Consider the following 115,343-nt stretch of genomic DNA (forward strand, 5'->3'; position numbering starts at 1 on the left):
GCTGTTATCCTGAGCCGCAGCCCATTGTGCGATGGCTGGCCATTCGCTTCCGATACGATCAAGCTTGAGTACGTTACACAACATGGCAATTCGTTCCTGCTGCAGGTTCATGCCCGAGCCTCCAGCAATGCGTTATAGACCGACAAGGGATGTTGCAGGCTCTCAACGGGTATTGGCTGCAAATGCCTTGGGCTAACAGGGGCAATGGTCCGGCCGGGCTCGGGCAATGGCAGCAGAGCATGGCGTTCCAGAGTCATGCGCCGGTCTGGGCGCTCTCCCGTGGTGCCATGTAGGCGGGTGTTGGCCACTTCCGTTAACCAACGCCCAACATGCGCGTTGGCCGCTTCTACATCCAGGCGCAGTCCCGCCTGGCGCAGCGTCGCGGCCAGGGGCACACAGAAGCTGCCCTTCAGATAACCGTTGAAACGTTCAACCTTGCCCTTGGTCTTGGCTCGGTAGGGACGGCATAAGCGCGGGGTAAAGCCATAGGTGTCGGCCAATGCCAGCATCTGGCCATGCCAGCGGTGCCGGCCTTCTCCATAGGCATCCCGCTCGATCACAACTGTTCCGGCATTATCAAACAAGACATGCTCGGGAACGCCACCAAAATATCCAAATGCCCGCTCAAGACAGGCGCACAGCGTATCGGCACGTTCATTGCTGGTAAAGCAAACCCAGCTGGCCCGGCTGTAACCCAATGTGGCGACAAATGCCAATAAGGGATCGCGACCGCGGCGAATGTGAGTGAAGTCGACCTGCATCTGTTTGCCGGGCGCCGTCTCGAATCGAACCACCGGCTCCAATTTTGTCTGCCGATGGAGCTTAAGAAATTCCTTAAGCTGCGTTATACCGCCAGGATAGCCACGCTCTTTTATCTCTCGAAGCAACACTACCGCCGGAATCCAGTGCGGCCGTGCGGCATCGATCCGTTCCAGCAAATAATCCTTGTACGGATCAAGCTTGGTCGGGCGCGCCAGCCTCGGTCCATACCGCCCGGCGCCCGCCTCCCGTAGATAACGCCGGACCGTATTGCGCGAGCACCTCAGCTCACGCGCCATCTCGCGAATTCCAGCACCTCGCCGCATCAATACCTTGATTTCCACTGCTTCCTCCTGAGTCAACATAATCGGCAGCCAAAAAGCCACCATATTCGCCCAGGTGGGTCAGTTTTACTCCGGCTCAGTGGGTCAGTATTACAGCGGCGCTAACAGTTACTTTTCGGAATTCTTTCATTTTTATGCAGTGGTCGGTTGTGGCCATGACGTATGACCGGCCAGCGCTTGAGCGTCGAGTCCTAGCCTTTTAGCATCGGTCAGTGCCTTGGCTCGAATGTCGTGAAGGGTGAAACGCTCTCCGCCTGACTCTGCCCATTTCACTTGTACGCGGTTCCACATCGCTTTGAATCCAGCAATGTACAGACTGAGGGATACAGCCTTGGACGAGGTTTTCCTGAAGATGAATACGGAGCCGCAGCGCACGGATGGAGTACGTCAGGATCCCAGTGAGGGCTTCTTTAGCCGAAATGGGCGGCCACAGCCGACACGAGGTGTACCCTCATTGTAATGGAATTAAGTGCCCAATGAGAGTTACAACCAAACTAGTATGACCGATAGTATCATCGCTAGTATCAGGGACATACATCCGCGCAGAAGGAGTTTGCCCAGCTTCGTAGTAAAAGGTGGTTTGAGCACTCAAGTGACGGGCGGCTTTGTAAGGCTTCGTCACGAATAGTGTTCCGTTACCTCCTTCCAAAATCACAACGGGTATTGTGGGACTTAATTGGGCAGAAACGTGCGTAATAACCAACCGCTGTCCCTTCGGTACTTCTGCATAACGTAAAACACATTGAGGTGCACAGGTTGACAAGTCTGCAATAGATTGCTCGACCTGATACGGGGTCACGCTAATATTCACTGTACTGTGAACGTTAACCGGGTTTGTTTTTCCATCGGTTACAAGTACCTGTGAGGCTTGCTGTGCGAATGCGTCGGTGCCTAATAACCAAAAAGCTTGGATTGAGAGTATGCTTACTGCAATACCCACTCTCTTTGCAGCTACTTGCAGGATTTTCATAATCACCTCGTTTGTTCAGAATCCTTCCACCATAAGTGCGGGAGCGGAAACTGTCTTCTTATTATCACTATAGGAGAATAGTTGAGGTTTATAACACGTAACGGGTTTCAGTCCCAACACGCTCTTTGTTTACTTTCTTTGTGTACAGAGCAGAAATTAAGACATTAGGCCTACGGTGATGCAACCACAATTAGGAAAATTATGAGGCACCCACATCTGATACTTACGCCATCCCTAAAACCCGCATCAAATATGGTTGTTAACTATAGCCCTCATCAGCCACCCGAAGTGCTTGTTATTACCAATGGTCGTACCCAGCTTAAGGGTCGTGGTGCATCGACTGCCCGGCCGTTTGTCACTTACGTTCCTGGTGACGCCATCTCCCTTCAGCGACGAGGCGATCCGTGGTGCGTACGGTTCACCTCCCATTTGTCATGTTCCCAAACTTCGTAAGGCACATGGGTGCCGAAGTAAGTTTAACTGCCCCCTTCCCTCATGAGCCATCTATCTTGCGTCATTCTCCAGTACGTTGAGTACATCCGCTGCTAACCCCTCGTGCGCGGATAGGGGGATTGGTAGACCGAACGCGATTTTAAATTTTAGCCGTCGGCAATCTTTTCTTGTCGTCCAGCGCTCCCGCTTAATCCTCCTGAAAGCAGGTTAAATACGCTTGCCAAACTTTCCCGCGCTAGCCGAAGTTCCCAATTCAGAATTTTTGGCGGTTTGTGTTAGGTAACGTACAGACTAGCGTCTTGGGGGAAGCCAATACTCTTGGGAACAATCTAAAAAAATAAAAACCAGACCAGCAGATCAAGGTTGAAATGCTTGTAGCAGCTTAGGCGCGTAGCGAGTTTAAACCCGATACAGCCACGTTGAATCCCCCCCACTAGGTATGCAGGAGTTACAGGAGTTATGGCAGATCCAACGGTGCCCGCTATTCAGTATATGAAATTAAGTTGTAACAACCGCATGATACGTTAGTACATCGGTAAACTAGCACATGATACGTTATTACACGTCCAACATCTGCACAGCCCGGGTAGAAACTTCCCATATTGCATATCCGGTGCATCGGGGGAAGAGCAATAAGTGTAGATGCTTTGTAATCATTAGGCCATTGGGGCAATTTACTCAGACTAAGGCTCGATAAGTGGACTTCCGGTATTAACGTGAGATCTCGTCACATACGCATATCTAGAACGGTGAGTGAACACCGTTAACCGTGCCGGTTGTCGTGAGGGTCCGTATGAGGCAGCGGTGTTGGGTACGGTTTGTACCTCCCGGGGCCTGGTTTAGGCGACTGTCAATTTACTGTTTTGCTGTTCAAGCTATCTTTTAAGTGACATTTGAATCAATGGGCCCGTTCTCATCACTTTCCTCAGATCATCTTCAGCGCTACTTTCGTATCATTCAGGAAGGAGTTGCTGTGCGCCGGCATTTTGACCTGTTGAAATGGCTTCAGGGAGAAATGCAGCACTATCTGCCGCATGAAATCATGCTGGTTGCTTGGGGGGATTTTAGCTCCGACGTTATACGATACGATATTGTCTCTGCATTACCAGGAGTCAGAACAGCGCATTCCGAACCGGCTGGTCTTTCTCCCTTGGTCCGTGGGCTCTATAATCGTTGGGTTGACGTAGGAAGAACGCCATTGATATCGAGTGTCGATGAAATCGGTATTCTTCCTGAGTATAATGCCCTGCAATGCTCATTTGGCAGGGCCTTGCATGGCATGCGTTCATACGGCTTGCACGGCATCAGCGATAAACGGGGGCGTGACGAATGTCTTTATGTAATGTTCAGCTCGCAAGACAAACTCAACGATGCGACACTCAGCACAATAGAGATTCTGCTGCCCTATCTTGATTCTGCCTTGCGTCGGGTTGCACCTCTGCCGAGTTCTTCTTTTCAGGTACCATATCTGCCCAGTTCACGAGGCTGTGAAGACTTTAGACTGAGTGAGCGCGAAGCGGAAATCATGGATTGGGTAAGGAAGGGAAAAACCAACGCCGAGATCGGAAGCATCCTGTGCATAAGTTCATATACCGTGAAAAATCACTTGCATCAAATTTTCAGGAAGCTCGACGTGTATAACCGGATGCAAGCTGTTTCCAAGATAGAGCGGAGTCCGAGTCATGGCTGAAGCAAATCCGACATTTTCCGCTTCCACGGTTCCCTCTGGCCATTCGAAAGCGCCGCTCGGCAACAACATGTTGAGCGCCGTCGAGGCTATCCTCGATCCCGCCGCTCTTACGCTGTCGCTATGGGCGGTTAGCGCGAGCATTGAAGGAGTACTGCTTCCACCCTACCTGATTCTGGCAGTTATCGTGTTCTCGATTACTTTCCCAGGCACCTCGCGTCTGCAATCCAGCATCAGGGGAGTAATCTTCGATGTCTTGTACAGTTGGTTTTGGGTCGTATTGCTACTGCTGTTTCTTGGTTTTGCGACAGGATATATTGCCGAATTTTCCAGCCAAACCTTAACGACATGGCTTTGGGTCGCGCCCTTGAGCCAGATCGGCGCACACTTGGCACTACGCACTGCTGCGCCTTTCCTGCTGATGCTCCAAGGCCCGCCACAGCGCGCGATCATCGTGGGCATGAATGAACAGGGGGTCGCGCTCGCAAGCCGCATCCAGGAGACACGCTATTCCAAGATCGAGTTATCTGGCTATTTCGACGATCGGAATCCAAGCAGATTATATGAGACCGCGCATGGGCAATTGCTGGGACGGTTGCGCGAACTTCCCTATTTCGTAAAGGAAAACCGAATACAGTACATTTATCTGTCATTGCCCATGGCCTCCCAGCCACGTATTCTCCATGTGCTTGACGAGCTGAAAGACACGACGGCCTCGATCTATTTTGTACCCGACATGTTCATTACCGACCTTATTCAGGGACGGAGCGGAACCGTTTGCGGTACCCCCGTCATTTCCGTTTGCGAATCGCCCTTTACTGGCTCAAATGGGCTGATCAAGCGGGCGAGCGATATTGTTCTATCACTGCTCATCCTGACTTTGATCTCCCCACTTCTGTTTCTCATCGCCCTCGCTGTAAAATTCGATTCGCCCGGTCCTGTTATTTTCAAGCAGCGGCGCTACGGTCTTGATGGAGAAGAGATCCTTGTCTACAAGTTTCGATCGATGCGAGTATGCGAGGATGGCGACACGATCCGTCAAGCGCAGAAGGATGACAATCGGGTAACACGCATCGGGGCTTTTCTGCGAAAAAATTCATTGGATGAGTTGCCTCAGTTTGTGAACGTCCTTCAGGGCTGCATGAGCATCGTCGGGCCAAGGCCTCATGCCGTGGCGCACAATGAGATCTACCGTAACCTGATAAAGGGCTACATGATTCGCCACAAGGTCAAACCGGGAATAACCGGCTGGGCTCAGGTCAACGGTTACCGGGGCGAAACGCGCACGCTGGACAAAATGCAGGCGCGTATCGATCATGACCTCGATTATTTGCGCAACTGGTCATTGCGCCTCGATTTGCATATTATCGTAAAAACCGTCCTGATCGTGTTGCGGGATAGAGCGGCTTATTGATGAATTCCTGAACAAGATGTTGGCGGGGCACTTTCGCAAAAGTGGGAGTCATAAGCGTGTCCCTGGGTGGATGAACACGTGCGGACACGGCGACGACTGAGCCACAAATGAGCGTGCAGTACTGTTTGGTAAAACTTTGTCAAAGATGGCAGGACGCGGGCTACAATCCCGGTTACGATATAGAACTTGCCAAGCGAGTGGACGCGAGAGCAGCGGGAATAAGGCCGGACAAGAGGGTCCCGCGACTCGTGATGGCCCGTAAGAACTATTGTTCAAAAAGGTTATGAGGTGATACCGTTGTGACACCGGCGCGCGGGGAACTGAAAATACATAATGAAAATAACATTGCTGCTGAATGGCTCCTATTTTAGTCGCCGTTGGCTTGGAATCGCTGCTCTCGTATGCCTGTCGCTGTTCGCCCAATATGCTGTGGCTGATGCTGGGGACACATTCAACCTGACGGGGGGCACAACTTTTCTTTACGATAGTAATGTGTTTCGGCTCTCACCCACTGTTCCTCCATTGTTGTTTACGGGAAGAGATACTACGTCCGATCTCATAATTACTACGACGGGTGCGCTAAGTGTGAACAAGCATTATTCAATGCAGCGTTTCGAGGTCAATGGCAGTCTCGTCGACAATCGCTACCACAATTTTGATTACCTCAACTTTCTGGGGAAAAACGGCACGGCTACCTGGCATTGGTATGTTACCCCCTATTTATATGGCAAATTAACGGGGAACCACCGGGAGGCGCTCAACAACTTTGCTGATCTTACAGGCTTCGCTAACTCCACCAACCGCAATTTACGTACCGATAATAATGCTCGTTTTGACGCCGTTTTGGAGCTTGATGGCGCATGGCGCCTTATTGGGGGAGTAAGCTATGACGTGCGTACGAATAGCCGGCTGACTGTGCAGGATTTCGATAACACGGTTCTCTCCGTAGAGGGCGGACTCCGTTATGCCTTCCCTTCGGGGAGTTCGCTTACCTATAAGGTCAGACAGGGGTATGGAGAATTCTATAAAAGAGACCAACCCCTTCCCGCTCAGCTTTTCGACAATCAGTTTGACGAGCGAGAGCATGAGTTACGGCTTATGTGGCCGGTTACTGGAAAGACGTCGATCGACGCACGCGTCGGGCATTTCGCGCGCCATCATGCTCACTTCCCGCAGCGGGATTTTGATGGCTTTGTCGGTAATTTCAACCTTAACTGGGCTGTTACCGGCCAGACGCGCATAACGGCGGGCTGGGCGCGCGATCTCTTCAACTTTCAGGTTGCACCGGGGCAATTTCAGAATTCCCCTTTTTTCGACCCGTTTTCTGCTAGCTTCGCGTCTGCAAACCGCGTGTTCTTTGCGCCTGTATGGCAGATAACGGAAAAGGTTGCGTTGCGCCTGCGTTACGACTATAGCTTGCGCGATTATCTGGGAGCAGTCGAGATGGTACCCGGCGGAAGTCGTACCGATACCCAGCACTCGGGACTGATCGCACTGGACTGGCAGCCGCTGCGGGCGGTGTTTCTAAGCGGTGCCCTGCAGAGAGACCACCGTTCGTCCGACCATAGAGGCTTCGATTTCGACGCCTCATCGGCGAGCGTTTCGGCAAGACTCAATTTTTAGCGCTTAGTCGGGACAACTGGATGAACGGGAAAACAAGCGAAAAACTAAAGGTGATATGTGCTGTATAGACGCCGCAAAAACCGGTTATTTTTTATCAAGCTGAGTCAGCCAACCGGTTCATTGACGACATTTATTATCTCGTGTATATCACAAAACGGGGAAAGGCAGCTTTGCTAGGGACGGAGCGTCTAACACATAATTTCACATAATCGAAGGCATAAATGCGGATCATCGGTAACAATATAATTTCTATAATACTCGTTCCATCGGTTGCGCTAGCGATCGCCGGTTGCGGTAACAAAGACGCCGAAAAGCCAAAACCCGCCACCCAGATCGCTGCTAAAGTCAATTCGGGCGAAATTTCGGTTCACCAGCTCAACTATGTGTTGACGCGGACTCCCGGAGCTGGTGCGGTGAGTCCCGAAATGGCGCCCAAGGTCCGCCGCGAGGTTCTCGATCGCCTGGTGGATCAGGAGCTTGCAGTCGAGAAAGCAATTGAAAAAAAACTTGATCGTTCACCGGAAGTGCTTCTTGCTCTTGAGAATGCGCGCCGCGAGATTCTCGCCCGAGCTTACGTCGAGCAGATCACTGCGGGTGCGCCTAAGCCAACTATTGAAGAAGCAAAAAAATATTACGCCGAAAACCCTCCGCTTTTTGCGGAGCGCCGGATCTATAACATCCAGGAACTCGTATTGCCGGCAGCGGCCGGAGTTGCTGTTGAGTTGCGCGGAATGGTCGACGCCGGTAAGTCAATGGAAGAGATTGCCAACTGGCTTAAGGGTAAGGGTATAAAGTTTGCTGCCGGTACCGCTACGCGATCAGCTGAACAGATTCCGCTTGAGCTGTTGCCGAAGATACATCCGCTTAAAACCGGACAGAGCCTTATTCTGGAGGGCCCTCAGACGGTTACGGTGATGAGGCTGGCTGGAGCACAATCGGCCCCGGTATCGGAAGAGGCTGCATTGCCCCGTATTCAGCAGTTCCTCGGTAACCAGCGCGCCGCCGAAACGGCTAAGCAGGAACTCAAGACCCTGAAGACCAATGCAAAAATCACCTACATGGGGGAGTTCGCGGACGATAGCAAGCCACAGACCGCGGCCAAGCCGATCGTGCCTGAGGCAAAGGATCCGGGTATAACAACATCGAACGCGGCCGGTGCCGGTGTCGTGGTCGAGAGAGGTGTGGCCGGTTTAAAGTGAAACTATCCAACTATTATAATCTATAAAGGAAATTTGACATCCATGACTCAAGTTTTGATGCGGATACTCGCTCTTTTCTTTACCCTGTTCGCGACGACGGTCTTTGCGGAAACCAATCATGATTATCCGCTCGGGCCGGGGGATGTGCTGCGCATTCAGGTTTTTCAGAACCCTGATCTCACTACGGAAACGCGGGTGTCCGAGACCGGGTTAATAACTTATCCCCTGATAGGCAACGTTGAAGTCGGTGGCCTGCCTATCACCGCTGCAGAAAAAAAGATTGCTGCCGCGCTCAAGAACGGCGGTTTCGTTCGGCAACCACAGGTCAATATCATCGTACTGCAAATGCGCGGGAATCAGGTGAGCGTACTCGGCCAGGTTAGCCGTCCGGGGCGATTTCCGCTTGAAACCCTCAGTCGTGTCAGTGACATGTTGGCGATGGCCGGAGGAGCCACCCCGACGGGGGATGACTCGGCCATTGTCATAGGCCTACGAGATGGGAAGCCCTTTCGCCAGGTTATCGATATTCCCGGACTCTACCTTGGGGAGAAGTCGGAACAGGATATCATTCTCTCTGGCGGAGACGTAATCTACGTCCACCGTGCACCCGTTTTTTATATCTATGGTGAAGCTCAGCGCCCCGGTGCTTATCGTATCGAACGCGGGATGACTATTATGCAGGCTCTGGCCCAGGGCGGCGGGCACACGGTTCGAGGTAGTGAATGGCGGTTGCGCCTTCACCGCAAGAATGCCGATGGTGTGGTCGAGAAACTTTCGCCCGAGATGACCGATACGGTACAGCCAAACGACATCATTTACGTGCGGGAAAGTATTTTCTAATATCACCTAGGAATTCATGACTCTCTCACAATTTCTACGTATCCTTCAGGCGCGCTATAAGGTAGTGCTTCTTACGTTGCTTCTGATCGCGAGTACGACCCTGGTAGTAAGCCTGGTTCTGCCAAAGGAATACACGGCCTATACAGCGGTGGTGGTCGACGTTAAGTCGCCAGATCCTCTTGTAGGCATGGTGCTGCCCGGATCGCTGACTCCAGGATATATGGCAACGCAAATCGATATCATAAACAGCGACCGCGTGGCCCACCGCGTCGTCAAACTGTTGCGTATGGATGAAAGCCCGGCTATCCGCGAGCAGTGGATTGAAGCAACTGAAGGTGAAGGCGATATTGTAGTGTGGCTTGCTGAGCTGTTGAAGAAGAAGCTTTATGTTAAGCCGTCACGCGATAGTAATGTCATTAACATCGAGTTCAGCGGTTCAGACCAGAGCTTTGCTGCCGTCGTGGCCAATACCTTTGCGCAGGCATATATAGACGTTAACCTCGAGCTCAAAGTCGAGCCGGCACGTCAACACTCGGGCTGGTTTGACGATCAGACCAAAGCTCTCCGGGACAAGCTTGAAAAAGCACGGCAGGCACTGTCTTCCTATCAGCAGGAAACTGGTATTGTCGCTACCGATGAGCGACTTGACTACGAAGTGGCGAAGCTCAACGAGCTATCAACACAGCTTACCGTCGTTCAAGGACAAACCTCCGACAGCAGCAGCAAACGTAGATCCGCAGAGGATCCGGCGACACTGGCTGAGGTAATGCAAAACCCCTTAATCAATAGCCTGAAATCGGATATCGCGCGCATTGAGGCGAAGCTTCAGGAAAGCAGCGTCAATCTCGGCAAAAACCATCCGCAGACACAGCGGACACAGTCGGAACTCGCGTCACTTAGGAACAGACTGGCTAGCGAGACGCGGCACATCCACAATAGCATCAGTACTTCCTACGCAGTGGGCAAACATAAAGAGGAAGATCTGCGAGAAGCGATCGAAAGGCAAAAAAAGCACGTACTTGAACTGAACAAGCAGCGCGACCAGATTAGCGTATTGCAGCGTGACGTTGAGGTCGCCCAGCGTAACTTTGAGGCCGTGAGCCAGCGGTTTGCTCAAACTAGGCTCGAGAGCCTCGCGGTTCAAACGAATATCTCGGTATTAAATCCGGCTTCAATCCCAACAGAACATTCGCGCCCCCGAATTTTGCTCAATATGCTGATCTCGCTGTTCCTCGGTCCACTGCTCGGAGTAGGTATTGCGTTGATGCTTGAACTTCTCAATCGTCGTGTACGCTCTGTGGAGGATTTGATCGAAGTAATCGAGCTTCCGGTACTTGCCACCATTTCATCTGCCGGACGAACTGCCCCCCGTAAACCTACGCGCAAGCTTTTTCATCGCCGACTACCCATGCGGGCGATAGGCACGGAAGTCACCGAACACTGAGCGGAATAAAATTATGAAACCAGTTACAGGTACTTTCTCGAGTATAAAACGGCATCCCGCTGCGGCCTCCGCGGAGCCCCATATCTACGGCAAGACGCCCGCTGGCGCTGGCAGTCATAGCTCAATCGGAACTATTCTCGTTGATAGCGGGCGCCTGTCCGCGGAAAACGCGGAACGTATCCTGCGGTTGCAAACAGAGCAGGATAAGCGATTTGGGGATGTCGGAATCAAACTGGGATTGCTCACGGAAGAGGACATCCGCTTCGCTCTTTCGCGTCAGTTCGACTATCTTTATCTTCCGCAAAGCGACACCAGCCTGAGCCATGATCTGGTGTCCGCTTATGAACCCTTCAGCCCAGTGGTGGAGAAGCTACGTGCGCTGCGCGGTCAGCTGATGTTGCGCTGGTTCAATGCCGAGACGCGGCGCAACGCGCTTGCCATTGTTAGTCCGGGCAAGAACGAAGGGCGGAGCTTTATCGCAGCAAATCTTGCAATCGTATTCTCGCAACTGGGGGAGCGCACTCTGCTCATCGATGCTGATCTACGAAACCCACGCCAGCATAGGTTATTCAAGCTGGGGCAGGGCGGGGGTCTGTCAGGCATGCTGGCGGGTCGAAACGGTACAGAGGCGATTGTGCGAATTCCTCCACTTCCTGGACTTTCTGTATTGCCGGCGGGGGCGGTACCTCCCAATCCGCAAGAGCTGATAGGCCGCCCTATTTTTGCCGATCTGTTACAGACGCTCGTCCAGGAATTTGACATCGTTATTATCGATACCCCGGCCGCCAGCAATTACGCTGAGGCCCTGACGATCGCTGTCGGCACGTCGGCGGCTCTCATACTCGCCCGCAAGAATCGCAGCTCCGCAACCGACCTCGGTAGCCTGACTCGCAGTCTTGAGCAAACCCGCACGACACTCGTGGGTTCGGTATTGAACGATTTTAACTAAAGGTCGATACGCTCGGGATTAAGAGCGTGCGGCAGAGTCAATTACGCCCACCTCCGGCTTGGGGTGCCTCTCACTTGAACAGGTCCTGTTACGGTTGGTTGAAATATGAGTATCAATACACCGACTACATTCAACAGAAGCGCGGCCCCATCGGAAGGATGGCGCAGGCAGCTACTCGTCTGGTTGCCCATCGCTGCCGGGTTGGTTGTGCTTTACTTACCGAGTCTGGTGGACTTGTTCCGAGGTGTCTGGAGTACCGATCAGCAAGCGCACGGTCCCATTGTACTGGGCATCGCCTGCTGGCTTATTTACCGGAAATGGCCGGACATGGTGCGCTCGAGCGATGGTCAGGCGGGCGCGACCGTCGCCGGATGGTCGGTCTTTATCTTCGCTCTGCTACTTTATGTCATCGGCCGTTCCCAGGATATTCTGCTTTTTGAGATTGGGTCGGTCGTTTGGCTGTTTTCCGGAATACTGCTACTCATCCGAGGTCCACGCGCTCTTAAAGCACAGTGGTTCCCGCTTTTCTTCATGCTTTTCATGATTCCACTGCCCGGTCCGTTGGTCGATTTATTGACGATGCCGATGAAGATGGCGGTTTCTTATGTAGCCGAGAACATACTTTTCTGGTTTGACTACCCGATCGCTCGAACCGGCGTTATCCTGCAAATCGGGCAGTATAAGCTCCTGGTTGCAGATGCATGCGCGGGTTTGCATACACTTTTCACGCTGGAAGCGCTGGGCTTGCTCTACCTCAACATAGTGCGACACGACTCTGTCTTGCGCAATATCGCACTGGCAATCCTGATCGTGCCAATATCCTTTACTGCAAACGTCATTCGCGTAATCGTGTTGACGTTGATCACCTACCATTTCGGCGACGAGGCCGGACAAGGATTTCTCCACGGCTTTGCGGGCATGGTACTTTTCCTCAGTGCGTTGCTTTTGATTATCGGGGTAGATTCGCTCCTGCAACTGGGTATCCGGTTGCGTTATCAAGGTCGGCCTATCAGCCGCGGCGCCTAAGACCATGAAAGTCTGGGCTAAAAACCTTATTCTTCTCGTTCTTATGCTTGCGGCCTCGGGGCTCGCCCTGGCTTTGCGCCCCACACACAAGATCGCTGCACATGCGCCTGCAATTGACCTCGAGACAATAATTCCTCGCGCCTTTGGCGATTGGCGCGCAGAAAAGGAAAATACAGTAGCAATGGTCGACCCGCAGCAGCAGGAGCTGATCGACAAGATCTATACCCAAACACTCAGCCGTACCTACGTAAACCCTTCCGGCTATCGAATCATGCTCGCGATAGCCTACGGAGATGACCAACGAGATGCCATGCAATTGCACTACCCCGAAGTTTGCTACCCAGCACAGGGTTTTTCGCTGAAAGGCAAAGAAAAGGGAACTGTACTTACGGAAAACGGAATAATTCCAGTAACACGCATACAAACCAACCTCGGTCAGCGGAACGAACCGGTTACATATTGGACGACAGTGGGCGATCAGGTGTTCCGCGGTGGGATCGAGAAGAAGCTTGTCGAGATTGGGTATGGCCTGAACGGACAAATTCCTGATGGCATGCTGATCAGGATTTCCTCCATAGACCCTGAATCACCTCACGCATTCACAATGCAGGCGCAATTCGCTGATCAGATGCTGCGAGCACTAGCACCCACATATAGACAAAAGTTAAATGGCAACCTCTAACTCGACTAAATCAGAAAGAAAAACCGCACTTATAACGGGCATTACTGGGCAGGATGGTGCTTACCTTGCCCAATTTCTGCTGAAGAAAGGATATGTTGTCCATGGCATCAAGCGGCGCACGTCGCTTTTCAATACTGACCGAATCGACCACCTTTATCAGGACCCGCATGTCTCAGAGCGTAATTTCGTTCTTCATTATGGCGATTTGACCGATTCGACCAATCTAATCCGCATCATTCAACAGGTGCAACCAGACGAAATATATAATTTGGCAGCGATGAGCCACGTTGCGGTGAGCTTCGATACACCTGAATATACGGCGAATGCGGATGGCATAGGCACGTTGCGTATACTCGAAGCAATCCGAATTCTCGGTTTGGAGCATAAAACGCGTTTTTACCAGGCCAGCACATCAGAACTATATGGACTAGTGCAACAAGTTCCTCAACGGGAAACCACACCATTCTATCCGCGGAGCCCTTATGCAGTGGCGAAGCTCTACGGCTATTGGATTACTGTCAACTACCGAGAGGCCTACGGCTTGTATGCCTGTAACGGGATCCTCTTCAATCATGAGAGCCCCATTCGAGGCGAAACGTTCGTAACTCGTAAGATTACTCGCGCACTTGCCCGAATCAAACTGGGTCTTCAGGATTGCCTCTACCTCGGTAATCTAGATGCGTTACGCGACTGGGGACACGCGAGGGATTATGTAGAGATGCAATGGCTGATGCTTCAACAGGATCAAGCCGAGGACTTTGTTATTGCCACTGGCGTTCAATATAGCGTGCGCGACTTTGTGAATGCAGCGGCCGAAGAGCTTGATATGCATATGAATTGGAGCGGTGAAGGTATCGACGAAATCGGGACGGTTAGCTCAGACCCGGGGAATCAAGCGTCAGGCGTTATTGTCCGTGTCGATCCGCGTTATTTTCGTCCTACAGAGGTTGAAACCCTTCTTGGAGATCCATCCAAGGCAAAAGAAAAATTGGGTTGGGTTCCAACGACCAGTTTTAGCGAGCTCGTCAGGGAGATGGTGCGTGAGGATCTTAAGAGCGCTAAACGGGATGAACTCGTCAAGAAGCACGGGTTTGCAGCTTACGATTACCACGAGTAGGCGGTGCAATGGATAAGAACGGCAAAATATATGTTGCTGGCCATCGTGGCCTCGTCGGATCGGCGCTCATGCGCAACCTTAAAGCAAAAGGATGGACCAATCTTTTAACGTGCACACATGACGAACTAGACCTCACCGATCAGCATGCCGTCGAGACCTTTTTTACACGACACAAGCCCGACTATGTTTTCTTGGCGGCTGCAAAGGTCGGAGGTATTTACGCCAATAACGCTTACCCAGCCGAGTTTATCCATGACAACCTCGCTATCCAGACCAATATCATTCACGAGGCTTACCGTCACGGCGTAAAGCGATTGATGTTTCTAGGTTCGAGTTGCATTTACCCTAAGCTTGCCCCTCAACCGATGAGGGAGGAATATCTTCTCACTGGTCCGCTTGAAGCGACTAATAGACCTTACGCGATAGCCAAGATAGCTGGTGTGGAAATGTGTTGGAGCTACAATCGCCAATACGGTACTCAATATCTGGCTGCGATGCCAAGTAATCTATATGGCCCCGGTGATAACTATCATCCCGAAAATTCACACGTCATTCCCGCGCTGATTCGCAAATTCCACGAGGCTAAAGTGAGCGGCAGCGCTGTTGTTTCCGTCTGGGGCACGGGGACTCCGAGACGCGAATTCGTTTATAGCGATGATATGGCAGATGCATGTATATATCTGATGAGTCTGCCGGAGTCGAAATTTGCCAGTTTGCTCGGTAGTGACGAAGCACAGACAGGCTATTTCGAGCCGCCGCTCGTAAACGTTGGCGTGGGCGAGGACATTACCATTCGCGATTTAGCTATAATGATTCGCAAGGTCATTGGTTTTAAGGGGGAACTGGTTTTCGACACCAGCAAACCGGACGGCACCCCGAGAAAGCTGATGGATACCACTCGCCTCAATAGCATGGGCTGGTGTGCGCGCACACCATTGGCCCAGGGGCTGGCCGTTGCATATCGGGAGTTTGTCGACACACTTATTTCTGCCCAGTGAGCTGCAAGCCGGCCGCGGGAACCCGCCGATGAAAGATCTCGGCAGCCGGAGTCTTACAGCATTATTTTGGGGTACCGGGGGTTCCATCGCGAGGATGATCCTCCAATTAGGAACCCAAGTGGTCTTGGCGCGCATCTTGGGACCGGTTGAGTTTGGGCTCTTCGCACTCGGCGTGCTCGTCGTCGGAATCAGTACATACTTCTCTGATATCGGTCTAGCTTATGCCCTAATCCAGAAGAAATCGGTAAATGCGAATGATATACGTTTCGTCTGGACATGGCAGTGTTTTCTAGGGCTCTTGGTATCCGGTGCTATTTTTTTTAGTGCCAGCCTACTTGCAACTTTTTTTGCCAAGCCCGAAGCGGAGTATATATTTCGCTGGCTCTCCCTAGTCATTCTGATCAATGCCGTAACTGCGGTTTCGATCAACCTATTAAAGAAAGAACTTAATTACAAATCATTACAGATCGCACAATTGTCCAGTTACTTTCTTGGATATGTCTGTGTGGGCATTCCGTTAGCAGCTGCGGGATATGGCGGCGGATCACTAGTCGCTTCCTGGCTTATTCAATCAGGAGTTAATCTTGTTATTCTATATTTTCAGGTTCGGCATCCGCTCACTCTCCGATTCTGGATCCCTGATGGCGCAAAAATGCTGGGCTATGGTTTGACAGTTCTGGGAACCAATCTCGTCAACTGGGTATTGAACGGCGCGGACAAGATATTGGTAGGCAGAATCTTCCCAGCCTACACGGTTGGCCTATACACCACAGCATTTAATTTGGTAAATTCACCATCCTCTGCTCTATATGGAAACCTTCAATCGGTAGTCTTTTCCGCGTGCGCCAGGCTACAGGATAACCACGACGCTTTGCGGGAAGTTTTTCTGCGTTTGCTCTCGGTAATTACCTTGGTTAGCTTTCCATTATTTGTCATCGTAGGAATTGGCAGTGAATTTGTTATAACGGCCTTTTACGGACCCGCGTGGCTTGAGGCTGCGCGATTTTTGACGCCTTTCGCGTTAGTAATGCCTTTTTTGCTGGTGTGGGGCATCTCGACGCCAATCCTCTGGAATTCGGGGCGCACGAGACTGGAGCTATGGCTGCAACTTCCGATGGTATTTTTATGGTCGGCTGTGCTCTACGCTGTAGCAAATTCGCCAGCTGAGACGGTAGCCGTTGTGGCAGCTTTCTTATTTGCCGCACGCTGCATTACCATGGTTCTTGCGGTTGGAAGTGTCATCAAAATCTCCCTGTGGTCTCTTCTTCGAGCCATACGGGGTGGAATTTTACTTACTCTGATTATGGTGGTTGTTTCGGTTGCTCTAAAGGTGGGAATAGCTGACCTTGATATTAATGCACAAGCGCGACTCCTTCTCATGCTCGGGACGGGCGTCAGTGCGTATCTGATAAGTTTCTTTCTGCTTGCCTCTATACTTTTAGATGCACCGCTTGCCGCTTACATTGCGCAATTCAACGATCGGTTGCCGCGTTGGGCCAAGCCCATCGCTAGGTATTTATTAAGAAACCGAAAAAAATGATCGAACAGATCTTCGGGTATTCAATCTATCTCGGCCTGGCTTTAACCCTGGCGGCAGCGTCCACTCTAGGGCTTGGGCTAATGCTGCACGCAGGAACCCGTGTTCGTAAAGAGCCTCTCCCTCTACTTTTTGTGGGAATCGTTGCAGCGATAATGGCACCGCCGATCGCAACTGGCCGATTTATCTCTGCCGGAATGGGGGTAAGTGAAGCTTCCCTTCAGGATATCGGCGCCTCCTTCTGGATCAATCGTATCATTACACTGGGAATTCTGCTGTTGTGCGCTGAGCGCCTGGTACGTTTCATTGCGCGTCGTGAATGGACGCATACCCATAGCTGGCTACTTTTCTGGGCATTTGTTGCCTTCGCTCTAACACATCAAATTCTCAACGGGTTCCTTGGCGCCTTTCCATCTCTTGAACATAAAGCGTTCTATGCGTTCTTGCTTTATTTCAGCGTATTCCTTGTTGCTCAAAGCCAACCGGAGCGATGCTTTCTTTTTGTACGAGCAACTTTGCTGTTTTTTTTCGCATGCTCCGCCGTTGCCGCAATACTAATTCCGACGGTGGTTATCGATAAAGGATACGCTGGCGGCATATTAGGCATTCCAATTCGCTACTACGGCCTAGCAACGCACGCTAACACCCTGGGACCGCTGGCCGTCGTGTTCATGATCTGCCTCTGGCGCTTCCCATTTGATTCGCGGTTGATCAACCTTTTTTCTTGGGCTCTCGCATTCATTTCGCTCTTTCTGTCCCAATCAAAAACCACCATTGCCGCCGCTCTAGTGATAGCAGTTTTTCTCGCACTTTATCGTTATCGTAGCCGGCTTCTTGAGTCGTCCAAGGGGAGAGGTGCTGGTCTTTTTATCGCAATCATAGCTTGTAGTTGCTTTTTACTTGCTGCGGCAATTTCTGTAACCTGGCTTGGAGCCGACTCGGCGGAAAGATGGGTTAACCGGTTAGATTTGGCCAAAAGTGGGCAACTCACAACATTAACAGGGCGCACGAAGATTTGGTTTTTAGCCTGGGAGGAGTTCCTGGCCAGTCCGTGGTTTGGGCACGGGCCCTCAATCTGGGGGGATTATTACCGATTTATGATAGGGATAAAGACAGCCACCAGTGCCCATAATCAACTTCTACAGTCGTTGAGTAGTGCTGGTATATTGGGCTTGGCAGGCCTGCTTTTTTACTCATTAGTGCTGGCCGTCTATGCGGTGCGGGCGGCACCCTTATCCGGCGGAATATCTGTCGCGCTCGTGGGCCTAATGTTCTTAAGAGGTTTTCTCGAAGCTCCCTTTACCTCCTCCAATGCCATTACATCCGATTTTTTCGCCCACTTGCTGGCACTAGCAGCCTGCGTTGGTTTTCTACCTCCAAAACAGCTTTCAACAACGTTAAGTAAATTAGAACAGCCCAGACCTAGGACGAGCTGGGTACGCTATTCGGACGGATACTCTGCTAGAAAGAACGTGACATGAACGCACCTTGTGACAAGCGCGACGCGACAAGAAATCAATTTGAAGGAAGTAACGTTCGCATTGGCTTTCTCTTTTCGGTTTGGAGTTGCGGCACCCCAGTCGTGTAGGCTAATTCAACTAAGTAGGCCATTTTTTTTATGAAGTTTTCGATTATTACAGTTTGCCGTAACAGCGAAAGAGTTCTTCACAACGCAATGGAGTCATTATCTACTCAGCATTACAAAGACTACGAATGGGTAGTAATCGATGGCGCTTCTACTGACGGCACCCTACAAATTGTTCAATCCTTCTCTTCCGCACCGCTGTTAGTCGTTAGCGAGCCGGACCACGGCATCTATGACGCGATGAATAAAGGCGTCGCCAAGGCTCGGGGGGATTATGTTTTCTTCCTGAACTCGGATGACGCCTTATACGACGAAAACGTGCTTCAGGACGTAAGCGACTGGCTTGACCGCAATCCAGCTGTCGATCTCGTATATGGCAGCGTTGTCAACGTCAGAGCCGACGGTGACTGGCTTCGTGATTTCGGTCACGTAGATAAATACAACATCATTGAGGATGGCATTTGTCATCAGGCTATATTTGCCAGGAGGCTTCTTTTTACCGATGTCGGGTTGTTTGATCCCCGTTTCAAGTTAAACGCGGATTACGACTGGATAATTCGTGTATTTCGCTCCGGCGGGTGCTGTGCATATATGAATCGAAGCCTGGCATTCTTTTCGGATGGGGGAGCCCACACGCTCGATAGGTCATATCTGGCGAAGGAGCGAGAAGCGGTTCGCCGTCAGTACATAGGAAAGCACTGGCTAACCCTGCGTTTACTCCGAGCGCGTTTTCTAAATCGACTCCACAGAATAATTAAAGGCCATGCTCCGGGATTCGTGCGAATGACCGCGCGTCATCCAAGATGATTGGGACTCCAAGCATAAACCCTAAAACGCGATTAAAGTTGCGTTCCCGTCGTCCATTTCCGGTGGGGAAGAACAGTTGCGATACCGGACGGTTAGCTGTAAGTGTGTGTATCTGTACATACCGACGGCCATACCTATTGGCGGAGCTTCTGGATAGCCTTGCCGAGCAGAACTTCCGAGAACCGTTCGAAATAATTGTCGTGGATAATGATGCCGCGGGTAGCGCGGTTACCACCGTGGACAATACAAAAATGCGCCACCCTGAGCTCAATATTATATATTCAGTCGAGCTTCAAAAAGGGATTTCATTTGCGCGCAATACAGCGGTATCTCTTGCCCGTGGAGATTTTTTGGCATGGATTGACGACGACGAAACTGCCGCTGAAAGCTGGCTAATGTCGCTTTGGGCGACGCGATTAATAAACGATGTGGATGCCGTATTTGGCCCGGTAATTCCGGTTTTTCCTCGGGGTTCGCGTGTCTGGCCCGCGCGCAGCGGCTTATTCGAGCGTCCGCGGCATTCAACTGGAACAAAAATCGACCCGCGAGAAGCTCGCACCGGCAACGCTCTTGTTAAAGCAAGCTGGCTCTGCAACGTCGCTTCTCCTTTCGACCCAAAACTTGCAAATTGCGGGGGCGAGGACTACGATTTCTTCGCCCGCATCGCGGATCAGGGTGCCCGGTTTGAATGGTGTGACGAAGCAGAAGTGTTCGAAATGGTCCCTTTCGAGCGCCAACGGCTCGCCTGGATTTTAGAGCGCCGACTTCGCGCATCCACCTACTACTGGCGCAGCCGTTCTGCATCCAGAGTTCGGATGGTCATAAGAGCATCGGCTGGCGGCGTGGCGTGTATCGTTTTTGCCTTTGCCGGGGTCATCATGGCTCCTTTTGCCTTTCATCGAGCGGTAAGGTTGTGGTGTCTCGCCATGAATGGCTTGGGCCGAGCCGTCGCTATCAGCGGGGTTCAGTGGAAGGGATATTAGTATGATACGGATTTTCTTACAAATAGACGGGTAAAGTCGTGTGACAGCGGTAAAAATATATCGACAATTACCGCGTCAGTCCCGGTTTTTTGCGTTATCTCGTCGGATTTGCCAGCTTTGCAGTCGCAACATTCTTCATGACGCTTCAATCTCAATCGAAATTAGTTGGCTTGAGTAATAAGCTCAGGAGCGATGACTTAATTAGGAAGCCGCTGCTAACAGTTTGCGGCGAATGGCAGCACGGGCATGATCGAGGCGCCTGTAAGGACCATGATGAGCTAGGTGCCAATATGAGAAGATTCGCATTGTTCCATCAGTGGATTTTGGAAGGCTAAGAGGCATTCAACCTTGCAGTGGGCGAGTAAAACGTTAAGACTTAATGCCGCCTGTTCGAGAACAGAACGCCAAAGGTGAAGCCTGCCGTCCGACAGATAGATCAAGACTTATATTTAATACGATGAAGAAAGTTGTTATTTTCCAGGATAGATTACTACATTACCGCCTAAACCTTTTTCAGAGGCTGCGCGAGGCGTGTTCTATGCGCGGTATCGAATTGTGCCTAGTCCATGGCCAAGCTTCGCGTCGCGAGCTCACCAGAAAGGACGAAGGTACGTTGCCCTGGACTTACAAAATAACCAATCGATACTGGGAAATCGGTAAGCGGGATATTATCTGGCAATCGTTTCCGATAGCATTATTAAAAGATGCGGACCTGGCGGTGTTAATGCAGGAAAACCGCAACCTTTCCAATTATCGGGTATTGCTGAGTCGAATATATTCTTCCTGCAAGGTTGCGTACTGGGGTCACGGGAAGAATTTTCAGAGTGATGCTCCGACCGGATTGCGTGAGAAGTGGAAGGAGTTTTTGCTGACTCGAGTAGATTGGTGGTTCGCTTACACAGATGTAACGGTTGATATTCTCCGCGAGGCAGGATATGCGGAGGAGCGTATTACCTGCCTCGATAATTCAATTGATAACGATGGTTTCAATAACGATCTAGCGTCCGTATCAGAGAAGCGTTTGAATGAGTTGCGAACCGAAATCGGGGCTGGGGATGAGACGAAGATCGGTTTGTTCTGCGGCTCACTCTACTCGGATAAGCGCCTCGCCTACATGGTGGAGGCAGCCGATCAGATACGTAGGGCGCTACCTGATTTTCGATTGCTTGTAATTGGAGATGGACCAAGTGCAAGCGAAATGAGAGCTGCGGCGGAATCACGGCCATGGTTAAAGTGTCTCGGTGTGCGCAGAGGGCTGGAAAAGGCCGAATATTTTCGACTCGCTGATATCTGCTTTAATCCGGGAGCGGTTGGATTGCATGTACTTGATGCCTTTTGTGCTGGTATTCCAATGGCTACCACAGTTGATGCCCGACACGGCCCGGAGATCGCTTACTTAAAAGATGGGCAAAACGGCATCATCACCGAAGGCGGCCCCGAGAATTATGCGGAACGAATCATCAAGCTCTTGTCTACTCCTGCCGAGTATCAACGTTTATGTTTGGGTGCCAGAGAGGGGGCTGAGCGATATACGCTTAATAACATGGTTGATCGCTTTGTTGATGGAATAGAAAAATGCTTAATGCTCCCGAAATAAAGGAAACCCTCTACACCGAACTCGCATGTGTTGAACAAGCGGATTGATTCAGTGATCTGACGTGCGTATTGCACTAAATGGTTCCGCAGGTTGAAGCGAGCCAAAATACAGTAGCGTGCCCATCAGTAATCCCTATCAACTTGTGGGCTTGTAACCGCGTCTCTAGAAGATTCGATGCCTATACATGTAACGTGCCCTTCAATGACTTACATGTTCCAGTCAATCAGGTATCTGGCCAAAAACTTATCCCAGGCCTTGATCTGATAGAGGTTCCGAAAGACCCAGAGGAGGAAGAGAAATTCACTGGAATAAATTAACTGGAGCACGTCATGAAAAAATATACTGCGATTCTGCTGCTCGTCTCTGCGATTTTATGGGTGGTGCCTCATAAAGAAGCAAATGCAACAGAGACGGTCCCAATAGAGTTTTTCGGACTAATGATTCATCGTGCTGATCAAGGTACGGCTTGGCCCGGGGTGCGCTTTGGTAGTTGGAGACTTTGGGATGCTTACGTTAATTGGGAACAACTTGAACCCAAGCGGGGCGAATGGGATTTTTCGCGGTTGGATCGTTATGTTGCTATGGCCAAGCAGCATAACGTGGACCTTCTGCTGCCTCTAGCTAACACTCCGCAATGGGCGGCAGCGCGACCTAATGATCCAAGCGGCTATAAGCCAGGTAACTCCAGCGAACCCGCTAACATCGAAGACTGGCGCCGATATGTCAGGACGGTTGGGGAACGTTACAAAGGACGTATTCACAACTACCAGATTTGGAACGAACCTAACGCTAAACTTTTTTATACGGGAAGTCCTGCCAAGCTGGTTGAGCTAACATGTGAAGCATTTCGAATACTGAAGTCCATCGATCCCCAGAACCGGATTGTTTCGGCAGGCTCCACTCCAGGGGCAAAAGACCACCTTGGCTATTTGGATAACTTTCTTGCGTTAGGAGGGAAAGACTGTATCGATGTTGTGGGTCATCATTTTTATGTTCCACATTCCGGCCCCGAGGCAATGGTGCCCCTAATCCGAGGAGTCCGTGGCGTGATGAAAAAAAATGGCATCCACCAAAAGCCGCTCTGGAGCACGGAAGCCGGTTGGTGGATCGCCAATGGCGATGGCACCCCAGATCATCGGTATGTTACAAAGGGTGGCTGGAAAAAGGTGTCGTTACAAGACGCAGGTGAATACGCCGTTCGGGCTTTTATACTGACAAGAGCTGAAGGTGTGGAGCGCTTCTTCTGGTATTCATGGGACAGTCCGTACGGACTTAGCTTGACTGAGCCTACTTCTAAAAAACCAAAGCAGGCTTTGGCAGAGAATTGGAATAACACAGTCGAGAGACTCGTTGGCTCAACCATACCCGTTTGCTCTCAAACTGGCAAGACCTGGCGTTGTAGCTTTATTCGAAAAGACGGCGCTAAAGTGGAAGACTCCTGGTCGGTTGAATAACTTTAGTCTTGGTATAAAGCAATGATCAACGGCCTTACAGCTATACTACGGCATCTCTATACTCGATATAAGACACTTGGAAAAGGCCGCTATCTGAGCTATGGTAAAGACCTTCATATCGGCAAGGGCACCTCTCTTTGGGCGCCCAAAGTGCTGCGCATCGGTAACAATGTTCATATTGGTAAGCATGTGCACATCGAAGCCAACGCTGAAATCGGAGACTACTGCCTAGTTGCGAACCAGGTCGCAATTGTCGGACGCCATGATCATGATTTTTCGGCGATTGGATTCCCTATTCGCTACACCCCCTGGATAGGAAGTGAACGCTTTCCAAGCCGCTTCAGCGACGAGATAGCTATTATTGAGAGTGATGTGTGGCTGGGCTATGGTGCCATCATACTCACGGGTGTAAAAATCGGAAAAGGGGCAATTGTGGCTGCGGGCTCTACGGTGACTAGAGATGTTGCCAGCTACTCAATCGTCGCTGGATCGCCCGCTCGAGTCATTGGCAAACGGTTTGAGAGTATGGAGGCGGTCGCGGCCCATGAAATGGCTATAGCTAAGGGGCGCTTTCGGTTTTCCGAACGAGGTTTCGATTTCTGCGAAATTGTTCCCGCATACGAGCGTTCGATTCAAGAACCAAGAACCACGAAGGAGCAATGACAAATATGATAGAAGACGAATTTTCCTTCTAACCTATCGATGGATAGGCCGGGGCGCGCCGTTCTTTTGCTCGGGAACGCACTATCGTAGCTGGTGCGAACTTGAAGTATATGTTAGGAGTTTATTCTGCTTTTGAGCCGTGACGAAATCGGACTCGACTGGCTGAACAGCCATGTAGTTCGTAAAGGTAGTAGTGCCCAGAAGTACGTCTTTTATGGCCTTATAAGGGATCGAAGCTGTTTGAACGCGCACAACATACCTTTCCTATGGAGTCGGAATGCTATCTCCTCAATCACAAAAAATATTATTAATTTTAAATGTCCTGGCGAAAAGAATAGTCAAGGAAAGTTTCGGTTTTTTTGGGTTTGAGCTATCGCGTTATAAAGGACCAAGCCCTCTATTACATCATAAAATAGACTTGCTTTTCGACGTGGGGGCTAATATTGGACAATACGCTTTGTTATCGAGAGGAGAAGGTTACGCAGGGAAAATAATTTCCTTCGAACCCTTATCCATGGCTTATTCCGTCCTCGCCGAAACGGCTAAGTCTGACCGCTTATGGGTAGTTCATGAAAGATGCGCTATCGGTTCCACAAATGGAGAAATAGAGATAAATGTTGCGGGTAATTCTTACAGCTCATCAATTTTGCCGATGCTCCGGGCGCACTCAGATGTGGCACCTCAATCAGCGTATACCGGGAAAGATTCGGCTAAGATTGTCACCCTTGATTCGATTTTTTACGATTATCGAACGACAAGAGAAAAAGTGTTTTTGAAGATAGATACTCAAGGGTTTGAAAGAGCGGTTTTGGAAGGAGCAAAAAATTGCCTCCGAGATATCCACGCGATCCAGCTTGAGCTAAGCCTTATTGCATTGTATGAGGGGCAGGAGCTCTATGAGTATTTCTTTTCGTACTTGAAAGATGCTGGATTTGAGATCTGGTCACTTGTTCCTGGCTTCTCGGATTCACGGACTGGGCAGTCGCTTCAATTTGATGCGGTTTTTGTCCGACCCTAACTGTGTAAACTACCCTGCATCACTTCGTGTAGTGAATCGCCCAGTTCCCCAGCAGACACATGTGCCTTAACGTGCGATGAGCAAAAGGATACCCCCCTATGAAGTCAACGTACTCCACGCAACAACTGTCACAGAGGTGATATCTAATAGCTGGTTGCCGTCCCAACTTTTCGTGATCCAGAGGTATGGATGGGTCAGATGTTATAACTTATTTGCGTGGGAACGCGCGGCGTACAACCTCACCGGGGAGGAGTTACCATTTATTCCCCGGTGCACCAAATAACTCCGATAATTTTGCGTAGCATCGCAGTAGGGCAATTGTCCTTCGGCCGATTTACGGAGCAAATCATGCGATAAATGTCAGTTATTGAAACGAGGTTAGGCCTATGGCGATTAGTAACAAAAAATTCATTCTTGGAATTCCGGTTTCCATGGATTCCCACGATTTGGTACTCGCAGAAATCGCGAAGCGCATCAAGGACGGGACGTCGGGTGGATATATTTCCATCACGAACACCGAGTCAATGTATCACGCTCTCAGGCGCCCTGACCACCTGGCTTTTATCCAGGGAGCAGAATTTTCACTGTGTGACGGGGTGGGGGTTATCGCGGCAGGATACTTCTGGGGACTCAAGATCAATCGGTACAATGGGCCCATTCTACAGTTAGATTGCAGCGAGTACGGCCAGTCACATGGTTGGCGTCATTTCTTCTATGGTGGAAAAGAAGGGGTGGCCGACTTGATGAGCGTAAAGCTTAAGGCATTATATCCAGACATAAACATAGTCGGAACATATTGTCCCCCTTTCCGGGAGATGACGGCCGAAGAAGATGAGAAAGTTGTGCGCATGATCAACGACGCGAAGCCGGATATCATATGGGTCGGGCTTGGTCTCATCAAACAGGAAATATGGATCGCGCGACATCTCAACCGGTTAAATGCTGCTTGGGCAGTGGGGGTGGGCGCAGCTTTCGATTATCATTCGGGGGCGGTGCCATGGGCCCCGCAATGGATAAGGGCGCTTGGGCTCGAATGGGTCTTTCGCTTGATTATCCAGCCAAAACTTCGCGCAAAGCGATATTGGTGGTCGCTCATCTTTGTTATTGAGGCCGCGTTGTCAGGTGTGCTTCGCCCACTTAGGCGAGATTCCAAGTAGTTCACTTCTTATAAGGATTGAGAATGATCCGGTTAGCTATCGTCGGCCTCGGAAAAATGGGCTTATCCCATTATTCCATTATTAATACGCATCCGAACATTGAGCTTGTGGCGATATGTGATTCCGCCGGCTACGTGCTGGATGTTCTGAACAAGTATACTGGTGTTCGTACCTACACTGATTTTGATACGATGCTGCGCGAAGTCGCGCTTGATGCCTTAATCATTGCTACCCCGTCAAGTATTCATACAAAGATGGTAAAGGCTGCGCTTGACAAAAATCTCCATCTCTTTTGCGAAAAACCCTTTTGCCTCGACACGGCGGAGGGAGAAGAAATAACTCGCATTGCCAACGAAAAGGGTTTGATTAATCAAGTAGGTTATCATTACCGGTTTGTTGGCGCTTTCCAAGAAGTCAAGCGTTTGCTAGACATAAACGCTATTGGCGAGGTAACGCATGTGCTCGCCGAGGCCTACGGTCCCGTCGTATTGAAACCGAAAGGCTCAACCTGGCGTACACAGCGCTCGGAAGGCGGCGGCTGCCTGTACGACTACGCTGCTCATCCTATCAATCTCGTGAATTGGTATATGGGAGCGCCGCAAAGGGTAGGCGGTACTATTCTGAATAAGATTTTCTCGAAGGATACGGATGATGAGGTGTGCGCTACTTTATATTATGAAGGTGGTAAGAGCGCCCAAATATCGGTGAATTGGAGCGACGAATCCTACCGAAAAATGACAACAAAAATGACCATATGGGGTACTAACGGTCGCATTTACGCCGATCGGCAGGAATGTAAAGTGTATTTTAGAGGTACTGCGTGTATCCCCCAGGGTTATGAACAGGGCTGGAATGTTCGCTATACGACGGATCTGACTGAAGCAGTATGGTTCTACCTTCGTGGCGAGGAGTACTCTGCGCAACTGGACTATTTTGTGCGTTGCATTGAAGGAAAATGCGCCAGCGACAACGTTAACTCGTTTGAAAATGCGATGATGACAGACCGTGTAATAGCAATGATGATAGCCGATGTAAAGGGAGGGCAAAAAAGCGACGCCCAGCCGGAAATACCGAAGAAGAGAACGCTTTTTTTTCGCAACCGTTAAATTGAACGCTAACTCGGTTAGCGATTTGGATTGGAGTAGGAAATGGATCGTTTACTTTTTGGGGATAATCAGTTTTTTGGCGTTAATCACATGTCAGAAGAGAAAGCGCTGGCTCAGTCCATCCGCTTTCAGGATATTCAAGCGGTTATCGATGTACTTGATAATGCATACGACGAAGGCGTAAAGAGCTTTATGTGCACCACGCACGATCGCATTGCGCTGGTTGCCGATTATATGCGGGCAAATCCAGCACGTTACCAGGATTTTAGCTTCTTACCGTGTATGCCATACGCGCACAAGTATGCAAACGCTGTAACCGAAGATGGCATGTTAGGCGCATTGAAACGTTTCATGCCCGATGAGGGTCTTGTAAATGCCGTGATGCGTGGAGGTATGTCGTTGGCGAAGAAGGATATCGAAGGCATTACCACTGTGCTGGTCGATGCTGAGATGAAAATGTTCACTGGGCTTAGGACACCAATTATCTTCTTACAAAATGTTGTCGTTGACCTGCTGCTTGGTTTGGGCTTCAAAGATGCTTTTCGTATTTTTGCTACGCACGTCAGGAGCCGGTATAACGCGGAACCAGGTTTCATAACGATGAATCTCCCATTACTGCTGGATGCGCTTGAAGAGGTGGGGGTGGAAAATCCAATCGTGTGTTCTAATATCAACAAAATCGGATTCCGCATGTGCGGAGGATTTGAGGCGTACGTACGGGCGCTACGAGAGAAAAAAGTTCGTGCCATCGCCATGTCCGTCTTCGCCTCAGGCGCGATTGCGCCGGACGAAGCGATTGAATGGATATGCCAGCAACCGAATATCGAGTCGATCGTCTTTGGTGCTTCGAGCCGCAGCAACATTCGCAACACCAGGGAGTTGGTTGATCGTTACTGGCCAAGCTCAAGTCTGCTACCCGCCGCTTGAGCTTGCTGTTCTCCTCTTCCAATTGCCGCAACCGCCGCAGTTCCGAAGGGCCGAAGCCCGCCATAATTCTTCTTCCGGTTATGAAACTTGGCATGGCTGATGCCCATCTTCTTGCGGATCTCTTTAACCAGCGCGCCAGGTTCGGTTTTTTCGAAGGCAGACGCGATCAGTTGCATCATACGCTTGCTTCTCTCCCCAATATGACGCTTTTGAACAAGCGTGAAATTCATGCCTCAAACCCTATTTGTAGTGAGATGGTTTAGTAGGATAGGGTTTGAGGTCTAAAAATGAAAATCCCGCAACTTTATGTCGGGTCCGGAAGTTGTGTCAGCGCGCAGCCCGAGGCATTGACCTGATCTGTCTTCGCCGTGCCGGGACACCGGTCCGCACTGTCTGCAATTCCATCACCATCGCTGTCGCGCGTTGCTTCGTTAACGGTATAGATCGAGACCCCGCTCAGCGGAGGCAGGTCGATTGGCCAGTTCACCGGGGTACCTTGTGGAAACAGGTGGTAACGACCACAGTATTCAGGTGCAGTTTCCTCGTCCGGGCACTCGCGGGAACGTGTAACTCGATCCGGATTAGTAACAAGTTGAGTGCGTACTGTATTCTCGGCGGCAAGAAGTGGAACGATCTCCATATTGGCCACCCACAGGGATTGACCAGGCAGAATATTCTCGAAGTCTAACCGCGCGCCGAGGTCCCCAGTCGCAGGATCGCCCGCAATAATTGTCTTCGCAGCGGTAAAGACAAAGGCGTAGCGGCGCCATTCCGTGCTTCCCGCGAACCCTTCGGACGCTGGCATCAAACGCTCATACAACAACGGGCCGCCGCGGCGGACGAGCGGCTTGATAAATTGCCCATCCATATCTATTTTCGCGTCAAAGCTGACGCGGTAGGAACGACCGGCTTCTACTGAAAACATTGGCGTATGGGCGAGAGTTACGGTTCCTCCAGCAGTTATTCGCAAGCATGGGCCGAATTCGCAAACTTGATGAGTTCTCGTTGAAAATGGTTCAGTCTGGTTCCAGGATGACCATCCGCGCATACCTTGTGTAAGGTCTCCGTTAGGAACGATGTTGCCACCCGCAGCCAGATAGGACGCATAGCCTTCCTGAGCAATTTGCGATGAGCCGACATCTTGTGATACACGCCCTTTATTACTCGGGGCACCTTGCCATTCACCTAACGTGTAGGTGAGGTTGTGTGCTGCCCACGATTCGTTCAACATGCGCTTACTGAACAGGGCGGAATAATAATTTTTTGAAAGAACACCGAAATGGGTCACATCACCCACCTCTCCTTCTATCTTAATCGCGGGAGCCGATGTAGTTGGAAAAAAACTGTTTTCGAATACGTCGTTATTATTAACATCCCCCGTTGAGGCGATCTTTTGTGTTCGCTCCTGAAAAAAGATCTGATTATTGCGATTCCCGTACAGCAAGTTTCCGACGATCCGGTTAGAGTACGCGTCATTCACGTGTATCCCATAGTCAGCCCAGGCCACGGTGTTATTTTCTACTGCCATATTTCTAGAGTGGATATCGAGATAGATGCCAACTCCATGCGAAAGAGCTCTGGAAATTACTATCCCATCAACATTGCCGCTGACTCGTTCGATCAGATTGGAGGCTATGCGAGTATTTGGCGATGAATAGTTGACATAAATGGCGCCACAATCATTTATTTGAAGGCAACTATTTAAGACAGCATTATTTTCTATAACCCCGTTTGCGACAAACTCATTTGCTTGTGTCCAAATTCCATTGCTCGCGGAAAAGTTAATGCGATTGCCTTTGATTGTCGCAAACGCTCCTACATAAACCGTGGCATAGGTGGTTGCGGGAAGACTCCAGATGCGATCGCCAACGACAGCAACTGCGCTCTGATTAATGTCATTCTCTTCCACCCGAACAATTTTCGCGCCGGGGGCCGAGATGGCATCGCGCCCGGTTTGCCGAATGCGATTGGAGATGATGCTGACGTTCCGGGCATTAGTAGCAACTATTCCCTCGCGTACGGTATTAGAAATACTTGCAGAGCGTAGAGTCAAATTCTGTGTATCCGTGAGATCGAGACCTACGGCTGTGTAACGGACGTCTATTCCCTCTACAACGATATTGGCTCGCCCCGAGAGGTCGATGCCTTTTTCGAGGACGCTCAGGCGCATCTGACGGGACGGGGCATTACTGTCAGGTACCCAAGCATAGGTAGCGGCTGTGTTCGAATCGTAGAGCCATTCACCAGGCGAGTCCAGCATAACTAACTCATCAAGCAAAAAATAACCCTGCCCCTTCTCGATTTGATATCGGGTGGCGGGTTCGAAATGAAGCCTATCACCGTCAACGCGGGTTATCGTTACCTCGTCGAGATGCCATGGGGCCGTGCGGATACGAAGTCGATTGCCCGGTCTGGGCATCGTTCCATCCGACAGTTTGAGACTGGAACCAATATCGATATACGTACTTCCAATAGCCCCATTACTCTGTGAGACGGAATTACCGTTTCCCGCAGCTCTGGCATAAACAGAGTTCGGGCTGGTCGCATCATGACCGCGATTCGGGTGGTGTGCGGGAAGCAAAGGTAGATCGCCAGCCCATGCACCGAGGGGCGTAGCAAAAGCGGGTGTAAGACTTGCACTGCGGAAGTGAAACTTAACCCCTTCAGGGGGATTCTCGATGTCGAGTCTTGCATCGGTTACGTCGGAGCGTGGGATAAAGGCAATAGAGATTTTTTGCCATGCTCCGGTTCCAGCTATCCATTGCACGGCAGAAATGGGATCGTAGGGAGGACTACCGCGCCTGACCAGTATCTTCACCTGGATGCCCGCTGGAGCCCGTAATGAAAGCCCCGCCCGGTAAGCAACCCCGCCTTGCACCTGAAACGTATTGCTGTTTACGAGGCTACCGCCCGGCTTCACACTGCTGGTGAACGCGGCGCAACCACTCGGTGAATCTGGACAATTGGCCTCGTGGACAAGTTTTTGATCTCCGGCCGCGGACCAGGAGCTCCAACCTGCCACTTCCGATGCAAGTGAGCCATTCTGGAGTTTCTCGTTGGGCCACGCGGCCTTGTCAATGGTATCGCTGTGACGAAGCCAACTATGTGCGTCGATAACCTGACTGCCATCAATGGACGGAGGCGTACCGCAGGCCGAGGACGCTGCACGAATGGTGATCGGTAGACCGGCGGTGCCAGAGTTATTGAGTCGAAGTGTCTGGATCCACTTGCTCCCACACTGGAGCTCTACGATGTCTCCGGGAGAAAGCGTTGCAGCTGCCAGACGGTTAAGGCTTTGCCAAGGGCCATCAGTTGATGTACTCGCCGCCCTGGCGAGGCGTTTTCCGGACCACATATCGTTACCGAGCTTGGAGTCGATATAATAAGTTGTTGCGTACGCGTGGTGATGGGCAATAAAAAGAGAGAAGATAACGGCGAATTGTTTGATAGCGTTCATAAGGGATTTCTGAATCGGATCGCCATGCGAATATGGGAAGTACGTCATGGTCTTATTGGGATTTAATCGCAGCCCCATGCGGGTACAGACTTTTAATAAACTCAAGGGCAAATACCAAAGCTTTTTCACAACCGTTCGAGCGGTAAAATGGAGCCCTGCGCGGCTATGTATCAACCGGGGGTTTACACTTACAGAAGGGCGAGCAATGGAGGCGGAAAAAATGCCGCCATGGGACAGATTTCTGGGTTTGCTACTGGAATTCACGTTCAGTTCCTCCTCTAGAAGCGAGGCCGAACCGCGTGATGACGCTGCATTGAACGAAAACTAGACGGACGAAACGGAAACACAATCCGTACCATCTAAGCATTTTCGATAAATAGCTCTTCGCCGCAAGAAGCGGTGAAACGAGTCGCGTTATCTGGCAGTCCTGCCGTCATGGGGCTTTTGCCCGGTAGACCGATGACTTTGCGTCGCCCGCTTTCGCGGGGTATGCCCTTTACAGATTAAAAATCTGGTACACCTCTTACGGTATAAATGACGAAAAGTTGAATCTGGCAAAACTATACATAATCTTGAAATATCCTTAAGTTAAAAAAGAGGGAAATTTAAGCTTCTTTTTGGCAAAAACGGCTGGGCTGGTTCGAAGACATGCCCCGGCATGTTACGAATCCCTCTAAATCTCCTATCCTCCTACCGAGAGTTTGTTTAGAGAATATTGTCCCGCTAATAGGAAGGGGACGCGTGTAGCACTTCTGTTAACAGCGCAACGCGGATTGGTGTTACACCTTGTATGTCAAGTGTGAGAGCGTCTTCGAGAGGATCACAAATGTTGCGGCTGGTTAAACAAATTGAGGATTTTCAATGCATACTACGGAGGGCGATCTTCTCGAGCCCTTGCAAATCCAAATTTTTCACAAAAGTATCAAGATCAGCTTGAGTACGGTGGATTATCGCAACTAATATTAGTTTATGCTAGTGGTAGAGCTAATAGCGAATTGCCCCAGCCTTTGATGTCAGGCTCTGATTGGAGGGATTAAGCGTGCTCTCAGTGGGGACAAGTCTTTCAGTATTAATAATGTTTGCGATGCTAAAGAGATGAGATTGAAACAGCCAAAAATATATCTGGTCGCGGGAGCCCGGCCAAATTTCATGAAAATTGCCCCCATCGTACGTGCGCTGCAGACTCATGGCCGCCTGACTTACAGCATTATTCACACCGGGCAGCACTACGATCGCGAGATGAATGACGTATTTTTTGAAGAACTCGGTATTCCCGAGCCCGATACTTTTATGGGCGCTGGTGGGGGCAGCCATTCTCAGCAGACTGCCAAAATCATGGTGGCTTTTGAGGAGTTGTGTCAGAGTGACCGCCCCGACGCCGTGCTGGTGGTGGGTGACGTGAATTCGACGTTAGCCTGCGCAATTGTCGCGAAAAAGCTGAACCTTATCGTCGCGCACGTAGAGGCGGGTTTGCGCAGCGGTGACATGACCATGCCTGAAGAAATCAATCGTCTGGTTACCGATAGCATCTCTGATTTATTTTTTGTTACAGAGCCGAGTGGAATTGCGCACCTTAGACGCGAAGGCAAGCAAGATGGCGCGATACACCACGTAGGGCACGTGATGGTGGATAATTTGCTGTATCAGGTAACAAAGTTGGAGCGGGCCGATACTGCCGCGTTTGACACTACCGGTTTCAAGACTGCCAACACCGCTGCTGGGGGCCGTTATGGAGTAATTACATTGCATCGCCCGAGCAACGTGGATATCCCATATACGATGAGGAAGATATGCCACGGGTTGAAGGAAATTTCGGCTGAGCTGCCGCTGATATTTCCAGTACACCCGCGCACCCAAGGAAATCTTGAAAAATTCGATATCGATCTTGGGCCGAATATTACATTGGTGGGACCGCAGGCCTATATGGCCTTTCTCAATCTATGGAAAGACGCCGCTGTGGTGTTAACCGACAGCGGCGGCCTGCAGGAAGAAACCACCGCGCTCGGTGTACCATGTATTACTATTCGAGAGAACACCGAGCGTCCGGTAACAATAGATGAAGGTTCTAACGTACTGGTTGGCACCGACCCCGCACGTATCGTCGCAGAGGTGCGCAAGGTGCTGCGTGGCGAAGGCAAGCAGGGGCGCCGACCGCATCTCTGGGACGGCAGAGCAGCTGAGCGAATTGTGGGGATACTCGCGACAGAACTGGGAGTTGATGAGCACAACGCTGAATCGTTGGATGCGTTTTAAATTGAGAGGCGTGATCGATGAAATCGAGAATGATATTCCCGGTGGAACTTCAACCCGGCTTCACTCAAGTTTGTATGCCTGAAATCTTCGGTTGCGTCTGATGGCCACTATTCTTGTCACTGGGGGAGCGGGATACATTGGTTCGCATACCTGCGTCGAATTGCTCAATGGGGGTTTTGACGTTGTCGTTTTCGATAATCTTTGTAACAGTCATCCCGAGGCCCTGGCGCGGGTTCAGCGGATAACCGGCAAACGGCTCCACTTAATAAGAGGTGATTGCCGCGATCGCACGGCGTTGGCGGCAGCGCTGCGCGATAGCGGGGCAAGTGCGGTAATACACTTCGCTGGCCTTAAAGCTGTAGGAGAGTCAGTCAAGCAGCCACTGGCCTATTATGACAATAACGTGGTCGGCACCCTCCGGCTTCTCGAAGCGATGAGGGAGTGTGAGGTGCGAAAGCTGGTATTCAGCTCCTCGGCAACGGTTTATGGCGACCCGAAGTGGTTGCCCCTGACTGAAAACCACCCGCTTTCCGCAACCAATCCCTATGGGCAAAGCAAGTTGATGGTGGAGGAGATCTTGCGCGATCTGCACCGCAGTGACCCCTCCTGGCACTTGGCCATTCTCCGTTATTTCAACCCCGTTGGGGCGCATCCCAGCGGCCTGATCGGAGAAGATCCACTCGGCACGCCGGATAACTTGATGCCATTCGTGGCTCAGGTGGCGGTCGGCAGGCGGGAGATCCTCAACGTGTGGGGCAGCGATTATCCAACGCCGGATGGGACCGGCGTCCGCGATTACATCCATGTGGTTGATCTGGCCTTGGGTCATATCAAAGCCCTACAAGCCCTGGATATGATGGATGACTCGACCGCTCGACAGCCAACCGGCTGTTTGACCGTGAATCTGGGGACGGGTACGGGTTACAGCGTTCTGGATATGGTCCATGCTTTCGAAAAGGCAAGCGGGCGGCGGGTGCCCTACAGGATTGCGTCCAGGCGTCCTGGTGATATTGCTTCTTGCTACGCGGACCCTAAGCTTGCACGTGAACTGCTGGGTTGGCAGGCAGAACGAGGCTTGGAAGAGATGTGTGCGGATGCATGGCGATGGCAGAATACCAATCCCGCCGGCTACAGAGGCGGAGACTCAAGAGAGGGTGCCGCCACAGGCTAAGGCACCCTGGCCCCGCGGGAGCGGGTACGGCACTGCATGCAAATTTCGTTTTAAAAATGATCGATAAGCCCAATACTCACCTCCAAAATCCTATGCAAATACTCGTTCCCGTTGTCCTGTCTGGCGGCTCCGGTACACGCCTTTGGCCGCTTTCCCGCGAAAAGTATCCAAAACAGCTCCTGCCCCTGATCGGGGATGATTCGCTATTGCAGGCTACGGTTCGTCGCATGGAGGGCATGGCAGGCGTGCAGCTCGGGGTGCCACTCGTGCTTTGCAATGAGGAATACCGTTTTATCATCGCCGAGCAATTGCGGTTGCTGGAAACAAAAGGCTCAATAGTGCTTGAACCAGTGGGACGCAACACCGCGCCGGCGTTGACTCTGGCTGCGCTTGCGGCGCTTGGTTCGGGAAATGATCCCGTCCTGCTGGTGATGCCGGCCGACCATGTGATTTCTGATATCACCACTTTTCAAGTGGCCGTCCGGCATGGGATGACGCTTGCAGAGGCAGGCGATATCGTTACCTTTGGCATTACACCTGACTCGCCCGAGACAGGTTACGGCTATATTCAGGGGGGCGAGTCGGTTGGAATGGAAGGTGCGCGCAGCATAGCGCGGTTCGTGGAGAAACCCGATCTTGCTACCGCGCAGGCTTATCTTGACGACGGATCCTATTTTTGGAACAGCGGCTTATTTATGATGAGAGCCTCGGTGTGGCTCTCGGCCATTGGGTCCTGTCGGCCGGATATTTTATCCGCCTGCCGCGCCGCTTGGGATAAAGGGTCGATCGATGGCGATTTCTTACGGGTAGACAAGGATGCGTTCACGCAGTGTCCGAGCGATTCGATCGACTATGCGGTGATGGAGCGCATAACCGCGAACGACAGCACCCTGCCAAGGGGCGTGGTTATTCCGTTATCCGCCGGATGGTCCGACGTAGGCGCCTGGGATTCGCTGTGGCAGGTATTGCCCAAGGATCGTGAGGGTAACGTCACGCAAGGTGATACGCTGTTGCACGAATGCCGCAACACGCTCGTCATGGCGGAACATCGCCTGGTGGCATGCGTAGGAATAGAAAATATGGTCGTGGTTGAAACGCCCGATGCCGTTCTTGTCGCCCACATGAGCAACACCCAGCACGTAAAGACAATAGTCGACAGTCTCAAGCGGGAAGGGCGACCCGAGGGCCAATTGCATCGAAAGGTCTTTCGTCCGTGGGGTTGGTACGATGGTGTTGATGCGGGCGAGCGCTTCCAGGTAAAGCGAATTGTTGTCAAGCCCGGCGCCGCCCTATCGTTGCAAATGCATCATCATCGTGCCGAGCACTGGATTGTCGTCCGAGGCACGGCGCAGGTGACGCGCGGGGACACAAGTTATCTTGTATCGGAAAACGAGTCCACATTTATCCCGTTAGGCACGCGTCACCGATTGGAAAATCCCGGGTGTGTGCCCCTCGAGATGATCGAGGTTCAATCGGGCTCGTATCTCGGCGAGGATGATATTGTTCGGTTTGAGGATGTTTACGGGCGATAAAAATTTGGAGACATGAGCAATAACCAGCAATGCCACCCATTTCAATGGGAGGATCCCTTACATTTAAAGTCACAATAGAATCTGGAGCGGAACGCCCGTTTTGCGATAGACGTATCGTCTTCACATGCCGTTTTATAGTTACATTCGCGTCATAACTTGTTTCATGCATAGCCATAGCGTGTGTTCCATAAGTATATGGAGCTCGCGCAGTTATAGTCCACTCACGTACTCCCAGCGCACCCTGCCCACCGTTCATCAAATAACTTTCGTATACCTCTGGCCGCTGTTTCAGCTGCTTTACTTGCTCACCTGAGCACAATCCCAGCCCATGGTCGGCTTCTTCCATTGATAACGGTCTATTCGCCCAAGGCATCTGGCGTATCGCGTCCCACCGATGCATCGCCCGGACTTCCCTGAGCACTACACAGTCTTTACCCCCGGTCCAAGCGCTACTTCGTTGTGCAAAATTGGTAATCCTTACAGCAGTAATAGACCCTAGCCCATGGGGGCGATATCTGTATCAGGGCGATCCTCGACGGAGAACCGTGTTGTTTACCCCTTGAGAATCACAGGGAAGAACGTGTCTGTCTAGAGGAAGCGTATGGATGAGCTGCAACCTGGACGTGGTTAGACCAGACCGAACGGCCTATTGACCACTTTACAATGAAGAGTATCGTAGAGGAATATCAACGGTTGTGTAGGCAGTTGATTCTGTTATAAGCGACTGTTTATAAATATCATTTTATTTTCTTTCGCATCTCTGCATAAGCAACCTGACACAACCGGTTCCTGTTCTTGGGATCGTTATATTGTCGTTTTAGACGAAGCTTATGGATGAGCTGCCGTCTGGGTGTTTTCTAGCCAGACCGAACGGTCTATTGACCGATACGCCGCAGAAGGTAAGCTGTGTGAGCGTCGAGACTGTAACCCTCGGCCCTCGATGTTTTAAACTATTGTTTAAAAATCAGGTTGATCTTATTAGCGCGCGGTAGCGAAAGGCCTCCCGTGTACCATTGAGGCATAAGAATATTGTCCTCTTGGACCATGTTTACGGATGAGCCACCATCTGGGCGTTTTCCCGTTAGACCGAACGGTCTATTGACCGGTACTCAATTGAGAGTAGTCTGGGGATACGTCGGGGCCGTGCCTAACGGGTCTCGGTGTTTATAAGAGCTTGTTTAGATAGTCAAGGGAATTACCCTCATGTCACATAACCAGGCAAGTGTGATGACTCATGTTTTACCGGAGTGTTAAGTTGGTCACGTTTAACAATTATAAAGGAGGTAAAAATGATTAAGACTTCTTTGAAACTAACTGCTGTTGCCGCACTGTTGGCGGGCGCAAGTGTCGCGGCAAACGCCGCGACGACGGATCTTGGTGCCATCTCGGGTACTGACCCCAAAACGTTTTCGGGTGTTGTTCAAGGATCCGGTACAAGTATCAATGATATCTTCACCTTTAGTTTGGATCAGAACAACGTATCTTCGGGTTACAGTGTGGTAAATATCCCGCTGAGCTTCACGGGCGGGGAATGGAACACCGCGCTGGCCACGCTGACACTATCGTCAAACGCTGACGGAATCGTGGGTAACAGCGACGATCAAATGCTGGCGACGGCGATATGGAATCAGGGAAACAATAGCAATAACTTGCTTAGCATCGCATATGACTCAGCCATTACTGGCCCCGCGTATATTCAGATCACGGGAGTTACGGATGGTGGCAATGGCGGTATCTATTCCGGGGCGATCGCTGCCGCGGTTCCAGAACCAGAAACTTACGCGATGTTGCTCGCTGGCTTGGGGCTGATGGGTGCGGTCGTTCGGCGTAGAAGCAGCCGCAAGACCTCGTAAATCGAGCCATCTCGGGGGGGGGCATTGTTTCCTCCCCCCGGTGGTAAGAAAACGGCCTCCAAAAGAGACCGTTTTTTATTCCCATTCTATTAACGTTGCGTCCTGTTATGGAAGCGTTGGGTTAGTTATGTTTCACAATTCAAGGAGGTAACAAATGATTAAAAATTCGATGAAGCTAACCTTCGTCGCGGCGATGCTGGCTGGCATGAGCGTTGGAGCGAACGCCACCACGACGGACCTGGGTACAGTAACTACTGATCCCGTTACGTTTGGCGGTACAGTGTCAGGAAGCGGCGTGACCTTTAGCGATATCTTCAGTTTTAACCTTACGGAGCCGAATGTGAGTTCGGGCTTCTCGGTTGTAGATGTTCCACTAAGTGTGGGAGGAACAAACTTCGACGGCATACTCACTGGGCTGTCCCTTTTTTCGGCCGGGGCCAACGGGATCGTGGGCGGGGGTGACGATACGCTGCTGCAATCAAGTACAAGTACAGACGGTAACTCTCTTAGCTTAAATTATGACCAACCTCTGTCCGGCGCGTCTTTTATCACAGTTACTGGGATATCGAACGGCACGGCGGGAGCAATCTATGCTGGCGCAGTGGCTGCCGCGGTTCCGGAGCCAGAAACTTACGCCATGTTGCTCGCTGGTCTGGGGCTGATGGGTGCTGTTGTTCGGCGCAGAAGTAACCGTAAGATATCATAAGCTGAACCATACGGGGACTTTGCTCCCCGTGGCTTAAAAACGGCCTCTCTTGGAGGCCGTTTTTATTATGATTTCCGTTTTTTTTTGGCTATTCGCTATTCGCTATTCGCTATTCGCTATTTCCCCAAGTCCGTGTCGTCTTCCTTCCCCGTGTCGTCTTCCTTGCTTTAAGGATTTGATAATACAAATGAAACCGCGGCGCGAGCACCGCGGCACGGTCCGGCATGTGCTGCCGGTCGCCGCTTGTCGGACGCTAAATATGAAAAATTTCTTAAAGACGGGAAAGAGCAGGATTACGCCGATGACGATTAAAAATACGAGAGCGGACGCAAGCAGAAGAATATTGGTAGGCGCGATTGGACTCGAACCAACGACCCCCACCATGTCAAGGTGGTGCTCTAACCAGCTGAGCTACGCGCCTGAAAATACCAAATCAAATTTTATCTGAAACCGGACAAGGGTTCAAATTATAATGCAGAATCCCTTAACAATAGGGTCCGGGGACACGAGCACGTCGGTTTCCGCATTAGGTACCCCGGGGAGAGCAAAAACTTAAGGATGGAGAACCCAAGAGCTTGTGGAGTTTCATGGAAAAAATCCGGCTGTCGAAACTGATGTCACAACAAGGACTATGCTCTCGCAGAGAAGCAGATAATTTTATCGAACGGGGATGGGTGCGCGTGGATGGTGAGCGTATCACCGAGCTGGGGACAAAAATTCACCCTGCCCAGAGAATAACACTCGACAAGGCAGCGCAAGCACAACAGCTGGAACAGGTCACGTTGTTGCTGAACAAGCCAATCGGCTACGTATCGGGGCAGCCGGAACCCGGCTACCGACCCGCGGTCAGCCTCGTAAATCACGGCTCCAGGTTCGAGGGAGACCGCGGGCCGCAGCGTTTCAATCCCATGCATTTAAGAGGACTGGCCCCGGCGGGCCGGCTCGATATTGATTCGTCAGGATTGCTTGTCTTCACTCAGGACGGTCGCATAGCCAGGCAACTGATTGGCGAAGACTCGGAAGTCGAGAAGGAGTACCTGGTGCGAGTCGAAGGGAGACTGCCTCTAAAGGGGCTGGCGTTATTAAACCACGGTCTAAGCCTGGACGGCGAAGTACTGAAACCAGCCAGTGTGGTATGGCAAAATAAGGATCAACTGCGCTTTATTTTGCGGGAAGGCAAGAAACGGCAGATTCGCCGGATGTGCGAGCTGGTGGGGCTGAATGTGACCGGCTTAAAGCGGGTTCGTATTGGAAAAGTCAGGTTGGGTGAACTGCCGTTAGGTAAATGGCGATACCTGGGACCGGACGAGACATTCTGACCAGAGTCTGGCATGAGCTGGTCTCATAATTGAGGGGGTACACATGATTTTAGTAACGGGAGGAGCTGGGTTCATCGGGGCAAATTTCATACTAGACTGGCTGGCTCAGTCCGATGAGGCAGTGGTTAACCTCGACATACTCAGTTATGCGGGCAACCTGGAAAATCTGGCCGTACTTGCCGAAAACGAGCGGCACATTTTCGTTAGGGGCGATATCGGAAATACCGTCCTCGTGAGTGACCTTCTTCGGCGCTATCGACCGCGCGCAGTGGTACATTTTGCCGCGGAAAGCCACGTCGATCGATCCATTCACGGTCCGGAAAGCTTTATCCAAACCAATATTGTGGGCACCTTCCGACTGCTCGAAGCTGTTCGATCCTATTGGCAGGAGTTGGACGAAAAAGCGAGGAAGGATTTCCGTTTTCTCCATATATCGACCGACGAGGTGTACGGCTCCCTGGCGAAGGGTGAGCCCGCTTTTACAGAAGCGCATCAGTACCAGCCTAACAGCCCCTACTCAGCGAGCAAAGGCGCCAGCGACCATCTGGTGCGCGCATATCATCATACCTATGGCCTGCCTGTACTCACCACAAATTGCTCCAACAACTACGGTCCTTATCAATTTCCCGAAAAGCTTATCCCCCTCATGATCGTCAATGCGCTTGGCGGCAAGCCTTTGCCTGTTTATGGCGACGGCAAGCAGATTCGCGACTGGTTGTATGTAAAGGATCACTGCGCCGCCATTGCTCGGACATTGCGGGCGGGTACCCCCGGGGAAACATACAACATAGGCGGCTGGAACGAAAAACCCAACATCGAAATCGTCAACATTATCTGCGGGCTGCTGGATGAGCTGAGGCCGCAGACGTTTGGCTCTTACCGGAGTCTGATCACTTTCGTTGCCGACCGGCCTGGACACGATCGCCGCTACGCGATCGATGCAAGCAAGATTGAGCGTGAGCTGGGCTGGAAACCAGCTGAGACCTTTGAAACGGGAATCCGCAAAACTCTTCAGTGGTATCTGGAAAATTCCGACTGGGTCGCAAATGTTCAGTCCGGGGCGTACCTGACCTGGATAGAAAAGCATTATCGAGGACGGGTGGATGAAGATTCTGCTGTTTGGTAAAAGCGGCCAAGTCGGATGGGAGCTACAGCGAAGTCTCGCGCCGCTCGGCGAAGTGGTGGCGCTCAGTTCCTGTAGCAGCGAACTTTGTGGCGATTTTGAGCACCCGGATCGCATCGCGCACACCGTTCAAGCGGTGGCTCCGGATGTGATCGTGAATGCAGCCGCTCATACCGCCGTTGATAAGGCTGAAAGCGAACAGGACAAAGCACATGTCATCAACGCGCACGCACCGTCCGTGTTGGCTCAAGAGGCGCTCAAACTCGACGCCTTGCTCGTGCACTATTCCAGCGATTACGTCTTCGACGGGCATGGAACGCACCCCTGGCGCGAGACGGATCCGACCGGGCCATTGAACGTATATGGCGTGACCAAGGTGGAAGCGGAGAAAGCAATCGTTGCCTCAGGCTGTCGCCACTTGATATTTCGTACAAGTTGGGTTTATGCCGCGCGGGGCGGAAACTTCGCCAAAAGCATGTTACGCCTTGCCCGGGAACGCGAGCGTCTGACGGTTATCGACGATCAGATCGGTGCGCCGACGGGCGCCGATCTGCTGGCGGACGTGACGGCACACACCATTCGCTCGGTCGCGCGCCAGCCGGCGGGAGCGTTAAGCGGTATCTATCATCTGGTTGCTGCGGGCGAAACCTCATGGTACGGTTACGCGCGCTTTGTACTTGAATTTGCGCGTCAAGCCGGAGTCATGCTCAAGGTTGCGCCAGAGCAGGTCGTTGCTGTGCCAACGAGTGCATTTTCCCTGCCTGCCAAGCGCCCGCAAAACTCGCGTATGGATACCCGTAAGCTCCGGGATACTTTCGAGTTAAGTTTACCTTCGTGGGAAACGGGCGTGGCGCGGATGCTAACGGAAATTTTTGAGAGACCATCATGACTCAGCGCAAAGGCATCATTCTGGCCGGTGGATCCGGCACCCGGCTCTACCCCGTGACAAAGGCAGTGTCGAAACAGTTGCTGCCTATCTATGATAAGCCGATGATTTATTACCCGCTGAGCACGCTAATGCTGGCGGGGATCCGCGACATTCTCATCATCTCGACCCCACAGGACACCCCGCGTTTCGAGCAGTTGCTGGGAAATGGAAGCGACTGGGGACTTAACCTCCAGTATGCAGTGCAACCTCGGCCAGATGGACTGGCCCATGCCTTTACAATCGGAAAAAATTTCATAGGCACGGATCCCAGCGCGCTGGTGCTGGGTGATAACATCTTTTACGGCCATGACCTGTATTTGCAGTTGCGTCGCGCCGTGGCAAAGGAAGAAGGGGCAACCATTTTCGCCTACCACGTGCAGGACCCCGAGCGTTATGGGGTCGTCGCTTTCGATGCCGCCAACCGGGTCTCCTCGCTCGAGGAAAAGCCGGCCCATCCAAAGAGCAATTATGCAGTCACGGGCTTGTATTTCTATGACAATGAAGTCGTGGATATCGCCAGCAAACTCAAGCCTTCCGCACGGGGCGAATTGGAAATCACCGATGTGAACCGTATTTACCTGGAACGCGGGCAGCTCAATGTGGAAATCATGGGCCGTGGTTACGCCTGGTTGGATACGGGAACGCATGAAAGCTTGATGGAGGCTAGCAACTTCATCGAAACTATTGAACACCGTCAGGGTCTTAAAGTCGCCTGTCCCGAAGAGATAGCTTATCGTCAAGGCTTTATCAGCGCCGGGCAGCTTGAGACATTGGCGCAGTCATTGGGCAAAAACGGCTACGGCAAATATCTGCTGCGTTTACTGAATGAGCGAATAATCGGATGAATATGATTTCTACGTCCATTTCGGAAGTACTGGTAATCGAGCCCAAGGTTTTCGGGGATAGCCGGGGGTTTTTCTTCGAAAGCTTCAATCACAAAAATTTCAGCCAAGCCACCGGGCTTGACGTAAAATTCGTACAGGACAACCATAGCCGTTCGGTCAAAGGCGTCTTGCGCGGCCTTCACTATCAAATCCGCCAACCCCAAGGCAAGCTGGTGCGTGTTGTTCGTGGACAAGTATTTGATGTGGCCGTGGATATCCGCCGATCCTCTCCTACATTTGGCCAATGGGTGGGAGCGGAGCTGACTGAAGACAATTACCGTCAGCTGTGGGTGCCTTCAGGTTTTGCCCACGGATTTTACGTACTGAGCGACACTGCCGATTTTCTGTACAAGACGACAGACTACTATTTCCCCGACCTTGAGCGCAGCCTACTGTGGAACGATCCTGCAATAGCTGTTTCGTGGCCGATTCAAGCCGATGTTTCACCCATCATTTCGGCAAAAGATAAAATTGCGCCCAAATTGGCGGATGCCGAACTATTCGATTGACGCTGAGCCTTTGTTCCCCCTATCTATTATCTGGGGTGAAACCTGCCGCGATAACGGAGAAGGCTGGCAGATCCGTTTACTACAGGCCGAGCCACGCAATTGATATTCCAGACTCCAGTGAGTCCTAATTCAACCAATGAACCACCTCCGATGAGCGTCCGAGATACTGAAACACCAGTTGGGAGCGAGTTTTCTCTGCGTGAAGCTCACAACCTCGTGCGCGACCTCATGACGCCGAATCCCTGGATTTACTGGGTTGATTTCCTTTTTCACATATCATTAGGCTGGATTGCTTTTCTGTCCATCCTGTCCATGCCGCTATTTTCCCCGTGGCAACTCCCCGGCTTGATCGTCGCAACGCTCGCTTTTTATCGTGCCGCTATTTTCATTCATGAGTTGGCGCATCTTAAAAAGGGTACCTTTAAATTGTTCCGTCTGGTATGGAATGTCATCTGTGGCATACCGTTACTGATTCCTTCCTTTACCTATGATGGGATTCACAGCGACCACCACAAGCGGGATGTTTATGGTACCGCCGAGGATGGTGAATATGTTCCGTTCGCAACGCTGAAACCCATCCACATGGTTGGCTATGTGATGCTCTCGTTTCTTTTGCCGCTCTTCTTCATAATTCGCTTTTTGTTGCTGACTCCCTTGTCGTACCTCATTCCGGCATTACGAAAATTGGTTTGGGAACGTGCCTCCTCTCTTTCCATCGATATGAATTATAAGCGCGCCCCGAACGCGATCCGCAATGATAAGCACTGGAAATTACAAGAGTTTGGTGCATTCCTGTTCGTAACAGGCGTCGTTGCGTGCATTGCACTGGGGGTTCTCGCTTATAACGCCCTCGTTCTTTGGTATGTGATCGCGATGTTCATCTTTCTCGTCAACTCTTTGCGCACGCTGAGCGCACATGCTTACCGCAATCCTGGTGACAAACCGATGGAATTCTATGCGCAGTACCTCGACTCGATCAATGTTCCGGGCAATTTCCTTACCGGTTTATGGGCCCCGGTCGGCTTGCGTTATCATGCGACCCATCACCTTTTCATGAGCCTGCCCTACCACAATCTTGGAGAGGCGCAGCGCCGCCTTGCGAATGGGCTCAGCGATAACGGGCTATATCTCAGTACGATCCGAGGCGGGATGTGGGACGCGTTGCAGCGTATCTGGGGAGAGGCCTCAGCGTCTAGCTGCAAAGCTCATGCGTCCGTTGGCACCCGGACATCAGATAATAAGATTGCTATGGAAGAGGCGGTTACCCGGCAGAGAAATGCAGGGTAACCTCTCGATCGAGAGGGAGACGACAAGTTAGCGCCGCGCGGGTGGGGCGGCGCATCCGATTTTCCCGGTAGCCGGTCTCAGCGTTAAGCGCTGTCGATGGCTGATCCTATTGCCGCTACCTGCACCGCGGCTATCAGCCCGCCGATTGTTGTGTCTGCTTGAACAGTGTCTTGGCCTCTTCCCGGCTGGGAAAGTCCCTGCCGCTGCTCAGCAGTGTCTCAAGTTCTTTGCGTGCTTTGGCTTTATCACCCGATTTGGCTAGCGCGGCGGCAAAATGATAGCGGATTTCGCCGACCTCAGGTGCCAGCGAGAGCGCTTTTTGCAACAGGGGAAGGCCTCGTCCGATATTGCCCTGTTCCACCAGTATCCATCCCAGCGTGTCCATGATTGCGGGGTTGTCCGGCGCAATCTTGTAAGCCTTTTCCGCATATTCCAGAGCCAGCGGGCTTTTTTCCTGTTGATATGCCGTGGCAAGATTATTCATCGCGGGCATGTACTTAGGATTTTGTTGCAGTAAAATTTCATACTGCTCTATCGCAGATCGGGTTTGACCATCTGCAAGATACACTTCAGCGAGATACATTCGAAGAGGTACATCGGTGGGGTTCTCCTTCAGCCATTGAACCAAACGAGAGTTTGCTTCCTTGCCTCGTCCCGCCTGGGTGAGTGAGGCGTGCAGCTTCAGCATCAGCGCTTGGTTTTTTGCGATGGCAAATGCGTGCTCATAGGCTCTCGCAGCAAGCGCGGGATTCTTTTGCTGCATGAGCAGATCACCTTCCGCCACATAGCCTACCGGAGATTTCGGATACTGTTTCTGAACCTGCCGGGAAATCGCCAAACCTTTCTCGAAATTGCCCTGGCGGGCTTCAAGCGCAATCTGCGCCAGTTGCGCGTCAATATAATCCGGTTTTAACGCGACAGCCTTCTTCAACGCATCCCCGGCGGCCGGGAAGTTCTCTGCTGTGATGTGAATGGTGGCGATTCGATATTGGACAAGATGGGAATTCGGACGCAGGGCGGCGAGCCGATTGTAGGTCTCCAGAGCGGCGGCTTTATCGTTGTTGGCAAATTGCGCCTGCGCCAGCACATCCAGCACCTCGGGATTGTTGGAATTTGCTCCCTGGAGCTTCTGGGCAAGGTTAAGTGCCTTTTGTTTCTCCCCCACGCGGAGATAATGTCCTGCAAGCAGCAAGGAGGGCTCAAGTACATCAGGATTGTTCTGGACGGCCCGCTCCAGCCATAATGTCGCTTCTTTTGTCTGGCCCTGGTTCAATGCGAGCGCCGAAAGCGCAGCCATGGCCTGTGTATTTTTCTTGTCCTTGGCAAGTATGGCTTCAAAGCGTTTTTTTGCGGCATCAGGCTTGTCCTCCCGCAGATCGAGTTGGGCAAGATTGGCCGCCGCCGGGAAGTATGTCGGTTGCAGTGAAAGCGCTTTTTCGAAACTGGAGCGGGCGTTAGCAGGATCGTTCCTGCTCAGGTAGATGCCCCCCTTGATGTTTTGGACCACAGGGTTGTCCGGATGCTCTTTCTCAAGCGTTGTTACGGCCTGGAGCGCTTTCTCCGGCTCTTTGAGACGGAGATGGGTCATCACGAGGAGAATGCCAGCCTGGGATGATTTTGGATCGAGCTTGGCGGCCATTTCCAGCTCAGCTATGGCTCGCGCGTTGTCTCCCTGGCTCATCCTGCTCGAACTCAACGCGGTATGAAGTATCGCGCTCTTCGGAGCGATCCTGATCGCTCTCTCAAAATATTCAGTTGCCTTCGAAAACTCCCTTGCCTGCATATAAGCTTCCCCTGCCAAGGCGAATAGCTGAGGATCCTGGTCTACACCATCCCTTAGCGCCGGGCTCAGGAGGGAGAGGGCTCGCTGCGTCTCACGGTTTTTCAGCAATGCGGTAGCCAGGAGCTTGCGCGCGTATAGATTTCTGGGATCCTTCTCCAGGTATTGTTTCAGATACTGTTCCGCTTGCGGCAGCGAGCCCATGGCGAGTTGGGTGGCTCCAGCCAGCAATACAGTAGGCATATGACCAGGCGATTTGCTGAGTATCTGCTGCAATGATTCCCAAGCGGCTGCATGCTTGCCCTGGGTAAAATCGAGCAGCGCCTGGGCATAGAGGACCAAGGGGCTGCCGGGGGCGACTTTGCGCGCAGCGTCGATATCGGCTTTGGCGGACTCGTACTTTTCCGTGCTGGTCTCGATAAACGCCTTATTTAGATAAGCTTGAGCATTGTTTGGCTTTAATTTAACCACCTCGTCATAAGCTGCGAGCGCCAAATCAATTTTGCCCTCGGCACGCAGCAGGTCGCCTTTGAAAAGCCAGGCATCCGCATTTTTCGGGTCAGCGGAAACGGCTTGTTCTGAATACTGCGCCGCCGTTGCGAGGTCCTGCTTCGAAAGCGAATATTGCGCCAGCCCCACCAGCGCATCGGCGGAATTGGGTTTATCTTCCAGCGCGCGCTTGAATAGTTCTCTGGCCTCTTCACTCTTGCCCAGCGCCAGCGATGCGCGTCCCCTGAGCGTTGCGAGTTCCGCCGAACTCCGCGCCTCGAAGAGTGGCTTGGTCTCATCCAGCACCTGTTGAAACTGACCTAATTCAAGCAGGGTTTTCCCGAGGTCCGGGACTACCCTCGCAGGATCCATTCCCAAGTTCAGGGCCCTGCGGAGTTCCTTCTCCGCCGATTGCAGTTCGCCCGTTTTGCGATAGATCGTTCCCAGAAGGTAGCGAGTCTCGGGATCGTCCGGATTTTTTTGCAATGCATTTTTAAGCTGAATAATGGCCGCCGAGTTGTCCCCCTTTTCCTGGTAACGCTGTGCATCCGCCACCAGGGTTTTGGGGTCTTCCGATTTACCGCAGCCGGCCATACCAGCGGCAAGAAGACCGGCAGAGATCATGAGCCAGACCAGATTGTTACTTTTCGCGCCAGCCTTGCTTGAGTTACGCATTCAAAATCCTTTCTCTGTATTATCGGTTACAGTATTCGAACTACGTCGACAAATAAGCGCGGGTTTTCAATCGCTCGTTCGGCGTTCTACGGAATTAGATACAAACAGATTGTTCCCTCCCGGGCGACGGGAGCGGCACCATGCCGCTATTCAAATCAGGCTGATGTATATCAGCGCTCGGCATTAAAGCATGGTGATGGATAAAATTGTTTCGCTGCCTATAGCGGGGCGGCAGGGCGGAGAGTGGCAGCGCTTTACTATATCCATGTTTTCGATAGCTATCAAGGCACGTCAAAATATAGATGAGGCGGGTTTGAAATCAGTCTTTCGGCTACTGTTCGCCAGCTGGCCGGATCACGGGCTCTACCTTAGTTTCCGTAGAAATTTGCCAACTCCTCCATCTCGCATCCATTGCTCGGTATGATATGCTGACACAAACTGTACGGGAATTGCCCTTTAGTACAGTGTTTTTTTCAAGAATTCTGGCTGATGATACCGGTGCGCCGGGAATCAACGCGCCACCAATTCTAAATGAAGAGGATAAGTATGAGCGTAGTCGCTGTAGTTGGCTTAGGGTACGTTGGTTTACCGCTTGCGGTTGAATTTGGAAAGAAACGGCGGACGATAGGTTATGATCTTTCAGCAACCAAAGTCGAAAGTTACAAACGATATATAGACCCTACGGGGGAAGTTTCGCCCGACGATTTCCGGACTGCAGCGCAACTTCTCGTTACCAGCGATCCGGCTGAGTTATCGCAAGCCGATTATATTGTTGTTGCCGTTCCCACACCTGTCGATCTCGCTCATCAACCCGATTTTTCCCCGCTAGTCAGCGCCAGCCAAGCGGTTGGAAAACACATGAAGCACGGGGCGATCGTGATCTACGAATCGACCGTTTATCCTGGAGCAACCGAGGAGATCTGCATTCCCGTTCTCGAAAAATACTCGGGCATGAAATGGAAAACGGATTTCCACGTCGGGTTTTCGCCTGAACGGATCAATCCGGGCGACAAGCATCACACGCTTACCCGTATACTCAAGGTTGTGTCAGGCGACGATGAGGGCACGCTTGAGAAGATTGCCGTGCTATACGAGAGCGTAATAACCGCAGGCGTCCACCGTGCGTCGAGTATCAAAGTCGCCGAAGCAGCAAAGGTCATCGAAAACACACAGCGGGATCTAAATATCGCATTGATGAACGAACTGGCTATTATTTTCGACAAGCTGCAAATTGACACGCTGGAGGTTCTGCAAGCAGCAGGCACCAAATGGAATTTTTTGCCATTTCGCCCCGGTTTGGTCGGTGGGCACTGCATCGGGGTCGATCCGTATTATCTTACCCACAAGGCCGAAATGGTGGGCTATATACCGCAAGTCATCCTCGCCGGCCGTCGCATCAATGACAGCATGGCAAAGTTCGTGGCGGAGCAAACGATAAAACACATCATAAAAGCGGATATAAATGTCAAGGGAGCCCGGGTGAACGTGCTGGGGTTGTCTTTTAAGGAAAACTGTCCTGACCTGAGAAACTCGAAGGTCGCCGACTTGATCGGTGAGCTCAAGTCCTACGGCATCGACCTTCATGTTCATGACCCCGTGGCAAACCCGCAAGAAGCTCTTCATGAGTATGGCGTGGAACTTGAGTCGTGGGAAAGTCTCCCTTGTTCGGACGCAATTATTGTCGCGGTCCCGCACCAGCAATTCATCGAAAGACCCTTGAGTGATTTTCAGGCGAAAGTCACCAGTAAAGGCTGCTTTATCGATGTCAAATCTCAATTTGACCCAAAAGCGCTGCGCGCAGTCGGCTTGAATGTCTGGAGATTATGATAATCGCTCGCCCATGACCGGATACCAGGACGCCCTGAAGCATCTGCAAACGCGCCAATACCGCTGGCTTATCACGGGTGTTGCGGGTTTCATCGGCTCAAATCTTCTGGAGGCCTTGCTCAGGCTGAACCAGAAGGTTACCGGTCTTGATAACTTCTCAACCGGCCACAGACACAATCTTCAGCAAGTGAAGGAAGTAGTAGGGGAAGGAGGCTGGGCCAATTTCAGCTTTATCGAGGGTGATATTCGTGAGCTGGACATATGCAAGAGCGCATGCGAGGGCGTGGAGTATGTATTGCATCAAGCCGCACTTGGTTCCGTGCCGCGCTCGATTCAGGATCCGATAAGAACCAACGAGAGCAACATTTCCGGTTTCCTGAACATACTGGTCGCGGCAAGGGACGCCCCGGTGAAGCGCTTTATCTATGCTGCATCCAGTTCCACCTATGGTGACCACCCAGGTTTACCCAAGGTGGAGTCAGTCATTGGGCGTCCGCTTTCGCCTTATGCTGTCACCAAATACGTCAATGAACTCTATGCGGACGTCTTTGCACGTTGCTACAGCATGGAGTCCGTCGGTTTGCGCTATTTCAATGTTTTTGGTCCCCGGCAGGATCCGGAAGGGGCCTACGCTGCCGTAATTCCGAGATGGGTCGCTGCGCTCGTCCGCAACCAGACAGTGCTTATAAACGGGGACGGTGAAACGAGCCGGGATTTCTGTTATATAGAAAACGTGATTCAGGCAAATCTTCTAGCAGCTTTGGCGCAAAATTGCGAAGCTGTGAATCAGGTCTACAACGTCGCCGTCAATGAACGCACGAGCCTGAATCAGCTCTACGAGATGATGCGTGGCCTACTGCTGGACAAATTTCCGGAACTGATTAACCACCAGCCAAAATACGTTGATTTTCGCGAGGGGGACGTGCGGCACTCGCAAGCTGACATTTCCAAGGCCGGCGACTTGTTGGGCTTCGCACCCACCTATCGCATTGATCGAGGGCTTGAGCGAGCAATGGACTGGTATCTCTCCCATCTTGCGCCTGAGAAAGAGAAACTGGAAAAACTAGCCTGATCGGACCTTTAGCGGGAGCCGCTGTTACGCAGAAGGGCGTCCCTAGGCTTAATCCTCCCATTTTCCTGCTTGTATGAGCTGGTTTCTCAGGCCCGGCAGCGGGAATCCCTGCTCATACGCTTTCTTGGCGTGAGTTCTGGCCTGCTCATAATCTTTCTTCTTCACGTAAAGCAGGCCGAGATTGTAGTTAATGGTCGGATCGTCCGGTTGGAGCTCAGCCGCCAGAACGAGTTGCTCGGTAGCCCTGTCCGGTTGCGCGGCTTGCAGCAGGTAAGTAGCGAAGACCATCCGTGTCATGGCATCGTTGGGTTTGAACCGAATAGCCCGGTCAAAAAAACACTCGACCGAAAATCGGGCGCCTGTCGGCTTCAGTGTCTTTTCCCGCTGGGCCAGTTTCCCCATCGCAGCCAAGGCTCGGTGGTGGTTGGGAAACATCAGCAGCGTGTAGTTCAAGTCAGCCCCGATCGTCCCGGTGGCCCCCGCACGCAAATTTTCCACATCCGAGGTGAAATGGAATGCCTCGACTGTGGCTAGCATCTTCTTGTCTTCCGGACTGGTGTAGTCGTAGATCTGGGTGCCGGGCGCTGCCAAGTCCCCACAATGGGGAGGAGTCTGCCGGGCATAAAGATCTACTGTGCCAGTCGCAACTACCAATGCAGCAATGCTGAATATGATTTTCATATAACCTCCTGACCACACAACGGTCCGGGTGGGCAATCCAATTGAAGGAGTTTCGTTTATTTGTAAAAATTACTTTACCAGGAGCGAATCCAGTTCTTGGTAATGCTAGACACCTGATCGCGCCAGAGACGGCGTGAAAATGTATGATCGGCTTCAGGCAAGTTCTGTCGCGACACCCGGGAAGAGGCCAGCAGCCGCTGCCAAGGGGACGAGCCGCGAATCAGATCGCAGAACTCCTGGGCGGTCAGGTCGTTGCCGCTAATGATCAAAAGGGTTCTTCCGCCGAAACGGCCAAGTCCATCAAGCATGCGGTCGGGCAGAGTGGCGGAATCACAGGATTCACCCTTGTGGGGTCCGTCCTGTCCATCTTTGTTCGTTCTGCGTCCTGCTGCCGCGCGGGTGATTGTCTGGGTTAAAGAGCGTATGGCCTTGGAGTAATCGAACCTGCCGCTCAACACCTTACCCCAAAATCCTCGAGTAAAGAGGCGGGTAACGTAGTAGTGTTTCAGATAGGCCTTAGCCTCGCCTTGTTCAGTTCTCACCCACGGATTCAACAATACCAGACCCGTGACCCGCGGGTCACGATGTGCGTAGAAAAGTGCAGCCGAAGCGGCGTCGCACAAGCCCCAGATGACCAGCTCATCAATGCCGGGTACCTCCTGCAAAAACCGGTCGATGGCGCAGCGCAGATCATCTTCCACGCGTTCGAAATCCCGCGGATCGCCCTCGCTATCGCCCATTCCTCGGCAATCAAAGCGAAAAACAGGGATGCCGTGCGCTGCGAGGTCGCGCGCTAGCAGCGTGAACTGCCGGTGGCTTCCAACTCGATATTGCGGGCCGCCTACAACCACCAATACGCCCCTGGAACACGTTTGCTCAGGTGCGCTGAGGATTCCATACAGCCAAGCGCCATTACACTCAATGACCAGAGGGCGTTCCTCCACGTTGTTATCAGCACGCAACGGCATTTGCGGTGGCTGAAACAAGCTCAGGACATTCGACGATCTCCTGTGTCGCCCAAAACGGCAAGCACGGCACGAGGTGAAGGAACAGTTCAACTTCACTTTCTTTCCAGGCGTTTACCACTTTTGCTCCGGCCGGGGTCATGGGACGTCCGAGCTCGGCCACGATCTCGAACCAGTGGACCGGGCTGTTCTTCACAGCCAGATCGGCAGCTTTAAGGCCGTCAATTGCAATCGCAAGGTCGGGTGCGAGTTCATAACCCGCTACTTCTAGTGGCTCTCCTGCTTTCAGCCGGTTGCGCAAGGCGCTTGTGCCGCCAGTGTTACTTTGATTACTGCTCAGCATTTCATTAGCCAACCGCAACCGCAGAAACTGGGTCAAGAACGAATCGCCGCTGAGGACGGGTTGCCATAGAAGAATCTGTGCAATTTTTGTGGAGGTGCCCCTGGCGAAATCGAGCGCGAGCAACGCGCCGAGGCGCAGCCCCCACAGACTGATAGGCGCCGCGACACGTTCAGCGAGCCATGCCCTGGCAATCGTCAGGTCCTGCTTCCAGATATCCCAGCGCGCGTCCGAAAAGTCGCCGCTGCTATCCCCGCAGCCGAAAAGGTCTATCTGCAGCACCCCGAATCCCATCGCCGCGAAGGCTCTTGCCTGCAACGCAGCCATTCGCCGGGACTTGTTCATCTCCTCTCCGAAGGGATGAACATAGAGGAACGCTCCCCGACATTCCTTTTCCGCTTGAGGTGCATGGTAGAGGCAGAAACGCCTCCCGCAGTCGGCCTGCAAAAAGAAGGGCTCAGCTGGCGCACTCCGCGGGCCCATTTTCTTCATTCAGCTAATTTCTGCTCAACAAAACCGGTCAGAGTGCCTACTGTTTCAAAAGTTTGCGCGCTGATTTCGTCATCGTCGACCGTGATGCCGAAGTGGTCTTCCAACGCGGTAATTACGTTTACCACGGCCATCGAATCCAGCTCTGGAATATTTCCCAACAAAACAGAGTCCGCCTTAAGCGAATTCTTCCGGTCACCGAGGCTTAGCACGTCGGCGAGTATGTTTGTTACCTCTTGAAGATGCTGCATGATCACTCCATGGTTGTTTTGTCTTTCTCAGCCCGGGAAATATCTCCCAAGCCCTGCGTATTCAGCCGAAACTCCGGAAATGAACCGGAATGCGTGGATAGATGAAAATAAGGAGCCACAGAGGCGAGCGTTATTTGCCATGGCCCCGCGCAGAAGAAGATGGCGCTGCCGAGCGCTGTGGTGCCGAGCCGCGCATGGGCTCCAAGCGAACCCACGTTGAATGCAGATATCCGGCTACAGGTCCATAAAACATCGTGTTCCATCAGGAATCCGTTTGCCGCATCCCATAGGCGGGGAAAAGTGAACCCCAAACGGAAATTTGGTTCCACATAAACGTCGAAATCCCAGGCTGCGCGTTTTTCAGGAAGCGGAATATAGCGAGCGCGTACTTCATCCTCCTGATAACTACCCAGCAGCAGCCACAGGAAGCCGACAAATTGCTCTTCTTTAAAGGCGACAAGACACTTTGCTCCTTGCGCAAACCGCGCCTGAATCGCTGCAGCAGGCCGGGGAAATTGCCGGACAATCTCGTCCTTTTCGTGGATCAACCTGACGTCGATGTTTCGGCCTCTGCGCGGCGGGAGTAAGGGTGTTCGGCTAATGGGCTGCGCGATTAGGTGATATCTATATAACCGCAGTCCACCATTCGACACTGTGACGAAAAATTTGTTGAGTATGAAAAGGCTGACATTGAACCAGCCCCACTGGCGCAGCATTTCATATAACTCATTTTTTCGTTGCGTTATGGAGGCCATTGCTTTCATGAACCGTGTTGACCAGCGCCCGATTTGATGAGGTGCCTGGCGGGGCGGATAGTTTAATCCGAACCGGTGGACTTGCCCAACTGTTGTTGCGCAATGGTTGAATCACGGGCTCTTCTCCCGGATCCATCCTCCTGCCGCCACAGCCGGTTGAGCATCGCGTGTCGCGCTGGGTCTCATAAAAACACGGCATCTTACTATAAGTGTTCAGTAGGATGAGTTTCAAGTAGCTTGCAGCGCCAGGAGAAGCGATTGATTTCGCGGGTGTACCTCGGTCCAATGGGAAAGGTACAAAAAGCCGGTAAGATGATCACAGGAGGAGCAAGGGGACGATATTTACTTTTAAAGGTGTTTCCCTGTACGCTCCACTTATAGTTCATCCGTTTTCTTGAAAGGCGTGCCGCAGGGGGCTCGCCCAACGAGTAAACCGCTATCACGACCTCGAGCGTCGCAACGTTGCTGGAGCGGTCGGGAACGTGGTGGTGTGATGGAAGGGCTATGTCAAGGTTTTAAGAATAACAACCAGACTTGTTACGGAAAAAGCATGAAAAAAATTAATTTTAGCGTCGTGAATGAGAATTTAAACCCTGTTTTTAACAAGAGAAAAATGCGCATATCGCATTTTGCGCTCGCTTCCTTTCTAATGATAGGCTCCTTTCCTGGCTTGGTGACGCAAGCACACGCAAATTCCTTCGAGCGCTTGTCTTCGTTGCTGGCGGCGACGCCCGAAGGCGGGTGGGTCAAGGCGAGCACGAATTTTTTTTGGGATGCGTGGCCGACCGGCACTGATGCGGTGCCGGGCCAATACGGCTGGCCCGGAGCTATTATTCGCGCCTGGAGTTCTTTCGCCTGGGATTCGAGTCGCGGCGACTTGATGCTCTGGGGCGGCGGTCATGCAAATTACACCGGGAATGAAATGTATGTGTGGGATGGCGCCACGGGTGAGTGGGGGCGCGGCTCCCTGCCAAGCCGGACAGATAGTCAAGGTATGGTCGTTGGTGGCACCGCGCCACAATCGGCCCACACCTACGACAACAATATTTATCTCCCCGTCAACGACATGTTCCTGACGTTTGGCGGGGCGGCCAGCGGCACGGGCAGTGTTTTCCGGACGACGGATGGGGGTGAGATAAGACGCGCGGGACCGTATTTGTGGGACCCGACCAAGGCAGACCCGAACAAGGTCGGAGGCACGCTCGATTCTGGCTGGGATACTAGCACTCCACCGCAGAATGGCGACATGTGGATTGATCGCCGCGGACAGTGGACAGGTACCGAAGCGCCCGGTTATATCAACGGAACTACAGCCTATCGCACCGAGAATGGCAAGGACGTGGTCTACCTTACCGCCGACGCGAATGCATCGGGGTTTGCGTCGCTTTACCGCTATACCCTGGGGGACGTAAGAAATGGTGGAAAAGATACGTGGGAGCAGATCGGGGTAGCGCGCAACACGGCGGGATACCAGGGCGCCGCCACTATTGATACTGATCATAACCTTTACATCAAAACAGCCTCTATCACCGGTCCCTATACCTCCGATCTGACAATCTGGGACCTGGACAAGGCAAACCCGAGCAATCCATGGGCAAACCAGGATATCGGGATCAACCTGGTCAACAAGGACGGTAGCGACTTTCAAATCCACTCGTGGTACGGCATCGCGTATGACTCGAACAATGACAGGATCGTTCTTTGGGATGGCAATCCCAGCGGTTCGGTGTGGTCGGCATACGTTCGCACCGACGCGAATGGCGATATAGGCTCCAACACTACCTGGACTGTTTCGGAAATCGCCAGCTCGACCTCAGCTCACCCCCATGGCAGCTTTATTACCGGCGTTCTCGGCAAGTGGCAGTATGATAGTACCCTCGGTGCGTTTGTTGCTCTGGACGAGTTTTCCCGGACCCCGAGTGGATCAGCATGGGACACCGGTGTCTGGCTGTACAAGCCCATAGGCGCGTCAGCGGCACCGCTACCTATACCTGAACCAGAAACATATGCCATGTTCCTCGCCGGTCTCGCTGTGATGGGATGGATCGCTCGTCGGCGCGGAGTAAGGTTGTCTTAATGGCATTAGCGGCTGGGCGAGGGGAACCTGCGGCTGGAAGCGGAGAGAATCAGGGCTCGGTTTTCTCCGCCCCTTAGTAATTTTTACGACTCCACTTTTTTAGAATCGCTCAACGCCTCGTCTCGCGTGCCGGGAGTCGTAACCGGACTGGACGGGTCAAATTGTCAGTCCGGCCGGCCTAAACGGGTTATTACTGCCACCGGCTTCGTTCGGCACAAACGCCCGCTTTCATCCCTCGCAGTTCTTTTCACTAAGGGGCCGGGAGTCTGAGGCATCAGCTCCTGCGCAACGGCTGTGGCGGGCCAAATCCTTCAGCTCCCGCGAAGCCCTACGGACGCGATTGCCTCAAGCTATTGCAGTTCTCGACGATAAGTAATAAGTATTGAGTGGAAGTCTGAAGCCGCGTGTCGGTTTATCGAGCTCATGCGATGCTCAGGCAGCGAGGCGCTCTGCCATGGCGAGACGACTGGAACAGGGTGTTATGCTATATTAGCGCACTCATGCTGCTAGGCTACTCTCCCGATCGAACACCGTCAGTCAAGCGTGTTATTTATTAGGGCCGGCACCGTAAGTTGGTCCCATCCTGATGCCCTGGTCGAGGTGCGAAGCAAATGAGCGGCCTGCGTCCCGGTAAGCTCGCGCCCGCTAACTACTCCGCACGCCCGAAACATGAGAACAGAACCCCTTCAGTAAGCCGCCATCGCCGTCGCCTTAAAAATACAGAGCAACGTACTAAAGACTAAGTATATGGTGCAGACCCACATGGCGACCTCGAAGGCAGTAATTATTTTGCCGACATATAACGAGCGGGACAACATCGGCAGGATGATCGACGCGCTTCAGGACCAGTCACTAGGGCCCGGTAATGAGTTGCACATTCTCATAGTTGACGACAGCTCACCCGACGGCACGGCGGATCTCGTGCGGATGAAGCAGGCAACCTATCCAAACGTCCATCTTCTGTTGGGACAGAAGGCCGGACTGGGTGCGGCTTACATTCGCGGCATGGTTCACGCAATGGATCAGCTCCATGCGGACGTCGTGTTCGAGATGGACGCCGATTTCTCTCACAAGCCTGAGGATGTTCCCCGGTTAATGGCCGCCATCGATCAGGGAGCGGATTTCGTAATTGGCAGTCGCTACGTAAAGGGCGGGTCGATTCCTAAGGAATGGGGACTCATGCGTCGCTTGAATTCCCTCGGCGGCAATATGGTCGGACGCTACATTGCAGGGCTGTATAGGATTCATGATTGCACGGCCGGGTTCAGGGCGATCAAAACCTCTTTGTTAAGAAAAGTTGAATTAGATGAACTCGGCGTGCAAGGTTATGCTTTCCAGGTGGCGCTGCTTCATGAGGCCGTCTCGCTGGGGGCAAAAATCGAGGAAGTCCCCGTGGATTTTATTGACCGCACCGCGGGAGAATCCAAGCTGGGCATTTCGGACATAATCGAGTTTATCGTCAATGCTTGGTCGATACGTCTCCAAAGTTCGAAGACATTCATCAAGTTCGCCGTCGTAGGGCTGTCGGGGGTCATTGTCAATCTCGGCATATTTACCTTGCTCCTTCAAGCGAACGTTAACAAATACATTGCCTCGCCCATCTCGATCGAGGTATCGATCATTACCAATTTCCTCCTCAACAATTACTGGACGTTCCGTACGCGCAAATCTTACGAGCGCGTGAGGATAAAAGGTCTGAAGTTCAATGCCGTATCGCTCGTGTCCCTGGGTGTGAGCTACACTACTTTTGTAATCCTGTCGGTGCTCTTCCCGGAAACCGCGCCGACGGTTCATCAGCTCATTGGGATAGCCCCGGCAATGCTCATCAACTATTTCCTGAACTCTTACTGGACGTTCAAGCATGCTCCCGAGTCCAAGGGTTGATACGGCGGCCGGTGGCGACGCTATACGCGCGCAACAGCTTCAGGCTGCCTGATTTCGCTGCCCAACGGTGACAAAGAGCTTTCGCTGACTGGATCAAGGGAGAACGCGGCAGGTTCATTCAACACATCTGGTTGAAAAGCGGGGGCCGGGGCAAAGGATGTGAAATCGAGTGGAACCGGAACACGGTCCTCTTCAACCCGTCGAGTGCCAGCCAGTTAAAAAAGTGCACGATTATCGCGGTCGCAATGCCGTTGACCATGCGAAGCGCCAAGCTGCAGAGCATAAGATTGCGGTGGCCGAACCGTTAAGACCGTTAAGTGGGTTTCGATGTTCATCTTTTGAGCCTCGATTCGTTGCCCATACTTTGTGGAAGTATCCATGCGTATCCTTCACATTCTGGACCATTCCATTCCGTTACACAGCGGCTACACTTTCCGCACGCTTTCCATTTTGAAGGAGCAGCGCGCCCTGGGATGGGAGACCTTTCACCTCACCAGTTCCAAGCAGAAAAATTGCAACGCGGCGGAAGAGGTTGTGGATGGTTGGCATTTCTATCGCACTCCAGCAGCGACCGGCCTGCGGTCACGTCTCCCGGTTCTGAACCAGCTTGCCGTGATGGATGGGCTGACGCACCGGTTGATTGAAGCGGTGAAGATCGTCAAGCCCGATATCCTTCACGCCCATTCTCCGGTACTGAATGCAATACCTGCATTGCGTGTGGGCCGCCTAATGAGCATCCCGGTAGTGTATGAAGTCCGGGCGTTCTGGGAAGATGCGGCGGTAGATCACGGTACCAGCCGCGAATGGGGCCCTCGCTACCGCCTTACCCGCGGTCTCGAGACTTATGCGCTGACCCAGGTCGACGCGATTACCACTATTTGCCAAGGGCTGCGGGGAGACATCGTTGCGCGCGGCATTGCGGCGGAGAAGGTTACGGTCATTCCCAATGCCGTGAATATCGAGAATTTCAGCGTCGGCAATCCTGCCGATACGCAACTCGCGCAGGACCTCGGCCTTGAAGGCAAGGCGGTGCTCGGTTTTATCGGCTCTTTTTATGCTTACGAGGGCTTGAGCCTGCTGCTCCAGGCCTTGCCGAGCATGCTGTCGGGCAACGCCGACGTCCGTGTTCTCCTTGTCGGCGGCGGACCGGAGGAGCGCGGGTTAAAGGCCCTTGCGTCGCAACTGAACGTGGAGGACAAAGTTATCTTCGTAGGACGCGTTCCCCATGACCAGGTACAGCGATACTACAATTTGATCGATGTGCTCGTTTATCCGCGCCTGCGGATGCGGCTCACCGATCTCGTCACGCCGCTCAAGCCGCTGGAAGCAATGGCGCAGGGGCGGCTGATTGTTGCATCGGATGTCGGCGGTCATCAGGAATTGATTCAGGACAACAAGACGGGCATCCTTTTCAAGGCGGACGATGCCGACGCCCTATCGTTCAAAGTGCTTCAGCTGCTGGCGCAACCTGATGTTTGGCCAGCCCTACGCGGCGCGGCCAGAAGCTTCGTTGAAACGCAGCGCACCTGGGGAGGCAGCGTTGCGCGCTACCAAGGTGTCTACCGCGCGGCGCTTCACAGGGATACGCAGGAATGAGCGTACCCGGTGCGCGCATTGGCTTGGTCGGTCCACTGCCCCCGCCTTCCGGCGGCATGGCGAACCAGACGCTGCAGTTGTCGAACCTGCTGCGCGAGGAAGGCTTCAAGGTGGATCTCATCCAGGTGAACCGACCTTACCGTCCGGGCTGGGTCGCCCGGCTAAAGGGGGTGAGAGCAGTGTTTCGGCTCGTGCCTTATATTGCTCATCTGTGGGCATCCGCTGGGCGGGTTCAGCTGTTTCATATAATGGCCAATTCCGGCTGGTCCTGGCATCTCTTTGCTGCGCCAGCCATCTGGATCGCGAAGCTGAGAGGCATACCAGTGATCGTCAATTACCGCGGCGGCGAGGCGGATGTGTTCTTCGACAGAGATTTTTCGTCAGTAAGGCCCAGCTTGAGTCGTGCCGACGCCATCATCGTCCCATCCGGCTTTCTCGATGCCGTCTTCGCAAAGCGCGGCTTTCCGACGCGCATCGTGCCCAACATTATCGATCTCAGCCGTTTTCAGGCTGAAGCGCGGCCTTATGCCCTGGGACCGAGGGAATCCCCGCACCTTATCGTTACCCGCAACCTGGAACTTATCTACGACAACGCCACCGCCTTACGGGCGTTCAGCATCGTTCGCCACGCCTACCCCGCGGCGCGGCTGACCCTGGCCGGTACGGGACCGGAGCGGTCCGCTCTGGAAAAACTCGCGGCAGGGCTGGGGGTAGCGGATGCGGTGGTATTTTCCGGCCGGGTGGACAATGAGCGCATGGCCGCGCTCTACCGCAGCGCGGATCTGATGCTCAACCCGAGCCTGGCCGATAACATGCCGATTTCAGTACTGGAAGCGCTCGCCAGTGGCGTGCCGGTAGTAACGACGAATGTTGGCGGCGTGCCCTATCTTGTCGAGCACGAGAAAACGGCTTTGCTCGTGCCGCCGAAAAACCCGGAAGCCATGGCCGAGGCGGTTCTGTTGCTGCTGAACGACCCAGTCAGGGCTGAAGAAATACGGCAGGCAGGCATAGACTCGGTACGGCAGTATGCATGGCCGAATGTGCGTGCGCGGTTGTTGCATGTCTACGAACAGCTCCTGGCCAAGACCAGTCGTTCCATGGCGGATGTCCAATGAGTTCCGGTTCGTTAAAAACGGATTTTTATACGACCCTCGTATCCGGCGTTTTCTTTCCGCTGCATGAACTCATCAAAAAGCACGACACTGTTGCGATCCGCAAGGAAATGGAGACCTCGCAGTGGTGGGACGAAAGTCGGCTGGAGCAGTTGCGCCTGTCGAGATTGCGGCGGCTGCTCGCGTCGGCCGAGGCGCGCGTACCCTATTACCGCAATCTCTTCGCCAATATTGGCTTCAAGGTTGAGGAGGTGGCCTCGCTGGCGGACCTCGCAAGGCTACCCCTGCTCGACAAATCCGCAATTCGCGCCAATAGCGATGCGCTCAAGGCGGAAAACGCTACCGACCTTGCGCGCTTCAATACGGGCGGATCAAGCGGCGAACCACTGGTATTTTATATCGGCAAGGAGCGGGTCAGCCATGATGTCGCCGCCAAGTGGCGGGCGACCCGGTGGTGGAACGTGGATATTGGCGACCCTGAGGTCGTGATCTGGGGCTCGCCCATCGAGCTTGGCGCGCAGGATGGCTTGCGTGCTCTTCGCGACCGTATGCTCAGGACGCGGTTGTTGCCCGCTTTCGAGATGTCGGAAAAAAAGCTCGACCAATTCCTGGATGAGATAAGCACAGTGCGCCCGAAGATGCTCTTTGGTTACCCGTCGGCACTATCCCATATTGCCCGGCATGCCGAGGCGCGGAGACGGCGAATGGATGACCTCGGCATTCGAGTTGCCTTTGTCACCTCCGAGCGGCTCTACGATGAGCAGCGCCAGCAGATCAGCAAAACCTTCGGATGCAGAGTGGCAAACGGCTATGGCGGCCGGGATGCAGGCTTCATTGCCCACGAGTGTCCTCAAGGGGGGATGCACATCACCGCCGAGGATATCGTCGTCGAGATCGTCGATCAGCAGGGCGTACCGTTACCGGGCGGCGAGGCCGGCGAAATTGTCATTACCCATCTGGCAACCGCAGCTTTCCCCTTCATTCGCTACCGCACCGGCGATGTTGGCGTGCTGGATAACAAAACCTGCAGTTGCGGAAGAGGACTCCCCCTGCTCAGGGAAATCCAGGGCCGCAGCACCGATTTCCTGGTGGCAAAAAATGGAACCGTCATGCATGGCCTGGCCCTGATATATATCCTGCGCGATCTGCCCCAGATCAAAAATTTCAAAATCATGCAGGAAAGCGTAGACCTGACATGCGTGTCGGTTGTTTCAGACGTGGGACTCGACGGGGAGTTGGTCGGCAAAATTGTGCAGGGTTTCAAGGCAAGACTGGGACAGGAAGTGGAAATCCGTGTCGAAGAGGTGAAGGACATCCCCTCCGAAAAATCGGGCAAATTTCGCTATGTTGTAAGCAAGGTGGCGCCTGTTGGAAAATAGCGTGTCGGAAGCTAGCATGAGATTCCCGTGAGCGCGCAGATGTTCTCCGTTAAATAAATGGAAGCCTTGCTCGTAAACCAGTAATATTTCCAGACGCATAGGACCCACGAGGGGTTCTTGTTGGGCGGTCGGTTGTAGTCGCAGGATGACCCGCAAGTTTCTTAATAATTTTCGGAGGTTGGAACTGGGAGAGTGATAGGCTCCTTACGAGTTCAGCCTTTGGCAGGTGGAACAATCATGCTGAGGTATTAAATGAGTGATGAGCAAAACACACCTTCGACCCCATCAACGTTCTATTACGAAGAAGGACGTGACGAAATGGCCGATTATGTCCCCACATCGATTAAACGCCTCCTCGACGTAGGGTGCGCGCGGGGCAAGTTCGGCATGAATTTGCTAAGGGACAACAGTGACTTGGAGATCTGGGGCGTAGAACCCTTCGAAGATGCAGCCAGGGTCGCACAGGAGCGGCTCGCAAGAGTCATTAATACAACCGTGGAAGATTCGCTCACCTGCCTGCCTGAGGGATATTTCGATTGCGCCGTTTTCAATGATTCGCTTGAACATCTGGCTGATCCATGGACGGTGCTAGGCCAGCTCAGAGCTAAATTGGCACCGGGAGCAACGGTCGTCGCTTCCATTCCGAATCTCCGGTACTTCCACGTAATAAAACAATTATTGCAGGAAGCCGATTTTGAATACGCGCCATATGGAGTTCTGGACAAGACCCATTTGCGTTTCTTTACCAAGAAAAGCATGCAACGGCTTTTTACCGAGAGTGGCTATCGGATTGAACGTATAGAGGGCATTAAGCCCGCTGCGTTTCCCTGGAAATTCGGCGTGATGAACCTGCTGTCTGGGAATGCTTTTGAAGATGCACGCTACGAACGTTTTGCCCTCGTGGCGAGCCCTTCTTAGCTCGACCGTATTTGCTCGATCTACTTGATTGAGCAGGTCGGCGATTTATTTCTTGCAATCAGCAGAGTTAAGTTGGAGAAAACAACAACCCGCCGCGCCCTTCTCCACTGCATTGCTTCCTCACGAGCGACCCCGCCAGCGCCTGAGTATGCCTTGCAGCCGAACTGGCAACGAAGACGGGGGTTCCACGACACGATCCCAGGTGCGATGGTCCGTGTCTTTCACTGGGTGCCATAGCATATCTGGCTCGGGTCCGGGCTCGGACATGGGGGGACGAAAGACAAACGTTCCTGGAGTTAGCGATTTGTCCAGCCAGTTGTTGCGGTAATAGCAGTTTTCCCTGCCGGGCGGCACAAACTCACCGTCCCCGCCGATGTCTTCTATCCGTAGTCCTCGATACGCCAGCACCGTAGGAACAACGCACTCCGAATGCCCGGCCCATCCGTGCTCCCGGTACTCATGTGATAAGGTCTCCAGGGCGGCGCGGGAGAGGCGCACGACCGGATTGAAAGAGCGTAGCCATTGCTGCTCGGGCAGCACGAGCCCGTCCGGCAGCTCTAGCGATTTCCACAGCGGCCAATCCGGGATCCGGTCATGGCGTGCGATACTGGTGCTGAGCATATCAGCTGTATTGCCCGAGAATTTTTGAAAGAAATTTCTCCAATCGCCCGAGTACACGACGTCGTATTCCAGGTACCAGTAGTTGTCGTAGCCCGGCAGGCGATGGAAAGCGCTGAGAAGCATCCCATCCTCGTTGCCGGGTATTTTGTCGGGAAAATAACGACAAGGGCGCTTGTACCGGGGCCAATCGCGGCTGCCATGCCCCAGCGCCGGTCCGGCGAGGCGGGACGCTTCCGCGTCGTTCAACCGGGTTTCGTCGTAATAGAAGAAGACGTCGTGACCTTCCGGCACCTCGGCGCGCAGCTTCCGCAGCCGGGCGAGTACCGTCTCCCCCATAAGGTGGCTGCTGAACAGCACGGCATTACGCTTCATGATGTAAACGGTTCGCCCGAAGTGTTGCGCTCAATTCTGCTGTACAAGCAAATGCTCAACCAGCGGATTACTTGCATCCAGCTCGTCATCCGACTTGTAAAAACGCATCTGGGATTCGGATGGCAGAAGAAACTCGTGTTCCTTGGCTGTGGCGCGCCAGCCGTGAGATCCTGCTATTTCCTTCGGGTCAAAAGCTTTCTTCACATATTTCTGTATCGCGTGTTCAAGGCTCAGCACGATGTAATGTTTGAGCTTGAAATCTACCGGATAAGGCTTGATCCCCTCGAATTGAATCACATGTCCGCCGGTATCGCGCAAGTTTACGGATGGAACGCCCCAGCGGCGGTTGTGCACCAGCTCGCTCAAAAATTTCCTCGCGCCTGGCCAGCGGCGCGGCTGTTTTTTCCAGGCGTTCAACCGGTGAGGGTGGCGTTGGGCAAAAGGGTAATACCAACGCATCGTTTTCTGGAATTCGGCGTTATCGTGCTCTGGAAACTCACGCACCGGTAAAAATGTGTACTCCATGAAGTTGACGGCGTTGTAGCCCTTCTGGTCCACTTCCTGAAGCGCTTCAGCCAGGGTCTGCGTCGAGTTTGGTGCAATTCTGATCTCATCCGGGTCGGCATGCATCAGCCAGTCGGCTTCTATCTCGTCGGCGAGTTGCTCTTTGCGCATCAGTATCTTCTGCCACTGATACATCCCATGCCGAGGGATGCGCTCGATCCCGATCACATTGCGGTCAAGGTATTCTCGCGCGATGGCGAGTGTGTCATCGGTGGAGTCGTTGTCCAGTAGATAGACATCTATACCTTGGTGAAAATAATGCTCAAGGCAGGCGCGGATAAATCGCTGTTCGTTGTAACTCGCTAGTATCGCGACGATTTTCATAACTGGTGAGGTTCAGGTGCTGCTAGGCGGATGGTTCTGGCTCGCAGCAGCCACGGAGATGAGGGTGCGTCCTTATAGTTTCCTGATCTTAAGTCTAAGCCTAGTCAGATAACGGAAAGCAATATAGTTACTGAAGGCATAGCCCTAAATTATAATATCGTCCCAACCAGGCATTTGGACGCTCAGGTAAACATCCGATAAAGAGAGGGGAATTTGAGCCGTTAATGCAATACGGCACGGTTCCGGTCGCTTTATTTTTGTAGTACGTGGTAAAAGGCTGACGAGCTATTTTTAAGACCCGTGCCAGCGGCAACAGTTTAGCAGAGTTCTCGAACGTATCAGAGTCATTGCCGGCTTGTGACTGCTTGGAGAAGATAACGGGCCGGATTGACTTATTACGTCCCGAGATGACCCGTGTCGGCGGCCTTCCACGTCCATTTCCCTTCTCGGAACCGCGAAGTTGCTCCATTGCGTTGAGGCTGGGTCACCGCTAATATGACGACGCAATGTAAAATTCCGCGAACCTTAGCATCTCGGATCTGGCGGCAGCCGCCTGTTCCGTGCGTTCAAGACAACCAATAGCTGGTTCATGCTCGTGTAGTCTATCAACTCTCTTAATACGCGTTCCTATAACGGTCGGTATAGCCCCTATCGGTGATCTATAGAGACATAGAGATTTCAACATGCAAACAAACGACAATAACGATTCGGAACGCAGGTTGGCGCGATTAATCGCGTTTTATTTGCCTCAGTTTCACCCTATTCCTGAAAATGATTTATGGTGGGGAAAGGGCTTCACCGAGTGGACCAATGTGGCAAAAGCCACGCCAATGTTCCCCGGCCATTATCAGCCTCACGTTCCGGCGGATTTGGGATTCTACGATTTGCGCGTGCCCGAAACACGGGTGGCTCAGGCAGATATGGCTCGGAAGTATGGAGTTGAAGCGTTTTGCTACTATCACTACTGGTTTGCGGGTCGGAGGATTCTGGAACGCCCGTTCAATGAAGTATTGAAATCCCGGCAACCCGATTTTCCTTTCTGCCTGTGCTGGGCAAACCAGACCTGGACTGGCATATGGCACGGCAGTCCCAACAAAGTATTAATCGAGCAGACGTACCCGGGAATGGGCGACCATCAGGCACATTTTTACTCGCTGTTGCCGGCGTTTACTGATAGTCGTTACCTGACGTTGGATGGAAAGCCGGTTTTCCTGCTATACAACCCCAAGGAAATACCGGATTTGGAGCGTGTGGCGGACTATTGGCGCGAAATGGCGTTGAAGGAAGGGTTGAAGGGATTGCACCTCATCGGCGTGGGCAAGGACCCGGCCTATCCTCAGAAGCATAACCTGGATGCTTCGGTAAGCCCGTATCTGCCTTCCATCGAAGATTCTTGGTATAGCTGGCGTCAGCCCGTGAAGAAACTGAAATTGTTCTACCGGAATGCAAAGGGCAGGCCAGCCATATTCAAGTATGGGGACGTGGTGCAGGACTTCATTCGCGAAGTGGAGCCCGGCATAAAAAACTATCCCTGCCTTGTGCCGAATTGGGACAATAGCCCGAGAAGCGGAAAAAACGCTTTGGTGCTGGATGAGGCTACTCCTGAGCTGTTTCGCATCCAGGCGAAAAAAGCGCTGCAGGTCACCGAGGGTATTCCGCTCGAGCACAGGCTTATTTTCATCAAGGCGTGGAACGAATGGGCAGAGGGAAACTATCTTGAACCCGACCTGAAATTCGGAATGTCTTACCTTGAAGTTGTCAAAGACGAGTATTGCCGTGAGGAGAAACGGACGTCCCCGGTTATTTCCCCGAAGGCGGAATGATCAGGAGGACTGGCGTTAAGTAATGCGGTTAGTTAAACGACGCGGAGAGACGCTTGATATTTGGTGACGTGATAAAGACTTAATAATCAATAGGATCCGCTATTGCGGAGTAAAGACTGGTGCGTTGTTGACCCACGGAAAGATTCTCGTTGCCGTCATTGAGTTGGTCCCCCGGTCGCGCGCGCGCGGCGCCATGTCTTTACCTGCTTTAGCACCAGCGAAAGTTCGTCGCGTAGCGGCGTTTTTAGCCTCCAGACCGCTCCCACCCACATCAGCCCGGTAACCAGAACCAATGCAATAAAGTTTGGGATGAAAGCGAGTGCCGTGTTACCCCAGGTCATAACGACCACAAGAGGTGGCGCCACGGTCAGCACCGTCACGAGAATATTCTTGCGGTAGATTCGGGTAAATGACGCAAATGGGATTTGCAGGAGCCGTTGCCCAACGATTTGATAAATACATACTTGAACAACACCGACGGTAGCCACAGCCGCTGCCACCCAGATCAGGCCGTGCCGTGCAGCAAACAACACTGCGACAACAGTAAGCATCTGGATACTTGCCATAATTCGAAAAGACGTGCGGATCTTTCCGGAGGAAATCAGCATCTGGTCCACCAACATGGTGGTATAGGTCAGGATGGCATACGCACAGAGAATACGCAGGACGGGCACCGACTCCAGCCACTTTATGCCGAACAGTATATGTATCACCGGCTCGGCCAGGACAGCGAGTGTGGCAAAGAAAGGCCATGCCACCGCGGTGATGCACGACACGAGGAAAAGATATTGGTCGCTGTCTATCTTCCCGTCGCGGTGCTGTTTGGAAAAATGCGGCAGGATAACCCCCCACAGGCCTTCCGTGAAGGCCTTGCCGAAGATGTTGATCGTTCCCACCGCCCGGCTGTAGAGCCCCACAGCGCCCATATCCAGCACTTTTCCCAATATCCAGTCGGGCGCGGTCTGGCCTGCGTGAATGATGATTTCGCTCGACCCGGCGTAGCGGCAAAAGGCGAAAACGTGAGGAATCTCGCGCAGGCCGGGGAGCAGCAGTACGCCCTTCGGGCGGAACAGGAGCGTAAAGATCACGCTGGTCAGCGTGCCGGCAATCGCGCTCCATACCAGACTGCGATATCCTTCGCCCGCCAGAGCGGCAGTGATGCCCGTTGCCGCGGACGCAATCGCGCTGGCGACCTGGATGATCATAGTATGTTGAAAGCGCATTTCGCGCCGGAGATAGGCGAAGGTGATCGCACCCACGGGCACCAGCAGGAAGTTGATGCACAACAAGCCGATTACCTCGCGCACTGCCTCGCTCTCGTAAAAATTCCCGATCGGAGTTCGAGTAAAATAAAGAATCAGCGCGATACTCCAGCCGAACAGCAGATTGAGGGTAAAGGCAGCCCGGATTCTGTCCGTTGTTAAATCCTTCTCCTGGACAATGTAGTTGTTGATCCCGAATTCCCTGAGAAGGTGGCCTAGCCCGACGAATACGGATGCGACCGTGTAAATGCCGATGTCCTCTGGAGTGAGCAGGCGGGCCAGTATGATGGTCGTTACGAAGTGTATGACGAGCGTCAGGTATTTGTTCAGGTAGGAATAAGCGAGCGATACTCTAAAACTGGCCACGGCCAATGTTCTTCATTTTGTTGGTAGAGGTAGGGATTACGGCTTTTCCGTCCCGTTGCTTAGCCGCGGGGCATCGCGGGGAACGGGGGGAAACGCGATTATAGCGTTGACTTGTGACTAATTCAGTGTTGAGTATATAGTGATTTCTACCTTCACCTTTCAGAGAAAAGAAGCCTTTTAGCATGGCTGAACCCAAACCCACCGTCTCAGTCATCATCCCATCCTATAACTGCGAGGCTTATATTGCCGAGACAATCGGCAGCGTTCTCGACCAGACGTTCGGCGACCTGGAGCTCATTGTCGTCGATGACGGCTCGACCGACCGGACGCGTGACATCGTTCTGTCGTATGGGGCGCCAGTCCGGCTGCTCTGCCAGAAAAACGCAGGTGTATGCGCGGCGCGAAACTATGGCATACGCGAGGCCAGGGGTGAGTACCTCTGTCTGATGGATCATGATGATTACTGGTTTCCCGATAAGCTTGCGTTACAGCTGGAACAGATGCAACGGCACCCGGACGTCGGTCTGGTTTACAGCTCGTTCATCTGGTGGCATCCTGGCGAAGACGGAGTCTTCCCCGATCACAACAGCTTTGATCAGGCCGCGTTTTCCGAGGGCATTGACGAGCGATTCTCCGGCTGGATCTACCACGAGCTTCTGCTCGATTGCTGGGTACTGACCAGCGCTGCCTTGATCCGCGCGGAAGTATTTGGCAAATGCGGGATGTACGATGAGTCTCTCCCTTACAGCGAAGACTGGGACCTCTGGTTGCGTATTTCTCAGGAATACCCGTTTATCAAGCTGAAAAGGCCACTTACCCTTTATCGCCAGCACCCCCGCCAGGGAAACCGTGTGCCCAGAAGCATAGACTACAGAACCGAGCTGCTTGCGAAAGCCGCGGCGAAATGGGGGCTTTGCAGCCGTGACGGCCGCTGCGTCGCCAAGCGCCAATTCAACCAGAATATTGCCCGCTACCATTCAGAATACGGCCTTCACAACCTCTCGGCTGGCAACCTGAAGACGGCTAACCGGGCTTTTTTGAAAGCCTGGTCAATGTACCCCCTCAACTGGAAAAGCCTTGCATTTATCCCCGCCGCGCTGCTGGGATGGAGGCCGAAGTGGTAACCGGGGCATTGCAAAGGCTTGAACGGCGCGAATCGCCGACCGAAACACCATCAGAAGCAAGCGTATTCAATACTTCCTTAGTATTTTTTCGATCAGCCAAGCTGGTTTGACCATCAACCAGCTCCACGATTTATAAATGCGGAAAAATTTGAGCCGGTAATCGGCGCGCTCCTGATTGAGGTAGCGGATCTGCTCCACCAGTTCCACGCTCCAGTTTTCCCGATACGCGGCGAAATCTGCTGCGATGCGGTCAACGGCCGCGTAGTGAATCTCATGCCCGGCAGCCGCTTCGCGAAATATCCGGTGCAGCTCATAGGCCATCAATGGCAACCCTTCTTGTGGGGGTTCGAGCTTGTCGGCTTTGTGGTGGCGAAGGCCGGGAGATACGAACTCCTCTATTTTTTCCTTTGCTTCACCTACCGGAACCGGAAAAACGAGATTGGCTTCCTGCTCTATCTTTGATAATACCCCGACGGGGTCTGTTACAACCTGGTCGAAATCGATGAATACTCTCGGCAGCCCGCGTGAATAACGCTCAGCCGCCAATGAATGAATCAGCCACAGCACCAGCGCTTTTTCCCTTGAGAAATGATCCCGTTTCTGTAGCGATCCCGTGACTTCGAACGGGTTCCGATTCATGCAGATGTAGGTGACCTTGATTTGCAGGGTTCCAAAAATCGGAAACCATGCAGGTAATAAACGGCACATGCGCGGATCTTTGAGTGCCCAGACAGGTGCATTCTTGAAATCGCGTTCGATCAGATGGATTAACCGGTTGGAGAACGATTTGACGATGTCAGTCTCCCACCATTTTTCGCCCAAGGTTTCGTCCCAGGGCAGAAGGTCGTCCCATTGGGAATTCAGGTGTAGCAGTAACTCATCGTGGGTGTCGACAATATCTTCATGTTCCCAAAACCCTTTTTCGTTGACCCCTTTCTGCGGCGCATACAGGCTTCTTCCCATTTTTACGTCTACCTGGCTGAGCAGACCTGCGAGTAGCGAAGTTCCACTCCGGTGCATCCCCAGGATGATCAGTGCATTATTCTCTTTCACGCACGCTCCGCGTATTTTTATCGATTCTTGGTAGATCAGCAGAGGCCCCCCCGCGATAGACGGGTTCGAGGGCGCGCTTCAGCGCAAGAGCGCTTACTGTGGGCGTTATATTCAGGAGTGGCACGAAAGAGTCCGCGCTAAACTTCATTCCCCGGTCCAAAGGTCTCCGCAGCTGAGGCAGCCGGGTAATCTTCAGTGGGAGAATCTGCCGGCTCGTCAAAGGATGTACGGTTTGCATCGCGTCGTCTTGGCCATTAGTCCAATTGTGTCTATTCGGTCCTGCTGCCATAATTCATTTTGCCCGGTCTCGGTGAGGCCTCATCCCCGGAACAAACTCAAGATTCCACCCTTCATGCTAAACTTTTGCTCTCCCCCTCTACTCCTAACGCAGTCTTATCCATTTTCTCCCCTGGCGAAGTCCAAGAGTGTAACCATCTCCAATGGTGATGTTAAGGAGCTGATCATTGATGGATCAAAGATCGCATCTTCCGGCCGTTAGGTGCATCGAGGCAAGTATGGCTTTCGGCGTAATATGAATAGCAGTAACAATACAGTCTGGCATCGGGCGACAATAACTCGTACGCATCGTGAGCGGTTGAACACCCATCACGCTCTGGTGCTATGGTTTACCGGTTTTTCAGGTTCGGGTAAGTCAACCTTGGCGCACGCGGTGGAAGACAGGCTCTATCACATGAACTGCCGTACGTTCGTGCTGGATGGCGACAATGTCCGACAGGGTCTTTGTTCCGATCTTGGTTTTTCCGTCCAGGACAGATCGGAAAATATTCGCCGCATCGGGGAGGCCGCCAAGTTGCTGGTTGAATCGGGCGTGATCGCGATGACCGCGTTCATCTCCCCCTTCCGCACCGACCGTCAGCGTGCCCGTGGCATCTTTCCTCATGGCGACTTTATCGAGATCTTCTGCGACGCGAGCCTGGATGTGTGTGAGCAGCGCGATGTGAAGGGCCTTTACCGACGTGCCCGTGCTGGGGAAGTAAAAGAGTTTACCGGCATTTCCTCGCCTTACGAAGCTCCGCTCAATCCGGAATTGTCGATTCCTACGGGCGAGTGGCCGATCGAGGACTGCGTGGACCGGGTCATCGACTACCTCCGGCAGCGCAACGTGTTTAGCGGGGAAAGTGATGGGGGATAGAGGGATCTCACTTGACTTGTTCCGCAGGGCGTGAGGTTGTGGTAAAAATCGCGATGTTGCGTGTGCCAAAGGCTAATATAATCGCCCGGCTCATGGTCAGGATCAGGGTCGGGAGGGTCGGGCGCTATTCTTCGTTTAGGGCGTCCCTCTTGAATGCCGTCGATCTCACATCGCTTTCATCACTTAATGGATTACACGGTTTAAAGGAGCTTGTAAGCTAAAGCGAAGCATGAGAGATATTCTCGTTACCATTATCGTTTTCGCCTTGCTGCCTCGCATCTTCAAGAGGCCTTACTTCGGGGTGATGATGTGGGTGTGGATCAGCGTCATGAACCCGCACACCCAGGGGTGGGGGTTCGCGGCCACGTTCCCGTTTGCCGCCATCATCGGTGGCGTGACGATAATCAGCCTTCTTTTAACCAGGGATCCAAAAAACCTGCCACTTACTCCAGTGACCTGGACGCTTATCGTTTTCGTGCTGTGGATGAATGTGACGACGGCCACGGCTCTGATGCCGGAAGAGTCGTTGATCCAGTGGAACAAAGTCATGAAAATCATGCTGATGACTTTCGTGACTCTCATGCTGGTAAAAACCAAGGAGCAGGTCCATCTCTTAATCCTCGTTATAGTGGGGTCGCTCGGATACTATGGTGTCAAGGGTGGCCTCTTCACGGTCCTTACCGGGGGCACGGATTTGGTCTGGGGACCGGCTAGCACATTCATTGAAGGGAACAATGAAATCGCGCTCGCGCTGATCATGACCATTCCGCTTTTGCATTATCTGCAAATGGTTTACACGGATAAACGAGTGCGATTCGCCCTAACAGTTGCCATATTGCTATGTGCAGTCGCCGCCCTGGGATCGTACTCTCGCGGGGCGCTATTGGCGATTATGGCGATGGGCGGATTCCTCTGGCTCAAGGGCCAGCACAAGCTCCGCATTGCATTGCTCGCAATGGTCGGTATTCTGCCCGCGGTTGCGTTCATGCCAGAGGAATGGTCGGCCAGAATGGATTCGATCAACACGTACGAGGTGGATGAGTCGGTCCAGGGACGGTTCAACGCGTGGTGGATGGCCTACAACCTGGCTAAAGAGCGCCCGTTTACAGGTGGGGGATTTGAAATCATCACCGAAGATTTGTTTTTTCTCTACGCTCCCAATCCGGAAGATATGCATGCTGCCCACAGCGTCTACTTCCAAGCGCTGGGGGAACATGGTTTTGTTGGCCTGGGGCTCTACCTGTTGCTGGGATGGTTGACCTGGAGGACGGGGTCGTGGATTATTCGCAACACGGCCAAGCGAAAAGAACTGCATTGGGCGTTTGCGCTGGCGAAAATGATCCAGGTTAGCCTGATCGGTTTCGCTGTTGGCGGAACCTTTCTAAGCCTGCTCTATTTCGATGTGCCTTACTACCTCATGGCGGCAATGGTCATCACCCGGGTTCTGGTTGAAAAGGAACTGAAGAAACAGGCTACTGCGGTTGTCGATAATAAAGGGCCGGGGTCCGCACGTCAGTTCGGGCAGCTGGGCACACCCCAATCCCAGCCCGTAGCACGGGATTCGGGCTAGCGGCATGACTGTCCGGTTGGATTGGCCGGGACTGTTGAAACCCCGACAGCCCCCGGCGCCGTGCATACCGCCGCATAGATTCCGCGGGGGACGAGCCATCCAGCCCATGAGCCGACGCGTGCGGAGGCTTTGTTGCTGACCCGTGCGCTATTGCATCTCCTGTCCCGTGGCGGTCCTCAAGGCCGCCTGTCGATACTGATCTATCACCGCGTGGCGGTTCAACCGGACCCGTTGTTCCCGGACGAATGCGATGCCCAGCGTTTCGATGCGCAGCTGAGGCAGCTTGCCGCCTGCTTCAATGTCATTCCGCTCTCGGACGCGGTGCGAGCTCTTGAGCGCGGGAAACTCCCACCGCGCGCGGCATCCATTACGTTCGACGATGGGTACGCGGACAATGCCGAGGTCGCCTTGCCAATTCTGCAACGACACGGCCTATCCGCCACTTTTTTTGTAGCGGCAGGTTTTCTCGATGGGGGACGGATGTGGAACGACACGGTCATAGAGCTTGTGCGTCTCGCGCCTGGAGAGTTGCTGAATCTGAGTGAAATTGGTATGGGCCGGTTTGAGATTGGGACCATCCCGCAACGGCGCCAAGCTATCATCAGCCTGATAGACCAGCTGAAATATTTGCCTATGGAATCAAGGCAGGCGAAAGTGGATGAAATGTGCGCGCTTATCCCGGCTATTCCGCCGGATGATCTCATGATGACCTCGGACCAGATCAGGACGCTACACGCCGCCGGGATGGAAATTGGGGGCCATACCGTGAATCACCCCATCCTTGCGCGAACGGACGATAGCCTCGCCAGGGCGGAAATCGCAAACGGCAAGGAAATGCTGGAAGGCATCATCCGCGGTCCGGTGCGGCTTTTTGCTTACCCTAACGGCAAGCCTCAGCGCGACTACCTCCCGCAGCATCCGGAAATGGTGAAACGTTTAGGCTTTGACGCGGCGGTTTCGACAGCACACGGGGCCGCGGGAGCCGGTAGCGACGGATACCAGCTACCGCGATTTACGCCCTGGGATCGGGGAGAGCTACGTTTCTCCCTTCGATTGGCGCAGAATATGCTAACTGCGGTGGAGACCGTCTAGAAGACATCAACAGTCTCCACTGGCGCAACAGGGCCTTGGTATTCGATCAATACAGACACAACGGATGGGGCAAGTCTATGGAAAGACCGATTATATCGTTTGGGCAGGACAACGGCGGCGAGCCGATCGCGATTCTCAGCTGCGGGCATCCCCAGCATGTGCGGCATAACCCTCCATTCATTAACCGCCCATGGGTTACGTCCGAGGAAGGTCGCAACAGCATGATCGGACAGACACTCAACTGCGTCCGTTGCGATAATTTTGAACTGCCCGACAACTTTGTTCCCTATAAGCGCACCTCGGTCTTTACCGAAGAATCGCTCCCAGCCGGCTTGCGAAAAGACCACACAACAAAAACCGGGGTGTGGGGGAAGATAGTCGTGGAAGAGGGACGGTTGCGCTATCGGGTAGGTTCCTTAAACGTCGACGTGGAATTGTCGTCCGACAATGGTGGAGTGGTCATTCCGGAGGTACTACACAGCGTGGAACCCAGTGGCCCAGTCCGGTTCTTCGTTGAGTTTTACCGGGCCCCGGATGAAGGCGCGCCGGCATCGCCAAGTTGAAGCGTATTTATTCGCCTATAGTTTGCGGGGATAACGCATTCGTGGTCTTCCTCGTCCCCTAGCCAGTAAAGTCCGGTCCAGGGGTCGGGCCATGCATCCGATTTGGCAATCGCCACCGCGGTGCCCGGCCTTAAACTTGAGTCGATGATTGACTCATAGCCCTGGATCGGAAGAAAAGTTGCGTGGAATGAATTGGTCCAGTTCGAAAGCCCGGCGGGTGTGAGCCCGGCATTGAGAGGGTGGAGCCCCTGACAGGGGTTGATGATCGGGTTTTGCTCGGACCCAGCGTAATCCACCTTTCCCTCGAGTTCATCCCGCAGGAACGAGTCTGGATGGGTCCACCAGAAGGAGCCCTCGAATTCTCCATCCAGAAACGAGACAATTCCCAGGCCATTGCCGCTTCCCGCCCAGTTGATTGCATTCACTGTATGACCCAGGGCTCCATCCCAGCACTCGGGTGCAGTTATCGCGGGAACGCATCTCCCACCGTGGTTGGGGGCATCCGGATCAACCGGAACGTTCCCTGCGTCTCCACGGATGGCATGAAAATCGGCATCTGAAGTGGTAACGAGGGTTCGGTCGCCACGCGCGCCTTCTATGGCCGCTTTATACTTGAGAATGCCGCTGAAGTCGGGCTTGGCCGCCTTTCCGGGGGGTGCTCCGGTAAGGAAGGCTTCACCGCTTTCGATTACCAGTACGTCAAACGCGGCAAGGTCCGGCGCCGGGTCCCCGGCCTGCCAGTAAGTCAGGTTCCAGCTCAACCCGTTGCTATGGGGAAGGTTATGAACCACGCGGGATAGTTGTGAAATCTTCTGGCGATATTCTGAAGCAGCATCAGCGTAGGTGTACCACAGCACTTCAAGGGAATCCGCGTGCGGCTGCGAACTCAAGCCGAGCCCGGCAATCAGCACGGTCAGCCAGATAAAAAAAGAAGCGCTTTTCATTCGATTCCTGTTCCCGTCTGGTTCCCCGAGTCCCTGAGTCCCTAGCGAAGCGAACTCCAAGGAAGTCTTTTCTGGATTTTTTGTCGTGTCGATCGTTATTCAGCAAAAGTACGATGACAGGCCAGTATAGAAAAATCACGCGGCACGAGTACACGAATATGGGTCTGAACGAACCTGAGTCTGAACAATATGAGGCTAGGGCACGGCTAGCCTCGTTTTTTATTCTCCGGTCGACCCGATGGTGATGAACGGTGGGTCGTCCCCCGACAACTGGCAGATTTACCAGGTGGCAGAGATCCGGCTGTAAATTGCCCCAAACGGAACATTCGGCGGTATGGCGCGTACATTCGATACCTGTCCAACCGCCAGCTGTATTACTTAGTTTCGCCGCATTTTCCAATTCGCGACGGCGACTTTCCATTGACTGATGTGCTCAGGCAGATTAGAATCCGCGTGTTTTAAAATGGCCGCGCCGGATTTGATAATTCAGCGAGGCATGAAAGAAGAACCGACGGCGGCACCGGCTGAAGAACGAAAACCAGGTCTTCCAAGAACAGACGAACGCACGTTATGCGAGCCCAATGTCACGCTAAGCAGTTGCTTTCCGACTGACGCTTTCCGACAGAAGCCAATAGATGCCCTGGATACGAAACAAGCCCGTACGCATCGTCATGCGTTGGCAACTGATTGTCACCACGGCGATGGTGCTGGCGCTCGGTCTATTGTGGGGATTTCACGGCGCGGCTTCTGCGTTGCTGGGCGGGGTGGTGAGTATTATTTCGGCCGCGGCTTTTTCCGCGATCGTTTCACGCTACCAAGGCGTTACTGCCGGCGGGGCGTTAATCACTGCATTGAAAGCCGAGGCGGTCAAGATTATCGTCATGGTGATCCTCCTTTGGCTTGTCCTGACCCTATACAAGGATGTGGTCGCGGTAGGGTTTATCGGAACATTCGCGCTTACCGTGCTAATTTTTGGCATGGCCCTGTTTGTAACGGATGACCCGAAGGCTGCGGGAATTAAACAGTTTGAATAGGTAAACAGATGGCATCAGGCACCGAACTCACTCCGACGTCGTACATGTCGCATCACTTGACCAACCTGACCAGTTCATTGGGGGATGGTGCATTCTGGACACTTCACGTTGATACGCTGGTAATGTCGATATTGCTCGGCATCATGAGCTTCGGCTTTCTGTGGTGGGTGGTGCGCGGCGCGACGTCGGGGGTTCCCGGCAAACGCCAGGCATTTGTCGAACTGGCCGTCGAGTTCATCGATGAGCAGGTCAAAAGCACGTTCCATGGCGATCGCCATGCTTTTGTCGCACCCGCGGCGCTGACAGTGTTTGTTTGGGTTCTGATGATGAATACGATGGACTTGTTGCCCATCGATATCATGGCCAAGGTATATGAGATGCTGGGGCTTCACAACTGGCGCAGCGTACCAACCACTGACATTAATACCACCTTCGCGCTGGCGCTTTCGGTATGGCTGCTGATGATTTTCTTCAACGTCAAGGTCAAAGGGCTGGGCGGCTGGACACATGAGCTCGTCTGCACGCCCTTCGGCAAAAACCCCCTATTGTGGCCGGTCAATATCCTGTTCAACCTGGTCGAATACGTATCCAAGCCTCTTTCCCATTCCCTGCGTCTCTACGGAAACATATACGCCGGGGAAATCATATTTCTGCTTATCGGCATGTGGGCCGCCACTGGCCTGGCTGGAACGATCTTTGGCACGCTGCTTGGTGCGGGCTGGGCTATCTTCCACATTTTGATCGTCACATTGCAGGCGTTTATTTTCATGATGCTGACGGTGGTTTATCTTTCCATGGCGCACGAATCGCACTGATTCACGCTACTGTTTACCAGTTTACTATTTACTACCACGACGAGAGGAAAACGAGATGGAGAATTTGCAATACTTGGCGATGATTCAGGCCTACACGGGCATTGGTATCGGTCTGATGATCGGCCTTGGCGCAGCTGGCGCCTGTATTGGTATCGGTATCATGTGCAGCAGCTTTCTGGAAGGCGCCGCGCGTCAGCCGGAAATGATTCCGACACTGCAAGGCAAAGTGTTCCTCTTGCTCGGGCTGATCGACGCCTCGTTCATTATCGGTGTTGGCTTGGCAATGCTTTTCGCGTTCGGCAATCCCTTGCTGGCTGTCATCAAGTAATAGTTTAAGCACCCGGTACCTCATCAAAGGCTAGCGATGAATATTAACTTTACGCTTTTTTCCCAGGCAATGGCGTTCGCCGTCTTTATCTGGTTCACGGTCAAGTTCGTATGGCCGCCTTTGCTACGCGCGATAGAAACCCGGCAGAAAACGATTGCCGATGGGCTAGCGGCGGGCGAGCGCGGCAAGCACGACCTGGAGCTGGCAAGTCATCGATCCGCAGATCTGGTAAGGGACGCGAAGCAGCGGGCAGCCGATATCATTACCCAAGCGGAAAAGCGCGCCGCCGAGATTGTCGAGGAAGCGAAGTCGTCCGCGAAAGACGAGGGGGATCGTATCCTCGTCGGGGCCAAGGCGGAGGTCGAACAGGAGGTGTTTCGCGCCAGGGAAAGCTTACGGCAGCAGGTGGCGGAGTTGGCGGTGGCCGGTGCCTCAAAAATTCTACGGCGGGAAGTGGATGCAAACGCCCACGCGGATCTGCTTACTTCCATCAAGGCAGAGCTGTAAGCGATGGCTGAAACTCGCACGATCGCCCGGCCCTATGCCGAAGCTGTTTTTAGACTGGCGAAGGCCAAGGATGAGCTTGCCGCTTGGTCGGATATGCTGCAACTCACTTCTGCAATTGCCGTCGATGAGCGGGTTCGCACGCTTATCGGTAATCCGAAGGTACCACCCAGACGGTTGGGCGAGTTGCTCCTCGGCATTTGCGGGGACAGGCTCAACGATGAAGGGCGCAATTTCGTTTTACTACTGGCTGAAAACGGGCGGGTCGAAATCTTGCCCGAAGTAAGCGAAATGTTCGAGCAGTTGAAGACACAGCACGAAGGCGTGCTGGGCGCCCAAATCCTTTCTGCGTTTCCCATGAACGATGCCCAGTTGGGTGATCTCGTGGCTCATCTCGAAAAAAAATTCAAGCGCAAAATAGAGGCCAAGGTTAGCGTCGACCCCGAACTGATAGGCGGGGTAAAAGTTGAAATCGGGGACGAAGTGCTCGATGCCTCCGTGCGGGGCAAACTGGAAGCCATGGCTGTTGCACTAAAAAGCTAGGAGTTATTGAAATGCATTTAAATCCATCCGAAATCAGTGAACTGATTAAAAGCAGAATCGCAGGGCTTGAGACCACCGCTGAAGTCCGCACGCAGGGAACCATCGTGTCGGTCACCGACGGTATCGTTCGGGTCCATGGTCTTTCCGACGTGATGCAGGGCGAGATGCTTGAGTTTCCCGGCAATACATTTGGCCTGGCGCTTAACCTTGAGCGTGATTCCGTCGGCGCGGTTATCCTGGGGGAATATGAGCACATCACCGAGGGTGATACCGTCAAGTGCACGGGGCGCATTCTAGAGGTGCCGGTGGGTGAGGAATTGATAGGCCGCGTGGTAAACGCCCTGGGGCAGCCTATCGACGGCAAGGGCCCGATAAATACCTCGCGGTCTGAACCCATCGAAAAAATTGCGCCGGGTGTGATCTGGCGTCAATCGGTGAACCAGCCGGTGCAGACCGGCTTGAAATCCATCGATTCCATGGTTCCAGTCGGGCGGGGGCAGCGCGAACTGATTATTGGTGACCGTCAGACCGGCAAAACCGCCGTGGCGATAGACGCGATCATCAACCAGAAGGGCGAGAACATGACGTGCATCTACGTTGCGATCGGACAGAAGGCGTCGTCCATCAACAATGTGGTGCGCAAGCTCGAAGAGCACGGGGCGATGGAATATACGATCGTCGTGGCTGCCACCGCCTCTGAATCGGCGGCCATGCAATTTATTGCGCCTTATTCCGGCTGTACCATGGGAGAGTACTTTCGCGATTCCGGCCGCGACGCCCTCATCATTTATGATGACCTGACCAAACAGGCGTGGGCCTATCGCCAGATTTCGCTGTTGCTGCGCCGTCCGCCCGGACGGGAAGCGTATCCGGGCGACGTATTCTATCTTCATTCGCGTCTACTGGAACGTGCCGCACGGGTTAGCGCCGCTTATGTGGAGAAAGCGACAAATGGAGAAGTAAAGGGCAAGACGGGTTCGCTTACGGCTCTACCGATAATTGAAACACAAGCTGGCGACGTTACCGCGTTTGTGCCCACCAATGTCATTTCCATTACCGATGGCCAGATTTTTCTGGAAACCGACTTGTTCAACGCCGGCATTCGCCCAGCCATCAACGCCGGTGTTTCGGTATCACGTGTGGGTGGAGCGGCGCAGACAAAGGTTATCAAGAAGCTGGGCGGCGGTGTTCGTCTCGCGTTAGCTCAATATCGCGAACTCGCGGCGTTCGCGCAGTTTGCCTCTGATCTCGACGAAGCGACCCGCAGGCAGCTGGAACGCGGCAAGATGGTGACGGAATTGATGAAACAGCCTCAGTATGCAACCCTGAGCGTTTCTGAAATGGCGATCACGCTGTTCGCTGTCAACAAGGGGTATCTGGACGATGTGGAAGTAAAGCGCGCGCTGGCATTCGAGTCCGCGCTCAAAGGCTACATTCGCAGTAAGTACCCCGCGATCATCGATAAGATCGAAACCACGAAGGATCTCGACGCGGCGACGGAAAAGGAACTTGACGCCGCGATTCAGGATTTCAAAAAGAACGGAACATACTAACCGATGGCCGGCAGCAGAGAAGTACGCAACAAGATCAAAAGCGTAAAAAATACGCAGAAGATCACGCGCGCCATGGAAATGGTGGCGGCATCCAAAATGCGCAAGGCGCAGGACCGCATGAAAAAAGCGCGTCCCTATGGCGACAAGATCCGGAACGTGGCTGCGCACATGAGCCGGGCTTACACCGAGTACCGCCACCCGTTTCTGATTGCCCGCGATACTGTCAAACGGATCGGTATTATCGTTGTTACATCGGATAAGGGACTGTGCGGCGGGCTCAACACGAACGTGCTGCGCATGGCGGTAGGCAAAATGAAGGCGTGGGAAGCGGATGGCGAGCAAATCGAAGTTTGCTGCTTCGGAAACAAGGGGTTCGGCTTCATGAACCGCTTAGGCGCCAATGTCATCTCGCAGGTGGTAGGCCTCGGTGACGCCCCCGACCTGGAGAAGTTGATCGGAGCGGTAAAAATAATGCTGGATGGTTACACCCAGGATCGTTTCGACCGTGTGTATATATTCTATACCCGCTTTCTCAACACCATGAAGCAGGAGCCGGTGATGGAGCAGCTGCTCCCGTTATCCGACGAACGGCTAAAAACGGGTGACGGTCCCACCGGGCAGCATGGTTTGTGGGATTATATTTACGAGCCTGAAGCGAAGCCAGTGATAGACGACATCATGGTACGGTATGTAGAGGCACTTATATACCAGGCCTTGACTGAAAATATGGCGTCCGAACAATCGGCGCGAATGGTGGCGATGAAGGCCGCGTCGGATAATGCCGGAAACGTCATCAATGAATTGACGCTTATTTACAACAAATCCCGCCAGGCTGCCATTACCAAGGAATTGTCCGAGATCGTTGGCGGCGCGGCAGCGGTTTAAATATTTTGATTCAGTAATTTAGGGAACAACATGAACCAGGGAAAAATTGTCCAGTGTATTGGCGCCGTGGTGGACGTCGAGTTTGCGCGCCAAGAGATGCCCAAAGTGTATGACGCGCTCGTGCTTGAGGGAACGGAACTGACGCTCGAAGTGCAGCAGCAATTGGGAGATGGCGTGGTGCGCACGATTGCGCTTGGGTCTTCAGACGGACTGCGCCGCGGCATGATGGTCACGAATACCGGCAACCAGATCCAGGTTCCCGTCGGGACCAAGACTTTGGGCCGAATCATGGACGTTCTGGGCAGGCCCATAGATGAGATGGGCCCAGTGGGTGCTGAAAAGACAATGTCGATACACCGCAAGGCGCCGGCATTTGACGAGCTCTCCGCATCCACGGAACTCCTGGAAACGGGTATCAAGGTTATTGATCTCGTTTGCCCGTTTGCCAAGGGTGGTAAGGTCGGGCTGTTCGGGGGCGCGGGCGTGGGCAAGACTGTCAACATGATGGAATTGATCCGCAACATCGCCATCGAGCACAGCGGATACTCGGTATTTGCAGGCGTGGGCGAGCGGACCCGGGAAGGTAACGACTTCTATCATGAGATGAAAGAATCCAACGTGCTGGATAAGGTGGCGCTGGTTTACGGGCAGATGAACGAGCCTCCTGGCAACCGGCTGCGCGTGGCGTTGACCGGCCTGACCATGGCTGAGTTTTTCCGCGACGAAGGTCGCGACGTGCTGCTTTTTGTCGATAATATCTACCGTTTCACCCTGGCGGGTACCGAAGTCTCCGCATTGCTCGGCCGGATGCCCTCCGCGGTGGGTTATCAGCCGACATTGGCGGAAGAAATGGGACGCTTGCAGGAGCGCATCACTTCAACCAAGTCAGGCTCCATCACGTCCATTCAGGCGGTGTACGTGCCCGCGGATGACTTGACCGATCCTTCGCCCGCAACCACATTCGGCCACTTGGACGCCACGGTGGTGCTGTCGCGTGATATCGCTTCGCTCGGAATCTATCCCGCCGTCGATCCGCTTGATTCGACCTCCCGTCAGCTTGATCCCCTCGTGGTCGGTGAGGAACATTACTCGACCGCGCGCGCGGTGCAGCAAACGCTTCAGCGTTATAAGGAATTACGCGACATTATCGCCATTCTGGGCATGGATGAACTTTCTCCTGAAGATAAACTGGCCGTGGCGCGGGCGCGCAAGATTCAGCGCTTCCTGTCGCAGCCGTTTAACGTGGCCGAGGTGTTTACCGGCGCGCCGGGCAAATATGTTTCGTTGAAAGAGACGATCAAGGGCTTCAAGGGCATTGTCGCCGGCGAATACGATAACTTGCCGGAACAGGCGTTTTACATGGTCGGCGGCATAGACGAAGCTGTCGAGAAAGCCAAGACGCTACAATAGACAAAATTATCCGGCTTGACCATGAACGATGGCCCAGCCGGCCGATAATGATGAATGGGAATTAAAATGGGCGTGTTTCACGTTGATATCGTCAGTGCGGAGGAGTCGATCTATTCCGGGCCGGCCGAATTTCTGGTTGCGCCGGCCGAAGCCGGGGAAGTGGGTATCTATCCGCAGCACACCCCCATGTTGACCCGGATCAAACCGGGATCGGTGCGTATCAAAGCGCCGCTGAAAGAAGAGGAATTGGTTTACGTATCCGGCGGCATGCTCGAAATTCAGCCCGATGTGGTGACAATTCTCGCCGACACCGCTGTGCGCGGAGCCAATCTGGATGAGGCAAAAGCGAGCGAAGCCAAGAAACGGGCGGAGGAAGCCATGAAAGATCGATCTTCGGCAATAGATTATGCGCGGGCTCAGGCTGAGCTGGCTGAAGCGTCGGCGCAACTGGCAGCCATTCAAAAACTGCGCAAACGCGGACATTAAACATCGAGCATTTGTAAAGGGCGGGAACACCGCCCTTTTTAGTTGTTACGCTCTGCCGCAGCGCGTCTTGTGCATTCGGAATTCTGCGCTTCGCCTGCGCTACCATATACCCACAGCGGGGATTGGATTCCGGTCGGGCGATATGCTAAATTAACGCACGACGCGCGCTGGCTTAGAGCTGCCAGCGTGCCTGCTTCTATATCGATTTTATCGCGCTTAAGACGCAGGTGCGACAATCGAACGCCGCAGTCACGATTTCTAACTCATCCTTAATTGATGTGTCCAAACTGAATATCGTCATTCTTGCCGCCGGCTTAGGTAAGCGCATGCACTCGATGTTGCCCAAAGTGCTACATCCCCTGGCAGGAAAACCGCTGCTCGCGCATGTGCTCGACACCGCGCGTGCCTTATCCCCCCGACAAATCTGCGTGGTGTATGGGCATGGCGGCGAGGCTGTGCCAAAGGCACTAGAGGACGCGGCCCTGATATGGGTGCGGCAGGAACCGCAACTGGGGACTGGGCACGCGTTAATGCAGGCGCTGCCGCATCTCAGCCACGAAGGCATGACTCTGGTGTTATACGGGGATGTGCCGCTCACCAGCGTTGAAACCCTTAAGAAGCTGATTTCCACGGCAGCGGATGAGACTTTTGCCCTGCTGACAGTGGAGTTGACCGACCCTTCTGGTTACGGTCGGATCGTGCGGAGCGATACAGGCGCGGTCGTTGCCATAGTCGAGGAGAAGGATGCCAAGGGATCTCAACGCAAAATCCATGAGATCAATACTGGCGTCATGGTGATTCCTAACCGGTATCTGCACGGGTGGTTGCATCAACTGGAAAACAACAATGCCCAAAAAGAGTATTACCTCACCGATGTGGTCGCGATGGCGGTAAGGGATGGCATAAGGGTAGAGGCAGCGCAGCCGATACATGAGTGGGAAACTACCGGTGTCAATAGCAAAGCGCAACTGGCCGATCTTGAGCGCATCTACCAGGGCGAGTATGCGGGAAAATTACTGGAGCAGGGTGTAACGCTCGCCGACCCGTCTCGCATCGATATCCGCGGTCAACTTGTATGCGGTAGAGATGTATCCATAGACGTCGGGTGCATATTCGAGGGCGATGTGCAGTTGGGCGATGGCGTGAGAGTGGGCGCTTACACCATATTGAAAAACGTCAAAGTCGCGGCCGGGTCTGCAATCGCTCCCTTCAGCTTGATGGAAGCCACTGAAATCGGCAAAGATTGCCGTATTGGACCGTATGCGCGTATCCGGCCGGGAAGCCGGTTGGGCGACGAGGTTCACATCGGCAATTTTGTTGAAGTCAAGAATAGCGTCATCGCGCACGGCAGCAAGGCCAACCACCTCAGCTACATAGGCGATGCCGTGATCGGCAAGAGGGTCAACATCGGCGCCGGAACGATTACCTGTAACTATGATGGCGCGAACAAGCATCAGACTATCATCGAGGATAACGTATTCGTCGGTTCCGATACTCAACTGGTCGCGCCGGTCAAGGTTACGCAAGGCTCTACCATTGGCGCCGGCTCGACCATCACGAGGGACACGCCACCCGAGACGCTGACGCTGTCGCGTGCCAAGCAGATGAGCGTCGAGGGATGGAAGCGCCCGGTGAAAAAGCCTAAAAACTAGAACTACAGGCAGGGTGTATAACGTTTTTACAATCTTTGTATCCCCTGACCAAACGCGAGCGAGGAACTAATTTATGTGCGGGATAGTTGGTGCAATCTCTAACGACAACATTGTTCCCACCCTGCTTGAGGGTTTACGGCGGCTGGAATATCGCGGCTATGATTCTGCCGGAATCGCGCTCAACAACGGCGGCCTCCATCGGTTGCGTACCACCGGGCGCGTTGCCGAACTAAGCAAGCTTGCGGACGAGCAGAGCGCGTGTGGCGAGGCCGGCATCGCCCATACCCGCTGGGCTACCCATGGTGCGCCGTCGGAACGCAACGCTCACCCGCATTTTTCTGGCGAGGCAACTAAGGTCGCCGTAGTACATAACGGCATCATCGAAAACCACGAGGCGCTGCGTCAGCGCTTGCAAAATGAGGGATACGCCTTCACGTCCGATACCGATACCGAGGTCATCGCGCACCTGATCTCCTCCCACCTGAAAGAAAACCCCGACTTATTCGAGGCAGTATGCCTTGCCGTGGCCGAGCTGCAAGGTGCATACGCAATCGCGATCATGGAGGAAGCGCGGCCTGAACGCATCATCGTTTGCCGGAATGGCGCTCCGTTGTTACTGGGGTTAGGCGAGTCGGGCAATTACGCGGCCTCGGATGCTTCCGCGCTGCTGCAGGTGACAAGGCGAATGATCTATCTCGAAGAGGGCGACGTAGCCGAGCTGCGCCGCGACGGGTACCGAATCGTGAATTGTCTTCAGGGCAACGTGCGCCAGGAAGTCTCCCGGGGAGTTCAGCAGAGCGAGCTGACCAACGAAGCGGTGGAAATGGGGCCTTATGCCCATTTCATGCAAAAGGAAATATTCGAGCAGCCGGGCGTCGTGGCGAACACTTTGGAAATGGTGGTCAACGCCCAATCCATTTCGCCGAGGCTGTTTGGCAGCGAAGCGGAGACCATTTTCAACAGTACCGGGAGCATTTTGATACTCGCCTGCGGGACCAGCTATCACGCGGGGCTGGTAGCCCGCTACTGGCTGGAAGCGGTGGCGGGGATGCCTTGCAATGTAGAAATCGCGAGCGAATACCGTTACCGGAACCCGGCGGTTGGACCCGACACGCTGGTAGTGGGTATCTCCCAATCCGGGGAAACCGCCGACACTCTGGCCGCCCTCAGCTATGCCAAACTATTGGGGCACCGCTACAGCCTGGCCATCTGCAATGTGGCCGAAAGCGCGCTCGTGCGTCAGGCGGACCTGCGGTTTCTCACCCGCGCCGGGCCGGAAATTGGCGTTGCCTCCACCAAGGCATTTACCACGCAACTGGCATCGCTCATGCTGCTCACTATGACTTTAGCCAAACTGCGCGGCAAACTCTCGGTTGAAAGCGAGCGCGATATGATCGTTGCGCTACGGCACCTGCCGGTCGCGCTCCAGCATGCGCTGCAAGTCGAGCCCGCGGTGAAAGTATGGGCGGAACGGTTTTCGGAAAAACGTCATGCCCTATTCTTGGGCCGTGGCATGCACTACCCGATTGCTCTGGAAGGGGCGCTCAAGCTAAAGGAAATTTCCTACATCCATGCTGAAGCTTACGCCGCTGGCGAATTGAAGCATGGTCCGCTGGCATTGGTGGATAAGGAGATGCCGGTGGTTGCCATTGCCCCCAACGACACCCTGCTGGAAAAACTCAAATCCAATTTACAGGAAGTCCGCGCCCGCGGTGGCGAACTCTACGTGTTTGCCGACGCCGATTCACACATTCAGGAGAGCGAAGGCGTCCATGTTATCCGTCTCGCCGAACATGCAGGACTGCTCAGCCCTATCCTTCACACTATTCCCCTGCAACTGCTTGCCTACCACGTCGCCCTGCAAAAAGGTACCGATGTCGATAAGCCCCGGAATCTCGCCAAATCTGTAACTGTGGAATGATCTTTTCCTGCTGCCGCGGGATGTATTGGTTTTCGGGGCTTTAATATTTAGAAAGAACTGGAGACCTGAATAAACGAGGGTATATCGAAGAGCCCAGGGACTTTCAATTCTGTAAGCGCGTTTTGCCCTTAACGCCAAGGAATAAGGCTCTTCAACAAATAAAAACAAAACTCGCTGGCGATGCGGATTATCAATGTCGTTGTCCTGACGAACACGCGGGATTGCTTAGCCCCTTCCTTCGCAACATTCTCCTACGCAAAGCTGCCTCCATGTAGCCTGGCAAAAAGGCGCCATGTCGATAAGCCATAAAATTTGGCGAAACTGATGACAGTGGAGCGGCCGGCTGAGCGTTCAAAGTATTCGAAGTATTAAATCGCAATACTTAAACTTTCCGTAGCTTCTTGCTACGTGCTATACAGCTCCAGGTCATCCTCATTCAGAGGACGTTCACCGCATGCCGGGCAATAGGGTGTGTGAATCTGGCGATGACAGATGCGACAAGTCCACGGAATGGCTCTTACAGTACTCTCTTGGCCGCCTTGGAGCGTTACCTTGCTCCTATTCGAGCGCTGTACAACCTTTCGTCGCATCGCCAGCACCTCAGGCTTGGCTAGATAGTTGCCGACCGGCTTAGACGCCGAGCAGCTTGTTTCCTCGCCCGCCATCCAGACAGCTCGTCTGAATTCTGTAGTGCCGCTCTTGTTGCCCGGGCTCTGACCCCTCGCTTTTTAAGGTCTATCTTTAACCGAAACCAGGAGCCTGATCCGGGGATTTGGTTCGTTGCCCCTGAAGTTTTCCGGATAAACCTCCACCATCGGTCCATCGCCCATCAGAAGGCCCGAGGCCGGAAACCAGGAACGATAAATCTGATCGCATGTCCCGAATAACTCGGAAACGGGACCCTCGTGTACGAATTCCGCATAATTGCCTGCGGGCACCGTTATGATGTCCAGGTTCTCCGGAAGACTGTTTGTGTCTGCCACTTGCACGCACGGGGCGTAGTTGACGCATCCCGATTTGGCCGAGCCGGAGACAACTCCCATTGCTGGGCCGCAGATATTTTTTATCTCCGGAATTTTCGACTGCAGCCTTGACCATAACTCTGGAATCCGCTCTTTGTCCCGGGGCATTTCAATGTCCTCGCGCAATCCGGCGCAAACAACCTGATTCATGCTCAGCAGTCTTGGTGTCATTTTCAAATCCTACTCGTCGGCAAACTATTAACGGAAACGGAACACTAAGCTTCCAGACAATCGCGATGTCCCTGATGAGCACTATCTTGCAGATCAACTCCTTAGGCGGGCATGCCATCGTACGGATCAAGCCGCCGATGCGTTCGCCTGCTCGTAACTTCTATTAAAGCTTAAGCGCTCCAGGCGCTCTGCTCCAGAAATGTGTGTAGGTAATGCACGGCATCGTCGCCCGTATGCCCATACCGGACCTTTGCGTCGTAATACATCGCTACAATGGCGGACACGCTGTCCTGATAAATTCCGAACCCGTCCACGTCCGCATCCCGAAAAAAGAACGTTCCTTCCATTGCAGACACGTCTTCCGACAAGCGGCCTCTGCCCGCTGGATCGTCAGCTTCAAATGCATGCACATGATCGTCCTGCATCAGGAAGTCATCCGATACGGTAAATCCGCCCCTTTCTTCAATGGCATGAATCAGGCACGACAATAACAGGATAAGCTTTCTTTTGCCGATTCCTGCTACCTGCTCTCTGGCTTGACACCGCACGTAATCCTCCGGATAAAGTAGCTTGTCTGTCACGGCGTCGATCATCGCGTCTTCCATGGCAAAGAAAAACCAGGCGTAGGCTGGCTCTACCACGGTAGCGGCAGTGTTACCGGCTTTGAACTCGGCGGAAATCGCCCGAACCCTCTCTCCGTGCCTTCGCTGGTCCGTACAAAGCAATAAGTAGTATCGCTCCAGGCGTGCTCCAGAGTATTTTTCCGATCGTGAAATATCAGCTTTTATCTTCTCCAGCAAATCATCATTTCCTTGAACTTCGTCTAATGACGTGATCCGTAGTGCGATATGCCGCTCCTCACCGTCCGCTATCCTCTCGCTCGAATATCGGGCGATGATGTCTGCTCCTTCAACGTCTGCACCCTGAGGAGCCTGGACCTCATATTTGAGGGGCACATATTTTCCAAAGGCGGAAAGTATACGTTCGGTTTTTTCTAAAAAGCGGGGGCTCAGCTCGTTATTGTGGCTTGGATGACAAAATCCCTCGGTCTCCTCAGGCTCAGCTTGAGCATAGAGAACAAGTTCTTCCAGAATACTTGCTGGCGTAACCTGACCTTTAAAGTGCATGCCTACACCTCGATAGTTCTAGTATTTCACGAGCGAAATGATGCTGCCAAGCACCATTCTGCTCGTCGAACACAGGAAGCGCAATTCGGTATCTTTCGGCAGTGCCATTAAGAACGACGGGTTACGCCGGAATGTCAGGTGCTGGATTCACCTGCTGGCGTTTTGAAGTCCCGTGTTTTTTGGGGTGCGGCCTTCGCCATTATTCATATCGCAGAGCTTCCACCGGTCTTAACGCGGAGGCTTTTCTTGCCGGATAGAAGCCGAAGAATATGCCGACTGCGGAGGCAAAGGCAAACGCCAAAGCGATCATGCCCAACGTGATTACCACCACCATATCCGTGGCGAGACTTACCGCCCAGGCGCCCGCCACGCCCAAAGCAACTCCGATAAGACCGCCGAGAATGCAGATAACCAGCGCTTCCAGCAGAAATTGACCGAGGATGGCACGGCGATTGGCGCCGATAGCCATGCGAATCCCGATTTCGCGTGTTCGCTCGGTCACCGAGACAAGCATGATATTCATGATGCCGATGCCGCCCACCAGTAGCGACACGGAAGCAATGGCCCCCAGCATGATGGACATGACCTTGGCCGCCCCTGTGGCTACGGCAGCCAACGCGGCCATGTTCCGTACCGTGAAATCATTTTCCATGCCTTCCGAAAGCCGGTGGCGCTGGCGCAGCAGACGGTTCATCTCGGTCTCCGCCTCATCCATCACCTCCGCGGATCGCGCCTGTGCCATCATGAAGCGTATCGTCCCGGGAAACTGGTTGCCAAAAACCTGGCGTTGGCCGGTCGTGAGGGGGATGAATACCGCATCATCCTGGTCGCGGCCATCCAGGCTTTGCCCTTTTGGTGTAAGTACCCCACCGACAAGGAACGGGCTGTTCTTGATGCGTATAGTCTTCCCTGTGGGGTCTTCCTCGCCAAACAGATTTTTTGCGGTAACTTGGCCGAGAATGACGACCCGCGTTCCTGAGCGCAGATCAGCTTCAGTGAACAAGGCGCCGCTCTCGGCTGCCCAGTCGCGCACAGCGAAATAATCCGGCGTGACCCCTGTCACGCTGGTGCTCCAGTTATTCGCGCCGTAGTTTAGTTGTGCCGTCCCCGTAATGATCGGCGCGGTGGCCTTGATCGAGGGGAGATGGGCGATGGCCTGTGCATCGCCCATCGTCAATGTCTGCACGCCGCCAGCGGCGGAACGCAGGGCGCCGGAAGAGGTGGCGCCGGGAACGACCAGCAGCAGGTTGCTGCCCATCGAGCTGATCGCCTGGTTCACCGTCGTTTGCGCACCCTGACCCACCGCGAGCATCAATACTACGGCGGCAACGCCGATGATCATGCCGAGCATGGTCAAGGCGGTGCGCAGGCGGTTGAGGCGCAATGCCCTTAGTGCTTCTCCGACTACTGCGAGCAGGTTCATTGCGCAGTTGCCTCGTCGTGCACGATGCGCCCGTCCTTCAACCGGACCAGCCGCTGGGTGTAGGCGGCAATGTCGTCCTCATGGGTCACGAGTACGACCGTGATACCCTGCTCGCGGTTGAGCATCTGAAAAATTGCCATGATTTCGCGACTGGTCTGGGTGTCGAGATTACCGGTGGGTTCGTCGGCCAATATGAGCGGGGGATTATTGATCAAGGCGCGGCAAATAGCCACGCGTTGCTGCTGCCCCCCCGAAAGCTGGCTGGGCTGATACGCCGCAAATTTTACCAAGCCTGTTTGATCCAGCAGGGCCAGTGCGCGTTTACGGCTTTCGGCGCGGCTCACACCTGCGTAAAGCAGCGGTGTGGCAACGTTGTCCAGCGCCGTCATCCGTTTCAGAAGGTTGAACCCCTGGAACACGAAACCAATGTTGTGATTGCGTACGCGCGCGAGCTCATCGTCGGAGAGGGCCGCGATGTCGCGTCCATCGAACCAGTAATGCCCGCGGGTAGGGGTATCAAGACAACCCAGGATATTCATCAGGGTGGATTTTCCTGAACCGGAGTGTCCCATGATCGCAACGAACTGGCCCCGCGGTATGACGAGATTCACATCGAAAAGCACTTGACTGTTGACCGATGCGCTTGCACCGCCGCTGGTGTCCAGGCTGTAAATCTTGGAGACGTTTTCGACCCGGATAAGGCAATCTTCAAAAGCGGTTGGATGGAGTGACGGCATCAGAACATTCTGAACTTGAGTTTGCTGCCGGACTTGTCCTTCTCCCCGACTTCGCGGACGACAAGCTTATCGCCCTCCTTGATCTCGCCCTCCACGATTTCAGTGAAGGTATTATCAGTGATGCCGGTCTTTACGTAGACGGGGACAGGCTTGTCGTCTTCCAGACGCAGCCGATAAACCGCGTGCTTACCCCGTTCGGGTGGAGCGGTCTTTGCACTATCCGAATCTTCCCCCGGCTTGTAGCGTAGCGAGGCATTGGGAACCCTCAGCACGTCCTTTTTCTGATTGACGGCAAAACGCACATTGGCAGTCATGCCGGGCAGCAATACCCCATCATCATTCGGTACCGCGACAATCACATTGTAGGAAACCACGTTTTGTTGAATGGTGGGATTCAGGCGTACCTGTTTTACCGTACCGGTAAATTCGCGCTCTGGGAACGCGTCGACCCCGAAATGTACTGTCTGGCCGAGACGCAGATGGCCAATATCGGCTTCCGCCACGCTGGTATCGATCTGCATCTGGCTCAGGTCGTTGGCGATCTGGAACAGCGTCGGGGTCTGGAAGCTGGCAGCCACGGTTTGCCCGATGTCCACGTTGCGTGCGATCACCACGCCTGAAATTGGTGAACGGATAACGCTATAGCCAAGATTGGTGCGGTCGCGCGCGAGTTGTGCCTGGATGGAGGCGTGCTGGGCTCGCGCTGCCAGAAGTTGCTGTTCGAAGTCGTTCAGCGCATCGGGGGAAATGAAGCCCCGCTCGCTCAGCGCCCGGTTGCGATTCATCCTGTTTACGGCGAGCTCGAGCGCGGCCTGGGCACTGGCCAAATTGGCTTCCGACTGCCGTAATTGCGCCTGAAACAGCGATGGATCGAGCTCAACCAGTATTTGTCCCGCCTTGACCTCATCGTTGAAATCCACGTGAAGCTTGTACACGGTGCCGGAGACTTGTGTGCCTACATTCACCAGCACGACCGGGTTGAGCGTGCCGTTCGCCGAGATGCCTTGTACGATATCTCCGCGGTCGACTGCCTGCGTTTTGTACCGGTCCTGCGTGGATTCGGGTTTGGAGGCCCAGTACCATAGGACGGCAGCCGCCAGCAGCAGCGCAAAGATCAGGATGAATACCCGACGGCGCGTATTAAAAGCCATACCTGACTGAGGAGTACCGGCTGTCCGGCGGGACAAAGATGAACGACACGAAAGAGATAAAAACCGGAATGTTACCTGAGTATGAGCTATTAATAAAATGCGCGTGGGCTGGTTGCGAGGGGCCCCAGCCGCGGACCCACGGGCATGGTCGAGTTTGAAGCCTCATTGAAATGAAAACTGCGTGGCGGCGTAGTTTTATGGCGTACACCGGTCCTGTTATTATTTCGACTTGGCCTGCTCAGCAGCCAGTTCGCGTAATTCCCTGAGGCGGGCTTCGGCAGTGGAAGCCTCATAAAAATCCGCGTCGCTGTTTCTCAACGCAATCTGCAGTTGTTCAACCGCAGCGGAATAATTGCCCTGCCGCGAATATACTTCCGCGAGCGCGCGATGCTGCGCCATTAGATTTCCCAACGCTTCGTAGCTTTGAGCCTGTAGCTTATAAAGGCGTACGTCGTTAGGGGTGAACTGCAGCTGCTGGTTGATGAACTTGATCGCCGCCTCAGCACTTTCATGGCGCAACAGCGCATCGGCGTAGTCGTAGCTGAGGGCGCGGTGCTGCGGAAATGTTTTCAAAGCCTCTTTATAAATGTCGAAGGCCTCCGCCTTGTCTCCCGCGGCGAGCTTGACGCGAGCCGCGAGTGTTTCAATCATCGCATTCGACTGGGAGATTTTGCGTTCAATCCGGATTGCTTTGCCCAAGCGGTGATTCTCCAGCAGCGTTTTATCCGCGCCGTTCGACTCAAGGCTTTTATAAAGGTTGGTCAGCTCGCTGTCAGCCCGTGTGTAGTCTCCCGCGCGCAACAATGCGTGGATGAGGCCATAGCGTTCCACCGCCTCTTTGCTATAACGTTTCTCTCGCAAGGTCGAGTCGAAGAACTTTACGGCATCGAGCGGCTTCTCGGTCAAGGCGCGCAGCTTCGCCCGGACCAGCTGGAAGTCCAGGCTGTCTGGAACCTGCCGATAGGACATGGCTTGTGTCCGGTTTTCTATATCCGCGATACGTTCATGGGTGATCGGGTGCGTACGCAGGTAGGAGGGCGCGCCATTTTCGTGAAAACGCGAAGCCTTTTGCAAGCGCTCGAAAAATTCAGTCATCCCCTGCGGGTCAAGTCCCGCGCTCACCAGTATGTTCAGTCCGATACGATCGGCTTCTTTTTCATGGTCGCGGGTGAAATTGAGCTGCGATTGGATCAGGGCGGCCTGGGAACCAACGAGAACAGCTTGCGCAGCCTGGGGATTGGAACGCGATGCCAGTATGGCGAGCGCCATCGCAGCCAGAGACTTGAGCATGTTGTATTTTTGTGCCGCGATAATACGCGCGAGATGCTTCTGGGTAACGTGCGCAATTTCATGCGACATCACGCCGGCCAGTTCCGATTCGCTTTGCGATGCCAGGATAAGCCCGCTATTAAAGCCCATGAAGCCGCCCGGCAATGCGAATGCATTAATGGTTGGGTCGTGCAGAGCGAAAAACTCGAATTCCTGGTCAGGGTGAGCCTCGTTCGATCCCAGAATCAGCTTATTGCCCAGATTGGAGAGGTAGCCCGCTACTTCCGCGTCGTCCATATAGCTGCGGTCTGCGCGAATTTCCGACATGATTTTAAGGCCGAGCTCTCGTTCCCGGCGAGGTGAGATGGTGGTTTGAGATACGTCGCCCAGTTCGGGCAGTTCCGCAGCCGGAACTGGTACTGCGAACAGCATGGGCAAAATAGCTATAGCCATCAGCGGGCGCAATTTCATGTCGATAAGATGGCGCTTCGCGGGCGAAGTTCCACTATGCCGAATGGGATTGCCTGGATGGCAACGAGGTGGAGGAATGCACGGTAATCCCGTGAAGATTGGAGCCGAGCGCGGACTTGCGACATGAATTGGGAGCGAAGAGAGGGGATTGGTGCACATGTCCCCAGCTCATCATTTAAAGAAGTGACGTTTCTTCTTATACGCTAGCCCGTGCACGTACGGATGGACCTGCATCAGATGGCAGCTTCATCCGTCTCTCCGGTGCGTATTCTCATCACCTGCTCGATGTTTGTAACAAAAATCTTGCCATCGCCAATTTTGCCTGTCCGGGCGGTGTTGGCGATTGTTTCGATAACAGTCTCAACCAAGCTCTCAACGACGGCGATTTCGAGTTTTATTTTAGGGAGAAAGTCCACTACGTATTCGGCCCCCCGGTACAGCTCGGTATGGCCTTTCTGGCGCCCGAAGCCCTTAACCTCGGTAACGGTCAGCCCGGTGATGCCGATCTCATTGAGAGCCTCGCATACCTCGTCCAGCTTGAAGGGTTTGATAATCGCTTCTATTTTCTTCATCAAACGTTCCTTTTGATATGATCTTGAATCCCGATCGCGCGGGTATGTGAACGTTGGGCAGGGGCATGTTCCCTGCTTGTGCGGCATGTCGCGCAGGACCGCGGTGCAAGCCGGTAGCTGTTTATCTGGCGTTTAAACGGCAACAAGCAGGCTCCGAGCAAGAATACTAAAATTTGTCTTGATACCGCGCCGTGAGCGGGTAGCGCCAATCCTTGCCGAAGCCTCGTGGCGTGATTCGTACGCCAGGTGGCGACTGGCGGCGCTTGTACTCGTTCTGCCGGACCAACTGGACCACGCGCCGCACATCACCTTCAGCGAAGTTCATATCCAGGATTTCCTCAAGCGCTATATCATGCTCCACATAAGCTTCCATGATGGCGTCGAGTATGTCGTAAGGCGGCAGACTGTCCTGGTCGGTCTGATCAGGGCGTAACTCGGCGGAGGGCGCACGGCTGATGACACGCTCCGGTATGACCTTTCCCCACGTGTTGCGATAACGGCAAAGGCGGTACACCATGGTTTTGCTGACGTCCTTCAACACCGCGAAGCCGCCGGCCATGTCTCCATACAAGGTACAGTAGCCGACAGCCGTCTCCGACTTGTTCCCGGTGGTAAGCACAATGGAGCCGGATCTGTTGGACAGCGCCATCAACAGAGTGCCGCGTATGCGCGCTTGCAAATTTTCTTCAGTGAGGTCAGGCCCATCGGAAAGGGACCGCCCCGCGCACCCGGTTGCAAGCGTACCCTTGAATTCGCCGAAGATCGTGCCGATGGGTAACTCGGTGTAGCGCACCTGCAGTGTTTCAGCTATCTCGCGGGCATCCGTCAAACTGATATCGGCGGTAAACTGCGATGGCATCATGACTGCTTGCACTCTGTTCGCGCCCAGCGCATCCACGGCAATGGCTAGCGTGAGCGCTGAGTCGACGCCGCCGGATAGCCCCAGCAACACCCCCGGTATTCTGTTTTTATCGACATAATCCTTGACCCCGAGGCACAGTGCCTTGTAAACACTTGCTTCCAGGACTTCTGACGCTGGAGCCTCGCCTGCTACAGGTGTTTTATTCTGAAACTCGATCAAACCAAGGCTTTCCACAAACTCGTCGAGTTGATGCGTGAGCTCGCCTTTTTCGTTTATCGCGAAGGAAGCCCCATCAAATACCAGTTCATCCTGTCCCCCCACCAGATTGACGTAAACTAGGGGAAGCGACGTTTCAGCGATGCGCTGGCGTACAATCTGATGGCGAAGATCCAGCTTGCGCATATGGTACGGCGAGGAATTCAGTACCAGCAGCACGTCCGCTCCGGCCGCCTTTGTGCACTTGGCCGGGACGGCGTCCCATATGTCCTGGCAGATATTGACGCCGAATTTTATGCCTTCCAGTTCAAATACACAGGCATCCGAACCCGCAGTGAAATAACGTTGTTCGTCGAAAACGCCGTCGTTGGGAAGCAGTTGTTTGAGATAGGTTGCAAGAATTTTTCCATCGCCTAATACCGAGGCTGCATTGTAGAGCTTGTCGCCGATAAGATGGGGATGACCTACCAATAGCGTAACGTTACTTGTTTTTCCGGCCAGTTCCGAAAGCGCATCTGCGCATGCGTGACGGAACCCGGCGCGCAATAACAGGTCTTCCGGCGGGTAGCCGGACAAGGCCAGCTCGGGGAAAACAATCAGGGCCGCCCCCGCATTTCTCGCCCGGTCGACGTAATCGAGTATCTTGCGAATATTTCCGCTCAGGTCGCCGACTACAAAATTGATCTGAGCAATGGCGAGTTTCATGCGCGAGCTGCCTGTTCTATATGTTTGTGATGGCGATCTGGCAGATAATACCAGAACGGTTCATCTTTAGCGGCCACGCGTCCGTTGCGCTAAGCGGGCGCTACACCTTCCATGATTTCAGCTATTGCGGTAAGGATAATCGATTCCCTTGAGGAAGTTTCCGCGTCCGAGTGGAATGCGCTGGCGGGCGACAACCCGTTCCTGCGGCATGAATTCCTGTCGGCCATGCACGAGAGCGGTTGCGCCTCAAAAGAAACCGGATGGGCGCCCCAATTTGTTACCTTGTGGGAAGGAAGCGCCCTTCGCGGGGCCATGCCCCTCTACGTGAAAAGCCATTCATATGGCGAGTATGTGTTTGACTGGGCCTGGGCCAACGCATACCACCGTCACGGTTATCGCTATTATCCCAAGTTGCTGAGCGCGGTGCCTTTCAGCCCGGTAACGGGGCGACGTTTGCTCGCCGAGCAGCCGGAGCATCGTGCCATGCTTCTCGACACGCTACTGAAAATGGTGAAACAGGAAAACGCAGAGACGGCCGTTTCGTCTTTTCATTGCCTATTTCCTTCAGAGCATGAAGCGCAGGAAATGGAGGCTGCAGGACTGATATTGCGGTATGGGATCCAGTTCCACTGGCGAAATGCGGCTGACGGGGGGTACGAAAGCTTCGAGGCATACCTGAAGGAAATGAGTCATGACAAACGCAAGAAAATCCGACAGGAGCGTAATAAAGTTCATTCCGCCGGAATTCGCTTTCAATGGCTATCAGGTTATCAGGCCACGAATGCTCACTGGCAGTTCTTTGTTGACTGCTACAATAAAACCTACCACGATCATGGTTCCCTGCCGTACCTCAATCTGGAATTCTTCACCCGGCTGGGTAAGAGCATGCCGGAGAATGTCTTGCTGATTCTGGCGTTGCAGGACGGCAAGCCAGTTGCGGCGTCCTTCTGTTTACATAATGGTCGGACGCTGTATGGGCGGTACTGGGGCGCGATGCAATATATTCCAGGATTGCATTTCGAAACCTGCTACTACCAGGCAATCGAGTACTGTATCGCGAACGGCGTCGCATTATTCGAAGGCGGCGCCCAGGGCGAGCATAAGCTTGCCCGCGGCTTTCTTCCCGTTCGTACCTGGTCGGCGCACTGGCTTGCGCATCCGGAATTCGCCTCGGCCATCCGCCAGCATGTGGAGCGGGAAGCGCAGGGTATCGATCGCTATCTGGATGAGTTGAATGACAATTCACCCTTCAGGAAGGATATAAGCAAATGATCAGGTTCTCCACTGCGCCGACGGCAAGTGCGCGTCAAGCGAAAATCGATTCACTTACTTAGCCACAAACACGCTCCATGAATTATTGCAGTCTTTGCGGCACCCGGGTTGAGTTGCGTATTCCTGAAGGCGATACGCTGCCGCGTTATGTCTGTACCGCATGCGGGATTATCCATTATCAAAATCCCAAGATCGTCGTGGGCTGTATCCCTGAGTGGGAGGACAAGATATTGTTGTGCCTGCGGGCCATTGAGCCGCGTCACGGCTTGTGGACGTTACCCGCCGGTTTCATGGAAAATGCCGAGACCTTGGCGCAGGGGGCAGAACGCGAAACGCTGGAAGAAGCGAACGCCCGGGTGGAGATAGGGAACCTGTACTCCATTTATAATCTGCCTCACATCGACCAGGTGCATGTGCTGTTTCGCGCGCGCCTGCTCGACCTGGATTTCAAACCGGGAATCGAAAGCCTGGACGTCCGGCTTTTCTCCGAAATAGAGATCCCATGGGATGCGCTGGCTTTCCGCGTCATCCGCGAGCCCCTGAAGCGTTACTTTGAGGAGCGGCGCCAGGGAAAACTGGGGTTTCACATGGAGACCATAGACGACGTGCGCAGGAAATAAACATTGTTGTTATGCGCTTTCCGCGTTTAAGCTGCCCGCAGAGCATCGACAATAGCTAGACGCGAAGCCTTCGCAGCGGGCAGGAAGCCGCCGGCAAAGCCCATTATCAGCGCAAAACCGAAGGACTTGAAAATAATTTCCGCATTCAGGGTAAAGCTGAACGCAAGTTCCGAGAACGATTGCCAGTTCATGGTGGAAATGGTCAATAGTTGCATGAACGACGCCAGTATCAAGCCGGTAATCCCCCCAGCGGCGCCCAGCATTAACGCCTCTACAAGAAAAGCGGAAAGGATATTGTTACGCCGGAACCCGAGCGCGCGCAGTGTGCCGATTTCGGTGGTCCGATTGGCGACCGAGGCATACATGGTGATCATTGCGCCAATAATCGCGCCAACAGAAAATATGATCGAAAGTATCATCCCGAGGTAGCGAATGAAGTTTGCCAGCAGCTGGGACTGCTCGGCGTAGAAAACGCTCTCCTGCTTGGCTTCGACCGTGAGACGGGGGTCATTCTCAAGGCGCGCCTTGAGTTCCGGGAACATAGCCGGGTCATTCAGCTTCAATATCACGGAGGAATATACCGGCCGGCGGAACGCCTGCATCAGCTGATCTACGTCTCCCCATATTTCAGAATCAAAGCCGGTTTTGCCCGCATCCATGACGCCGACGACGGTCCATTCACGCTGCCCGAAGCGTAATGTTTCACCTACGCCTGCCCCGGTATAACGTTCCGCCACGCTTTTTCCAGCGATGATTTCCGTGGACCCGGGACGGAACATTCGCCCTTCCGCAATATGGACCTGCGGGCGCAGCTCGATCCCTTTCTGCCCGACGCCCCGTATCAATACATTGGACGCCTTATCTGAGCCGCGTTTGGGGAGCGAAATCAGAACGATGGTTTCCTTGGAGGCGAGCCGTGTACCCGTCACTCCATAAGCGACCTCTGGCTGATTTTCCACGATGGCTGCTTGTTCACGATCTACCTGACTCTGCACTTCGGTGCCGGCCGAGCGCCGGGTGACAACGACATTGTCCGGTGAACCTGTTTCCACCAGTGTCTTTCGCAGACCCTCTTCCAGCATCAGCACCGTCGCGAACACAAAAACCACAAGGGCCATGCCTCCCGCAGTGAGAACCGTGGTGAGTTTGCGCGCGGCCAGGTTACGCAACGTATATGAAAGCGGGATCGACATGTCCGTTGATCTAGCCGATGCTGCGCAGCCCCTCGACGATAGATACGCGCGCTACGCGCGTGGCGGGTAGTGCCGCTGCTGCCAGTCCGACGGCAGTAGCGGCGGCTATTTGCATGTAAACTGTATCCAGCGATACGCCGAAAACTGGGAACAACGTGCCCATCTGCTTGCTGAACCGATCGGCCACGGGGAAAGTGAGCGCGATTCCTATCAGTCCTCCGGCGAGCGAGATCACTATCGATTCGCCATAGATCAGGCCCGTAAGAAAACGCGGGCCAAATCCGAGTGCCTTAAGCGTGGCATACTCACTGATGCGTTCACGAGCCGTCATTGCCATGGTATTGGCCATCACCGCCAGGATGATGAATATCACCACGAAGGAGACGATGCGGATCGCAACCACGATCGCTTCGGTCATTGACACAAAGCCCAGCTGAAACGCTTTCTCTGTTTCAGTAAGGGTTTCCGCAAGCGAGTTCCTGAACATCGCATCCACCTCGGTCGATATTTCAGCGGCTCTGTCGGGATCCGCAATCTGAATTACATATACGCCTACCCAGTCGGTTCGGCGGGCCGCTGCTTTTTTCATCGTTTCATTGAGATAATCCCAATGAAAGAAGAACTGCGAAGTATCGGTTCCCGCTTCCGCCCCATCATAGATGGCGCGGACCGTAAAGCTCCAGGCACCAGGATAGATCGTTCCGCGCAAGGGAATAGTGTCGCCTACTTTGAAGCCATAGGTGGTGGCGAGCTTCCGTCCGATAACGCAGCCTTTGCGGTCTGTCCGGAATGCCTTCATATCCCCCGGGGGGATAAGATACTCCGGATAAAGTTCGAAATATGTTTTCGGATCTATGGCGAATTGGGGAAAAAAGTTTTTCTCCGTGACGTAGACGCCGCCAAACCAGCTTGCATGGCTGATGCCTGTGACACCCGAAATTCGGCGTATTCGCTCCTGATAATTGATCGGCAGCGGAAACACCAGCGAAATCGAATTCCTCGTCACCAGTCTCGTGGAGGAGGCGCCTTCCGCACCTGCGTACCACGCGTCCACTACGGTGCGCAACAGCCCGAACGCGAGTATCGCCACCACCAGGCCCAGGACGGTCAAGCCGGTGCGTAACTTGTGACGCAAGGTATTCCTTAATATAAGCTTTAGAAAATGCATTTCCGGCAACCATCATCGCAGCACATCGCTGCAAGAAGAGGCTTAAGAAGAAAGATAAGGCGATTTCTTAATGCTCTAGCGTCACATCCAGCTCGCCTTTATCCAGGTGACGAATTAGATGGGCTGATCGCGCGGCATGCGGGTCGTGAGTGACCATGATGATTGTTTTGCCCATCTCGCTGTTCAGGCGACCCAGCATGGCGAGAATATCGTCCGCGGATGCGCGGTCAAGGTCGCCCGTGGGTTCGTCCGCAACCAGCAAAACCGGATCGGTTATGAAGGCGCGAGCAATGGCGACCCGTTGCTGCTGACCGCCGGAAAGTTCCGAAGGATAATGCTCCATACGGTCTGTCAGCCCAACCATCGACAATGCCAGTTCGACGCGCTCCCGTCTTTGAGTGCGCGGAAGCCGGGTTAACAACAGAGGCAGTTCGATATTTTCAAACGCAGTCAGCACAGGCATCAGATTGTAAAACTGGAAAATGAAGCCGACGTTCGCAGCCCGCCAGTCCGCCAGTTCGCGTTCGGAGAGTGTTGCGATATCGGTTCCGTTCACCCTCAGCGATCCGCTATCGGGCTTGTCGATGCCGGCAATCAGGTTGAGCAGCGTGCTTTTGCCAGACCCGGAAGGACCCATCAAGGCTATAAATTCACCCGTCCTGATGTCAAAAGAAATATTGGTCAATACCGGCACCACTTGTCCGCCGCGGCGGTAGGATTTGGTCAAGTGTCTGATCTCGACGATGGGGGAAAGCGCGTCCATTTTCGGCCAAATACCGCTATTTCACTGCGGTCCTGACGTTATCTCCGCTGTCGAGATTGCTCGGGGGCCGCAGTATGACCTTCTCGCCGGCTGTGGCGCCATTCCGAACCTCCACCATATCACCAATTTTCTCACCAGTCTCGATGGCGGTTTCCACGGCTTTTCCTTCCTTCATGATAAAGACTACGTTCTCTCCATTCCGCTGGACGATGGCGTCCGGATGCACCACCGTGCGTGAACTCCGGTGCTCAGGAGGCATTTCCTTTTCCAGAAAGGCGATTTTTGCGCTCATTTCCGGTAGCACCTGCGGGTCGTGGTCAATGAACTTTATTTTTACCAGGACTGTAGCTTTGGCCCGGTCAACCGTTGGGACAATCCGTTGCACGAGGCCGCGCAAGCGCAAGTCAGGGAGTGCATCCAGCTGAATTTCACAGGGCTGCTCAAGCTTCACTTTGGGAAGGTTGGATTCGGATACGTCGGCTTCCACTTCAAGCGTATCCATGTCCGCCATCGTTACAACTGCTCCCTTTGCATCGAGGGCAGAAGAAAAGGGGGTGATCACATCACCGACGTTCGCATTCTTGGTCAGCACGACGCCGTCAAATGGAGCGCGAATCAGCGTTTGTTCCACCGCTATCTGCGCTGCGCGATAGTTTGCCTCGGTGACATTGATTGACGCCTGATAGGCGAGGATTGCTGCTTGTGCCTTATGGTAACGGGCAGTAAGCGTGTCATACGCGGATTGTGAAATAAAGCCCTTTGCGAGCAGTTCGCCGTTGCGGTCGAATACCGCCTGCGCCTCGACCAGTTCGGCCTGCGCCTGCTGCAGGTTTGCCTTGGCGAGCGCTACATTAGCGGCCGCCTGTTCCATCGTCGCGCTGACATCAGCGTTCTCAATCCGAGCGACAATCTCGCCTTTTTTCACCCGGCTGCCTTCTGTAACGCCGAGCCACTCGACTCGTCCGGTCGCCTTGGATGCTACCGCTGCCTTGCGCTGCGCCACTACATAACCGGTCGCGTTGAGTAAGGTGAAGGATTGCGAGGGGTAGGCAGTGGTAACAGTCGCTGACTCCACCTCAACTATGGCGCTGCTGCGGAAGTAGAAAAGCGCGAGCAGTCCAATGGCAGCAGCGATTGCCAACGCAGCCAGCAGGCGCGGTGGTCGCTTACCTGGGGCGACGCCAGCAGCACCGGTACGGTCGATTTTTAGCTTGGAGAGGTCTTCTGTAGCCACGGCGGGAATATAACGTAACTTATCTCCGCGATTATGGCGTAGAAGCGGCGCGACGGCTATCGACCCCCTCCGGAAGGCGGGGGGCAAATTCCGTGCGGGGTGCGTACGAGATGTTTATTCCAACGACACCATCTTGGAGCGCGTCAGCGGCGGATTGTTGGCGAAGTAGCGTTTGATGCCAGCAAGTATGGCCTCGGCCAGCTTGTCCTGGTAAGCAGTATCTTTCAACTTCTTTTCTTCATCGGGGTTGCTGATGAAAGCAGTCTCCACCAGGATGGAGGGAATGTCCGGAGATTTGAGCACGGCAAATCCCGCCTGCTCCACGTCATTCTTATGCAGGTGGTTGATATCGCCAATTTCGAGGAGTACTTCCCTTCCAAGCTTAAGACTGTCATTGATCGTTGCCGTTTGCGACAAGTCCAGTAAGGTCTGCTTGAGATAAGGATCCTTTATATCCAGATTGACCCCTCCGATCAGGTCGGCCTCGTTTTCCTTTTTCGCCAGCCAGCGGGCGGCTGCCGATGTCGCGCCGCGTTCGGAGAGGGCATATACGGAGGAGCCCTTCGCGTGGGGCTTGATAAAGGCATCCGCGTGCACGGACACGAACAGATCAGCATTCAGCTGACGCGCTTTTACCAGCCGCATCGGCAGGGAAATGAAGTAGTCGCCGTCCCGCGTCAACGCCGCACGCATGTTTGGCTCTTTATCTATTTTAGCTTTTAGTTTCCTTGCAATCGCGAGTGTGATGTTTTTCTCATGTGTTCCGCTGCCGCTGATGGCGCCTGGATCCTCGCCGCCATGGCCAGGATCGATGGCGACGGTGATCAGCCTTATCATTTCCGGCTTGTTCTTCCTGGGGCTTTCCGTGCCGCGCGCCGCCTTGGGCGTGGCAGCGACGCCAAGAGGATTATCGGCTTTTACCTCATCCCGCAGCATTCCTGTGGCATTTTCATTCAGGAACGCCATCAGCGGATCAGGGGGCACAACCGGATAAATATCCAGCACAAGCCGATGGCCATAGTCGCCCACGGGTTTGAGCACGAATGCTTGCGGCATGACGGCGGTTTTGAGGTCCAATACCAGCCGCACCACGCCTGGTTTGTACCGGCCAATGCGCATTGTCTGGATATAGGGGTCGGCAGCGTCAATCTTGGCGGGAAGTTTTTCAAGTTCCGTAGTGAGCGCGACACGCTCGAGATCAACCACCACCCGGTCCGGATTTTTCACCGTGCTCAGGGAGTAATGTATGGGCGAGGCGGATTCCAGCGTAAGTCGCGTATATTCCGCCGCCGGCCAGACACGGGCAGAGCTGATCGGCGTGCCGGCAACGGCGGAATTGCCGAGGGGCAGGAGCACGGAGGCCGCGAGCGACAACCAGGCCAGCACCGCGGCCGGTGGCATGGTGTTGTGGTCCGTTATTTTTTGCATACGCCACCCCCCAAACAGCTTTCAGCTCCGATAGGGGACGCCCACTGTCCCTCATGGAACGGATTCAGCACTCTCTCAGCGTTTGCCAGTGATTTAAACACAGCCTACCCGCGTGCGTGCCTGCGCTCATTTCGACATTGCGGCCTGGATCGGACAAGTAGAAAAGAAACGTCAGATCCGCCTGCGGTAATAATCCATCCACCTTTTCCGGCCACTCCACCAGACAGATCGACTCTGCGTTGAAATACTCGCGGAAGCCTGCGTCTTCCCATTCTGCCGGATCTTCGAATCGATAGAAATCAAAGTGATACAAGTATAACTTAGAAATTTTATAAAGTTCAATCAAATTATAGGTCGGACTTTTCACTTTTCCCTCATAACCCAACCCCCGCAGGATGCCCCTTGCAAAGGTGGTTTTTCCCGCGCCCAGGTCGCCACGAAGAAAAATGACCAGGCCGGGATGCAATACTTGTGCGAGTTGTCCGCCAAGCAGGAGCGTAGCCGTTTCGTCTGCAAGAGTTAGCCTAAAGTGCTGCATCCGGGATGATGTATGCGGGTAGAGTCGGTATGATGTGAATTATGCGGGAAATGACTACGAAAAATTCGCCACGGGACAATGTCCTTGATTCTCTGTGCGACCTTACTCAGCGGACCCAAGCAGTGAAAGCGTGGGGGAAAGAGCTCGGCTTTCAGGAAATCCGCATCGCGGACGCTGCCGCCGACGTGTCCCAATCCGAATCTGGTTTGAAGCGGTGGCTGGCGGAAGGGTATCACGGCGAAATGGATTATATGGGGAAACATGGCACACGGCGTACTAGACCTGCAGAACTCGTCCCCGGCACCTTGCGGGTCATTTCGGCGCGCATGAATTATATGCCTGAGGCAAAAGACTCGTGGGAGGTGATAGCGGATGGCGACAAGGCATTCATTTCCCGGTACGCGCTCGGGCGCGATTATCACAAGGTGTTGCGTGGGCGCTTGCAGAACCTGGCGGAACGAATCGCAGCTGAGGTAGAGCCCTTCAATTACCGTGTTTTCTCGGATAGCGCCCCCGTAATGGAAGTGGAATGGGCACAAAAGTCCGGAGCTGGCTGGCGTGGGAAGCATACGCTGCTGCTTACCCGTGACGCCGGGTCGATGTTCTTTATTGGTGAAATTTATACCGATTTGCCTCTGATGGTGGATGATCCCATCGGAAACTATTGCGGAAGTTGCACCAAGTGCATTGATATCTGCCCGACGCAGGCGATTATCGGTCCATACCGGCTCGACGCGAGGCGGTGCATTTCCTATCTTACTATCGAACTTAAAGGCAGCATTCCAGAGATGCTGCGCCCCTTGATCGGCAACCGGGTATATGGTTGTGATGACTGCCAGCTTATCTGCCCATGGAACAAATTTGCGGCATATACCGGCGAGGCGGATTTCGCCGTGCGTAACGGATTGGACGACGTATCGCTGGTCCAATTATTTGGGTGGAGCAGGGAGGAATTCGATACCCGGTTGGCCGGAAGCCCGATCAGGCGTATCGGTCACGAGCAATGGTTGCGTAATCTCGCTGTCGGTTTGGGCAACGCACCCTCTTCCCCCGCTGTGTTGGCTGCGTTGCAGGCCCGGCGCGACGATCCTTCGCCTCTTGTGCGCGAACATGTGCGATGGGCGCTGCAAACTCACGAGAACCGCCGTAATTAACCGCCATTTTTTGAGACCGTCAAGCCGTACTCAAGGATACACTCACCATAATGGTCTATAGACCAATTGAACAGAGTGTACTAAAGTCCAATTTTCCACTGATGCCGAAGTTGCTACGATGCGGACGCAATGCGCAAGGTCAGACACGACAATACCTACTGTTCAGTCGGAGACTTTTCTTTGATGAAAAGAGCGAAAGGACGATAACGCGCACATTGGGACCGCGCAAATGTTATCATTGAAACAAAAACATACGGATGCCATTTCGCTCCGCCCGGGTGATTAGTCGAGCAAGAGTTAATGCCGTCTTGACAGGGATAAGGACTTATAGCATCTTTAATTTCTAATTAAAATCAAACTGTCCCCGCAAACCCCCCATCGCATCTTCCACAAAATCGCATAGAGGAATTCCGTGAACGCTTTGCACATCGGTGTTATGAAATGGCTGGCTTGTTTTGCCGTCGTATTTCCTGTCCTTTCTCTTGGCGGCTGTAAGACTTACCCGCCCCTCACCGCCGATGGGACGCCGTATGTCGGACATGACTACCTTATCGGGCCCGGCGACATGGTAGACGTCATTGTCTGGCGAAACCCTGAAGTCTCCATGGCGGTACCCGTCCGGCCGGATGGTAAAATCACCACTCCTCTGGTGGAGGATCTTCCGGCCAGTGGAAAAACATCGACCCAATTGGCGCGAGACATTGAACAAGCGTTATCTAAATATATTCAGCAACCCGTCGTAACCGTAGTGGTAACAGAGTTTGTCGGTCCTTACACAGAACAGATACGTGTGATAGGCGAGGCTGCCAAACCGCAGGCCCTTCCCTACCGGGAGGAAATGAGCCTGATGGACGTTATGATTGAGGTAGGCGGGATGACGGATTTCGCGGCAGGTAACAAGGCCCGAATTATTCGCAGTGTAGAGGGGAAACAGCAGCAGTTCAGCGTTCGATTGGATGATCTGATCAGGGACGGCGATATTACGGCTAACGTACCGATGCGCCAGGGTGACGTACTTGTCATACCGGAGAGCTTTTTCTGATTTCGCTACGATACTTGTTTCCATATGTTTAAGCTGGGATTGATAGAGGTTACGACTGTTGCGATTGCCGAAGTAAATCCGACATCTGATTACGTCGGGAGAACTCCTTTATGAACAAGATGTTTTGCCGTCATCAGATCGCCAGATCCGGAGGGATTATTGGGACAGCTGATTTTCGATGCGAGGTTATATGATTCTTCCGTTTTCGCTGTCAAGTGGTTACCCGAGTAAGCTTTCAATAATCTTACCGCGTAGGCTGGCGGCGGAATCTGTAAGGATCATTTGAAACATGGAGGAACTTACTTCCCAACTATTGGTGTATTTAAAGGGGGTATGGAAATATCGCTGGATCGCGGTTGCCGCTGCATGGGTCGTCGCGATTGGAGGATGGGTTATAGTCTATAAGCTGCCGGACGATTACCAGGCCTCGGCAAGAATTTATGTGGATACCCAAAATGTCCTGAAGCCGTTAATGGCCGGGATGACAATATCTCCCGACCTGCAACAGCAGGTTTCCATCATGAGCCGCACTCTGATAAGTCGACCCAACGTAGAGAGAGTGGTACGTATGGTCGATCTGGATATCAAGGCGAAGGATGTGAAGGACCAGGAAAAGCTCGTCAAGGAGCTGATGGAAAAAATCAAGTTGGGTACGACTGGGCGCGATAATCTTTTTACGATCCATTACAACAACCGAAACCCGAAGCTGGCCAAAGATGTCGTTCAATCCCTGTTGACCATTTTTGTCGAGGGCGGCCTCGGCGACAAGCAGGACTCTTCTTCAGCCATTCGCTTTATTGATGAGCAGATACAGAGTTACGAAGAAAAACTGGTGGTTGGAGAGAATAACCTGAAGGCCTTCAAGCAGAAGTACATCGGGATGTTGCCCCAGCAGGGTAATGATTATTACGCCCAGCTATCCAAGGCTGGGGAAGATCTGAATAAAACCAGACTGGATCTGCGGGAGGCTGAGCAGGCCCGCGATGCGATAAGAAGGCAAATCTCGGGCGACGAGCCTGTTCTCCTGGTGGATCAGAACGACTTGGCCTCGTCCGTAGTAAACGTGGAGCTTGACGGCCGTATTGAGGCATTGAACCGGAACCTGGACTCGCTCAGGCTGAACTTCACCGAATTGCATCCCGACATTATCGCCGCGAAACGGCTGATTGCTCAGCTTGAGGATCGTAAGAAAGAAGAAGCCAAACTGGTAAAACCCAGCAGTGACCCCGGCAAGAATTACAGCCCGATGTTGCAACAGCTCAATGTGGCGCTAGCGGAAGCTGAAGCGGATGTGGCATCGATGCGCGCGCGCGTAGAAGAATACACTTCCCGCTATGAGCGTTTGAAATCGCTGAGCAATGCGGTGCCGCAAGTGGAAGCAGAGCTTGCGCAGCTGAATCGTGATTATCAGGTTAATAAGGCAAATTACGAGAAACTTCTAGAACGGCGCGAGTCGGCGAAGATTTCAGGGGAGCTCGGCTCTGCGACGGATCTGATGTCTTTCAGGATCATTGACCCGCCGACCGTGCCTGACCTGCCGGTGGGACCGGATCGGAGCAAACTTTTTTCCCTGGTTTTTCTTGGTTCACTGGTAGTGGGCATCGGGATATCGTTTATCGCCAGCCAGATACGGCCTACTTTCCATAGTCAGATGAGTTTGCGTGAGATAACCGGAAGGCCAATACTCGGCTCGATCCCCATGATTTGGACGAGTCAAGAAAAAACCAAGCGCAGAAAAAGGCTCTACGCTTTTGGCCTCTCTTTGCTATCGTTGCTCGGCTTGTATGGGGTATTGATGGTACGGGTCGTTTAGAACGGCAGAATTTTTGCGAATCGAGGATCGCTTGCGTTACCTCCATTCGATCTGCCTCAAGATTCTAGCCACTCCTCACTTTAGTTTGGTTTAGTGAGAGCGCATCTGCCGATAGCCTTGCCATGGACTGGGCGAACTCCGGCGAACAGTTGCCACGAATTTAAGGAAGCCTCGCCGCATACATCCGCATGGGGCGACGTCTCAGTTATTTTGGAGAAAGCGTGAGTATTATTGAAAAAGCCGCAGGCAAACTCGAAGCAGAAGAAAAACAAAGAGCCAAACCAGCTGCTTTAGAAACGCCCGCTGTTCCATCTCCCCTCTCGGCGGAACACAATAATAGTAGCGAGAATCAGAATCCTCCAGTCCACTCGGAGCAACCGGCTCCGATACCTACGCCGGCCACGGTCTCAAGGCGAATCGCGCTCAATCTGGCGAAAATGCGTGATTATGGCATTGTCACGCCGGACGAGGGAAGAACCCAGATAGCCGAGCAATTCCGCGTAATCAAGCGTCCCTTGCTGACGAACGCATTCAACAAGGGGCCGGGCATGATCAAGAACGGAAATTTGATCATGGTTACCAGTGCACTTGCCGGAGAAGGGAAAAGTTTTTGTACCGTTAATCTGGCGATGAGCATTGCGATGGAGATGGATCGCACGGTATTGCTGGTCGATGCGGACGTCGCCCGTCCAACTGTCCCCAGGATTCTTGGATTGGGAACAGAAAGGGGTCTGATGGATATCCTCCTGGATGATAATCTCAAGCTGGCCGACGTTCTCCTCAAGACCGACATAGAGAAGCTGACACTGTTGACAGCTGGAAGGCGGCACTCGCATTCGACGGAGCTCCTGGCGAGCCAGGCCATGGGCGAATTGCTGAAGGAGCTTGCGCAGCGCTATTCGGACCGAGTCGTTATTTTTGATTCCCCGCCACTCCTGCTTACAAGCGAGGCGCGGGTGCTGGCAACGCAAATGGGCCAGATCGTGCTGGTAGTGGAAGCTGAAACAACATCCCAGCAGGCGGTAAAGGAAACGCTACGGCAAATTGAATCATGCGACGTGGTAAATCTGATTTACAACAAGGCCAGATCATTCTCGGGCGGCGAATATTACGGCTATTATTACCATGAGAGCGCCTGAGCATGGGCGCTGCCGGCGCGCGCTCTTCACCGCCGCTTTTAGTGCCCTGGGCATGCTGGTGCTTTCATCCAATTCCACCGCGGGCGACTGGAGGGTACTTCCCCGGCTGAATCTATTGGAAACCTACACCGATAATGTCAGGTTGGGAGGGGTCGGTGGAGGAGTAGGAGCGTTCGGAGGGGGGGGAATGCAGGAGGGGATTTCGTTACCCAGATCAATCCCGGCGTGGTCATCAGAGGGCAGGCGCCCCGCTACAACGTGAGCGTTGATTACACCATGAATAACCTGATCTACGCCGAGAATACCGATTTTACGCGCATACGCAACCAGTTGAACGCGGCAGCTACCGGCGAGTTGCTCAAGGATCTTTTCTTCGTCGATGGCAGAGCTACTATCATGCAGCAAAATCTCACGTTGCTCGGGCCTCAGGCGGTCAATAACGTCAGTGCCACCGGCAACAGAACGGACATAAGGACCATGAGCATAAGTCCCTATCTTCGCCACCGTTTTGGGAGCCTTGCCACTGGCGAGGTACGCTACCTGCATAATGAGGTAAGTTCAAGCAATTCCATAGTAAACAGCAGCGCCGATGCTTATTCCGCCAACATAAACAGCGGCGAAGCCTTCAGGATATTGAACTGGGGTCTGAATTACAGCAACCAGATGATCCACTTCCACCAGTCGAACCGTACTGCTGAGCTGGAGCGAGCTTTCGGTAATCTTCGGTATACAGTCACGCCGCAATTCGCGTTGACGGCCACAGGCGGTTACGAAAGAAACAGTTTTATTTCAATTCGCGGAAATCCCTCCAGCCCTATGTGGACAGTCGGATTTATGTGGCAGCCCACCGAAAGGACAAATATCTTGCTGAGTGGCGGCCAAAGGTTTTTTGGCGACACCTACAACGCGCTCGCCAGCCACCGTACCCGCTTGACCGCGTGGGATGCGAGCTATGACGAAAGTGTGTCGACGTTCAATCAGCAGGCCGCCCAGGCTGGGGGAGGCTTCGGAGGAGGAGGTTTTGGCGGCTTTGGTGGCGGCTTTGGCGGAGGTGGCTTTGGAGCGGGCGGCTTCGGAGCGGGTGGCTTCGGAGCGGGCGGCTTCGGTACTGGCTTCAACCAGCTTATCACAGCGCAAAACCCTGGTATGAATCCCGCACTCATCCAGCAGACCGGTAGTGCGCTCCTTGGCATGGGACTTTCCGGCTCCTTTTTTGATCCGACAAATTTTCTGAGCAACAGGCTCTTTTTGCAAAAACGTTTTCAAGTGTCGTTTGCGCTGAATGGCCTGCGAAATACCTTTGTTATAAGAGGCTTCAACATGACACGCCAGGCCCTCTCTCCGATAACAGAGGATGATGGTCTTCTCGGCGGTTTAATAAATCAGTCTCTGCAAAACCATACGAGACAGACAGGTGGCAATGTGCTATGGAGCTACAGAATTTCGCAGCGGGACCGTGCCAATTTTAATTTTGCCTATACGAGATTCAGTTTTCTTGGGGCGAATAGAGAGGACGATCTCATGTTAGCCAGCGTCAGCGTCGTTAGGCAATTGCAGGAGAGGCCTAATGTTTTTGCAGTGCTGGAAGCTCGACATAATCGGCGAGAATCCAACCAACCGGTGGGGGATTATCGTGAAAACGCGGTTACGGCCTCCCTTAATATGAGCTTTTAACGGGAATATGTATCGCTCCTTCTACGGCTTCAGAGTCAAGCCATTCCAACTCAAGCCCGATCCGAATTTTTTCTTCGGCAGCAAAGGGCACAATCGGGCCATGGCCTATCTCGAATACGGGCTTGCCCAGGGAGAAGGTTTCATAGTGATCACGGGCGATGTGGGCGCGGGCAAGACCACTCTGGTGCGCAATCTTTTCCGTAAGCTTGAGTCCGATAAGATTCTTGCCGCACAAATCGTCAATACGCATCTTGATTCCGACGACACGCTGCGATTGGTGGCGGCGGCGTTTGGGCTGCCATATGAAAACTTAGGCAAGGCCTCACTCCTGATCGGGCTCGAGCAGTTTTTCCGCAAGTGCGATCAGGAAGGAAAACGCGCCCTTTTGGTCGTAGATGAGGCCCAGAACCTTTCTCCTCGCACTGTGGAGGAATTGCGCATGCTTTCCAATTTTCAAACGGAGGATAAGCCGCTGTTGCAGACTTTTTTGCTCGGGCAACCGGAGTTCAGGAAAACTCTGCTTAGCGGTGATATGCAGCAATTACGGCAACGCGTGACGGCGACTTATCATCTTGGTCCCATGGATTTGCCGGAGACTCGATCCTACATAGAACACAGACTGACGACTGCCGGCTGGGGGGGCGATCCTTCGTTCGACGAGGAGGCGTTCGGGGCGATATATGGCTATGCCAAAGGCATCCCCAGGAGGATTAACGCGTTGTGTGACCGCCTGCTGCTAATGGGTTGCCTGGAGCAATTGCATCGTTTCGGGGAGGCCGAAGTCCTGGAAGTAATTAGCGATATTCAGCAGGAATTCGAGGCGCCAATTTCAGCGAACCTGGATAGCGTTGAGTTCCCTGCATCGGAGCGGCAAGCGGAAGAGTCACTGCGCCAGCTGCAAAACATGGATGAGCGCTTGGCAATGCTGGAGGATTCCGTCATTTCCACGCTGGAACTGGTCAAACAGGTGGTTTCCCTTGCCAGCGCCCAGCATCCAGCGAAGGACAAGAGCTAATGCGCATTTCAAACCGACCGTCGTTGACGTGCGCGAAGACGTACCGTCGTAGCGCGACAACCTGATCATTATTCTCCCGCGACCCGATATGCAAACGAATCCGGCACCGATACGCAACGCAATGACGGTGGATGTGGAGGACTATTTCCAGGTTTCGGCATTTGCTCCTTACATCCCCCGGGAGTCGTGGCCGTCCATATCCTGCCGGGTGGAATCCAACATAGATCGCATTCTGGCGTTGCTGGATAACGGAAATACCAAAGCAACTTTTTTTACATTAGGATGGATTGCCGAACGCTATCCCGCGATGGTGAGGCGCATTGTCGCCAACGGCCATGAGCTCGCCAGCCATGGATGGGCCCACCATCGCGTCACGGACCAGGCGCCTCACGAGTTCCGTGACGACATCACCCGTGCCAAAGCTCTCCTTGAAGATATTGGTGGGCAAGCCGTGCTAGGTTACCGGGCGCCAAGCTTTTCCATAGGACGCCAGAACCAGTGGGCACTGGGTGTACTTGAAGAGTCGGGCTATCGCTACAGTTCGAGTATCTACCCCGTTCAACACGACCATTACGGCATGCCCGATGCGCCCCGTTTCGCCTACTATCCGCGCAGCAAAGGCGGGCTGCTGGAGTTGCCGATCACCACGATGCGGTTGTTCAGCCGGAATATTCCCGCTGGCGGCGGCGGTTATTTCAGGCTCTGGCCTTATCCGGTCTCCCGATGGTTTCTACATAGGCTGAACCGGCTGGAGCGGCGCTCCGCCATCTTTTATTTCCACCCTTGGGAAATAGATCACCAGCAGCCGCGGCAGAAGGGTATCAGCGTAAAAACGCGGTTCCGGCACTATTACAATTTGCATCGCATGGAAGAAAGGATCAAGGCCCTGACACGCGACTTCAAGTGGGATCGCATGGATCGAATATTCCTGGATTAAGCGCATGAGCTGTCTCATTGATGTGCCCCAAGGGGAAGGTGATCTTTCTTTTCACGCTTGTGCCCCTTCTGTACGATTGCTCGAACCGCAGCATGCGCAAAGATGGGACGAGTTCGTTGTGTCCATGTGCCCGGAAGCCACGTTCTTTCATCGCGCCGGTTGGCAGACAGTAATCGAACGCGCGTTTGGACATAAGACCTGGTTTCTCTTCGCTGAATCAGACGGAATCATTCAGGGTGTGCTTCCCCTGGCCGAGATCGACAGTGTGCTTTTCGGCCATTCCTTAAGCTCGCTTCCATTTTGTGTGTACGGCGGAATTGCCGCAACAACGGAATCGGCCCGCGAAGTTCTGGACAGCGCTGCCCAGGCACTTGCGTCGCGACTGAAGGTGGACCACCTCGAATACCGAAATTTAAAGGTATTTCATTCCCAATGGCCGACAAAGGACCTCTATGTGACGTTCCGGAAAGAGATGGCGCCGGAAGCGGAGGAAAATATGCAGGCGATCCCGCGCAAACAGCGCGCGATGGTGCGCAAGGGTATCAAGGCGGGATTGGAAAGTATTTTGGACGAGGACATTGAACGTTTTTTTTCGGCCTACGCAGCGAGCGTGCACAGGCTTGGCACGCCGGTATTTTCCAAGAAGTATTTTCAGCTGCTCAAGCAGACTTTCAGGCAGGATTGCGAACTTATGCTCATTACCAAAGGCGGGCGAACTGTCAGCGGTGTGATGAGTTTTTACTTTCGCGATGAAGTTCTGCCTTACTACGGCGGTGGTACAGCCGAGGCGCGTGACCTGGCCGCAAACGATTTCATGTACTGGGAATTGATGCGGCGCGCCTGCGAACAGGGATACAGGACCTTCGATTTTGGCCGCAGCAAGCGGAACACCGGCTCTTTCGATTTTAAGCGGAACTGGGGGTTTGAGCCGCAACCGCTACACTATGAATACCAGTTGCACCGTGCCAAAGCAGTGCCGGATCATAATCCTCTCAATCCCAAATACCGGCTGTT

The 115,343-nt window shown here is 53.4% G+C and carries 96 protein-coding genes, 1 tRNA gene, 1 pseudogene and 1 riboswitch (1 of these 99 running past the window's edge); of the genes and pseudogenes, 68 read left to right on the top strand and 30 right to left on the bottom strand.

Annotation, left to right across the window (positions count from 1 at the left end; translation table 11 throughout):
- Positions 1-107 precede the first annotated feature (107 nt).
- Together istA and BM022_RS01440 are read right to left on the bottom strand one after the other, a co-directional pair.
- Positions 108-1,124, bottom strand: coding sequence for an IS21 family transposase (gene istA, locus BM022_RS01435; protein WP_091136538.1), 1,017 nt, complete (start codon positions 1,122-1,124; stop codon positions 108-110).
- A gap of 430 nt (positions 1,125-1,554) precedes the next feature.
- Positions 1,555-2,073 carry a hypothetical protein gene (locus tag BM022_RS01440; protein ID WP_091136142.1) on the bottom strand — a complete coding sequence of 173 codons (519 nt, stop codon included), beginning with the start codon at positions 2,071-2,073 and terminating at the stop codon, positions 1,555-1,557.
- A gap of 1,354 nt (positions 2,074-3,427) precedes the next feature.
- Here BM022_RS01440 and epsA point away from each other — a divergent pair.
- The 22 genes from epsA to BM022_RS01550 all read left to right on the top strand — a co-directional run bounded on the left by epsA (position 3,428) and on the right by BM022_RS01550 (position 28,339).
- Complete coding sequence (gene epsA, locus BM022_RS01445) at positions 3,428-4,216, top strand: XrtB/PEP-CTERM-associated transcriptional regulator EpsA (RefSeq protein ID WP_091136143.1); 789 nt, start codon at positions 3,428-3,430, stop codon at positions 4,214-4,216.
- A gap of 67 nt (positions 4,217-4,283) precedes the next feature.
- Positions 4,284-5,627, top strand: coding sequence for an undecaprenyl-phosphate glucose phosphotransferase (locus BM022_RS01450; RefSeq protein ID WP_371264285.1), 1,344 nt, complete (start codon positions 4,284-4,286; stop codon positions 5,625-5,627).
- A 333-nt stretch (positions 5,628-5,960) separates the two neighbouring features.
- Positions 5,961-7,250, top strand: coding sequence for an XrtB/PEP-CTERM-associated polysaccharide biosynthesis outer membrane protein EpsL (epsL, locus tag BM022_RS01455; RefSeq protein WP_091136149.1), 1,290 nt, complete (start codon positions 5,961-5,963; stop codon positions 7,248-7,250).
- A gap of 221 nt (positions 7,251-7,471) precedes the next feature.
- Positions 7,472-8,449 carry an EpsD family peptidyl-prolyl cis-trans isomerase gene (locus tag BM022_RS01460; protein WP_091136152.1) on the top strand — a complete coding sequence of 326 codons (978 nt, stop codon included), beginning with the start codon at positions 7,472-7,474 and terminating at the stop codon, positions 8,447-8,449.
- 42 nt (positions 8,450-8,491) lie between these two features.
- On the top strand, positions 8,492-9,289 hold the full coding sequence (gene epsE, locus BM022_RS01465) for a polysaccharide export protein EpsE (protein WP_091136153.1): 798 nt from the start codon (positions 8,492-8,494) through the stop codon (positions 9,287-9,289).
- A 16-nt stretch (positions 9,290-9,305) separates the two neighbouring features.
- On the top strand, positions 9,306-10,733 hold the full coding sequence (gene epsF, locus BM022_RS01470) for a chain length determinant protein EpsF (protein WP_091136156.1): 1,428 nt from the start codon (positions 9,306-9,308) through the stop codon (positions 10,731-10,733).
- Between the two features lie 13 nt (positions 10,734-10,746).
- The gene (gene epsG, locus BM022_RS01475; protein ID WP_091136159.1) at positions 10,747-11,682 is read left to right on the top strand and encodes a chain length determinant protein tyrosine kinase EpsG; all 936 of its coding nucleotides are present in this window, start codon (positions 10,747-10,749) and stop codon (positions 11,680-11,682) included.
- Between the two features lie 105 nt (positions 11,683-11,787).
- The gene (gene xrtB, locus BM022_RS01480; RefSeq protein ID WP_091136160.1) at positions 11,788-12,708 is read left to right on the top strand and encodes an exosortase B; all 921 of its coding nucleotides are present in this window, start codon (positions 11,788-11,790) and stop codon (positions 12,706-12,708) included.
- Positions 12,709-12,712: 4 nt separating this feature from the next.
- Positions 12,713-13,390, top strand: a complete 678-nt coding sequence (gene epsI / locus BM022_RS01485) for an exosortase-associated protein EpsI, B-type (protein ID WP_091136162.1) — start codon at positions 12,713-12,715, stop codon at positions 13,388-13,390.
- Positions 13,377-14,507, top strand: coding sequence for a GDP-mannose 4,6-dehydratase (gene gmd, locus BM022_RS01490; protein WP_091136163.1), 1,131 nt, complete (start codon positions 13,377-13,379; stop codon positions 14,505-14,507). Before epsI ends, gmd begins: the two co-directional genes overlap by 14 nt.
- A gap of 8 nt (positions 14,508-14,515) precedes the next feature.
- The gene (locus BM022_RS01495) at positions 14,516-15,505 is read left to right on the top strand and encodes a GDP-L-fucose synthase family protein (protein ID WP_091136166.1); all 990 of its coding nucleotides are present in this window, start codon (positions 14,516-14,518) and stop codon (positions 15,503-15,505) included.
- A gap of 28 nt (positions 15,506-15,533) precedes the next feature.
- Positions 15,534-17,045, top strand: coding sequence for a lipopolysaccharide biosynthesis protein (locus BM022_RS01500; protein ID WP_091136167.1), 1,512 nt, complete (start codon positions 15,534-15,536; stop codon positions 17,043-17,045).
- Positions 17,042-18,523 (top strand): O-antigen ligase family protein, encoded by a 1,482-nt coding sequence (locus tag BM022_RS01505; protein WP_091136169.1) that lies wholly within the window; start codon positions 17,042-17,044, stop codon positions 18,521-18,523. The genes BM022_RS01500 and BM022_RS01505 overlap by 4 nt, the downstream gene beginning before the upstream one ends.
- A 137-nt stretch (positions 18,524-18,660) precedes the next feature.
- Entirely contained in the window at positions 18,661-19,434 is a 774-nt protein-coding gene (locus tag BM022_RS01510) for a glycosyltransferase family 2 protein (protein ID WP_091136171.1), read from the top strand.
- Positions 19,431-20,417, top strand: a complete 987-nt coding sequence (locus BM022_RS01515; RefSeq protein ID WP_091136173.1) for a glycosyltransferase family 2 protein — start codon at positions 19,431-19,433, stop codon at positions 20,415-20,417. Before BM022_RS01510 ends, BM022_RS01515 begins: the two co-directional genes overlap by 4 nt.
- A 538-nt stretch (positions 20,418-20,955) precedes the next feature.
- On the top strand, positions 20,956-22,014 hold the full coding sequence (locus BM022_RS01520) for a glycosyltransferase family 4 protein (RefSeq protein ID WP_177191596.1): 1,059 nt from the start codon (positions 20,956-20,958) through the stop codon (positions 22,012-22,014).
- Positions 22,015-22,343: 329 nt separating this feature from the next.
- Positions 22,344-23,468, top strand: a complete 1,125-nt coding sequence (locus tag BM022_RS01525; protein ID WP_091136179.1) for an endo-1,4-beta-xylanase — start codon at positions 22,344-22,346, stop codon at positions 23,466-23,468.
- 21 nt (positions 23,469-23,489) lie between these two features.
- A complete protein-coding gene (locus BM022_RS15665) occupies positions 23,490-24,131 on the top strand; it encodes a CatB-related O-acetyltransferase (RefSeq protein WP_091136180.1) in 642 nt (213 codons plus the stop codon).
- 277 nt (positions 24,132-24,408) lie between these two features.
- Positions 24,409-25,149, top strand: coding sequence for an FkbM family methyltransferase (locus BM022_RS01535; protein ID WP_091136183.1), 741 nt, complete (start codon positions 24,409-24,411; stop codon positions 25,147-25,149).
- Positions 25,150-25,535: 386 nt separating this feature from the next.
- The gene (locus BM022_RS01540) at positions 25,536-26,306 is read left to right on the top strand and encodes a WecB/TagA/CpsF family glycosyltransferase (protein ID WP_091136184.1); all 771 of its coding nucleotides are present in this window, start codon (positions 25,536-25,538) and stop codon (positions 26,304-26,306) included.
- 23 nt (positions 26,307-26,329) lie between these two features.
- Positions 26,330-27,412, top strand: coding sequence for a Gfo/Idh/MocA family protein (locus BM022_RS01545; RefSeq protein ID WP_091136187.1), 1,083 nt, complete (start codon positions 26,330-26,332; stop codon positions 27,410-27,412).
- A gap of 42 nt (positions 27,413-27,454) precedes the next feature.
- Positions 27,455-28,339 carry a hypothetical protein gene (locus BM022_RS01550; protein ID WP_091136188.1) on the top strand — a complete coding sequence of 295 codons (885 nt, stop codon included), beginning with the start codon at positions 27,455-27,457 and terminating at the stop codon, positions 28,337-28,339.
- On the opposite strand, the pseudogene BM022_RS16320 reads toward BM022_RS01550, so the two are convergent.
- Together BM022_RS16320 and BM022_RS01560 are read right to left on the bottom strand one after the other, a co-directional pair.
- Positions 28,311-28,452 (bottom strand): annotated as a pseudogene (locus tag BM022_RS16320) (transposase); the annotation flags it as partial. The gene BM022_RS01550 and the pseudogene BM022_RS16320 sit on opposite strands and share 29 nt — an antisense overlap.
- A gap of 191 nt (positions 28,453-28,643) precedes the next feature.
- Positions 28,644-31,796, bottom strand: coding sequence for a right-handed parallel beta-helix repeat-containing protein (locus tag BM022_RS01560; RefSeq protein ID WP_177191597.1), 3,153 nt, complete (start codon positions 31,794-31,796; stop codon positions 28,644-28,646).
- Positions 31,797-32,213: 417 nt separating this feature from the next.
- Positions 32,214-32,300, bottom strand: a riboswitch (cyclic di-GMP riboswitch).
- Between the two features lie 597 nt (positions 32,301-32,897).
- Here BM022_RS01560 and wecB point away from each other — a divergent pair.
- The 5 genes from wecB to BM022_RS01590 all read left to right on the top strand — a co-directional run bounded on the left by wecB (position 32,898) and on the right by BM022_RS01590 (position 39,311).
- Positions 32,898-34,049: a non-hydrolyzing UDP-N-acetylglucosamine 2-epimerase gene (gene wecB, locus BM022_RS01570; protein WP_256208813.1), complete on the top strand. Its 1,152-nt coding sequence runs from the start codon at positions 32,898-32,900 to the stop codon at positions 34,047-34,049.
- Positions 34,050-34,149: 100 nt separating this feature from the next.
- On the top strand, positions 34,150-35,220 hold the full coding sequence (galE, locus tag BM022_RS01575; protein WP_091136201.1) for a UDP-glucose 4-epimerase GalE: 1,071 nt from the start codon (positions 34,150-34,152) through the stop codon (positions 35,218-35,220).
- 92 nt (positions 35,221-35,312) lie between these two features.
- Positions 35,313-36,752 (top strand): mannose-1-phosphate guanylyltransferase/mannose-6-phosphate isomerase, encoded by a 1,440-nt coding sequence (locus BM022_RS01580; protein ID WP_091136539.1) that lies wholly within the window; start codon positions 35,313-35,315, stop codon positions 36,750-36,752.
- A 1,289-nt stretch (positions 36,753-38,041) separates the two neighbouring features.
- Entirely contained in the window at positions 38,042-38,605 is a 564-nt protein-coding gene (locus tag BM022_RS01585; protein WP_091136204.1) for an FxDxF family PEP-CTERM protein, read from the top strand.
- A gap of 154 nt (positions 38,606-38,759) precedes the next feature.
- On the top strand, positions 38,760-39,311 hold the full coding sequence (locus BM022_RS01590; protein WP_091136206.1) for an FxDxF family PEP-CTERM protein: 552 nt from the start codon (positions 38,760-38,762) through the stop codon (positions 39,309-39,311).
- Positions 39,312-39,655: 344 nt separating this feature from the next.
- Here the strand turns inward: BM022_RS01590 and BM022_RS01595 are convergent.
- Positions 39,656-39,732 (bottom strand) — tRNA-Val (locus tag BM022_RS01595).
- A gap of 166 nt (positions 39,733-39,898) precedes the next feature.
- Here BM022_RS01595 and BM022_RS01600 point away from each other — a divergent pair.
- The 6 genes from BM022_RS01600 (at position 39,899) to BM022_RS01625 (ending at position 45,361) form a co-directional block, all read left to right on the top strand.
- Complete coding sequence (locus BM022_RS01600; RefSeq protein WP_091136210.1) at positions 39,899-40,630, top strand: pseudouridine synthase; 732 nt, start codon at positions 39,899-39,901, stop codon at positions 40,628-40,630.
- Between the two features lie 43 nt (positions 40,631-40,673).
- Positions 40,674-41,756: a dTDP-glucose 4,6-dehydratase gene (gene rfbB / locus BM022_RS01605; protein WP_091136213.1), complete on the top strand. Its 1,083-nt coding sequence runs from the start codon at positions 40,674-40,676 to the stop codon at positions 41,754-41,756.
- The gene (gene rfbD, locus BM022_RS01610) at positions 41,734-42,642 is read left to right on the top strand and encodes a dTDP-4-dehydrorhamnose reductase (RefSeq protein ID WP_091136214.1); all 909 of its coding nucleotides are present in this window, start codon (positions 41,734-41,736) and stop codon (positions 42,640-42,642) included. Before rfbB ends, rfbD begins: the two co-directional genes overlap by 23 nt.
- Entirely contained in the window at positions 42,639-43,526 is an 888-nt protein-coding gene (rfbA, locus tag BM022_RS01615) for a glucose-1-phosphate thymidylyltransferase RfbA (RefSeq protein ID WP_091136217.1), read from the top strand. Before rfbD ends, rfbA begins: the two co-directional genes overlap by 4 nt.
- On the top strand, positions 43,523-44,074 hold the full coding sequence (gene rfbC, locus BM022_RS01620) for a dTDP-4-dehydrorhamnose 3,5-epimerase (RefSeq protein WP_091136219.1): 552 nt from the start codon (positions 43,523-43,525) through the stop codon (positions 44,072-44,074). Before rfbA ends, rfbC begins: the two co-directional genes overlap by 4 nt.
- Before the next feature lie 150 nt (positions 44,075-44,224).
- Positions 44,225-45,361 (top strand): fatty acid desaturase family protein, encoded by a 1,137-nt coding sequence (locus BM022_RS01625; protein ID WP_091136222.1) that lies wholly within the window; start codon positions 44,225-44,227, stop codon positions 45,359-45,361.
- A gap of 133 nt (positions 45,362-45,494) precedes the next feature.
- Here the strand turns inward: BM022_RS01625 and prsT are convergent, their stop codons facing one another.
- Complete coding sequence (prsT, locus tag BM022_RS01630; protein ID WP_091136224.1) at positions 45,495-48,305, bottom strand: XrtA/PEP-CTERM system TPR-repeat protein PrsT; 2,811 nt, start codon at positions 48,303-48,305, stop codon at positions 45,495-45,497.
- 546 nt (positions 48,306-48,851) lie between these two features.
- On the opposite strand from prsT, the gene BM022_RS01635 reads away from it, so the two are divergent.
- Positions 48,852-50,132: a nucleotide sugar dehydrogenase gene (locus BM022_RS01635; RefSeq protein ID WP_091136226.1), complete on the top strand. Its 1,281-nt coding sequence runs from the start codon at positions 48,852-48,854 to the stop codon at positions 50,130-50,132.
- Between the two features lie 13 nt (positions 50,133-50,145).
- On the top strand, positions 50,146-51,204 hold the full coding sequence (locus BM022_RS01640) for an SDR family oxidoreductase (protein ID WP_091136228.1): 1,059 nt from the start codon (positions 50,146-50,148) through the stop codon (positions 51,202-51,204).
- 48 nt (positions 51,205-51,252) lie between these two features.
- Here the strand turns inward: BM022_RS01640 and BM022_RS01645 are convergent, their stop codons facing one another.
- From BM022_RS01645 to BM022_RS01665, 5 genes are all read right to left on the bottom strand, one after another.
- Positions 51,253-51,885 (bottom strand): tetratricopeptide repeat protein, encoded by a 633-nt coding sequence (locus BM022_RS01645; protein ID WP_091136231.1) that lies wholly within the window; start codon positions 51,883-51,885, stop codon positions 51,253-51,255.
- 74 nt (positions 51,886-51,959) lie between these two features.
- Positions 51,960-52,853 carry a hydrolase 1, exosortase A system-associated gene (locus BM022_RS01650; protein WP_091136233.1) on the bottom strand — a complete coding sequence of 298 codons (894 nt, stop codon included), beginning with the start codon at positions 52,851-52,853 and terminating at the stop codon, positions 51,960-51,962.
- The gene (locus BM022_RS01655; protein ID WP_218146809.1) at positions 52,837-53,682 is read right to left on the bottom strand and encodes a hydrolase 2, exosortase A system-associated; all 846 of its coding nucleotides are present in this window, start codon (positions 53,680-53,682) and stop codon (positions 52,837-52,839) included. The genes BM022_RS01650 and BM022_RS01655 overlap by 17 nt, the downstream gene beginning before the upstream one ends.
- Positions 53,679-53,930 (bottom strand): acyl carrier protein, encoded by a 252-nt coding sequence (locus tag BM022_RS01660; RefSeq protein WP_091136236.1) that lies wholly within the window; start codon positions 53,928-53,930, stop codon positions 53,679-53,681. The genes BM022_RS01655 and BM022_RS01660 overlap by 4 nt, the downstream gene beginning before the upstream one ends.
- Positions 53,931-53,932: 2 nt before the next feature.
- Positions 53,933-54,685, bottom strand: a complete 753-nt coding sequence (locus BM022_RS01665) for a GNAT family N-acetyltransferase (protein ID WP_143079503.1) — start codon at positions 54,683-54,685, stop codon at positions 53,933-53,935.
- 550 nt (positions 54,686-55,235) lie between these two features.
- Between BM022_RS01665 and BM022_RS01670 the strand changes: the two genes are divergently transcribed.
- The 6 genes from BM022_RS01670 (at position 55,236) to BM022_RS01695 (ending at position 63,651) form a co-directional block, all read left to right on the top strand.
- On the top strand, positions 55,236-56,762 hold the full coding sequence (locus BM022_RS01670) for a PEP-CTERM sorting domain-containing protein (RefSeq protein ID WP_091136240.1): 1,527 nt from the start codon (positions 55,236-55,238) through the stop codon (positions 56,760-56,762).
- Between the two features lie 762 nt (positions 56,763-57,524).
- Positions 57,525-58,646: a glycosyltransferase gene (locus BM022_RS01675; RefSeq protein WP_091136241.1), complete on the top strand. Its 1,122-nt coding sequence runs from the start codon at positions 57,525-57,527 to the stop codon at positions 58,644-58,646.
- A 378-nt stretch (positions 58,647-59,024) separates the two neighbouring features.
- Positions 59,025-60,242 carry a TIGR04063 family PEP-CTERM/XrtA system glycosyltransferase gene (locus BM022_RS01680; RefSeq protein ID WP_091136244.1) on the top strand — a complete coding sequence of 406 codons (1,218 nt, stop codon included), beginning with the start codon at positions 59,025-59,027 and terminating at the stop codon, positions 60,240-60,242.
- Positions 60,239-61,357: a glycosyltransferase family 4 protein gene (locus tag BM022_RS01685; protein WP_091136246.1), complete on the top strand. Its 1,119-nt coding sequence runs from the start codon at positions 60,239-60,241 to the stop codon at positions 61,355-61,357. Before BM022_RS01680 ends, BM022_RS01685 begins: the two co-directional genes overlap by 4 nt.
- The gene (locus BM022_RS01690) at positions 61,354-62,733 is read left to right on the top strand and encodes a phenylacetate--CoA ligase family protein (protein WP_091136248.1); all 1,380 of its coding nucleotides are present in this window, start codon (positions 61,354-61,356) and stop codon (positions 62,731-62,733) included. Before BM022_RS01685 ends, BM022_RS01690 begins: the two co-directional genes overlap by 4 nt.
- Positions 62,734-62,985: 252 nt before the next feature.
- Complete coding sequence (locus BM022_RS01695) at positions 62,986-63,651, top strand: class I SAM-dependent methyltransferase (protein WP_091136250.1); 666 nt, start codon at positions 62,986-62,988, stop codon at positions 63,649-63,651.
- Positions 63,652-63,771: 120 nt separating this feature from the next.
- On the opposite strand, the gene BM022_RS01700 is transcribed toward BM022_RS01695, so the two are convergent.
- Together BM022_RS01700 and BM022_RS01705 are read right to left on the bottom strand one after the other, a co-directional pair.
- The gene (locus tag BM022_RS01700) at positions 63,772-64,644 is read right to left on the bottom strand and encodes a hypothetical protein (RefSeq protein ID WP_091136253.1); all 873 of its coding nucleotides are present in this window, start codon (positions 64,642-64,644) and stop codon (positions 63,772-63,774) included.
- Positions 64,645-64,674: 30 nt separating this feature from the next.
- Positions 64,675-65,532, bottom strand: coding sequence for a glycosyltransferase family 2 protein (locus BM022_RS01705; RefSeq protein WP_091136256.1), 858 nt, complete (start codon positions 65,530-65,532; stop codon positions 64,675-64,677).
- A gap of 683 nt (positions 65,533-66,215) precedes the next feature.
- Between BM022_RS01705 and BM022_RS01710 the strand changes: the two genes are divergently transcribed.
- Entirely contained in the window at positions 66,216-67,355 is a 1,140-nt protein-coding gene (locus tag BM022_RS01710) for a glycosyltransferase WbsX family protein (RefSeq protein ID WP_091136259.1), read from the top strand.
- A gap of 155 nt (positions 67,356-67,510) precedes the next feature.
- Here BM022_RS01710 and BM022_RS01715 read toward each other — a convergent pair whose 3' ends face one another.
- On the bottom strand, positions 67,511-68,983 hold the full coding sequence (locus tag BM022_RS01715; RefSeq protein ID WP_177191598.1) for an oligosaccharide flippase family protein: 1,473 nt from the start codon (positions 68,981-68,983) through the stop codon (positions 67,511-67,513).
- Positions 68,984-69,165: 182 nt separating this feature from the next.
- On the opposite strand from BM022_RS01715, the gene BM022_RS01720 reads away from it, so the two are divergent.
- Positions 69,166-70,107 carry a glycosyltransferase family 2 protein gene (locus BM022_RS01720; RefSeq protein WP_091136263.1) on the top strand — a complete coding sequence of 314 codons (942 nt, stop codon included), beginning with the start codon at positions 69,166-69,168 and terminating at the stop codon, positions 70,105-70,107.
- Between the two features lie 66 nt (positions 70,108-70,173).
- Here BM022_RS01720 and BM022_RS01725 read toward each other — a convergent pair whose 3' ends face one another.
- Positions 70,174-71,160, bottom strand: coding sequence for a sulfotransferase family protein (locus tag BM022_RS01725; RefSeq protein WP_091136266.1), 987 nt, complete (start codon positions 71,158-71,160; stop codon positions 70,174-70,176).
- 532 nt (positions 71,161-71,692) lie between these two features.
- Between BM022_RS01725 and cysC the strand changes: the two genes are divergently transcribed.
- The 4 genes from cysC to BM022_RS01745 all read left to right on the top strand — a co-directional run bounded on the left by cysC (position 71,693) and on the right by BM022_RS01745 (position 75,538).
- Positions 71,693-72,313 carry an adenylyl-sulfate kinase gene (gene cysC / locus BM022_RS01730; protein WP_091136267.1) on the top strand — a complete coding sequence of 207 codons (621 nt, stop codon included), beginning with the start codon at positions 71,693-71,695 and terminating at the stop codon, positions 72,311-72,313.
- A gap of 229 nt (positions 72,314-72,542) precedes the next feature.
- Entirely contained in the window at positions 72,543-73,883 is a 1,341-nt protein-coding gene (locus BM022_RS01735; protein WP_091136270.1) for a putative O-glycosylation ligase, exosortase A system-associated, read from the top strand.
- A gap of 132 nt (positions 73,884-74,015) precedes the next feature.
- Positions 74,016-74,975 carry a polysaccharide deacetylase family protein gene (locus BM022_RS01740; protein WP_091136271.1) on the top strand — a complete coding sequence of 320 codons (960 nt, stop codon included), beginning with the start codon at positions 74,016-74,018 and terminating at the stop codon, positions 74,973-74,975.
- 77 nt (positions 74,976-75,052) lie between these two features.
- Positions 75,053-75,538, top strand: a complete 486-nt coding sequence (locus BM022_RS01745) for a DUF3565 domain-containing protein (protein WP_091136274.1) — start codon at positions 75,053-75,055, stop codon at positions 75,536-75,538.
- Here BM022_RS01745 and BM022_RS01750 read toward each other — a convergent pair.
- Complete coding sequence (locus tag BM022_RS01750) at positions 75,496-76,482, bottom strand: PEP-CTERM sorting domain-containing protein (protein WP_091136276.1); 987 nt, start codon at positions 76,480-76,482, stop codon at positions 75,496-75,498. The two genes, BM022_RS01745 and BM022_RS01750, sit on opposite strands and share 43 nt — an antisense overlap.
- Positions 76,483-77,117: 635 nt before the next feature.
- Here BM022_RS01750 and BM022_RS01755 point away from each other — a divergent pair.
- The 11 genes from BM022_RS01755 (at position 77,118) to glmS (ending at position 87,613) form a co-directional block, all read left to right on the top strand.
- Complete coding sequence (locus tag BM022_RS01755; protein WP_091136278.1) at positions 77,118-77,516, top strand: ATP synthase subunit I; 399 nt, start codon at positions 77,118-77,120, stop codon at positions 77,514-77,516.
- Between the two features lie 8 nt (positions 77,517-77,524).
- Positions 77,525-78,331, top strand: a complete 807-nt coding sequence (gene atpB / locus BM022_RS01760; protein ID WP_091136279.1) for a F0F1 ATP synthase subunit A — start codon at positions 77,525-77,527, stop codon at positions 78,329-78,331.
- A 55-nt stretch (positions 78,332-78,386) separates the two neighbouring features.
- Positions 78,387-78,659 carry a F0F1 ATP synthase subunit C gene (gene atpE, locus BM022_RS01765; RefSeq protein WP_091136282.1) on the top strand — a complete coding sequence of 91 codons (273 nt, stop codon included), beginning with the start codon at positions 78,387-78,389 and terminating at the stop codon, positions 78,657-78,659.
- Positions 78,660-78,695: 36 nt separating this feature from the next.
- Complete coding sequence (locus BM022_RS01770) at positions 78,696-79,166, top strand: F0F1 ATP synthase subunit B (protein WP_091136284.1); 471 nt, start codon at positions 78,696-78,698, stop codon at positions 79,164-79,166.
- A gap of 3 nt (positions 79,167-79,169) precedes the next feature.
- A complete protein-coding gene (locus BM022_RS01775; protein WP_091136287.1) occupies positions 79,170-79,706 on the top strand; it encodes a F0F1 ATP synthase subunit delta in 537 nt (178 codons plus the stop codon).
- A gap of 11 nt (positions 79,707-79,717) precedes the next feature.
- On the top strand, positions 79,718-81,259 hold the full coding sequence (gene atpA / locus BM022_RS01780) for a F0F1 ATP synthase subunit alpha (protein ID WP_091136289.1): 1,542 nt from the start codon (positions 79,718-79,720) through the stop codon (positions 81,257-81,259).
- Positions 81,260-81,262: 3 nt separating this feature from the next.
- Positions 81,263-82,144 carry a F0F1 ATP synthase subunit gamma gene (gene atpG, locus BM022_RS01785; protein WP_091136292.1) on the top strand — a complete coding sequence of 294 codons (882 nt, stop codon included), beginning with the start codon at positions 81,263-81,265 and terminating at the stop codon, positions 82,142-82,144.
- A gap of 30 nt (positions 82,145-82,174) precedes the next feature.
- On the top strand, positions 82,175-83,554 hold the full coding sequence (atpD, locus tag BM022_RS01790; RefSeq protein WP_091136294.1) for a F0F1 ATP synthase subunit beta: 1,380 nt from the start codon (positions 82,175-82,177) through the stop codon (positions 83,552-83,554).
- A 66-nt stretch (positions 83,555-83,620) separates the two neighbouring features.
- The gene (locus tag BM022_RS01795) at positions 83,621-84,040 is read left to right on the top strand and encodes a F0F1 ATP synthase subunit epsilon (protein ID WP_091136544.1); all 420 of its coding nucleotides are present in this window, start codon (positions 83,621-83,623) and stop codon (positions 84,038-84,040) included.
- Positions 84,041-84,318: 278 nt separating this feature from the next.
- A complete protein-coding gene (gene glmU, locus BM022_RS01800; RefSeq protein ID WP_218146810.1) occupies positions 84,319-85,692 on the top strand; it encodes a bifunctional UDP-N-acetylglucosamine diphosphorylase/glucosamine-1-phosphate N-acetyltransferase GlmU in 1,374 nt (457 codons plus the stop codon).
- Between the two features lie 73 nt (positions 85,693-85,765).
- Positions 85,766-87,613, top strand: coding sequence for a glutamine--fructose-6-phosphate transaminase (isomerizing) (gene glmS / locus BM022_RS01805; RefSeq protein WP_091136297.1), 1,848 nt, complete (start codon positions 85,766-85,768; stop codon positions 87,611-87,613).
- Between the two features lie 728 nt (positions 87,614-88,341).
- Here the strand turns inward: glmS and BM022_RS01810 are convergent.
- The 8 genes from BM022_RS01810 to BM022_RS01845 all read right to left on the bottom strand — a co-directional run bounded on the left by BM022_RS01810 (position 88,342) and on the right by BM022_RS01845 (position 97,339).
- Positions 88,342-88,806, bottom strand: a complete 465-nt coding sequence (locus BM022_RS01810; RefSeq protein ID WP_091136298.1) for a GyrI-like domain-containing protein — start codon at positions 88,804-88,806, stop codon at positions 88,342-88,344.
- Positions 88,807-88,976: 170 nt separating this feature from the next.
- Positions 88,977-89,933 (bottom strand): hypothetical protein, encoded by a 957-nt coding sequence (locus BM022_RS01815; protein WP_091136301.1) that lies wholly within the window; start codon positions 89,931-89,933, stop codon positions 88,977-88,979.
- 199 nt (positions 89,934-90,132) lie between these two features.
- The gene (locus BM022_RS01820) at positions 90,133-91,356 is read right to left on the bottom strand and encodes an ABC transporter permease (RefSeq protein WP_091136303.1); all 1,224 of its coding nucleotides are present in this window, start codon (positions 91,354-91,356) and stop codon (positions 90,133-90,135) included.
- Positions 91,353-92,093 (bottom strand): ABC transporter ATP-binding protein, encoded by a 741-nt coding sequence (locus BM022_RS01825; protein WP_091136305.1) that lies wholly within the window; start codon positions 92,091-92,093, stop codon positions 91,353-91,355. The genes BM022_RS01820 and BM022_RS01825 overlap by 4 nt, the downstream gene beginning before the upstream one ends.
- The gene (locus tag BM022_RS01830) at positions 92,093-93,244 is read right to left on the bottom strand and encodes an efflux RND transporter periplasmic adaptor subunit (RefSeq protein ID WP_091136307.1); all 1,152 of its coding nucleotides are present in this window, start codon (positions 93,242-93,244) and stop codon (positions 92,093-92,095) included. Before BM022_RS01830 ends, BM022_RS01825 begins: the two co-directional genes overlap by 1 nt.
- Positions 93,245-93,463: 219 nt before the next feature.
- Positions 93,464-94,966, bottom strand: a complete 1,503-nt coding sequence (locus BM022_RS01835) for a M48 family metalloprotease (RefSeq protein WP_371264277.1) — start codon at positions 94,964-94,966, stop codon at positions 93,464-93,466.
- A 251-nt stretch (positions 94,967-95,217) separates the two neighbouring features.
- The gene (locus BM022_RS01840; protein WP_091136313.1) at positions 95,218-95,556 is read right to left on the bottom strand and encodes a P-II family nitrogen regulator; all 339 of its coding nucleotides are present in this window, start codon (positions 95,554-95,556) and stop codon (positions 95,218-95,220) included.
- Positions 95,557-95,722: 166 nt separating this feature from the next.
- A complete protein-coding gene (locus BM022_RS01845) occupies positions 95,723-97,339 on the bottom strand; it encodes an NAD+ synthase (RefSeq protein ID WP_091136315.1) in 1,617 nt (538 codons plus the stop codon).
- A 111-nt stretch (positions 97,340-97,450) separates the two neighbouring features.
- Here BM022_RS01845 and BM022_RS01850 point away from each other — a divergent pair, with 111 nt between their 5' ends.
- Complete coding sequence (locus BM022_RS01850; RefSeq protein WP_091136318.1) at positions 97,451-98,611, top strand: GNAT family N-acetyltransferase; 1,161 nt, start codon at positions 97,451-97,453, stop codon at positions 98,609-98,611.
- Between the two features lie 77 nt (positions 98,612-98,688).
- Positions 98,689-99,231, top strand: a complete 543-nt coding sequence (locus tag BM022_RS01855) for an NUDIX hydrolase (RefSeq protein ID WP_091136320.1) — start codon at positions 98,689-98,691, stop codon at positions 99,229-99,231.
- Between the two features lie 26 nt (positions 99,232-99,257).
- Here BM022_RS01855 and BM022_RS01860 read toward each other — a convergent pair whose 3' ends face one another.
- From BM022_RS01860 to tsaE, 6 genes are all read right to left on the bottom strand, one after another.
- A complete protein-coding gene (locus BM022_RS01860; RefSeq protein WP_091136323.1) occupies positions 99,258-100,424 on the bottom strand; it encodes an ABC transporter permease in 1,167 nt (388 codons plus the stop codon).
- A gap of 10 nt (positions 100,425-100,434) precedes the next feature.
- On the bottom strand, positions 100,435-101,559 hold the full coding sequence (locus tag BM022_RS01865; protein WP_256208823.1) for an ABC transporter permease: 1,125 nt from the start codon (positions 101,557-101,559) through the stop codon (positions 100,435-100,437).
- Positions 101,560-101,659: 100 nt separating this feature from the next.
- Positions 101,660-102,355: an ABC transporter ATP-binding protein gene (locus tag BM022_RS01870; protein ID WP_091136327.1), complete on the bottom strand. Its 696-nt coding sequence runs from the start codon at positions 102,353-102,355 to the stop codon at positions 101,660-101,662.
- 16 nt (positions 102,356-102,371) lie between these two features.
- On the bottom strand, positions 102,372-103,589 hold the full coding sequence (locus tag BM022_RS01875; RefSeq protein WP_091136329.1) for an efflux RND transporter periplasmic adaptor subunit: 1,218 nt from the start codon (positions 103,587-103,589) through the stop codon (positions 102,372-102,374).
- Positions 103,590-103,703: 114 nt separating this feature from the next.
- Positions 103,704-105,017: an N-acetylmuramoyl-L-alanine amidase gene (locus BM022_RS01880; RefSeq protein WP_091136332.1), complete on the bottom strand. Its 1,314-nt coding sequence runs from the start codon at positions 105,015-105,017 to the stop codon at positions 103,704-103,706.
- A 64-nt stretch (positions 105,018-105,081) separates the two neighbouring features.
- Positions 105,082-105,555 (bottom strand): tRNA (adenosine(37)-N6)-threonylcarbamoyltransferase complex ATPase subunit type 1 TsaE, encoded by a 474-nt coding sequence (gene tsaE / locus BM022_RS01885; protein ID WP_091136334.1) that lies wholly within the window; start codon positions 105,553-105,555, stop codon positions 105,082-105,084.
- A 50-nt stretch (positions 105,556-105,605) separates the two neighbouring features.
- Between tsaE and queG the strand changes: the two genes are divergently transcribed.
- From queG to BM022_RS01925, 8 genes are all read left to right on the top strand, one after another.
- Entirely contained in the window at positions 105,606-106,709 is a 1,104-nt protein-coding gene (gene queG, locus BM022_RS01890) for a tRNA epoxyqueuosine(34) reductase QueG (protein WP_371264278.1), read from the top strand.
- A gap of 436 nt (positions 106,710-107,145) precedes the next feature.
- A complete protein-coding gene (locus BM022_RS01895) occupies positions 107,146-107,751 on the top strand; it encodes an XrtA/PEP-CTERM system exopolysaccharide export protein (protein WP_091136338.1) in 606 nt (201 codons plus the stop codon).
- 289 nt (positions 107,752-108,040) lie between these two features.
- Positions 108,041-109,564: an XrtA system polysaccharide chain length determinant gene (locus tag BM022_RS01900; RefSeq protein WP_091136341.1), complete on the top strand. Its 1,524-nt coding sequence runs from the start codon at positions 108,041-108,043 to the stop codon at positions 109,562-109,564.
- A gap of 221 nt (positions 109,565-109,785) precedes the next feature.
- Complete coding sequence (locus tag BM022_RS01905) at positions 109,786-110,703, top strand: XrtA-associated tyrosine autokinase (protein WP_091136549.1); 918 nt, start codon at positions 109,786-109,788, stop codon at positions 110,701-110,703.
- A 225-nt stretch (positions 110,704-110,928) separates the two neighbouring features.
- Positions 110,929-112,377 (top strand): TIGR03016 family PEP-CTERM system-associated outer membrane protein, encoded by a 1,449-nt coding sequence (locus BM022_RS01910; protein WP_256208826.1) that lies wholly within the window; start codon positions 110,929-110,931, stop codon positions 112,375-112,377.
- A 7-nt stretch (positions 112,378-112,384) separates the two neighbouring features.
- Positions 112,385-113,392, top strand: coding sequence for an XrtA/PEP-CTERM system-associated ATPase (locus BM022_RS01915; RefSeq protein ID WP_091136344.1), 1,008 nt, complete (start codon positions 112,385-112,387; stop codon positions 113,390-113,392).
- Positions 113,393-113,480: 88 nt separating this feature from the next.
- On the top strand, positions 113,481-114,329 hold the full coding sequence (locus tag BM022_RS01920; protein WP_256208828.1) for an XrtA system polysaccharide deacetylase: 849 nt from the start codon (positions 113,481-113,483) through the stop codon (positions 114,327-114,329).
- A 4-nt stretch (positions 114,330-114,333) separates the two neighbouring features.
- Positions 114,334-115,343 carry the 5' portion of a FemAB family XrtA/PEP-CTERM system-associated protein gene (locus BM022_RS01925; RefSeq protein ID WP_091136347.1) on the top strand. Its footprint extends 76 nt past the window's final position, so the window shows 1,010 of its 1,086 coding nt (coding positions 1-1,010); the start codon lies at positions 114,334-114,336; the stop codon falls past the right edge of the window.

It is taken from the genome of Nitrosospira sp. Nsp14 (genome assembly GCF_900113575.1).
Classification (GTDB): Bacteria; Pseudomonadota; Gammaproteobacteria; order Burkholderiales; family Nitrosomonadaceae; genus Nitrosospira.

Bases quoted from the DNA above. Each gene is read 5' to 3' on its own strand.
- BM022_RS01745 (WP_091136274.1), top strand. From the start codon at position 75,053: ATGGAAAGACCGATTATATCGTTTGGGCAGGACAACGGCGGCGAGCCG.
- atpA (WP_091136289.1), top strand. From the start codon at position 79,718: ATGCATTTAAATCCATCCGAAATCAGTGAACTGATTAAAAGCAGAATC.
- BM022_RS01495 (WP_091136166.1), top strand. From the start codon at position 14,516: ATGGATAAGAACGGCAAAATATATGTTGCTGGCCATCGTGGCCTCGTC.
- glmS (WP_091136297.1), top strand. From the start codon at position 85,766: ATGTGCGGGATAGTTGGTGCAATCTCTAACGACAACATTGTTCCCACC.
- BM022_RS01580 (WP_091136539.1), top strand. From the start codon at position 35,313: ATGCAAATACTCGTTCCCGTTGTCCTGTCTGGCGGCTCCGGTACACGC.
- BM022_RS01550 (WP_091136188.1), top strand. From the start codon at position 27,455: ATGGATCGTTTACTTTTTGGGGATAATCAGTTTTTTGGCGTTAATCAC.
- BM022_RS01840 (WP_091136313.1), bottom strand. From the start codon at position 95,556: ATGAAGAAAATAGAAGCGATTATCAAACCCTTCAAGCTGGACGAGGTA.
- BM022_RS01695 (WP_091136250.1), top strand. From the start codon at position 62,986: ATGAGTGATGAGCAAAACACACCTTCGACCCCATCAACGTTCTATTAC.
- BM022_RS01685 (WP_091136246.1), top strand. From the start codon at position 60,239: ATGAGCGTACCCGGTGCGCGCATTGGCTTGGTCGGTCCACTGCCCCCG.
- prsT (WP_091136224.1), bottom strand. From the start codon at position 48,305: ATGCGTAACTCAAGCAAGGCTGGCGCGAAAAGTAACAATCTGGTCTGG.
- BM022_RS01515 (WP_091136173.1), top strand. From the start codon at position 19,431: ATGATTGGGACTCCAAGCATAAACCCTAAAACGCGATTAAAGTTGCGT.
- tsaE (WP_091136334.1), bottom strand. From the start codon at position 105,555: ATGCAGCACTTTAGGCTAACTCTTGCAGACGAAACGGCTACGCTCCTG.
- BM022_RS01750 (WP_091136276.1), bottom strand. From the start codon at position 76,482: ATGAAAAGCGCTTCTTTTTTTATCTGGCTGACCGTGCTGATTGCCGGG.
- BM022_RS01700 (WP_091136253.1), bottom strand. From the start codon at position 64,644: ATGAAGCGTAATGCCGTGCTGTTCAGCAGCCACCTTATGGGGGAGACG.
- BM022_RS01845 (WP_091136315.1), bottom strand. From the start codon at position 97,339: ATGAAACTCGCCATTGCTCAGATCAATTTTGTAGTCGGCGACCTGAGC.
- BM022_RS01535 (WP_091136183.1), top strand. From the start codon at position 24,409: ATGCTATCTCCTCAATCACAAAAAATATTATTAATTTTAAATGTCCTG.
- atpG (WP_091136292.1), top strand. From the start codon at position 81,263: ATGGCCGGCAGCAGAGAAGTACGCAACAAGATCAAAAGCGTAAAAAAT.
- epsE (WP_091136153.1), top strand. From the start codon at position 8,492: ATGACTCAAGTTTTGATGCGGATACTCGCTCTTTTCTTTACCCTGTTC.
- BM022_RS01680 (WP_091136244.1), top strand. From the start codon at position 59,025: ATGCGTATCCTTCACATTCTGGACCATTCCATTCCGTTACACAGCGGC.
- BM022_RS01690 (WP_091136248.1), top strand. From the start codon at position 61,354: ATGAGTTCCGGTTCGTTAAAAACGGATTTTTATACGACCCTCGTATCC.
- BM022_RS01855 (WP_091136320.1), top strand. From the start codon at position 98,689: ATGAATTATTGCAGTCTTTGCGGCACCCGGGTTGAGTTGCGTATTCCT.
- BM022_RS01675 (WP_091136241.1), top strand. From the start codon at position 57,525: ATGGCGACCTCGAAGGCAGTAATTATTTTGCCGACATATAACGAGCGG.
- BM022_RS01650 (WP_091136233.1), bottom strand. From the start codon at position 52,853: ATGCCGTTGCGTGCTGATAACAACGTGGAGGAACGCCCTCTGGTCATT.
- epsL (WP_091136149.1), top strand. From the start codon at position 5,961: ATGAAAATAACATTGCTGCTGAATGGCTCCTATTTTAGTCGCCGTTGG.
- BM022_RS01655 (WP_218146809.1), bottom strand. From the start codon at position 53,682: ATGAAGAAAATGGGCCCGCGGAGTGCGCCAGCTGAGCCCTTCTTTTTG.
- BM022_RS01545 (WP_091136187.1), top strand. From the start codon at position 26,330: ATGATCCGGTTAGCTATCGTCGGCCTCGGAAAAATGGGCTTATCCCAT.
- BM022_RS01600 (WP_091136210.1), top strand. From the start codon at position 39,899: ATGGAAAAAATCCGGCTGTCGAAACTGATGTCACAACAAGGACTATGC.
- epsG (WP_091136159.1), top strand. From the start codon at position 10,747: ATGAAACCAGTTACAGGTACTTTCTCGAGTATAAAACGGCATCCCGCT.
- BM022_RS01670 (WP_091136240.1), top strand. From the start codon at position 55,236: ATGAAAAAAATTAATTTTAGCGTCGTGAATGAGAATTTAAACCCTGTT.
- BM022_RS01720 (WP_091136263.1), top strand. From the start codon at position 69,166: ATGGCTGAACCCAAACCCACCGTCTCAGTCATCATCCCATCCTATAAC.
- cysC (WP_091136267.1), top strand. From the start codon at position 71,693: ATGAATAGCAGTAACAATACAGTCTGGCATCGGGCGACAATAACTCGT.
- rfbD (WP_091136214.1), top strand. From the start codon at position 41,734: ATGAAGATTCTGCTGTTTGGTAAAAGCGGCCAAGTCGGATGGGAGCTA.
- BM022_RS15665 (WP_091136180.1), top strand. From the start codon at position 23,490: ATGATCAACGGCCTTACAGCTATACTACGGCATCTCTATACTCGATAT.
- BM022_RS01590 (WP_091136206.1), top strand. From the start codon at position 38,760: ATGATTAAAAATTCGATGAAGCTAACCTTCGTCGCGGCGATGCTGGCT.
- BM022_RS01900 (WP_091136341.1), top strand. From the start codon at position 108,041: ATGGAGGAACTTACTTCCCAACTATTGGTGTATTTAAAGGGGGTATGG.
- galE (WP_091136201.1), top strand. From the start codon at position 34,150: ATGGCCACTATTCTTGTCACTGGGGGAGCGGGATACATTGGTTCGCAT.
- istA (WP_091136538.1), bottom strand. From the start codon at position 1,124: ATGTTGACTCAGGAGGAAGCAGTGGAAATCAAGGTATTGATGCGGCGA.
- rfbC (WP_091136219.1), top strand. From the start codon at position 43,523: ATGAATATGATTTCTACGTCCATTTCGGAAGTACTGGTAATCGAGCCC.
- atpE (WP_091136282.1), top strand. From the start codon at position 78,387: ATGGAGAATTTGCAATACTTGGCGATGATTCAGGCCTACACGGGCATT.
- BM022_RS01880 (WP_091136332.1), bottom strand. From the start codon at position 105,017: ATGCAAAAAATAACGGACCACAACACCATGCCACCGGCCGCGGTGCTG.
- BM022_RS01505 (WP_091136169.1), top strand. From the start codon at position 17,042: ATGATCGAACAGATCTTCGGGTATTCAATCTATCTCGGCCTGGCTTTA.
- BM022_RS01635 (WP_091136226.1), top strand. From the start codon at position 48,852: ATGAGCGTAGTCGCTGTAGTTGGCTTAGGGTACGTTGGTTTACCGCTT.
- BM022_RS01915 (WP_091136344.1), top strand. From the start codon at position 112,385: ATGTATCGCTCCTTCTACGGCTTCAGAGTCAAGCCATTCCAACTCAAG.
- BM022_RS01440 (WP_091136142.1), bottom strand. From the start codon at position 2,073: ATGAAAATCCTGCAAGTAGCTGCAAAGAGAGTGGGTATTGCAGTAAGC.
- BM022_RS01585 (WP_091136204.1), top strand. From the start codon at position 38,042: ATGATTAAGACTTCTTTGAAACTAACTGCTGTTGCCGCACTGTTGGCG.
- BM022_RS01825 (WP_091136305.1), bottom strand. From the start codon at position 92,093: ATGCCGTCACTCCATCCAACCGCTTTTGAAGATTGCCTTATCCGGGTC.
- BM022_RS01540 (WP_091136184.1), top strand. From the start codon at position 25,536: ATGGCGATTAGTAACAAAAAATTCATTCTTGGAATTCCGGTTTCCATG.
- BM022_RS01735 (WP_091136270.1), top strand. From the start codon at position 72,543: ATGAGAGATATTCTCGTTACCATTATCGTTTTCGCCTTGCTGCCTCGC.
- BM022_RS01665 (WP_143079503.1), bottom strand. From the start codon at position 54,685: ATGGCCTCCATAACGCAACGAAAAAATGAGTTATATGAAATGCTGCGC.
- BM022_RS01820 (WP_091136303.1), bottom strand. From the start codon at position 91,356: ATGAACCTGCTCGCAGTAGTCGGAGAAGCACTAAGGGCATTGCGCCTC.
- gmd (WP_091136163.1), top strand. From the start codon at position 13,377: ATGGCAACCTCTAACTCGACTAAATCAGAAAGAAAAACCGCACTTATA.
- epsA (WP_091136143.1), top strand. From the start codon at position 3,428: ATGGGCCCGTTCTCATCACTTTCCTCAGATCATCTTCAGCGCTACTTT.
- BM022_RS01870 (WP_091136327.1), bottom strand. From the start codon at position 102,355: ATGGACGCGCTTTCCCCCATCGTCGAGATCAGACACTTGACCAAATCC.
- atpB (WP_091136279.1), top strand. From the start codon at position 77,525: ATGGCATCAGGCACCGAACTCACTCCGACGTCGTACATGTCGCATCAC.
- BM022_RS01520 (WP_177191596.1), top strand. From the start codon at position 20,956: ATGCGCGGTATCGAATTGTGCCTAGTCCATGGCCAAGCTTCGCGTCGC.
- epsF (WP_091136156.1), top strand. From the start codon at position 9,306: ATGACTCTCTCACAATTTCTACGTATCCTTCAGGCGCGCTATAAGGTA.
- atpD (WP_091136294.1), top strand. From the start codon at position 82,175: ATGAACCAGGGAAAAATTGTCCAGTGTATTGGCGCCGTGGTGGACGTC.
- BM022_RS01460 (WP_091136152.1), top strand. From the start codon at position 7,472: ATGCGGATCATCGGTAACAATATAATTTCTATAATACTCGTTCCATCG.
- BM022_RS01755 (WP_091136278.1), top strand. From the start codon at position 77,118: ATGCCCTGGATACGAAACAAGCCCGTACGCATCGTCATGCGTTGGCAA.
- BM022_RS01920 (WP_256208828.1), top strand. From the start codon at position 113,481: ATGCAAACGAATCCGGCACCGATACGCAACGCAATGACGGTGGATGTG.
- rfbB (WP_091136213.1), top strand. From the start codon at position 40,674: ATGATTTTAGTAACGGGAGGAGCTGGGTTCATCGGGGCAAATTTCATA.
- BM022_RS01500 (WP_091136167.1), top strand. From the start codon at position 15,534: ATGAAAGATCTCGGCAGCCGGAGTCTTACAGCATTATTTTGGGGTACC.
- BM022_RS01710 (WP_091136259.1), top strand. From the start codon at position 66,216: ATGCAAACAAACGACAATAACGATTCGGAACGCAGGTTGGCGCGATTA.
- BM022_RS01770 (WP_091136284.1), top strand. From the start codon at position 78,696: ATGAATATTAACTTTACGCTTTTTTCCCAGGCAATGGCGTTCGCCGTC.
- BM022_RS01450 (WP_371264285.1), top strand. From the start codon at position 4,284: ATGTTGAGCGCCGTCGAGGCTATCCTCGATCCCGCCGCTCTTACGCTG.
- BM022_RS01660 (WP_091136236.1), bottom strand. From the start codon at position 53,930: ATGCAGCATCTTCAAGAGGTAACAAACATACTCGCCGACGTGCTAAGC.
- BM022_RS01640 (WP_091136228.1), top strand. From the start codon at position 50,146: ATGACCGGATACCAGGACGCCCTGAAGCATCTGCAAACGCGCCAATAC.
- BM022_RS01895 (WP_091136338.1), top strand. From the start codon at position 107,146: ATGAAATGGCTGGCTTGTTTTGCCGTCGTATTTCCTGTCCTTTCTCTT.
- BM022_RS01525 (WP_091136179.1), top strand. From the start codon at position 22,344: ATGAAAAAATATACTGCGATTCTGCTGCTCGTCTCTGCGATTTTATGG.
- BM022_RS01830 (WP_091136307.1), bottom strand. From the start codon at position 93,244: ATGGCTTTTAATACGCGCCGTCGGGTATTCATCCTGATCTTTGCGCTG.
- BM022_RS01810 (WP_091136298.1), bottom strand. From the start codon at position 88,806: ATGACACCAAGACTGCTGAGCATGAATCAGGTTGTTTGCGCCGGATTG.
- BM022_RS01510 (WP_091136171.1), top strand. From the start codon at position 18,661: ATGAAGTTTTCGATTATTACAGTTTGCCGTAACAGCGAAAGAGTTCTT.
- BM022_RS01560 (WP_177191597.1), bottom strand. From the start codon at position 31,796: ATGAACGCTATCAAACAATTCGCCGTTATCTTCTCTCTTTTTATTGCC.
- BM022_RS01860 (WP_091136323.1), bottom strand. From the start codon at position 100,424: ATGTCGATCCCGCTTTCATATACGTTGCGTAACCTGGCCGCGCGCAAA.
- queG (WP_371264278.1), top strand. From the start codon at position 105,606: ATGACTACGAAAAATTCGCCACGGGACAATGTCCTTGATTCTCTGTGC.
- BM022_RS01775 (WP_091136287.1), top strand. From the start codon at position 79,170: ATGGCTGAAACTCGCACGATCGCCCGGCCCTATGCCGAAGCTGTTTTT.
- epsI (WP_091136162.1), top strand. From the start codon at position 12,713: ATGAAAGTCTGGGCTAAAAACCTTATTCTTCTCGTTCTTATGCTTGCG.
- xrtB (WP_091136160.1), top strand. From the start codon at position 11,788: ATGAGTATCAATACACCGACTACATTCAACAGAAGCGCGGCCCCATCG.
- BM022_RS01645 (WP_091136231.1), bottom strand. From the start codon at position 51,885: ATGAAAATCATATTCAGCATTGCTGCATTGGTAGTTGCGACTGGCACA.
- BM022_RS01625 (WP_091136222.1), top strand. From the start codon at position 44,225: ATGAGCGTCCGAGATACTGAAACACCAGTTGGGAGCGAGTTTTCTCTG.
- rfbA (WP_091136217.1), top strand. From the start codon at position 42,639: ATGACTCAGCGCAAAGGCATCATTCTGGCCGGTGGATCCGGCACCCGG.
- BM022_RS01795 (WP_091136544.1), top strand. From the start codon at position 83,621: ATGGGCGTGTTTCACGTTGATATCGTCAGTGCGGAGGAGTCGATCTAT.
- BM022_RS01850 (WP_091136318.1), top strand. From the start codon at position 97,451: ATGATTTCAGCTATTGCGGTAAGGATAATCGATTCCCTTGAGGAAGTT.
- BM022_RS01705 (WP_091136256.1), bottom strand. From the start codon at position 65,532: ATGAAAATCGTCGCGATACTAGCGAGTTACAACGAACAGCGATTTATC.
- BM022_RS01815 (WP_091136301.1), bottom strand. From the start codon at position 89,933: ATGCACTTTAAAGGTCAGGTTACGCCAGCAAGTATTCTGGAAGAACTT.
- BM022_RS01835 (WP_371264277.1), bottom strand. From the start codon at position 94,966: ATGGCTATAGCTATTTTGCCCATGCTGTTCGCAGTACCAGTTCCGGCT.